General features: G+C 64.7%; 95 protein-coding genes and 3 pseudogenes (1 of these 98 running past the window's edge). 53 read left to right on the top strand and 45 right to left on the bottom strand.

Annotated elements, in window-relative coordinates; all coding sequences use genetic code 11:
- Window positions 1-259 carry the start of a PP2C family protein-serine/threonine phosphatase gene (locus NG696_RS14045; RefSeq protein WP_252575887.1) on the bottom strand. It extends 854 nt beyond the left edge of the window, so the window shows 259 of its 1,113 coding nt (coding positions 1-259); the start codon lies at window positions 257-259; the stop codon falls past the left edge of the window.
- A gap of 224 nt (window positions 260-483) precedes the next feature.
- Here NG696_RS14045 and NG696_RS14050 point away from each other — a divergent pair, with 224 nt between their 5' ends.
- Complete coding sequence (locus NG696_RS14050; protein ID WP_252568529.1) at window positions 484-774, top strand: hypothetical protein; 291 nt, start codon at window positions 484-486, stop codon at window positions 772-774.
- Between the two features lie 161 nt (window positions 775-935).
- On the opposite strand, the pseudogene NG696_RS14055 reads toward NG696_RS14050, so the two are convergent.
- Window positions 936-1,543, bottom strand: a pseudogene (locus tag NG696_RS14055) (GNAT family N-acetyltransferase).
- Between the two features lie 40 nt (window positions 1,544-1,583).
- Window positions 1,584-2,063 (bottom strand): thioredoxin-dependent thiol peroxidase, encoded by a 480-nt coding sequence (gene bcp / locus NG696_RS14060; protein ID WP_252575888.1) that lies wholly within the window; start codon window positions 2,061-2,063, stop codon window positions 1,584-1,586.
- A 316-nt stretch (window positions 2,064-2,379) separates the two neighbouring features.
- On the opposite strand from bcp (NG696_RS14060), the gene NG696_RS14065 reads away from it, so the two are divergent.
- Window positions 2,380-2,778: a cupin domain-containing protein gene (locus NG696_RS14065; protein WP_252575889.1), complete on the top strand. Its 399-nt coding sequence runs from the start codon at window positions 2,380-2,382 to the stop codon at window positions 2,776-2,778.
- Between the two features lie 61 nt (window positions 2,779-2,839).
- Here the strand turns inward: NG696_RS14065 and NG696_RS14070 are convergent, their stop codons facing one another.
- Window positions 2,840-3,421, bottom strand: a complete 582-nt coding sequence (locus tag NG696_RS14070) for a dTMP kinase (RefSeq protein WP_252575890.1) — start codon at window positions 3,419-3,421, stop codon at window positions 2,840-2,842.
- Between the two features lie 136 nt (window positions 3,422-3,557).
- On the opposite strand from NG696_RS14070, the gene NG696_RS14075 reads away from it, so the two are divergent.
- Window positions 3,558-3,944 (top strand): hypothetical protein, encoded by a 387-nt coding sequence (locus NG696_RS14075; RefSeq protein WP_252575891.1) that lies wholly within the window; start codon window positions 3,558-3,560, stop codon window positions 3,942-3,944.
- Window positions 3,945-3,998: 54 nt separating this feature from the next.
- Here the strand turns inward: NG696_RS14075 and NG696_RS14080 are convergent, their stop codons facing one another.
- Together NG696_RS14080 and NG696_RS14085 are read right to left on the bottom strand one after the other, a co-directional pair.
- The gene (locus NG696_RS14080; protein WP_308291975.1) at window positions 3,999-4,682 is read right to left on the bottom strand and encodes a LysE family translocator; all 684 of its coding nucleotides are present in this window, start codon (window positions 4,680-4,682) and stop codon (window positions 3,999-4,001) included.
- 34 nt (window positions 4,683-4,716) lie between these two features.
- Entirely contained in the window at window positions 4,717-5,055 is a 339-nt protein-coding gene (locus tag NG696_RS14085; RefSeq protein ID WP_252575892.1) for a hypothetical protein, read from the bottom strand.
- A 211-nt stretch (window positions 5,056-5,266) separates the two neighbouring features.
- Between NG696_RS14085 and NG696_RS14090 the strand changes: the two genes are divergently transcribed.
- On the top strand, window positions 5,267-6,211 hold the full coding sequence (locus NG696_RS14090) for an SMP-30/gluconolactonase/LRE family protein (RefSeq protein ID WP_252575893.1): 945 nt from the start codon (window positions 5,267-5,269) through the stop codon (window positions 6,209-6,211).
- Window positions 6,212-6,382: 171 nt separating this feature from the next.
- On the opposite strand, the gene NG696_RS14095 is transcribed toward NG696_RS14090, so the two are convergent.
- Both NG696_RS14095 and NG696_RS20785 read right to left on the bottom strand, forming a co-directional pair.
- Window positions 6,383-7,021, bottom strand: coding sequence for an SRPBCC family protein (locus tag NG696_RS14095; RefSeq protein ID WP_252568520.1), 639 nt, complete (start codon window positions 7,019-7,021; stop codon window positions 6,383-6,385).
- 87 nt (window positions 7,022-7,108) lie between these two features.
- Window positions 7,109-7,243, bottom strand: coding sequence for a hypothetical protein (locus NG696_RS20785; RefSeq protein WP_256472220.1), 135 nt, complete (start codon window positions 7,241-7,243; stop codon window positions 7,109-7,111).
- Between the two features lie 187 nt (window positions 7,244-7,430).
- Here NG696_RS20785 and NG696_RS14100 point away from each other — a divergent pair.
- A pseudogene (locus tag NG696_RS14100) lies at window positions 7,431-8,041 on the top strand (NADPH-dependent FMN reductase).
- 5 nt (window positions 8,042-8,046) lie between these two features.
- Here NG696_RS14100 and NG696_RS14105 read toward each other — a convergent pair.
- Both NG696_RS14105 and NG696_RS14110 read right to left on the bottom strand, forming a co-directional pair.
- The gene (locus NG696_RS14105) at window positions 8,047-8,520 is read right to left on the bottom strand and encodes a sensor histidine kinase (RefSeq protein ID WP_252575895.1); all 474 of its coding nucleotides are present in this window, start codon (window positions 8,518-8,520) and stop codon (window positions 8,047-8,049) included.
- A gap of 92 nt (window positions 8,521-8,612) precedes the next feature.
- A complete protein-coding gene (locus NG696_RS14110) occupies window positions 8,613-9,509 on the bottom strand; it encodes an EamA family transporter (protein WP_252575896.1) in 897 nt (298 codons plus the stop codon).
- Window positions 9,510-9,594: 85 nt separating this feature from the next.
- On the opposite strand from NG696_RS14110, the gene NG696_RS14115 reads away from it, so the two are divergent.
- On the top strand, window positions 9,595-10,446 hold the full coding sequence (locus NG696_RS14115; protein WP_252575898.1) for a LysR family transcriptional regulator: 852 nt from the start codon (window positions 9,595-9,597) through the stop codon (window positions 10,444-10,446).
- A 132-nt stretch (window positions 10,447-10,578) separates the two neighbouring features.
- The gene (locus tag NG696_RS14120) at window positions 10,579-11,328 is read left to right on the top strand and encodes a hypothetical protein (protein ID WP_252575900.1); all 750 of its coding nucleotides are present in this window, start codon (window positions 10,579-10,581) and stop codon (window positions 11,326-11,328) included.
- Window positions 11,329-11,591: 263 nt separating this feature from the next.
- On the opposite strand, the gene NG696_RS14125 is transcribed toward NG696_RS14120, so the two are convergent.
- Entirely contained in the window at window positions 11,592-12,902 is a 1,311-nt protein-coding gene (locus NG696_RS14125) for an alkaline phosphatase family protein (protein ID WP_252575901.1), read from the bottom strand.
- Window positions 12,899-14,542, bottom strand: coding sequence for an alkaline phosphatase D family protein (locus NG696_RS14130; RefSeq protein WP_252575903.1), 1,644 nt, complete (start codon window positions 14,540-14,542; stop codon window positions 12,899-12,901). Before NG696_RS14130 ends, NG696_RS14125 begins: the two co-directional genes overlap by 4 nt.
- Before the next feature lie 287 nt (window positions 14,543-14,829).
- Here NG696_RS14130 and NG696_RS14135 point away from each other — a divergent pair, with 287 nt between their 5' ends.
- A complete protein-coding gene (locus NG696_RS14135; protein ID WP_252575905.1) occupies window positions 14,830-15,228 on the top strand; it encodes a hypothetical protein in 399 nt (132 codons plus the stop codon).
- A gap of 38 nt (window positions 15,229-15,266) precedes the next feature.
- Here NG696_RS14135 and NG696_RS14140 read toward each other — a convergent pair whose 3' ends face one another.
- The gene (locus NG696_RS14140; RefSeq protein ID WP_252575906.1) at window positions 15,267-16,811 is read right to left on the bottom strand and encodes an MFS transporter; all 1,545 of its coding nucleotides are present in this window, start codon (window positions 16,809-16,811) and stop codon (window positions 15,267-15,269) included.
- Window positions 16,812-16,895: 84 nt separating this feature from the next.
- Here NG696_RS14140 and NG696_RS14145 point away from each other — a divergent pair, with 84 nt between their 5' ends.
- The gene (locus NG696_RS14145) at window positions 16,896-17,279 is read left to right on the top strand and encodes a MarR family winged helix-turn-helix transcriptional regulator (RefSeq protein WP_252568511.1); all 384 of its coding nucleotides are present in this window, start codon (window positions 16,896-16,898) and stop codon (window positions 17,277-17,279) included.
- A gap of 65 nt (window positions 17,280-17,344) precedes the next feature.
- On the opposite strand, the gene NG696_RS14150 is transcribed toward NG696_RS14145, so the two are convergent.
- Both NG696_RS14150 and NG696_RS14155 read right to left on the bottom strand, forming a co-directional pair.
- Window positions 17,345-17,539, bottom strand: coding sequence for a helix-turn-helix transcriptional regulator (locus tag NG696_RS14150; RefSeq protein WP_252568510.1), 195 nt, complete (start codon window positions 17,537-17,539; stop codon window positions 17,345-17,347).
- The gene (locus NG696_RS14155) at window positions 17,536-17,724 is read right to left on the bottom strand and encodes a hypothetical protein (RefSeq protein ID WP_252575907.1); all 189 of its coding nucleotides are present in this window, start codon (window positions 17,722-17,724) and stop codon (window positions 17,536-17,538) included. Before NG696_RS14155 ends, NG696_RS14150 begins: the two co-directional genes overlap by 4 nt.
- A 95-nt stretch (window positions 17,725-17,819) precedes the next feature.
- Between NG696_RS14155 and NG696_RS14160 the strand changes: the two genes are divergently transcribed.
- The 3 genes from NG696_RS14160 (at window position 17,820) to NG696_RS14170 (ending at window position 22,494) form a co-directional block, all read left to right on the top strand.
- Complete coding sequence (locus tag NG696_RS14160) at window positions 17,820-18,275, top strand: nucleoside deaminase (RefSeq protein WP_252568508.1); 456 nt, start codon at window positions 17,820-17,822, stop codon at window positions 18,273-18,275.
- 446 nt (window positions 18,276-18,721) lie between these two features.
- Entirely contained in the window at window positions 18,722-20,470 is a 1,749-nt protein-coding gene (locus NG696_RS14165; RefSeq protein ID WP_252568507.1) for an ABC transporter ATP-binding protein, read from the top strand.
- Window positions 20,467-22,494: an ABC transporter ATP-binding protein gene (locus NG696_RS14170; RefSeq protein ID WP_305884620.1), complete on the top strand. Its 2,028-nt coding sequence runs from the start codon at window positions 20,467-20,469 to the stop codon at window positions 22,492-22,494. The genes NG696_RS14165 and NG696_RS14170 overlap by 4 nt, the downstream gene beginning before the upstream one ends.
- 114 nt (window positions 22,495-22,608) lie before the next feature.
- Here NG696_RS14170 and NG696_RS14175 read toward each other — a convergent pair whose 3' ends face one another.
- Entirely contained in the window at window positions 22,609-23,865 is a 1,257-nt protein-coding gene (locus tag NG696_RS14175) for a hypothetical protein (RefSeq protein WP_252575909.1), read from the bottom strand.
- Window positions 23,866-24,364: 499 nt separating this feature from the next.
- On the opposite strand from NG696_RS14175, the gene NG696_RS14180 reads away from it, so the two are divergent.
- The gene (locus NG696_RS14180) at window positions 24,365-24,670 is read left to right on the top strand and encodes a hypothetical protein (RefSeq protein ID WP_252575910.1); all 306 of its coding nucleotides are present in this window, start codon (window positions 24,365-24,367) and stop codon (window positions 24,668-24,670) included.
- A gap of 55 nt (window positions 24,671-24,725) precedes the next feature.
- On the opposite strand, the gene NG696_RS14185 is transcribed toward NG696_RS14180, so the two are convergent.
- The gene (locus NG696_RS14185; RefSeq protein WP_252575911.1) at window positions 24,726-25,427 is read right to left on the bottom strand and encodes an SCO1664 family protein; all 702 of its coding nucleotides are present in this window, start codon (window positions 25,425-25,427) and stop codon (window positions 24,726-24,728) included.
- A gap of 42 nt (window positions 25,428-25,469) precedes the next feature.
- Complete coding sequence (locus NG696_RS14190) at window positions 25,470-26,141, bottom strand: MSMEG_4193 family putative phosphomutase (RefSeq protein WP_252575916.1); 672 nt, start codon at window positions 26,139-26,141, stop codon at window positions 25,470-25,472.
- A 91-nt stretch (window positions 26,142-26,232) separates the two neighbouring features.
- On the opposite strand from NG696_RS14190, the gene NG696_RS14195 reads away from it, so the two are divergent.
- Together NG696_RS14195 and NG696_RS14200 are read left to right on the top strand one after the other, a co-directional pair.
- Window positions 26,233-27,621 carry a sigma 54-interacting transcriptional regulator gene (locus NG696_RS14195; RefSeq protein ID WP_252568476.1) on the top strand — a complete coding sequence of 463 codons (1,389 nt, stop codon included), beginning with the start codon at window positions 26,233-26,235 and terminating at the stop codon, window positions 27,619-27,621.
- A 29-nt stretch (window positions 27,622-27,650) separates the two neighbouring features.
- Window positions 27,651-29,654 carry a vWA domain-containing protein gene (locus tag NG696_RS14200; protein WP_252575918.1) on the top strand — a complete coding sequence of 668 codons (2,004 nt, stop codon included), beginning with the start codon at window positions 27,651-27,653 and terminating at the stop codon, window positions 29,652-29,654.
- 21 nt (window positions 29,655-29,675) lie between these two features.
- Here the strand turns inward: NG696_RS14200 and NG696_RS14205 are convergent, their stop codons facing one another.
- Complete coding sequence (locus NG696_RS14205; protein ID WP_252575919.1) at window positions 29,676-30,149, bottom strand: GNAT family N-acetyltransferase; 474 nt, start codon at window positions 30,147-30,149, stop codon at window positions 29,676-29,678.
- Window positions 30,150-30,261: 112 nt separating this feature from the next.
- Here NG696_RS14205 and NG696_RS14210 point away from each other — a divergent pair, with 112 nt between their 5' ends.
- On the top strand, window positions 30,262-31,137 hold the full coding sequence (locus NG696_RS14210; RefSeq protein WP_308291976.1) for an aminoglycoside phosphotransferase family protein: 876 nt from the start codon (window positions 30,262-30,264) through the stop codon (window positions 31,135-31,137).
- A 225-nt stretch (window positions 31,138-31,362) separates the two neighbouring features.
- A complete protein-coding gene (locus tag NG696_RS14215) occupies window positions 31,363-32,109 on the top strand; it encodes an SDR family NAD(P)-dependent oxidoreductase (protein ID WP_252568472.1) in 747 nt (248 codons plus the stop codon).
- A gap of 145 nt (window positions 32,110-32,254) precedes the next feature.
- Here NG696_RS14215 and NG696_RS14220 read toward each other — a convergent pair whose 3' ends face one another.
- From NG696_RS14220 to eat, 5 genes are all read right to left on the bottom strand, one after another.
- Window positions 32,255-33,034, bottom strand: a complete 780-nt coding sequence (locus NG696_RS14220) for a 3-oxoacyl-ACP reductase (protein WP_252568471.1) — start codon at window positions 33,032-33,034, stop codon at window positions 32,255-32,257.
- A gap of 26 nt (window positions 33,035-33,060) precedes the next feature.
- The gene (locus NG696_RS14225) at window positions 33,061-34,428 is read right to left on the bottom strand and encodes an aldehyde dehydrogenase family protein (protein WP_252568470.1); all 1,368 of its coding nucleotides are present in this window, start codon (window positions 34,426-34,428) and stop codon (window positions 33,061-33,063) included.
- On the bottom strand, window positions 34,409-35,170 hold the full coding sequence (locus NG696_RS14230) for a gamma-glutamyl-gamma-aminobutyrate hydrolase family protein (RefSeq protein ID WP_252568469.1): 762 nt from the start codon (window positions 35,168-35,170) through the stop codon (window positions 34,409-34,411). Before NG696_RS14230 ends, NG696_RS14225 begins: the two co-directional genes overlap by 20 nt.
- On the bottom strand, window positions 35,151-36,533 hold the full coding sequence (locus NG696_RS14235) for a glutamine synthetase family protein (RefSeq protein WP_252568468.1): 1,383 nt from the start codon (window positions 36,531-36,533) through the stop codon (window positions 35,151-35,153). The genes NG696_RS14230 and NG696_RS14235 overlap by 20 nt, the downstream gene beginning before the upstream one ends.
- Window positions 36,534-36,595: 62 nt before the next feature.
- Window positions 36,596-38,044 (bottom strand): ethanolamine permease, encoded by a 1,449-nt coding sequence (gene eat / locus NG696_RS14240; RefSeq protein WP_252568467.1) that lies wholly within the window; start codon window positions 38,042-38,044, stop codon window positions 36,596-36,598.
- A 195-nt stretch (window positions 38,045-38,239) separates the two neighbouring features.
- Between eat and NG696_RS14245 the strand changes: the two genes are divergently transcribed.
- The gene (locus NG696_RS14245) at window positions 38,240-39,001 is read left to right on the top strand and encodes a FadR/GntR family transcriptional regulator (protein WP_252568466.1); all 762 of its coding nucleotides are present in this window, start codon (window positions 38,240-38,242) and stop codon (window positions 38,999-39,001) included.
- Window positions 39,002-39,098: 97 nt separating this feature from the next.
- Here the strand turns inward: NG696_RS14245 and NG696_RS14250 are convergent, their stop codons facing one another.
- Window positions 39,099-39,878, bottom strand: a complete 780-nt coding sequence (locus NG696_RS14250) for a type I restriction enzyme HsdR N-terminal domain-containing protein (RefSeq protein ID WP_252575921.1) — start codon at window positions 39,876-39,878, stop codon at window positions 39,099-39,101.
- A 649-nt stretch (window positions 39,879-40,527) separates the two neighbouring features.
- Here NG696_RS14250 and NG696_RS14255 point away from each other — a divergent pair.
- The 6 genes from NG696_RS14255 (at window position 40,528) to NG696_RS14280 (ending at window position 44,352) form a co-directional block, all read left to right on the top strand.
- The gene (locus NG696_RS14255) at window positions 40,528-41,118 is read left to right on the top strand and encodes a TerD family protein (protein WP_252568464.1); all 591 of its coding nucleotides are present in this window, start codon (window positions 40,528-40,530) and stop codon (window positions 41,116-41,118) included.
- Between the two features lie 24 nt (window positions 41,119-41,142).
- Complete coding sequence (locus NG696_RS14260; protein ID WP_374208695.1) at window positions 41,143-41,331, top strand: TerD family protein; 189 nt, start codon at window positions 41,143-41,145, stop codon at window positions 41,329-41,331.
- Between the two features lie 38 nt (window positions 41,332-41,369).
- The gene (locus NG696_RS14265) at window positions 41,370-41,951 is read left to right on the top strand and encodes a TerD family protein (RefSeq protein ID WP_252568463.1); all 582 of its coding nucleotides are present in this window, start codon (window positions 41,370-41,372) and stop codon (window positions 41,949-41,951) included.
- Between the two features lie 121 nt (window positions 41,952-42,072).
- The gene (locus tag NG696_RS14270) at window positions 42,073-43,266 is read left to right on the top strand and encodes a toxic anion resistance protein (protein WP_252575923.1); all 1,194 of its coding nucleotides are present in this window, start codon (window positions 42,073-42,075) and stop codon (window positions 43,264-43,266) included.
- Window positions 43,267-43,297: 31 nt separating this feature from the next.
- A complete protein-coding gene (locus NG696_RS14275) occupies window positions 43,298-43,801 on the top strand; it encodes a hypothetical protein (protein ID WP_252568461.1) in 504 nt (167 codons plus the stop codon).
- On the top strand, window positions 43,801-44,352 hold the full coding sequence (locus NG696_RS14280; protein WP_252575924.1) for a TerD family protein: 552 nt from the start codon (window positions 43,801-43,803) through the stop codon (window positions 44,350-44,352). The genes NG696_RS14275 and NG696_RS14280 overlap by 1 nt, the downstream gene beginning before the upstream one ends.
- Here NG696_RS14280 and NG696_RS14285 read toward each other — a convergent pair.
- A complete protein-coding gene (locus tag NG696_RS14285; RefSeq protein WP_252575925.1) occupies window positions 44,349-44,789 on the bottom strand; it encodes a hypothetical protein in 441 nt (146 codons plus the stop codon). The genes NG696_RS14280 and NG696_RS14285 overlap by 4 nt on opposite strands.
- On the opposite strand from NG696_RS14285, the gene NG696_RS14290 reads away from it, so the two are divergent.
- The 8 genes and pseudogenes from NG696_RS14290 to NG696_RS14330 all read left to right on the top strand — a co-directional run.
- Window positions 44,788-45,108 (top strand): FAD-dependent oxidoreductase, encoded by a 321-nt coding sequence (locus tag NG696_RS14290; protein ID WP_252575926.1) that lies wholly within the window; start codon window positions 44,788-44,790, stop codon window positions 45,106-45,108. The genes NG696_RS14285 and NG696_RS14290 overlap by 2 nt on opposite strands.
- A gap of 9 nt (window positions 45,109-45,117) precedes the next feature.
- Complete coding sequence (locus NG696_RS14295) at window positions 45,118-46,368, top strand: HpcH/HpaI aldolase/citrate lyase family protein (protein WP_252568457.1); 1,251 nt, start codon at window positions 45,118-45,120, stop codon at window positions 46,366-46,368.
- Window positions 46,365-48,914, top strand: coding sequence for a phosphoribosyltransferase domain-containing protein (locus tag NG696_RS14300; RefSeq protein ID WP_252568456.1), 2,550 nt, complete (start codon window positions 46,365-46,367; stop codon window positions 48,912-48,914). The genes NG696_RS14295 and NG696_RS14300 overlap by 4 nt, the downstream gene beginning before the upstream one ends.
- On the top strand, window positions 48,911-49,720 hold the full coding sequence (locus tag NG696_RS14305) for an HAD family hydrolase (RefSeq protein WP_252568455.1): 810 nt from the start codon (window positions 48,911-48,913) through the stop codon (window positions 49,718-49,720). Before NG696_RS14300 ends, NG696_RS14305 begins: the two co-directional genes overlap by 4 nt.
- A 224-nt stretch (window positions 49,721-49,944) precedes the next feature.
- Complete coding sequence (locus tag NG696_RS14315; protein ID WP_252568454.1) at window positions 49,945-50,688, top strand: GOLPH3/VPS74 family protein; 744 nt, start codon at window positions 49,945-49,947, stop codon at window positions 50,686-50,688.
- Window positions 50,689-50,887: 199 nt separating this feature from the next.
- Window positions 50,888-51,019 carry a hypothetical protein gene (locus tag NG696_RS20995; RefSeq protein ID WP_308291977.1) on the top strand — a complete coding sequence of 44 codons (132 nt, stop codon included), beginning with the start codon at window positions 50,888-50,890 and terminating at the stop codon, window positions 51,017-51,019.
- 226 nt (window positions 51,020-51,245) lie between these two features.
- Window positions 51,246-52,394 carry a phytase gene (locus NG696_RS14325; RefSeq protein ID WP_252568453.1) on the top strand — a complete coding sequence of 383 codons (1,149 nt, stop codon included), beginning with the start codon at window positions 51,246-51,248 and terminating at the stop codon, window positions 52,392-52,394.
- Between the two features lie 79 nt (window positions 52,395-52,473).
- Window positions 52,474-52,650, top strand: a pseudogene (locus NG696_RS14330) (short-chain dehydrogenase); the annotation flags it as partial.
- Between the two features lie 72 nt (window positions 52,651-52,722).
- Here the strand turns inward: NG696_RS14330 and NG696_RS14335 are convergent.
- From NG696_RS14335 to NG696_RS14345, 3 genes are read right to left on the bottom strand one after another with little or no spacing between them, the layout of a single operon-like run.
- Window positions 52,723-53,715: a PDR/VanB family oxidoreductase gene (locus tag NG696_RS14335; RefSeq protein WP_252568452.1), complete on the bottom strand. Its 993-nt coding sequence runs from the start codon at window positions 53,713-53,715 to the stop codon at window positions 52,723-52,725.
- A 56-nt stretch (window positions 53,716-53,771) separates the two neighbouring features.
- Window positions 53,772-54,746, bottom strand: coding sequence for an NHL repeat-containing protein (locus tag NG696_RS14340; RefSeq protein WP_252568451.1), 975 nt, complete (start codon window positions 54,744-54,746; stop codon window positions 53,772-53,774).
- A complete protein-coding gene (locus NG696_RS14345) occupies window positions 54,739-56,073 on the bottom strand; it encodes a cytochrome P450 (protein WP_252575927.1) in 1,335 nt (444 codons plus the stop codon). The genes NG696_RS14340 and NG696_RS14345 overlap by 8 nt, the downstream gene beginning before the upstream one ends.
- Window positions 56,074-56,247: 174 nt before the next feature.
- Here NG696_RS14345 and NG696_RS14350 point away from each other — a divergent pair, with 174 nt between their 5' ends.
- The 5 genes from NG696_RS14350 (at window position 56,248) to NG696_RS14370 (ending at window position 61,469) form a co-directional block, all read left to right on the top strand.
- Window positions 56,248-57,270: a LacI family DNA-binding transcriptional regulator gene (locus NG696_RS14350; protein WP_252575928.1), complete on the top strand. Its 1,023-nt coding sequence runs from the start codon at window positions 56,248-56,250 to the stop codon at window positions 57,268-57,270.
- Between the two features lie 245 nt (window positions 57,271-57,515).
- Window positions 57,516-58,538: a substrate-binding domain-containing protein gene (locus tag NG696_RS14355; protein ID WP_252568448.1), complete on the top strand. Its 1,023-nt coding sequence runs from the start codon at window positions 57,516-57,518 to the stop codon at window positions 58,536-58,538.
- A 118-nt stretch (window positions 58,539-58,656) separates the two neighbouring features.
- Window positions 58,657-59,745, top strand: coding sequence for an ABC transporter permease (locus NG696_RS14360; RefSeq protein WP_252575930.1), 1,089 nt, complete (start codon window positions 58,657-58,659; stop codon window positions 59,743-59,745).
- On the top strand, window positions 59,742-60,527 hold the full coding sequence (locus tag NG696_RS14365) for an ATP-binding cassette domain-containing protein (RefSeq protein WP_252568446.1): 786 nt from the start codon (window positions 59,742-59,744) through the stop codon (window positions 60,525-60,527). The genes NG696_RS14360 and NG696_RS14365 overlap by 4 nt, the downstream gene beginning before the upstream one ends.
- Window positions 60,528-60,707: 180 nt before the next feature.
- Entirely contained in the window at window positions 60,708-61,469 is a 762-nt protein-coding gene (locus tag NG696_RS14370; protein WP_252575932.1) for a GntR family transcriptional regulator, read from the top strand.
- A 237-nt stretch (window positions 61,470-61,706) separates the two neighbouring features.
- Here NG696_RS14370 and NG696_RS14375 read toward each other — a convergent pair whose 3' ends face one another.
- The gene (locus NG696_RS14375) at window positions 61,707-62,033 is read right to left on the bottom strand and encodes a TOBE domain-containing protein (protein ID WP_252575934.1); all 327 of its coding nucleotides are present in this window, start codon (window positions 62,031-62,033) and stop codon (window positions 61,707-61,709) included.
- A 78-nt stretch (window positions 62,034-62,111) separates the two neighbouring features.
- Window positions 62,112-63,122 (bottom strand): LacI family DNA-binding transcriptional regulator, encoded by a 1,011-nt coding sequence (locus tag NG696_RS14380; protein ID WP_252575968.1) that lies wholly within the window; start codon window positions 63,120-63,122, stop codon window positions 62,112-62,114.
- A gap of 362 nt (window positions 63,123-63,484) precedes the next feature.
- On the opposite strand from NG696_RS14380, the gene NG696_RS14385 reads away from it, so the two are divergent.
- The 8 genes from NG696_RS14385 to NG696_RS14420 all read left to right on the top strand — a co-directional run bounded on the left by NG696_RS14385 (window position 63,485) and on the right by NG696_RS14420 (window position 71,250).
- Window positions 63,485-64,189 (top strand): nucleoside/nucleotide kinase family protein, encoded by a 705-nt coding sequence (locus tag NG696_RS14385; protein ID WP_252575936.1) that lies wholly within the window; start codon window positions 63,485-63,487, stop codon window positions 64,187-64,189.
- Window positions 64,190-64,287: 98 nt separating this feature from the next.
- Window positions 64,288-65,052 (top strand): ATP-binding cassette domain-containing protein, encoded by a 765-nt coding sequence (locus tag NG696_RS14390; RefSeq protein WP_252575938.1) that lies wholly within the window; start codon window positions 64,288-64,290, stop codon window positions 65,050-65,052.
- A complete protein-coding gene (locus NG696_RS14395) occupies window positions 65,049-66,134 on the top strand; it encodes an ABC transporter permease (RefSeq protein WP_252575939.1) in 1,086 nt (361 codons plus the stop codon). Before NG696_RS14390 ends, NG696_RS14395 begins: the two co-directional genes overlap by 4 nt.
- Window positions 66,135-66,179: 45 nt before the next feature.
- The gene (locus tag NG696_RS14400; protein ID WP_252575940.1) at window positions 66,180-67,160 is read left to right on the top strand and encodes an ABC transporter substrate-binding protein; all 981 of its coding nucleotides are present in this window, start codon (window positions 66,180-66,182) and stop codon (window positions 67,158-67,160) included.
- A gap of 86 nt (window positions 67,161-67,246) precedes the next feature.
- Window positions 67,247-68,746, top strand: a complete 1,500-nt coding sequence (locus NG696_RS14405; protein ID WP_252575941.1) for a mannitol dehydrogenase family protein — start codon at window positions 67,247-67,249, stop codon at window positions 68,744-68,746.
- Window positions 68,743-69,519 carry an SDR family oxidoreductase gene (locus NG696_RS14410; RefSeq protein ID WP_252575942.1) on the top strand — a complete coding sequence of 259 codons (777 nt, stop codon included), beginning with the start codon at window positions 68,743-68,745 and terminating at the stop codon, window positions 69,517-69,519. The genes NG696_RS14405 and NG696_RS14410 overlap by 4 nt, the downstream gene beginning before the upstream one ends.
- Window positions 69,520-69,574: 55 nt before the next feature.
- A complete protein-coding gene (locus NG696_RS14415) occupies window positions 69,575-70,165 on the top strand; it encodes a P-loop nucleotide/nucleoside kinase family protein (RefSeq protein WP_252575943.1) in 591 nt (196 codons plus the stop codon).
- 170 nt (window positions 70,166-70,335) lie between these two features.
- The gene (locus tag NG696_RS14420) at window positions 70,336-71,250 is read left to right on the top strand and encodes a hypothetical protein (protein WP_252575944.1); all 915 of its coding nucleotides are present in this window, start codon (window positions 70,336-70,338) and stop codon (window positions 71,248-71,250) included.
- A gap of 64 nt (window positions 71,251-71,314) precedes the next feature.
- On the opposite strand, the gene NG696_RS14425 is transcribed toward NG696_RS14420, so the two are convergent.
- From NG696_RS14425 to NG696_RS14435, 3 genes are all read right to left on the bottom strand, one after another.
- The gene (locus tag NG696_RS14425; RefSeq protein ID WP_252575945.1) at window positions 71,315-72,550 is read right to left on the bottom strand and encodes an NYN domain-containing protein; all 1,236 of its coding nucleotides are present in this window, start codon (window positions 72,548-72,550) and stop codon (window positions 71,315-71,317) included.
- A complete protein-coding gene (locus NG696_RS14430) occupies window positions 72,543-72,833 on the bottom strand; it encodes a hypothetical protein (RefSeq protein ID WP_252575946.1) in 291 nt (96 codons plus the stop codon). Before NG696_RS14430 ends, NG696_RS14425 begins: the two co-directional genes overlap by 8 nt.
- Before the next feature lie 465 nt (window positions 72,834-73,298).
- Window positions 73,299-73,799 (bottom strand): hypothetical protein, encoded by a 501-nt coding sequence (locus tag NG696_RS14435; protein ID WP_252575948.1) that lies wholly within the window; start codon window positions 73,797-73,799, stop codon window positions 73,299-73,301.
- A 295-nt stretch (window positions 73,800-74,094) separates the two neighbouring features.
- Here NG696_RS14435 and NG696_RS14440 point away from each other — a divergent pair, with 295 nt between their 5' ends.
- Both NG696_RS14440 and NG696_RS14445 read left to right on the top strand, forming a co-directional pair.
- Window positions 74,095-75,582 (top strand): HNH endonuclease signature motif containing protein, encoded by a 1,488-nt coding sequence (locus NG696_RS14440; protein WP_252575950.1) that lies wholly within the window; start codon window positions 74,095-74,097, stop codon window positions 75,580-75,582.
- Between the two features lie 310 nt (window positions 75,583-75,892).
- Window positions 75,893-76,132: a hypothetical protein gene (locus NG696_RS14445; protein WP_252568426.1), complete on the top strand. Its 240-nt coding sequence runs from the start codon at window positions 75,893-75,895 to the stop codon at window positions 76,130-76,132.
- A gap of 15 nt (window positions 76,133-76,147) precedes the next feature.
- On the opposite strand, the gene NG696_RS14450 is transcribed toward NG696_RS14445, so the two are convergent.
- On the bottom strand, window positions 76,148-77,173 hold the full coding sequence (locus NG696_RS14450) for an NAD(P)-dependent alcohol dehydrogenase (RefSeq protein ID WP_252575952.1): 1,026 nt from the start codon (window positions 77,171-77,173) through the stop codon (window positions 76,148-76,150).
- A gap of 120 nt (window positions 77,174-77,293) precedes the next feature.
- Here NG696_RS14450 and NG696_RS14455 point away from each other — a divergent pair, with 120 nt between their 5' ends.
- On the top strand, window positions 77,294-78,025 hold the full coding sequence (locus tag NG696_RS14455; protein WP_252568423.1) for a TetR/AcrR family transcriptional regulator C-terminal domain-containing protein: 732 nt from the start codon (window positions 77,294-77,296) through the stop codon (window positions 78,023-78,025).
- A gap of 94 nt (window positions 78,026-78,119) precedes the next feature.
- Window positions 78,120-78,491: a VOC family protein gene (locus NG696_RS14460; protein WP_252575953.1), complete on the top strand. Its 372-nt coding sequence runs from the start codon at window positions 78,120-78,122 to the stop codon at window positions 78,489-78,491.
- Window positions 78,492-78,525: 34 nt separating this feature from the next.
- Here NG696_RS14460 and NG696_RS14465 read toward each other — a convergent pair whose 3' ends face one another.
- From NG696_RS14465 to NG696_RS14480, 4 genes are all read right to left on the bottom strand, one after another.
- Entirely contained in the window at window positions 78,526-79,098 is a 573-nt protein-coding gene (locus tag NG696_RS14465) for an MOSC domain-containing protein (RefSeq protein WP_252575954.1), read from the bottom strand.
- A 107-nt stretch (window positions 79,099-79,205) separates the two neighbouring features.
- Window positions 79,206-79,430, bottom strand: a complete 225-nt coding sequence (locus tag NG696_RS14470; RefSeq protein WP_252568420.1) for a hypothetical protein — start codon at window positions 79,428-79,430, stop codon at window positions 79,206-79,208.
- A gap of 300 nt (window positions 79,431-79,730) precedes the next feature.
- Entirely contained in the window at window positions 79,731-80,963 is a 1,233-nt protein-coding gene (locus NG696_RS14475) for a ZIP family metal transporter (RefSeq protein ID WP_252575955.1), read from the bottom strand.
- Window positions 80,960-82,093: a multicopper oxidase domain-containing protein gene (locus NG696_RS14480; RefSeq protein WP_252575956.1), complete on the bottom strand. Its 1,134-nt coding sequence runs from the start codon at window positions 82,091-82,093 to the stop codon at window positions 80,960-80,962. The genes NG696_RS14475 and NG696_RS14480 overlap by 4 nt, the downstream gene beginning before the upstream one ends.
- A 70-nt stretch (window positions 82,094-82,163) precedes the next feature.
- On the opposite strand from NG696_RS14480, the gene NG696_RS14485 reads away from it, so the two are divergent.
- Window positions 82,164-82,832 carry a metal-dependent transcriptional regulator gene (locus tag NG696_RS14485; protein ID WP_252575957.1) on the top strand — a complete coding sequence of 223 codons (669 nt, stop codon included), beginning with the start codon at window positions 82,164-82,166 and terminating at the stop codon, window positions 82,830-82,832.
- 90 nt (window positions 82,833-82,922) lie between these two features.
- The gene (locus NG696_RS14490; protein ID WP_252568417.1) at window positions 82,923-83,699 is read left to right on the top strand and encodes an alpha/beta fold hydrolase; all 777 of its coding nucleotides are present in this window, start codon (window positions 82,923-82,925) and stop codon (window positions 83,697-83,699) included.
- Window positions 83,700-83,820: 121 nt separating this feature from the next.
- Here the strand turns inward: NG696_RS14490 and arr are convergent, their stop codons facing one another.
- Window positions 83,821-84,246, bottom strand: a complete 426-nt coding sequence (gene arr / locus NG696_RS14495; RefSeq protein WP_252568416.1) for an NAD(+)--rifampin ADP-ribosyltransferase — start codon at window positions 84,244-84,246, stop codon at window positions 83,821-83,823.
- A gap of 85 nt (window positions 84,247-84,331) precedes the next feature.
- Here arr and NG696_RS14500 point away from each other — a divergent pair, with 85 nt between their 5' ends.
- A complete protein-coding gene (locus tag NG696_RS14500) occupies window positions 84,332-84,682 on the top strand; it encodes a hypothetical protein (RefSeq protein WP_252568415.1) in 351 nt (116 codons plus the stop codon).
- 466 nt (window positions 84,683-85,148) lie between these two features.
- Window positions 85,149-86,249, top strand: coding sequence for a D-TA family PLP-dependent enzyme (locus NG696_RS14505; RefSeq protein ID WP_252568413.1), 1,101 nt, complete (start codon window positions 85,149-85,151; stop codon window positions 86,247-86,249).
- A gap of 88 nt (window positions 86,250-86,337) precedes the next feature.
- Here NG696_RS14505 and bcp (NG696_RS14510) read toward each other — a convergent pair whose 3' ends face one another.
- The 5 genes from bcp (NG696_RS14510) to gcl all read right to left on the bottom strand — a co-directional run bounded on the left by bcp (NG696_RS14510) (window position 86,338) and on the right by gcl (window position 91,931).
- Window positions 86,338-86,805: a thioredoxin-dependent thiol peroxidase gene (gene bcp, locus NG696_RS14510; RefSeq protein WP_252568412.1), complete on the bottom strand. Its 468-nt coding sequence runs from the start codon at window positions 86,803-86,805 to the stop codon at window positions 86,338-86,340.
- A 66-nt stretch (window positions 86,806-86,871) separates the two neighbouring features.
- Window positions 86,872-87,573, bottom strand: a complete 702-nt coding sequence (locus NG696_RS14515; RefSeq protein WP_252568411.1) for a winged helix-turn-helix domain-containing protein — start codon at window positions 87,571-87,573, stop codon at window positions 86,872-86,874.
- A gap of 11 nt (window positions 87,574-87,584) precedes the next feature.
- Complete coding sequence (gene allB / locus NG696_RS14520) at window positions 87,585-88,946, bottom strand: allantoinase AllB (RefSeq protein ID WP_252568410.1); 1,362 nt, start codon at window positions 88,944-88,946, stop codon at window positions 87,585-87,587.
- Window positions 88,939-90,126, bottom strand: coding sequence for a glycerate kinase (locus NG696_RS14525; protein WP_252568409.1), 1,188 nt, complete (start codon window positions 90,124-90,126; stop codon window positions 88,939-88,941). Before NG696_RS14525 ends, allB begins: the two co-directional genes overlap by 8 nt.
- A gap of 26 nt (window positions 90,127-90,152) precedes the next feature.
- Window positions 90,153-91,931: a glyoxylate carboligase gene (gene gcl / locus NG696_RS14530; RefSeq protein ID WP_252575958.1), complete on the bottom strand. Its 1,779-nt coding sequence runs from the start codon at window positions 91,929-91,931 to the stop codon at window positions 90,153-90,155.
- Window positions 91,932-92,168: the final 237 nt, after the last annotated feature.

Genomic DNA, 92,168 nt, shown 5'->3' on the forward strand with positions numbered 1-92,168 from the left:
GGGCGGTGAGCATCACGATGAAGGCATCAGAGAATTCACGGAGGAGTTTGCAGACTTCCAGCCCGTCCACGTCCGGGAGGTTCAGGTCCAGTGTGATGAGATCCGGCTTGGCGCGGCGGACCTCCTCCACGCCGGGCAGGCCGGCTTCAGCGTGGGTGACCTCGAAACCCTGCTTGGTCAGGATCCGGACGAGGAGGCCTCGGATGTCCGGATCGTCCTCAATCACAACGGCACGGCGCGGTTCGGGCATGGAAGGCATGACTCTATTTCTACCGTATTAGGGCGGTGAAGCATGTCATTTGCCGTGACTACGACGGTTGTAGTCGGTGAAGCTCCGGGCATTCCGGGGAGGGCGGCCATCAGTGTGAAGCGGTCTTGCCGGAATACTTGCCCGCCCTTGATGGGACCTTGAGGCTCCTTGGCCACACTCGAAGGACCAGCTTTGAAGGAATGTGCGGATTGCCGGAGGATGGTGCAGGACTTATGGAACCAACGGAATCCGTCAGACTGCCGGGCAGGCTGGCGCGCTCGTGGCGGCTCTTGAAGCAGGGCCGCCGCCCGCGCAGCACCGTTCACTACCTGAGCCATTCCTGGAAGCTCCGCTCGCTGTCCCGCTCGCTGGCCCAAGCCCTGGGGGAGTCCTGGGAGGCCTCGAGCTGGCCGGGGGACCGGCTGGCCGTCGGCGTGGAGCTTTCGGAAAAAGTTGAACAGCTCACCCGCCTCCTCAACCGCGAAACCGAACTTCACGGCCGCCTGGCGGCGCTCGCAAGGTAGCCGTTCCCTGCTGACCCTTTCCGTGCCAAACTTGAGGACAATCAAGTGGCTGGGGGATACCAGGTCAGGAGATTGCCGTGCATTGGTACACAGGGTGGGCTTACCTTTTAGCTGGGCTGATTACCATGGACACGCTTCTGCTGGTCCTGTGGGCGATCGACTCAGACTGGCCCAATCGCTGGTGGAAGAAGCCCTGATCGACGCAGGTCCAGGCGCATCAGGACGCGCGGGAATCCGTTGAGTACCGAATCCGTATCAGCGGCCTTGACGAACCCGGCCTTCTCGAAGAGCCTGCGCGTGCCCACGTAGGCCATGGTGAGATCCACTTTGCTGCTGCCGTTATCCACCGGGTAGCCCTCAATAGCGGGCGCGCCGTAGCTGCGGGCCAGCCCACGGCACCTTTGAGCAGGTGATGGGAGATTCCCTTGCCGCGGTAACCGGGCCGGACCCGGATGCACCAGACAGCCCAAACATCCAAGCCGTCCACGTGCGGGATCCTGCGGTTGCGGGCAAAACTGGCGTCGGCGCGTGGGTGGACAGCTGCCCACCCAACTACGTCGTCGCCGTCGTACGCCAGAACCCCTGGTGGGGGATCCTGCGCCACCAGCTCCTTCACCAGGTCGCCGCGGGCCGTTCCGCGCAGCGCAAGGTTCTGCTTGGACGGAATGCGGTAGCTCAGGCACCAGCACACGTTGGCATCGGGCCGCTTAGGGCCACCCAGCGTTTTGACGTCCTCGAACAGTGTTCCCGGACGGACTTCGATCGCCATGCCTGACTCCCGGTTGGTGGGCTACCTGTGCCCCGCCAGACTAGACCCCCAGGGACTCCCGCAGGGCAGCGACGTGACCCTGCGCCTTGACCTGGTACTGCGCCAGCGCCACGTTGCCCGCCGGATCCACCACAACGGTGGAGCGGACGAGGCCCTCGACGATCTCGCCGTCGACCAGCTTTTCGCCCCACGCGCCGTACGCGAGAGCTACTGCGTGGTCCTCGTCGGAAAGCAGCGGGAAGGTCAGGTTGAAGTCGCCGGTGAAGTTGGCCAGCTTCACCGGGGCGTCGGGGGAGATGCCCAGGACTTCATAGCCGGAGCCCTGCAGGGATGAGAGGCTATCGCGGAAATCGCAGGCCTCGGTGGTGCAGCCGGGGGTTGCCGCCTCCGGGTAGAAGTACACGATGACGTTCTTGCCGCGGTAGTTGGCCAGGGAGGTTTCCCTGCCCTTGGCGTCCTGCAGGGTGAAATCGGGGGCCTGGGTACCTGGCTGAAGTTTGATGGTCAGTTGGGGGCTCATGGCGTTCCTTCGGGAGACTCTGATGGCAAAAGACAGGAAACCAGTGAATCGGCTTTCCAGTTTAAACAACAACTCCGGCGTCATTTGAGGTATTCCGGCTGGTCCAGGGCAGGGACCTGTGCAGGGGACCCATTTCGGTCCGCGAATGGCCGGCGATCCATTGACTTGAGGCGCCGGATGGATACGGTTAGAGGTACACATTACTGGTCTCCGCAGTACGTGATCCGCACTACGTAGCCGCTAGCCGGCATCCACGCACAACCGCTTGGTCCCAGCCCTAAGCGCCCGCCGCAAATGATCCCAAGGCTGTTTCCCCATGACCGCAAATTTCATCAGAGTACTGGCTGTTAAATCCTTTGACATCCCGGACAAGAAGCGGTGTCCGGACAAAGCTGAGTTCGATCTCGTCACCGTTGACGACTACTCAGTGGCCCGCCTCATCCTCGCTCCCGGCTGGCGCTGGTCCGAGTCCGCCAAGCCCACTGAACTGACGGACTTCTGCGAGCACAACCACCTCGGTTACTGTGTCTCCGGCAGTCTTGAGATTCAAACGTCCGACGGCGTGAGGTCCGCCATCCGCGCCCATGACACCTATGCGTTGCCTCCCGGGCACGATGAGTGGGTGGTTGGCTCCGAGCCGTTCGTCGCTATTGAATTCCTGGGTACGGCGTCCTTCGGCCGGCCGCGGAGCAGGGGATCCCACGCGCTGATTTGAGCCGGAGCTGGCCTGGGCTGGAGCCGGTCTGAGTCCGAGCCGGTCGGGGCAGGAACCGGGCCTAAACAGCCACGGGAGTTTCCGCGCGCACGATCCGCTTGAGCCTGGCCACAACCTCTTCCGGCGTACAGTCCGCGTCGAGCTGGACAAAGCCCGGGTATTCCGGCATGGAGCGGTAGGCATCGCGCAGATCCACCAGGTCAGCCAGCGTCTCCGAATCGGTGCCGCGGGCCACGATGCGCTCGAGCGCCAGCGCAGGCTCAACGTCCAGGTGCACCACCGCGTCAGGTTCCGGTAGTGACGAAATCAGCCAGGGAAGCAGGCGGCCGCGCGACAGACCTTTGGCGGTGCGAAGAGCCAGCTGGCAGTGGAGGTGCCGGTCCATCACCACCAGTCCGTCGAAGCGGCTGGCCCGGGCATGCGACATGAGCACGTTGGCCACGCGGAGGGTGGTCTCCACGGCGTCGGCCAGGCGGCGTGGCAAGCGGATGCCCAGCCGTTCCGCCAGCACGGACATGCTCCGCCTGCCGGCGTGGTTGCTGAGCAGCAGGGCGTTTTCGCCGTCAGCCTGGGCCGCATCCACCAAGGCGCGGGCGGCCGTGGATTTTCCCGAGCCGTCGATTCCGGTTAAGACAATAAGCACATGGCCTCCTTTCGCCGATGGTTTAACGGAAGGGACAGCGTGATCGTCCCGTCATGAGGCGGAGGTCACAATAAACTGACATCCGGGCGGTGCCTGCAACGGGCCGGCAGCCGCACCAAGGGGAATGGGATCTTCGATGCAGCTAGCCCAGTTTGCCGCGAATACCGCGTGCGTACTTTTGGCCGCGCTCGCGGTTTTTCAGGCCGCCCTGATCGCGGGGGCACCGCTGGGAAGGTTCGCGTGGGGCGGCCAGCACAACGTCCTCCCCACCAAGCTGCGGATCGGCAGCGCCACCTCGATCATCCTCTACGTCCTCTTCGCCTACGTTGCGCTGGCCAAGGCCGGCATGGCGGCCCCGCTGGTGAATCAGGGTTTCACGGGCGTCTTCTGTTGGGTGCTGACGGCCTATTTCGCGCTGGGCATCGTGCTGAACGGAATCTCCCGCAGCGAGCCGGAACGCCTGGTCATGACACCCACAGTGGTGATCCTGACAGCCCTCTACCTGGTCCTGGCCCTGAACTAGGCCGGCAGCAGGCCCTTGAACCACGGCCGGCACCAGAGGCCCGTACCGGTGGCGTCAGTGCTGTGGTTCGAGGGCGAGCCGCAGCCCGAAGCCGATCAGGACGGTGCCGGTGATGCGGTCGATGATCCGGAGGCTGCGGGCGCTTTTCAGCCATTTGGAGGCGAAACCTGCTCCGAAAATCAGGAAGGTCAGCCACGCAAGGCCCAGGACGCAGTGGACGCCGGCCAGCAAAATTCCCATCAGCAGCGGTGGAGTGCCCGGCGGGATGAACTGGGGAATTGTGGCGATGTAGAACACGCCGACCTTCGGATTGAGCAGATTAGTGCCCGTCCCGGTCAGGCAGCCTTGGAACAGCTGATGGCGGGAGGCAGCGGGGACCTCAACGTCGGCAGCTGGCGAGGCGGACGGCGCGTCCTTGGTCCGGCTCGTCCACAGCAGGGAGGCGCCAAGCCAGACCATGTACGCGGCGCCGGCGATGGTGAGCGCCCGGTACGCCAGCCCCGATGCTGCCAGCAGCGCCGAAACGCCCACGGCTGCCGCGATTCCCCAGACCATCAGTCCGGTGGAGATGCCCAGGGCCGTGGCGAAGGCGAAACCGCGCGTTCTGGCGAGGGACGAACGGAGCCCAGTGCCGTATCGATGCCCGGAACCAGTGTCAGGAGCCCGGCCACCAGGCCGAACGAGAACAGAGACTGATAGAGATCCACGAGCCAAGGATAAGCCGACGACGGCGGCCAACCGGCCGCCGTCGAACGTCAGCGCAGCAGGCGTCTTAGCTGCAGTGCTTCGTGAAGGCGGCGCCGGCTTCCTGGTACTTGGCCTCCAGCTCGGCGAGCTTGGCCTCGTCCGGGGCTTCCTTGGCGGACTCGTCGGTGAACTCGATGATGGATCCGAGCGCAGGCTTGAGGTCATCCGATGCCACAACTTCGATGGGCCGGATCTGGTTGGCGAGACGCACCAGGCCGGTCTTGCCCACGTTGTTCGCGGGGTTCGCCAGGACAGCCTTGACGCGGTCGCAGGTTTCGGGGGTGGAAAGTTTGGTGGGCGTGGTGCATGCAGAAGCGGAAAGCACGAGGCCGGCAGCGATCAGGGCGGTGGCGAGTTTCTTCATGGGTCCCTCAGTAGTTGATTGAGGTTTCGATTGTAAGCAGAGACCACGGCAGGTTGCCGATCCGGGGGCTGCGGAGGGCGGAGTATGACCCGGCAGAGAAGGGGCTCAGGGCTCTGGCGGGCCGGTTCCCAGGGTGCATAGACTGGCAGGACAATCGTGCGGGCCTGCCGCAGGTTGGCCCGTGCGGATCACCTAAATTCAAGGAAGAATCATGGCCCGCACAACCCAGAATTCAGGAAAAGTACAGCGCCGTACCGCCATTGGGTTCATTGCACTCATGGGGCTGTTGGCGCCTGTCCTCCCGGCCTCGGCGTCGCCGCCGGATGACTCAGTCATTGTGCTCAAGGGCGCCACTTCCGCCGAGGGGATCGCCGCCGGCAGTGGAACCACCTTCTACGCCGGCGACCTGGCACTGGGAGACATTTACCGGGGCGACATCCGTAAGGACAAAGCGCGGTTGTTCATCGACGTATCGGACTTTGATTCGCAGCCCAGGGCCGCCGTCGGGATGAAGGCCGATACCCGCAACGACCTGCTGTTTGTAGCGGGTGGCGGGACCGGCAAGGCCTTTTTGTACAACACGGAATCGGGCGAGCCCGTTGCGGACTTCACCCTCGCTCCGGGCTTCATCAACGACGTCACGCTCACCCGGGATGGCGCCTGGTTCACGAACTCCGCCGCCGGTGAGCTGTACTTCCTGCCAGTGGGCAGGCACGGAAAGCTGGGCGACGTACGGACCCTGAAGCTGAACGGACCGGCGGGTGAGTTGACAGGTCCCTTCAACCTCAATGGCATTGCCACTGCCAAGGGCGACCGCGTCCTCATCGTTGCGCATTCGACGAACAGAGCCCTCTATACCGTGGATCCGGAGACCGGCGACAGCGCCTTGATTGAGGGTGTGGAGGTGCCGAATGTTGACGGCATCCTGGTCCGGGGTCATACCGTCTGGGCGGTGCAAAACTTCTTGAACCAGATCGTCCGGATTGACCTCTCCAACGATCTCTCCTCCGGCGAGATCGAGGACACCATCACCAGTCCCCACTTCGATGTTCCCACCACGGTTGCGCGGTTCGGGAACACCCTGGCTGCCGTGAATGCACAGTTTAGCCAGCCGGCCAGTCCGCATGAAGTGGTGCTGGTGCCGGCCCGCGATTAGGCAGCTTACGTAGGGACGGTGCTGCCCCGCTTGAGCGGTGCGGGGCAGCGCCGCTCGTGCGGGGCAGGGCAGCTTGTATGGGGCAGGGCAGCTGATGCCGTGCCCGCTGATGCCGTGTACGACGGCGGGCGGCACCTTAGGTTCGACTCCGCCAGTCTGCGCCTCCGCCAGTCAGCGGTCGCCCAGGTTGCCGCCGAGCGGCGGGATCGTGCCGCCGTCGTCCGGTTTGTGGACGTTGCGTTCAGCCGCGCTGCGGATCTCGCCGTCGGTTGTTCCGTCTGACTCCCCCTCAAGATCCACCAGGGCGCCGGTCTGGTCGAACGGATGCGTGTACCGGTTGTACGCCGACGGCTCGCCTGTCGGGACGGATTCCCGCCACGCGCCCGTGGCATGGCCCTCGTGTTCGATGAATTCCTTGAACTGCTTCAGGTCGTGCTCCGCCTGGCGGGCCACCAGGTGGAGCAGGTCGCCCACCTTCTCCACCATGCCTTCCGGCTGGTACTCCAGGGTGAGGGACAGCTGGGTTTTGTTGCCGCCGGCGTCGGAGAATTCCACGGCACCTGAGTTCGTGGCCCCATCCGTGGACGCCCACTCAATCCTGCGGTCCGGGACTTGCTCCACGATGGTGGCTTCCCACTCCCGGCGGACCCCGGCGATGTGGGCCACCCACTTCAGGCGGTCGTCACTGAGCTGGGTCACGCTCTCCACGCCACCCATGAACTGCGGAAAATCCTCGAACTGGGTCCACTGGTTGTAGGCCGTACTGAGGGGAACATCGACCACAATCTGCTTCTCCACTTTGCTGCTCACAACGTCTCCTTCGACTGGAACGGGCTGTATATAGTCAGTAGCCTTACCGTATCGCCGTCGGGGCGCGTGGGCCAGAGGGGAGGGCGGCTAGTCTTCGTCCGTGTCGGCGCCCTCGGCGGGTTCCTGCGAGTGCACGCGGATGTCGGTGGGATCCGCGGACTCGTCCCCTTCGGCCGGAGCTTCGCTGTGGATGCGCTGCGCCACTACTGGCTTTTCCTTCATGTCAACCGCTCCCGTGGTGTGTGGAATGTGCCTCAATCATCATTCAGCGCCTCCCGGAGCGGGGTGTCAATACCCTCTGTCCGCGGCTCGTGTTCTGTGCTGGACTGGGGAAGCGCTGTGCCCCGCTTCATCCTGTAAAAGCTCTACGCCCAGCCGGTCCTACCGGCTGTCGGGAAGGAACAATCTCATGGCAACGCAGGAAATCGGATACTTCGTGGGGAGACTGGCAACCGGCTCCATTAACCGCACACTCGCCAAGGCCCTCATCAAGCTGGCCCCGGCGGACCTTGAATTCACCGAGATCCCTATTAAGGACCTGCCCCTCTACAGCTACGACTACGACGCCGATTTCCCGCCGGCAGGCCGCGCCCTCAAGGACGCGATCGAGGCCTCGGACGGCATCCTGTTTGTGTCCCCCGAATACAACCGATCCATTCCGGGGCGCTCAAAAACGCAATCGACTGGGCGTTGCGGCCCTGGGGCACCAACTCGTTCGCGCGGAAACCCACCGGCATCATCGGAGCTTCGCCGGGCAGAATTGGTACGGCTGTGATGCAGTCCTCGATGCGTAGCGTGCTCAGCTTTCTGGACGCGCCCCAGCTGAACGCCCCGGAGGTCTACATCCACTTCAAGCCGGAAGCCTTCTCTGCCGAGGGCGAGGTGCGGGATGAGGGCACGGCCAAGTTCCTGCGGCACTACATGGAGGAATACGGCGCCTTCGTGGAGCGAGTGGTGGCGGCAAACGCACCGGGCCACATCGGCGATCTGGTGCCGGACCCGGACAAGTTGTCACGGTAAGCGGGTCAGTCCAGGGGTAGGGTTACCGTTACGGTGGTGCCCTGCCCTGGCTTCGAACAGACGCTGACGGTGCCGCCGGCCTCATGGATAGCCACGGACATCAGCCGCAGCCCGTAGCCGTGGTTCTTGCCGCTTAGGGCGAGGTCGCAGTCAAAGCCCGTGCCGTCGTCGGACACCACAAGACGGATGCCGTGGCCAACCGCGGATAACTGGACGGTGAGCTCGGCGGCGTCGGAGTACTTGAAGGCGTTGCTCAGCGCTTCGCGCGCCGACTGGTAGAGGAGGGAAGCGCAGTCCGCCGGGATCTCGATGCCCCAGTGCGGAGTATCCCAGCGGACTGCTGTTCCTTGCTGACGGAGAGGCCCGGTCAACCGGTCAATGCAACCGGCCAGCCCCAAGGTGTGGAAGTCGAGCGGGTGGTGATCAGTGATCACTCCTCCCACCGCGACTACCTCGCCCAGAGCTGATTCGTTCCCCATGAATCTTCCTGCTTCCCCGCCGTTTTCTGTGGTGATGGGTCCAGCCTGAACCGCCAACTGCATGGGTTGCCAAGGGTTGGCTCAAGTTTGGATCAATTTTCCGCGGAGCCTGCGGTGATCTGTCCCATGGGCACCGGTGGACGCCGCCCGGCCCCGGCGGTCAGGGCTGCATTGGCCGCTGCGATCAGGAAAATGCCGGCCCACTGCACAACACCCAGGGCTTCATCCAGAGCCAGAGCCCCCACCAAAGCCGCGAAAACGGGGTTGATGCTCATCAGAACGCCGAACAGGCTGGTGGGGATGCGGCGCAGGGTGATCACGTCCGCGACGTACGGGACCACGGACGCGAGGACTCCGGCGCCTGCTGCGCAGAGGATAGTGAACGCGTCGGGCTGGTGGTTGATGAACGTCATCAGCCCCACGGGGAGGAAGAGCGCGGCCGACAGGCCGGTGGCGGCAGCCGTCCCCTGGATGCCCGGGATCCGCTTGCCCACTGTCCTGTTCAGGAGAATGTAGGCGGCCCAGCTGCAGGCGGCCACCAGTCCCAGGCCGATGCCCACGTAGTCCGTGGACGCCTCGGGCTGGGTGATGGCCACAACCCCTCCAGCGGCCAGGAGGGCGCAGGCGGCGCTCGCTTTGGTCCGTGAACCGATCAGGGCGAGGGCCAGGGGGCCCAGGAATTCGAGAGTCACCGCGAGGCCCAGCCCGATGCGCTCCACCGCCGCGTACAGGGAGAGGTTCATCGTCCCGAACACCAGCGCCAACAGCAGAACGGGCCACCATTGGTGGCGCGTGAAGGAGACGATGCGGGGCCGGACAAGGGGCAGCAGCACCGCCGCGGCAATGAGCTGACGCGCTGCGACTACGCCCACCGGGCCGATTGCGGGGAAGGCCAGTGAACCGCTGGCCGCACCCAGCTGGTTTGAGAGCGCGCTCGCAACGAGGATGGCGCCGGCCCGGCCTCGGCCGGCAGATAATATGTTATCCATCCTTGGAGTGTGGGGCCGTGCGGGCATGCGCCAAAATGCATAGACAGGCGATCTTATGCGTCCAGCGTATGAATAGAATCGCCTCATGAACATGGAGCTGCGGCACCTGCGTTGCCTGGTTGCAGTGGCCGAAGCGGGCACGTTTACTGACGCCGCCATTGAGCTGGGCATCTCGCAGGCGGCGGTGTCGCGCAATATCGCTGCGCTGGAGCGCGCTTTGGGGGTCCGCCTGATGCACCGCACCACCAGGAGCATTGAGTTCACCGCCGCCGGCGACCGGACCGTCCGGCATGCCCGCCGCGTTCTCTCGATTCTGGAGGCCATCCAGCAGGAGGCGGCCGACGGCGGCGGCACCGTCCGGATCGGCTACGCCTGGTCCGCCCTGGGCAGGCACACCACGGAGTTCCAGCGCAGGTGGGCTGACGCGTTTCCAAACACCGAGCTGCGCCTCATCCGGACCAACACCCCGACGGCGGGACTGGCGGAAGGAACCAGCGACCTCGCCATCCTGCGGAGGGTCCCTGACACAGCGGCCATCAGCCTTGTCCTCATCGGGCTGGAGAAACGCTTCTGCGCCATGGCGGCGGATGACGCCCTTGCCGGAAAGCGAAGCATCACCCTTGCCGAAGCCGCGACCAAACCGATTGCCCTGGACCGGCGCACCGGAAGCACGCGCCTGGACCTGTGGCCGGAAGGCCGGCAGCCGCAGCGCACCATCGCCACGGACGACGTCGACGACTGGCTGACGGTGATCGGCAGCGGCAAAGCGCGGGGCATCACGGCAGAATCAACCGCGCACCAGTACCGGCGCAAGGGTGTTGTGTACCGGCATGTGCGGGATGCCGCCTCGGTCCCCGTTTACGTCGCCTGGTCCAAGACGGACCCGCCCGTGGGTTTCCAGGGCGTCGTCGAGCTGCTCGCGGCGCTCTATTCCTGACCCGGCCGGCGGGCGGGATCCGTTCGTTATCCCCGCAACGGTTCGGTGCCAATCGGGCCGCCGTTGGATCCTTGTGCGGCCGGCAGCATGACAATTTAAGGACCAACAAGGTCAGGCCCAAAGGAGGGTGTGATGCGCAGTCCGGCCACGCGAAGCGCGGCAATTCCCCTAGCTATTCTGATGGCGGTGCTGCTGGCGGGGTGCGGCCCGCAGGCAGGACCAACGGCGACGGCAAGTCCCAGCCCCACCGTCACCTCCGCGGCCACCGGAACTACCACTGCCGTGCCAACGACGACAGTCTCGCCGAGCGCCACCGGCACCGCACCGGCGTCGGCCGCCTGGTCCAGCTACACCACGGCAGACGGCCAACTGACGTTCGAACACCCGGCCGCGTGGAGCGTCCGGGACCCGGCCGGCGAACTGCCGGAGGGCGGCGGCGCCTTCGCCGAGGTGACCAACCAGGCAGGCAAGCCGCTGGCGACGCTCCGGACCAACATGGCCACCGGGTCCATGTGCCTGGAGCGGTTCCCGTACGAGGTGCTGGAGTCTGAAGAATTGCCGCTGCTTGCGCAGGGCGGCGCGGCGCCCTGGTTTGTTTTTGAGACCCGCGGCAACGACGCTGCGCCGGGTCCGGCCAACACGCCGGCCGCGGCCTACGGCATCGCGTGGGCGGCGCCCACGGGCGACTCGGCGTGCGCCATCTTCCACTTCTTCACCTGGCCACCCACCGCAGCGATGTTCGGTGCGTTCTACAACCCTGGGAACAACGTGACGCCAGGGGCCGAGTCCCTGCCGTATCTGGAGCAGGCCAAGAAGTACGCGGAGACTGCGGAGTACCGGGACATCAAGCGGATGATCACCTCATTGCGGCCAGCGGATTAGGCGCCTGGGGTTAGGCTGCCCGGCTCGATGCGGGCCGGCTCAAGGTTCACACAAGATTTGGGCGAGACAGCGTTTTCCGTCCTTGCGTCCGGGTAGATTCGATAGATTGATCCCGGTTTCGGGCCCCCCACCGAAACCCGGAAGCCCCCGCGCTCGAGTCCAACTCGCGTGGGGGCTTCCAACCAAAAACCAAAAAGGGGGGGACGACGGCGAGACCGCGGATGGGAACCACCAGTCAGGCAGCAGAGCCTATCGGTGCGTCCTCAGTTGCGCGGTTTCGTCAGGGCAGAGACCCGGCCCGTGCCGTCGTAGCCACCTGCCGGGGACTTGAGCCCGTAGATGCTGCCAACGGTGGGCGCGACGTCGATGGTCCGGGCAGCCTCGGAGGACACCGATCCTTTCACTACCAGCGGGCTGCCGCCTGATATGAAGAAGGGAATGGGCTCTGTGGCGGGGTGACCGTGGTTGCCAGGGATCGGGTTGGACGCGACGTACGGGTCGGAGAAGCGCCAGCCCGCCCGGCAGTAGGCCACCAGGTCTCCGGCCTCGTGGCCCAGCCGCAGGTCCGCCGGCTTGTTGACCGAGAGCACGCCCTCATGCGATCTGACCAGCTGTTCGACGGCGGCCAGTCCGGCCATGCGGTCCGGTTCGGGGCCGGTCCAGTAGAGCAGGTCCGCGCCGCCGTTCTGGGCAATCGTGATGTTCGACTGCAGCTCCGGACGGGACTGGAGGATGAGGTTGATCGAGATGAGGTTGCTGGGGATGGACCAGTCCATGGAATGGTCGGCAAGCACCATCACCACGCTGGAGTCCCATTTGCCGGCGTTCTTGAGGTGGTCGATGAAACGCCCTACCTGCAGGTCTGTTTCCGCCAGGGCAGCCTCGCGCGCCGCCCGCAGCGTTGTTCCGGAAACGTCTGAGTGGCCTACGCGGTCGATGTCGCCCAAATTGGTGAACACAAAGTCCGGGTCCGGCCCGCTCACCATGGCCAGCAGGGCGTCCATGGTGGCGGCGTCGGGCGCGTGGCCGGTCACCGGAAGCACCGGCTGGGGTTCCCACCGGTAGCTGGCGCGGGCACCGAAGATGCCGTAAAGGTACTTCTTGCTAAGCACGGAGCCGGTCGTCAGGCCGAGCTCCTGCAGCCGCTCCAGGAGGGTCGGGAAGTGCAGGTCCGTGGACCGGTCGAGGTCGCGGACAACGCCGTCGGTCCGGTCGAAGATGGAGTTGGCTGGCACGCCCGAGCGGTCCGGGCGGACACCCGTCATCATCATGGCGTGGTTGGGGATGGTCTCCATCACCGGAAGCGAACGTGCCGCGGGGAAATTGGTGCCTGCATCGCGCAGTGCAGCCAGCCTCGGAGTCAGTGCGGGCGTAATCTCATCGGGCCGGCAGCCGTCCACCACCAGCACGTAGCTTCGCGTTCGTCCAGCGGCGGGGGCAGCCCAGGCGGTGCCCTGTGCCGCTGAAAGGACGACGGCGGCCCCGCCGGCGGCGGCGATTTGCAGGAACTGCCGGCGTCCCGGCGTCGGAAGTCTGCTGCTGGCGGGCGTGCCCTGCTGCGGTGAACGGCTCACTGGAGTCCTCCCTGCGTCGGGGTGACTTTGCCGGAGTTGGCCTGGACGTTGAATGATGTGGACAGCGTGGCTCCTGAGCTGGCGGAGGTGCGTTCAGCGAGGACGTACCAGTCCATCCGAACGCCGGCGGCTGTTACGTCCAGGACGGAGTAGCCGTGAGAGTCGAAGTCCAGGTACTTCACGTGCGGGTTGGCCGCCTTGATGGCGTTCTCGACGCCGACGGATCCGGTCCGGGGCGGAACGTTCAGGATGTCGTCGAGGTTGTCGCTCGTGACGGAAGTGCAGACGAGTTCCGCGGCCACGGAATCGCCGGTGGCCGGGTAGCTGGCCGGATCCGCGGGGATGTCGCAGGCCCAGCCGGAGTGGATGTCGCCGGTGAGGAACACAGTGTCCTTGACGGCGTTATCCCGCAGGTGGCGGACCACGCGGTTGCGGTCCGCCTCGTAGCCGTCCCATTGGTCCACGTTATAAGGCACGCCGCTGATGCTCGTCCCGCCCATCAGCTTCTGCACACCGGCCAGCTCTGCGGTGTTCAGGGTCGAGGGAACGCGGACGGGCGCAATCATGACGGGATTGCCCACCAGCTTCCATTGCGGGCCTGTGGACTTGAGGTTGCCCAGCAGCCACTCCATCTGTGCGGCGCCGGTGATAGTGCGGGCGGGGCTGCTGACGGAGGGATCCGCACCGCTGGCGGCCTGCTGGTCACGGTAGGAGCGCAGGTCCAGCATGGACAGGCTGGCCAGGGAGCCGAAGTCCAGGCGGCGGTACAGTTGGCCCCCCGGCTCATAGCGCACGGGCATCCACTCGGCGTACGCCTGGTGCGCGGCGGCGATCCGTTCGCTCCACGCGCCTTCGGTGCCCTCGGTGTGGTTTTCGGCGCCGCCCTTCCAGGTGTCGTTGGCCGATTCATGGTCATCCCAGGTCACGACGAACGGGGCGGCGGCGTGCAGGGCTTGCAGGTCAGGGTCGGTTTTGTACTGGGCGTGACGGCGCCGGTAGTGCGCCAGCTGTGTCATTTCGTGGGCGGGTTCGTGGGGGCGGACGACGACGTTGCGCGCCTGGTATTCGCCGGGCCCGTATTCGTAGAGGTAGTCGCCGAGGTGAAGCACGGCGTCGAGGTCGCCGCGCGCGGCGAGATGGCGGTAGGACGAAAAGTAGCCCGCCTGCCAGTTGGCGCACGACACGACGCCGAACTTCAGCCGGTCCACGGCCGCACCCGCTGCCGGGGCGGTGCGCGTACGGCCCGCTGGCGATACGGCCTGTCCCAGCTTGAAGCGATACCAGTAGTTGGTGGCGGGGGCCAGCCGGCCCGCGACGACCTTGACCGTATGGTCCCGGGCCGCGCCGGTGGCGGCAGTACCCCTGGCCACGATCTTCTTGAAGCCAGCGTCCGCAGCGATTTCCCAGCCGACGGACACATCCGGGCCCAGCCCGGTGCCTGGCAGCGCTGCGGGCGCTGGCGTCACGCGGGTCCAAAGCAGCACGCTGTCCGCCATCGGGTCTCCCGAGGCGACCCCGTGGCAGAAGACGCCGCCCTGGGAGGCGGAAAAGCCACTTGCTGCGGTGCTGGAGACCATGGCCCCAGCCACGGCAGCAACCCCTGCTGAGCGCAGAACTTGACGACGAGTAAAGTTAGTCATGCCTTCCAGTATCCGCACGCTCAAAGGGTCAAGGGGCGGCTTTTTGACGTGGTTAGCCAGACGTTCACCCAGTGTTTTCCGTGGCGCAGTCCGTATCCTGGCTTAGCCAGCGCTAGGGAAGCGAGAGGTTCTTCGCGCACATCCCCTCGCTGGTTGGCATCCGCAGTGGATTGACGAGGCCCGCCGTGCCGGCCCAGTCACTGGCCCAGGGACTTCAATCCACTGGCGCATACGCAGGACCGGCGAATGATGAGCTCTGCGGGGAACAGTTAGACCTTGCCGTCTGAATGGTTGGCAGAGAGCGAGCTGCGGACCATCCGGCTGCCGGTCTTCAGCCAGGGGGCACTGCCGGTGGGCCCGCAGCGGCTCGATCCACGCGACTCGATCCACGCGACCCCGCCGCGCTGGAGTCCGCAACGTGCGGCGAGCACGGCGTCACCGCCGAGGCCTTCGTCCTGAGCGACGACGACGGTGCCCTGTTCATTCCGCTCAGCCGCGCCGCCGACGTCGCGGACGTGGCAGCCACGATCCGCGACACCGAACGTTCCCAGGCCGCGAAGATGAACCTGGGCACCACGTTCCGGACCCAGGCCCGCCTGGGGGAGTACCTCGCAGCCCGGAACTCGGATGCGACCATCACGTTCCGGCAGCACCTGCGCGCGTTCGGCGGCGAGATCGAAGAGTAGCGCTGGCTTCAACGCGGTTGGGCCGGCGTCGGCTGCTGTCACTTGCTTAGTTCAGCCAGTTCCTCAACGCTCGTTGTGGAATCCTCTGGACGCCCGTCGGTTTGAACTCCCGGCTCCCGCCTTTTACCCGGCGATAGCCTGGGCGTCGCGGCAATTAGAAGAGCAGCCACAGCCACCGCGGCGCTCAGGATCAAGCCCGGTCGGTACTGTTCCAGCATCGCGGCCGCATTGACGGCGGCACCTGGTTCGGGCGCATTGCCGTGACCGCTCACCATTGCCGTGGTGACGGCAAGTACCAGGGCGGCGCCGACTTGGGTGCTGGTCTGGATCAGGCCTGCGGCCAAACCTTGCTCGGCATCCCGGATGCCTGCGGTGGCCTGGACATTGATGGACGGGAAGGCCAGGGCGAAACCGACGCCCAGGAGCAGGACGGACGGCAGAATGTCGGTCACGTAATTGGGCGAGGTACCCACACGAAGGAACAGCACGTATCCGAGCGTCAACGCCGCCAGACCGGTCAGGATCAGCCGCGGGGCGCCGAATCTCTCGATGAGCCGGTCCGCGAACGGTGCGCTTGAGGCAACCAGCAGGCCGGTCGGGAGCAGCGCCAGGGCCATGCCAAGGGGGCTCCATCCCAGTACAGACTGCAGGTAGAGCGTCAGGATGAACTGGAAGCTCAGGTAGGAACCGAACAGCCCCACGGCGCTGAGGTTGGCCCGGGCAACCCAGCCTTCCTTGAGGATGCTGAACCGGATCAGGGGGTGCCTGACGCGGTTTTCGATCACGCCGAACGCTGCCAGCACCCCGGCGGAGGCCACGAATCCGGCGATAGTTGCCACAGATCCCCAGCCGTTCCCCGGGGCCGCTACCAGCGTGTACACGAGCCCCAGCATGCCGGCCGCGAGCGTGATGGCGCCCCAGACGTCATGCCCGCTCTCCTGCTCCCCGTTGGCAGCCTGGCCTGCGGCTCCGTCCCGGGGGATGTACCTCAGGCCAAGGATCACAACGGCGACTGCCACCGGAACGGAGACCAGGAAGGTCCAGCGCCAGCTCAGGGCGGTCATGAGGCCGCCTACAACCAGGCCGAGGGAGAATCCGCTGGCGCCGAACGTGGTGAAGATGGACAAGGCGCGGTTGCGTTCGCGCCCTTCAGCGAAGTTGGTGGTGATGATCGAGAAGCCAGCGGGAGCCGTGAATGCGGCGGCCAGGCCCTTGACGAAACGGGTGGCGATCAGCAGGGCCGGGTCATCCACCAGCCCGCCGAGCAGGGATGCTGCGGCGAAAACGCTGAGCGCAATCAGGAAGATGCGCCGCCGGCCGAGCAGATCCGCCATTCGTCCGCCCAGCAGGAGCAGGCTTCCGTAGCCGAGCACATAGGCGGAGACGATCCACTGGAGGGATTCGGTTCCGAGATGAAGTTCGTTGCCGATCGAGGGCAGGGCCACGCCGACCATTGATACGTCCAGTGCGTCGAGTGCCAGGACGGTGCACAGGACCAGGAGGAGCATCCATTGTGCGCGGGTCCAACGCACAGCTGTAAGCCGGTCTCCGGCTGTTCTTTCAAGGGTGGAAGTTGAAGTCATGGCAACAACTTATATGACACGTCATTGAATGACAAGGAATATTATGACGTGGACTTTTAATTGGTCATGAACTAGAATCGCTGCATGGCAAAACCGCAGGACCGCCAGTTGGTTGAGCAATGGCGCAGTATCCAGACCACGTATTTCCACACGGCGGGGGCGCTGGAGCGTGCGCTGGAGTCGAAGTTCAGCATCGGCCTGACAGAGTTTGAAATCCTGGACCTCGTGGCCGAAAGCGCCGATGCGGCATGCCGCATGAAGCAACTCGGTGAGCGCACCCCTATGACCCAGAGCGCCATGTCCAAGGTGGTGGACCGGCTCGACAAAGCCGGACTGATTTCCCGCCAGTCCTGTGAAGATGACCGGCGCTCACTGTACCTGGAACTCACCGAGGCCGGCCGCGCGCTCCACAGGCAAGCCGCCATCGAGCACCGCGCCCTGCTCAGGGAAAACCTGGGCAAAGACTAACCGTCAGCCCTTGCCGTCCTGGCCGGGCTCTTCGTCATCCGAGGTCGCGGATTTGAAATGGCGCGTCAGTGATCGTCGATGGAGATCTCTTCGATCTTCAGGTCGAACAGCTTAGCGAGGCGGAAGGCGACTGGGAGGCTCGGGTCGAACTTTCCTGTTTCGATTGCGTTGATTGTCTGCCTCGACACGCTGACACGCTGAGCCAGGTCGGCCTGCGTCCAGGCGCGTTCGGTCCGAAGGTCTGTGAGGCGGTTCTTCATCGGTACCTGATCATGCCGACGGCGAAGGTGACCAGGTGGACGACGCCCAGGAGCGTGGGGAAGCCCGCGAGATTGACGTCGTACGCGACGAGGCCGGCAGCGTCCGCGACGACATAGGCGAATCCGCCGACCCACCCCAGTCCGAAGGTGACCACCCGCGCATCCTGGATGATCTTCCGCTGCAACTCATCAATTCCCCGGAGAAATCGCGTGAAGCCTCGAGGTCAAGCCTTCAGCGGCCACCAACAATTCTTCGACGCGCGCGATTTAGACTGCACCCATGTCCGAAACTGAACGAACCATCACAGACCCGGTCTTCGAGGCTGCCTACGAGGCCGCACAAAAGAGCCTCCGAGAGGGCGGCATCCCGATCGGTGCTGCCTTGGCCCGGGGCGGGGTCGTCATTGCCAGCGGTCACAACGAGCGTGTCCAGCATGGCGATCCAATCGCCCACGGCGAGATGTCTGCGTTGCGGGCTGCCGGACGCCAGAAGAGCTACCGGGACACAACCCTCTACACCACCCTAGCGCCGTGTGCGATGTGTACCGGGACCATTATCCAATTCAAGATTCCGCGCGTGGTGGTGGGCGAGGCCGAGACGTTCTCCGGCGAATTCGAACTTCTCCGCTCACGCGGCGTCGAAGTGGTGGTGTTGAATGATGTCCGATGCGTTGAGATGATGCGCACCTTCCAGGACGAACACCCTGAACTATGGGCGGAGGACATCGCCGAGTAGTCCAGGCACAAAGGAGCGCCGGTGAAATAGATCAGACCCGGCCAAAGCTATCGCGTGCCGCGCATTCATACGCCTGTGGGCTGTGGCGGTCCTGCACCGCAGGCGTTCTTCTCCTTTTTGCCAGCCTCTCGGCGCGCTCGCCTTAGCGGCCACAGCCGTGTGAGCGCGGCTGCGGGGGAGGCCCGTCTGGGTCCTTGTCCTGACCGGCCTCCCCGCGGTGGTGGTGGTGGGCGGGCTGGCGTATGAGCTTCCCGACGGGCCTATACGTCCACCTCGCCGGACAGCACGCACAGTAGGCGCCCCCGCAGGCATGGCGAATACGCTGTCGGAGAACCGGCCCATTTTCCCCGTCGCCCGCCCGGATGAATCCCAGCCACCGGACGTAAACTGACCTTCGCACCACCTCCAGCTCGAACACCAGCGGGACAGAACCATTTGGAGCCGCCATGCTCTGGAAACTGCTTGTTGAATACCTGCGGCCGCACCGTCAGCTGCTGATCGCCGTCGTGATTTTCCAGCTGGCGCAATCCATCGCGTCGCTGTACCTGCCCACCCTGAACGCGGACATCATCGATGAGGGCGTGGCCAAGGGGGTCACCGGCGTCATCCTCAGCCTGGGCGCCCTGATGCTGGAAATCACGCTGCTGCAGATCATCTGCGCCGTGATTGCCGTGTACTTCGGGGCGAAGGCGGCCATGGGCGTGGGCCGGGACTTGCGCGGCGCCATCTTCACCCGTGTGGGGGAGTTCTCCGAGCAGGAAGTCACGAAGTTCGGCGCGCCCAGCCTGATCACCCGCTCCACCAACGACGTCCAGCAGGTCCAGCAGCTGGTGCTGATGGCCGCCACCATGATGGTGGCCGCGCCCATGCTCGCCATCGGCGGCGTGATCATGGCCGTCCGGCAGGACGTGCAGCTGTCCTGGCTGATCGCCGTCGCCGTGCCCGTGCTCATGATCGGCGTCGGGCTGATCATCACCCGGATGGTGCCGCTGTTCCGGAAGATGCAGAAACGGATCGACACCGTGAACCGGGTGCTCCGCGAGCAGCTCACCGGCATCCGCGTGGTGCGCGCGTTCGTCCGCGAGGACATCGAGACCGCCCGCTTCGCCCAGGCCAACGAGGACGTCACGGACACCGCGCTGCGTGCCGGCCGGCTGATGGCGCTCGCGTTCCCCGTGGTGATGCTGGTGCTGAACGTGTCCAGCGTGGCCGTGATCTGGTTCGGCTCATTCAGGATCGAGGACGGCTCCATGCAGGTGGGCACGCTCATCGCGTTCCTCAGCTACCTGATGCAGATCCTGATGTCCGTCATGATGGCCACCTTCATGGCCGTGATGATCCCGCGCGCCGCGGTCTCGGCGGACCGGATCGGCGAGGTGCTGGGCACCGAGTCGAGCGTGCGGCCGCCGCTAAAGCCAGTGAGCAGCGCGGTTCCGTCCGGCGGGCGGCGCCGCGGGGAGCTGGAAATGCGCGACGTCGGATTCGCCTACCCGGGTGCCGACCAGCCCGTCCTCTCCGGGCTCAGCTTCACCGCCAAGGCAGGGCAGACGACGGCGATCATCGGCAGCACGGGTGCCGGCAAGACAACCCTCGTGAACCTCATGCCGCGCCTGTTTGACGCCACCACCGGCTCGGTCCGGATGGACGGCGTGGACGTCCGCGAACTGCACCCGGACCTCCTCTGGGGGCACATCGGCCTGGTGCCGCAGCGGCCCTACCTGTTCACTGGCACCGTCCGCAGCAACCTGCAGTACGGCAAGCCGGACGCCACCGAGGACGAGCTCTGGACCGCCCTGGAGATCGCCCAGGCCCGGGACTTCGTCGAGGAGATGGAGGGCGGGCTGGACGCGCCCATCTCCCAGGGCGGCACCAACGTCTCCGGTGGCCAGCGGCAGCGGCTGGCCATCGCCCGGGCCCTGGTGAAACGGCCCGAGCTGTACATTTTCGACGACTCGTTCTCCTCGCTGGACACCGGCACCGACGCCCGCCTGCGTCAGGCCCTCAAGCGCAGCACCGCCGGCGCCACCCTGGTACTCATCGCCCAGCGCGTGTCCAGCATCGTGGATGCCGACCAGATCCTAGTGCTCGACGACGGCAGGATCGTGGGGCGCGGAACGCACCGCGGGCTGCTGGAGACGTCCGAGACGTACCGGGAGATCGTCTCCTCCCAGCTGGCAGCGGAGGAGACGGTATGAGCACGCCGCACCGGCCGTCGTCGGGCGCTGGTTCCAACGCTGGAACCGCACCCGGCTCGAAAACCGGGACTGCCGACGTCGTACGCATCCCCCGACCGGCGGGTGGACCGGGACGCGGCGGACCGTTCGCGGGGATGAACGTCCCGGCGGAGAAGGCCATGAACTTCGGGCCGTCGGCCAAGCGGCTGCTGGGTACGCTGCGGCCGGAGCGGGCGTGGCTGCTGCTGGTGCTGATCATGGGGGTGGCCAGCGTGACGCTGTCGGTGATCGGGCCGCGGCTGCTGGGGGAGGGCACTAACCTGATTTTCGCGGGAGTAGTGTCGCGGGAGCTGCCCGCCGGGGTGAGCAAGGCGGAGCTGATCGCGCAGCTGCGGGCCGCTGGGGAGAACCAGAAGGCGGACATGCTCACGCCCATGGCGCTGACGCCGGGGCAGGGGATCGACTTCGCGGCGCTGTCCAGTGTGCTGCTGTGGGCGCTGGTGCTGTATGTGCTGGCGTCGGCGTTTATGTGGGTGCAGGCGTATGTGCTGAACGGGGTGGTGCAGCGGACGGTGTTCGGGCTGCGCGAGGAGATCGAGGCGAAGATCCACCGGCTGCCGCTGCGGTATTTCGATTCGATCCAGCGCGGCGAGCTGCTGAGCCGGGTGACGAACGACGTGGACAACATTTCGCAGAGCCTGCAGCAGTCCATCAGCCAGGCGGTCACGTCGGTGCTGACCGTGGTGGGCGTGCTGGTGATGATGTTCATCCTCTCGCCCACGCTGGCGCTGATTGCGCTGGTGACCGTGCCGCTGACGCTGGGCATCACGGCGCTGATCGCCAAGCGCTCGCAGAAGCTGTTTGTGGCGCAGTGGAAGCACACGGGGGAGCTGAACGGGCAGACCGAGGAGACGTACACCGGACATGCGCTGGTGAAGGTGTTCGGCCGGCAGCGCGAGGTGGAGGAGCGGTTCCGGCAGAAGAACGTGGAGCTGTATGACGCGAGCTTCGGCGCGCAGTTCATTTCCGGGCTGATCATGCCGGCCATGACGTTCATCGGGAACCTGGTGTACGTGGGGATCGCGGTGGTGGGCGGCCTGCAGGTGGCGTCCGGGGCCATGCAGCTGGGCGATGTGCAGGCGTTCATCCAGTACTCGCGGCAGTTCACCATGCCGCTGGCGCAGCTGGGGTCCATGGCCAACCTGCTGCAGTCCGGGGTGGCGTCGGCGGAGCGGGTGTTCTCGTTGTTGGATGAGCCGGAGGAGTCTGCTGATCCTCCTAGTGGTGCTGCTGGTTTTGGGCGTGGCCGGCTGGTGTTTGAGGACGTCTCGTTCTCCTACTCGCCGGACAAGCCGCTGATTTCTTCGCTTTCTTTGGTGGCGGAGCCGGGGCAGACGGTCGCGATTGTGGGGCCGACCGGGGCGGGCAAGACCACGCTGGTGAACCTGATGATGCGGTTCTACGAGCTGGATGCGGGCCGGATAACGCTCGACGGCGTGGACGTCACCTCAGTGCCCCGGCGCGAGCTGCGCTCGCGACTCGGGATGGTGCTGCAGGATACGTGGCTGTTCGGCGGGACCATCCGGGACAACATTGCGTACGGCCGGCCTACGGCTACGGAGGACGAGATCCTGGAGGCGGCGCGGGCGACGTATGTGGACAGGTTCGTGCACTCCCTGCCGGAGGGGTACGACACCGTGCTGGAGGACGAGGGTTCGAATGTGTCCGCCGGTGAGAAGCAGCTTTTGACGATTGCGCGTGCTTTTTTGGCGCGGCCTTCTGTTTTGATCCTGGACGAGGCGACTTCTTCGGTGGACACCCGGACCGAGGTGCTGGTGCAGAAGGCGATGCGGGCTTTGCGGTCCGACCGGACTTCTTTTGTGATCGCGCACCGCCTGTCCACGATCCGCGACGCCGACCTTATCCTGGTGATGGAGGCCGGCCAGATCGTGGAGCAGGGAACGCACGCGTCGTTGCTGGCCGCGGGCGGGGCGTATTCGAGGCTGTATGAGGCGCAGTTCGCGGCTCCTGTGGCGGAGGTTTAGGCCGGCATTCAGGGTGAAGTTCATGCGCGCCAAGAAAACGACACTGAAAAGGGCCGCTCTTCGCCTCCACCCGTTCCGGGGCACAGCCGCTGCACGATCCAACCGAACGACCATCTATCGGGCACTACGCTGCAACCCACTGTTGATGTACTGCCTGATCTTAGCGACTTGCTGGGCATCAAATGCTTGTTCTCCATCTAGCCAGACCGTCGATGTGTCCCATTGACGCTTGGCGCTGCTGCTTGGCGTGAGCAATACTCCAATTGTGGATCCGGGGACTCCTCCGATGCTCCGCCAGTAGTCTTCGTGATGCAGTTGCGTCCTTAAGAACAGGTGGTTCCTCATCATGGAATCGAGCTTTGAGGCAACGATGAAGACGATCGGGCACTGGTCGCCGGGATGCGGTACAAAAACCCGGGTTTCTGTCTTGATACTTGAACCCCGGTGACGGGAAATGGTGCTCATGAACTTCAAGAGGACTCGACCAAGTTCGGGCCGGTACGCAGCCGGGACGGTGTCCAAGGACGTCAGCAGCTTCAGCCGGTCTGCCTCGGTGCTCTCGCCCATGTGAGTTGTGGCCACGTCTTCCATGATGATGCGGAAGAGCAGCGCGCCATCATCCGCGGCTTCCAGGGGCGCATACGGCGTTGAAACGACGGGTGCATCCTGTTCGAGACCGGCCAGGCTACGCAGTTTCTCAGGCATTTCTTTGGCCTCTGCCTGCAAGTCGGCCAGGGCCACCTGCATGTACCGGCTTGGCTCGGCACCTAGTTCTGCCGTCTCACCAGCTACACGCTGCAAATAGTGCAGTACAGACCTGGTGGACCTCAGGTGCTCGAACAGGAACTCCCAGTCGCGCCTGAGTAGAACAACGCACGGTATGGCGCCGGCTTCCTCCAGCGAAGGAACAAATCCAGCAGGGGGAGCCGGGTGATCAACGATGACGACTGCAATCCATTGAAATAGTCCACCATCAATCTCAACGCGTCTCCCCCTCCCGCTCGTCAGGTTTTCCCGACGGTGAGCAAGGTGGCGGATGCTGCCTTTCGCCTGCTTGATGGCTTTGGTGATAGCACTCGTCAGCCAGCTCGCTTCCCGGTCCGGGGTGCCTGGTTCAGCGTTACGGGCCTTCACCTGGATTAGCGCTGCAATGCCGTCCGCAACAACAAGCCCGTCGCCCCGCTCCCGGACACCAGCCCCCTGGCGCTGTTGTTCGGGGAGGAATACGAAATCTGGCAAACCCCACCGGGCGGCTGAAACCCTTGTGGAATCCTCTGCAGCGGGCCCCACTTCAAGATCTGGCGGAAGCAGCGAAGCATTCGGGACATCCCGGACCATTACTCCGTCGGATGTTTCGACGACGAGGGTCAATGCAGGGAGATTACTACTCGCAACGGACATACGCACCAGATTAGAACAGTGCGGACCAGGAATTGCTGACGGTGGCAGTGCCGGTGACCCCTGCATCTCGGCTGGGCCGACTGCTTAGCGCAGACCACGCCCAGGCCGAAGCTCTGCGGTGGATGGCGTTCAAAGTCGTCTTGGGCTGTGGAGAGCTGTCCCCGCGCGCGAATCATCGAGAGATGAGGGCGCTGACGGCATAGTCCGACGGGCATACGAAGTAATGCCTGCTCCAGTGCCGCGGACTACGCAACGAGATATCTGTGGAGGACTAATGAACTCCCATTTGGTCGTGCCGCTGCGCGCATTCGCCTCGCATCCGATGACGGCTGGTCGGGGCTGCAGGGGCCCGGATACACGCGCCAGGATGGCAACGCATCACCGGTCTAAGGCCTTCTCGCCGGCCCTACCGGGATGACGCTGGAAGGCCTATCTTTGATCTGTCACAGACCCAGGGAAAGGAACAACGATGTTCACCTTGCAGATCAGCTATCCAGTCCGGGACTACGAGGCTTTCAAGAAAGTATTCGACACCGATCCTGCAGGCCGCGCCGCCTCGGGCGCCAGATCTGTCCGCCTGTTCCGGGATACGGACGACCCGAACAGCGTGGCCGTTCTCCTTGACTTCGACACCAAGGATGCTGCGACCGTCTTTCTGGAACGGCTCCGCAGCGAGGTGTGGGACAAGCCCGAGGTGATAGGGCAGCTGATGACGGCAGCGCCCACTGCAAGGATCCTGGAGGAAGTGGCCCGCGAGGGTGAGGGTGCGGGCTGACCACTGAGTATCCGGGGTTCCCGCCGAACCACTTCATTGCGGCCCGAGAGGGCGGTCAAACCAGCGGCCACGGGTAGCGCATGCCGGTGCGGTCAACCGGCAGTACCCCTTCGCGCAGCAGGCGCTGCACCCGGCGCTCCAGGGCGGTGACCTCGTCGTCGTCGAGGAGCTCGGCCACGTTGGGAGGCGCGGCCTCTGCCAGCGGTGCTATGTCCTCGAGCAGGGCGTCCGGGATGGGTTCACCGGCGAAGTCCCAGATCACGGTGCGCAGCTTGAAGCTGGCCGAGAAGCACAGTCCGTGGTCGATGCCCCACACCCGGCCGTCATCGCCGCGCAGCACGTGCCCGCTTTTACGGTCGGTGTTGTTGGTGACGTAATCGAACAGGGCGATGCGGGCCAGCTCGCGATGGGTCTCGGGGGCGTCGGCGTACAGCGTGAAGTAATGCTCTTGAAAGTCGCACTCGATGAACCACTGCAGCGAACCGACCCCCAACGGCGCCTCCTCGCGGATCACCGTCGGCGGCACGAGGCCCCACCCCAGCGACTCGCTGAGCAGGTAGGCGGCGCGTTCCCGCCGGTAGAGTCCGGGGTCGAAATCGGACAGCGGCCGTTCCCCGGCTTCCGGCTTGTAGACCGCATACGCTGAGGCCTCCCCGCGGGAGACCTCGACGAGGAACGTCTCGTTACTGCTGCGCGGGATTCGCCCCACCAGTTCCACGCTTCCCTCGCAGAGCAGGGTCAGCTCACGGCCGGACACCGTCTGCCCCGTTTCATCGTCTGTCCCACCGGTAGCCCCCACTCACGGCCCTCTCAGCCCACTCAGCGGTTCCGACGTCGAATTCACCATCAGCACGGCCGGCGACTGGTCCTCCACAAACAAGATGGCCGACACCGAGCCCGGGCTGATGGTGATCCGCTGGAACAGGTCCAGGGGCGTACCCAGGGCGTGGGCGACGGCGGCCTTGATGGGATCGGCGTGGGAGAAGCACACCACCACGCCACCAACGTGGGCCGTGCGCAGTGCCTCCAGCGATCCAACAATCCGCGCCTGCATTTCCGTGAAGCTCTCGCCGTTCGGGAAGCGGAAGGCCGACGGACTGTGCTGAACGGTCTGCCACTCCGGCAGGGCGACTACGTCCGCCAAACCAGCCCCGGTCCAGTCGCCGAAATCGCATTCGAGCAGGCCGTCGTCGTGCGTCACGTCCCGTCCTGTGCGCGCCGCCGTCGGCTCCGCCGTCTCAACGGCGCGCTCCAGCGGCGAGGAATAGATGGCATCGAGCGGGAGGTCCCCGAGACGCTCTGCGACCTTTTCAGCCTGGGCGCGGCCGGCGTCGGACAGATGCAGCCCCGGTGCCCGCCCGGGCAGCACCCTGCCCGTGGTCGGCGTCACCCCATGGCGCACCAAAAGGAGTAGGGTGCCAGACGCACCCGAAGGAGGTGCCGGCGATTCCGGCGGCGTGGCTGCAGTCATCAGCCTAAGCGTAAGGCGCACGGCGCCGAGTGAGCAGGGAATCTCAACAAATCCCTCGATTCCCCGCCCGGTGGAGGTCTACGGTGGAGGGGTGAGTGATCGCCCCGATATCTTCACTGTTGGTGAACTGCGTGCCTCCGGCCACGTGCACAAGGACCTGCGCCGCGAAATCCGCGACAACCTGCTCGCCGCGCTCGCCGCCGGCCGCGATCCGTGGCCCGGGATGTTTGGCTTCAGCCGGACCGTCCTGCCCCAGCTGGAGCGTGCCCTGCTCGCCGGGCACGACGTGGTCCTGCTCGGCGAACGGGGACAGGGCAAGACCCGGCTCCTGCGCACCCTGGCCGGGCTGCTGGACGAGTGGTCGCCCGTAATCGAGGATTCGGAACTCAACGAACACCCGTACGAACCCATCACGGAGCAATCCCGTGCCCGCGCCCTCACCGAGGGGGACCGGCTGCGGGTGGCGTGGCGCCATCGCTCCGAACGGTACGTCGAAAAGCTCGCGACGCCGGACACCTCCGTCGCCGACCTGATCGGCGACATCGACCCGATGCGGGTGGCCGAGGGCCGGCGCCTCGGCGACCCGGAAACCATCCACTACGGACTGGTCCCGCGCTCCAACCGCGGAATCATCGCCATCAACGAGCTGCCCGACCTCGCCGAGCGCATCCAGGTCTCGATGCTCAACGTGATGGAGGAACGCGACATCCAGATCCGCGGCTACGTGCTGCGGCTGCCGCTGGACGTCCTTGTGGTCGCGTCCGCCAACCCGGAGGATTACACGAACCGCGGCCGGATCATCACGCCGCTGCGGGACCGCTTCGGCGCCGAGATCCGCACCCACTACCCCCTGGAGCTCGACGACGAGGTGGCCGTCATCAAGCAGGAGGGGCACCTGGTGGCCGGCGTCCCGCCCGTCATCCTCGAGATCCTGGCCCGCTACACCCGGGCCCTGCGGCAGTCCCCGGCGATCAACCAGACCTCAGGGGTGTCCGCCCGGTTCGCGATCGCGGGCGCCGAAACCGTCGCCGCGGCAGCCCTTCGCCGGGCCAGCGTGCGCGGCGAGGACGAGGCGGTGGCCCGGATCATCGACCTGGACGCGGCGGTGGAAGTCCTTGGCGGCAAGATTGAGTTCGAATCCGGTGAGGAAGGGCGTGAACAGGAAATCCTCGACCATCTCCTGCGCATGGCCACCGCGGAAGCCGTGCGGGCGCACTTCCACGGCATCGATATGGGCCAACTTGTGGCCGCGCTCGACGGCCACACCACGGTGACCACCGGGGAACTGGTTACCGCGCGGGAGTTCCTGGCGAACCTCCCGTCCCTCAACGGCTCCGGCCTCTACGACCAAATCAGTGAGCGCCTGGGTGCCACGAACGACGGGCAGCGAGCCGCCGCCGTCGAACTCGCTTTGGAAGGCCTCTACCTCGCCCGGCGGATCGCCAAAGAGTCCGACGACGAGGCGACGGTTTACGGCTAAGAAGTTCCACAGCTGAGGACAGGAGGGCCATGAGCGTTCACAACCGATCCCGGTACAGCCGGTACCGGGGCGGACCGGATCCGCTCGCCCCGCCGGTGGACCTGGCCGAAGCACTTGACGCCGTGGCCGAGGACGTCATGGCCGGCTACTCGCCCCGGCGCGCCCTGCAGGAGTACCTGCGCCGCGGCGGCCGCAGCCGCGAAGGCCTGGACGACCTCGCCGCCCGGGTCCAGCGGCGCCGCAAGGACCTTCTGGGCCGGCACAACCTGGACGGCACCCTCAACGAGATCCAGAAACTGCTGGACACTGCGGTGCTGGAGGAGCGCAAACAGCTGGCCCGCGACGCCATGATGGACAACACCGACCGATCCTTCCGGGAGATGCAGCTGCAGAACCTGCCCCGGTCCACGGCGGCGGCCGTCAACGAACTGGCCTCCTACGACTGGCAGTCGACCACGGCACGGGAAGCGTACGAGCGGATCAAGGACCTGCTGGGCCGCGAGGTCCTTGACCAGCGGTTCGCCGGCATGAAGCAAGCGCTCGAGAACGCCACGGACGAGGACCGTGCGGCCGTCAACGAGATGCTGCAGGACCTCAACGAACTCCTCGACAAACACCGGCGCGGCGAGGACACCGACGCGGACTTCCAGAACTTCATGGCCAAGCACGGCGACTTCTTCCCCGAGAATCCACAGTCTGTCGAGGAGCTGATCGACGCCCTCGCCCAGCGCGCGGCAGCCGCCCAGCGGATGCTGCAGTCCATGTCCAAGGAACAGCGGGAGGAACTGATAAACCTCTCCGCCCAGGCGTTCGGCTCGCCCGAACTCATGGCCCAGCTCGGCCAACTCGACGACACCCTGCGCGCCCTGCGCCCCGGCGAGGACTGGACCGGATCCGAACGCTTCGAAGGTGAGGAAGGGCTCGGCCTGGGCGACGGCACCGGCGTGCTGCAGGACCTCGCCGAGCTGGACGAGCTGTCCGAACAGCTCTCCCAGTCCTACAACGGGTCCAGCCTGGACGACCTGGACCTCGACGCCCTGGCCCGCCAACTCGGGCAGGATGCCGCCGTCACGGCGCGCACCCTCGCGGAAATCGAGAAGGCAATGCACGACGGCGGGTACCTCCACCGCGGGGCGGACGGGGATCTCCGGTTGTCACCGCAGTCCATGCGGCGGCTCGGGAGGGCGCTGCTGCGGGATACCGCCAAGCAACTGTCCAGCCGGCAGGGGCGCCGGGACACGCGCGTTGCCGGGGCGGCCGGGGAACAGACGGGCTCCAGCCGCCCCTGGGAGTTCGGCGACGCCGAGCCGTGGGACGTCACGCGAACCATCACCAACGCGATCCGCCGCACCATTGCCGACGGCGGCGACCCGGGCAGCGGACTGCGCCTCGCCGCAGACGACATCGAGGTGGCGGAAACTGAGGCGCGCACCCAGGCCGCCGTCGTCCTGCTGGTGGACGTGTCCTTCTCGATGGCCGCCCAAGGACGCTGGGTGCCCATGAAACGCACCGCGCTCGCCCTGCACCACCTCATTTCAACGCGCTTCCGCGGCGACCGGCTGCAGCTGATCACGTTCGGCCGCTACGCGCAGACCACGGACATCGGCGAGCTCACCGCCTTGCCGCCCTTCCAGAACAAGGGAACCAATCTGCACCACGGCCTACTGCTGGCGGGCCGGTTCTTCCGCAAGCACCCGTCCATGCAGCCCGTCCTCCTAGTGGTGACCGACGGCGAACCAACCGCGCACCTGCTGGGCGACGGTGAGACCTGGTTCGACTACCCGCCGCACCCGGAGACCATCCGGATTACCGTGGCCGAGCTCGACCGCCTGGGGCGTGCCGGCACACAGGTCACGTTCTTCCGGCTCGGCGACGATCCCGGCCTCGAGCGGTTCGTCCAGCGCATGGCGCGCCGGGTAGGCGGCCGGGTGGTGGCGCCCGACGTCGGTGACCTGGGGGCTGCCGTGGTGGGGGAGTACCTCCGCGCCCACTTCCGCGGCCGCCCCTACGACGACGCCGACTGGGCCAAATAGAAGGCTGTTCGGCACTGATTCTTACAGGCGGAGTTCCATAAACACGCTGTTGGGATCCAGGACATAGTCGGCAAAGGGAAGGCACTCGCTGAAACCGTTGCGGACATACAGGCGCCGAGCGGGAGCGAAGTAGTCCTCGGTTCCTGTCTCAAGGTAAATGTGCCCGAAGTTTCGGGTCCGGGCTTCGTCCAGGATGTGCCGGAGCATGAGCGTCGCCACCCCTCGCCCACGCGCCCCCGCTGCGGTGCGCATGGACTTGATCTCGCCATGTTTCGCCGGGCTGTCCGGGAAATCGAGGAGCTTGAGCGCGCCGCAGCCAAGGAGCTCATCTTCCTCGCGGGCCGTCCAAAACGTGATCGACGGTGCGGACAGCGCAGAATGGTCCAGCGTGTGCACACTTTCGGCGGGCGACGTGGCGAACATGTCTGCCAGGTGCTCGCTCAGTAGTTCATGGACATCCGCTCGTGTGGGGTCGTCCTTCGCAATGTGAATCATCGCCTCCAATTTACCGGTGCCCCATCCGCTCCCTGGGACCTGAACTATATTCGGACAAGGGAAGGGCCGGATTGCATTGAGGACAAGGAAGGCGGGTCTCTGAATGGCGGGAATGCCACCAGCCACGGTGGAAGTGGATGACGCCGTCGTCCAGGGACTCGTCCGGGACCAGCGGCCCGACCTTGCGGATCTTGCTCTAGTGCGGGTTGCGAATGGCTGGGACAACGCGACCTTCCGGCTCGGCGATCAGCTGGCCGTCCGGCTGCCGCGCAGGGCGGAGGCCGTGCCGCTGATACTGCATGAGCAGCGATACCTTCCCGACATAGCCCGCCGCTCCGCGGTGGCGGTTCCTGTGCCCGTCCATGCCGGCCGGCCGACGTCGGACTTTCCCTGGCCGTGGAGCATCGTGCGGTGGATCCCTGGCGCAGCCGCGGCCGACGTCGACCCAGCTGAGCGCGGGCCGGCCGCTGAAGGCCTGGCTGAATTCCTCCTGTCGCTCCACGCGCCCGCCGAAACCGGCGTCCCCGTGAATCCTTTCCGCGGCGTGCCGCTGAAAGATCGTGACTCGGCGGTGGTGGAACGGCTCGGGGACCGCGAACGTTACCCTCAGGCAGCAGCACTCGGCGCCGTATGGGCGCAGGCCTGCGCCGCTAATGCCTGGGATGGTCCGGCGATGATGCTCCACGGGGACCTTCACCCGGGCAATATCCTGCTGGCGGACGACGGCTCGCTGGCCGGCATCATCGATTTCGGCGATGTCGGGGCAGGGGACCCGGCCGTCGATCTTGCGGTGGTATGGCTGATGTTCGACGCCGGCGCCCGCCACCGCTTCATCGACGCCTTTGGCCCTGCGTTGGAAGGGGACACCTGGATGAGGGCCCGGGGCTGGGCTCTCATCCTGTCCACCGCCATGCTGAGCAACTCCGACGACAATCCGCGGATGTTCGCCGTAGGCGAGTTCGGGATCAGGCAGGTCCTGGAAGGCTGACTTGGGGAACCTCCACACTGAAGGTAGCGACGGCGGAGGGTCCCGCCGTCGTTATCATCAATGGCGGTGGCGGGGACTATTGACCCCTCAAGAGCGATCCGCAAGCATGAGATATGGCGTGGACGGCCTCGCCGAGGAGATTGAAATGGGAGCGTCCACTTAGCTGAGGGCGGGCGGGAAACGGCGGATAACAACCTGAATTAGTGCGCTGGCCGTGTTGGGCGCATGGCTCCCCGGAGCAATACCAGTGATCCAGGTGGCTCGCCCTTCCGCTACCCGGCGTTTCCGGAGCAGGTCGTTCTGACTGCTTCCGTCTCCGCGGCTGCCGCCATCCAGGCAGCCGTGGATCGGTTCGGCCGGATCGACGTCCTGGTGAACAACGCCGGTAACTTCTACGCCGGGTTCTTCGAGGAAATCACTCCGGCGGACTTCCGGGCACAGATCGAAACCACCATGTTCGGACCCATGAACGTCACCCGCGCGGCCCTGCCTGTCCTGCGCGCCCATCGCTCCGGCCTGGTGGTCACCATCTCCTCCACCGCTGGCCTGGCGGGCGGGGAGTTCCTGTCCGCCTACGCCGCGTCGAAGTTCGGCGTGGAGGGCTGGGCGGAATCGCTGGCCCCCGAGGTGGCACCGTTCGGCATCCGCTCCATGATCGTGGAGCCGGGGTTCTTCCGCACCGAGCTGCTCACGCCGGAATCCACCAGCTACGCGGAAGCCACCATCGGGGACTACGCCGAACGCACCGCGCAGACCGTTGCCGGCTGGAAGGGCATGAACGGCCTGCAGGGCGGGGACCCGGCCAAGCTCGCCGACGCGCTGATCCAGCTGGCCGAACTGGACGAGCCCCCGCCGCGGTTCGCCGTCGGCGCCGACGCCGTGGGCGCCTTCGAGGCCCGGGGCAAGGCCCTCCAGGTCCAGGCCGACGCCCACCGCGAACTCTCCAGCAACGTCGCCCATACCGACGCCTGACAAACGAAAGTGAACGACGGCGGGTGCCTCCCGCCGTCGTTCACTAAGTAATCTGCGACGCCCCCGATCCAGGAGCAAGAGTCGCTAGTCCTCAATGGTCACGCCGCGCCAGAACGCGATCGGGTCCACGCAGAAGGCCTGGCCGTCACTCGGGTGTTACGTAAGCGCCTGCGATGCCGCCATCAACCAGGAAGGTTGACGCGGTGATGAAGGATGAATCGTCGCTGGCGAGGAAGGCCACTGCTGCTGCCAGTTCTTCCGGTTCAGCGAACCTGCCCAAGGGAACGTGGACGAGGCGGCGGGCTGCCTTCTCGGGATCCTTGGCGAAGAGTTCCTTCAGCAGGGGCGTGTTGACGGGTCCCGGGCAGAGTGCGTTGACCCGGATTCCCTGTCGGGCGAATTCGACGCCGAGTTCCCGGCTCATGGCCAGCACTCCGCCCTTGGATGCGCTGTAGGAGATCTGAGAAGTGGCAGCACCCATGACCGCAACGAACGACGCAGTATTGATGATTGAGCCCTTCCCTTGCGCCTGCATGTAAGGGAGGGCGTATTTGCAGCAGTAGAAAACGGAGGTCAGGTTCACTTCCTGGACCCTGCGCCACGCATCGATTCCTGTATCGATGATTGAGGCATCGTCTGCCGGCGAGATTCCGGCGTTGTTGAAGCTGATGTCCACGCTTCCGTACGTTTCATTGGTGACGGCGTAGAGGTTCTTTACTTCCTCTTCGCTGGTGACATCCACCTTCACGTAGAGGCCGCCCACCTCGTCGGCTGCGCGCTGCCCAGCGGTGGGGTCCAGGTCGGCGATGACCACGTGGGCGCCTTCTGCGGCGAAGCGGCGGGCTGTGGCCAGTCCGATGCCGCTGGCGCCGCCGGTGATGACAGCGCTGCGTCCCTTGAGGCGGTTGGAAATTACTTCAATCATTTTTTCTTCCTTTTGTGGTGAGGACGTTATGGATTGGTGGAGATGAACACGTTTTTTGTTTCGGTGAACGCGTTCAGGGCGTCCGGGCCGAGTTCCCGTCCGAGTCCTGACTGCTTGAATCCGCCAAAGGGTGTGGAGTAGCGCACCGAGGAGTGGGAGTTGACTGAAAGGTTTCCCGACTCGAGTCCCCGGGCCATCCTCAGCGCCTGACCGATGTCCCGCGTCCAGATGGATCCGGACAGGCCGTAGATCGAGTCATTCGCCAGGCGGAGTGCGTCGGCTTCGTCCTTGAAGGGAACGACTGCCACGACGGGGCCGAAGATCTCCTCATGCATTACCCTGTCCTCGCGGGAGGGAGTAAGAACGGTGGGGGGGAACCAAAACCCCTTGCCGTCCGGCGCGGATCCCTGGAAAGCCACAGATGAGCCGTCCGGGACGAAGCCGGAGACTGTGCGGTGTTGGGCTGCGGAAATCAGCGGCCCCATGAACGAAGCCTCGTCGCCGGGGTCGCCGACCCGGAGGGCTTTCACTACGGGTTCCAGGAGCTCGAGGAAATTTTCATAGACGCTGTCCTGGACCAGGATTCTGGAGCGGGAGCAGCAGTCCTGCCCGGCGTTGTCAAAAGCGCCTCCGGGTGCTGCTGCAGCAGCGGCTTCGAGGTCCGAATCCGCGAAGATGATGTTGGCGCTCTTGCCGCCCAGTTCCAGGGTCACAGGCTTGACCTGCTCAGCGCAGCCGGCCATGATCCGTTTACCGACGTCGGTTGAACCGGTGAAGACAACTTTCCGCACTGCAGGATGGGTCACGAATCGTTCCCCGACGACTGAGCCCTTGCCCGGGATGATCTGCAGGACTCCTTCGGGCAGGCCTGCCTCCCTTGCCAGCTGTCCGAGCCGGATGGCAGTCATGGGAGTCAGTTCCGCCGGTTTCAGAACGACAGTGTTGCCAGCGGCAAGGGCGGGGGCGAAGCCCCACGCGGCAATGGGCATGGGAAAGTTCCAGGGAACGATTACTCCAACGACCCCGAGGGGTTCGTTGAAGGTGATGTTGACCCCTCCAGCTACTGGAATCTGCTGGCCAAGGTGCCGCTCGGGGGCTGCGGAGTAGTACGTCAGGACATCGCGGACATTCCCGGCTTCCCAGCGGGCATTACCGATGGTGTGCCCGGCGTTGCGTACCTCCAGCTGGGCAAGATTTTCCACGTCGGCGTCTACTGCCGCAGCAAACCTGCGCAGCAGGAGAGCCCGGTCTGCGGGGGCAACATGGCGCCAGGTCTCGAATGCCTGGACGGCTTTTTCGATTGCCCTGTCGGTGTCCTCAAGTGTTGCAAGGGTTATGGTCTCGATTACCTCTTCCGTTGCCGGATTCAGTACGTCAAACGTGCTGGTGGACATTGCCGGGGCTCTCCGTTCGATTTTTGCGGTAGTTGGTTGCAGCCTCAATGAACCCATTGAAAAGCCGGAGGTCGTTGGGATTCTGTTCCGGGTGGAATTGGACCCCTAGTGCCCATCCGCCCGTTGCCGTTTCGAGGGCTTCCACCGTGCCGTCGGCCGCCGCCGCCGTGACGGAAAGGCCGTCAGCGATCCGGTCCATGGCCTGGTGGTGGTAACAGGGTGCGCTGGCCGATGGTCCCAGCAGATGCCGGCTGATGCTGCCCGGCGCCGTCGTGAACTCCACGTTGCCGAATACACCCGGTGCCGGTTGGTAGTCCGCCTCCGGGTTCACATCGGGGATGTGCTGAATCAGCGACCCGCCCATGGCGACATTGAGGATCTGGGCTCCCCGGCAGATGGCGAAAAGGGGGACTTCGGCGTCCAAAGCTGCCTTGGTCAGGGCGATATCGTGCACGTCCCTGGCCGGTTGGGCGCGGGTGAGCCGGTGGGGCTGCGCCCCGTACTGTTCCGGGCCCACGTCGCTGCCTCCGGAGATGATCAGTCCGTCCAGGACCTCCACGATCGATGGGTCAGTGCCGACGGGCGGCAACAGGACAGGAGTGCCGCCGGCAGCGACGACCGCCTGGACGTAGGTTCCCGGCAGAACTGCCGCATCCGCTGTCCAAACGCCCCAGGAAGCGTTCTGAAAGTAGGTTGTCAGCCCGATCCGTGGGCGGTAGCTATCAGAGCCGTTCAAAGACACGCTTGCGCTCCCAGTCCGTTACGGCGCTGTCAAAAGCCTTCAGCTCGACATCCGCTGCGAAGACGTAGTGGTCCACAACTTCATCGCCGAAGGATTTGCGTGCAATCTCGCTGTTGGTCAGCAGCGCACGGGAGTCCCGCAGGTTGGTGGGGATGCGATCCGCGTCGGACTGGTAGGCGTTACCGGTCATGATCGGTTCGAGGGGGAGCTCATTCTCGATACCGTGGATGGCGGCGGCGATAAGCGCGGCGGCAGCGAGATAAGGGTTGACGTCCCCGCCTCCAACGCGGTTTTCCACCCGGAGGCTGGGACCGCGGCCGACGATGCGCAGTGCACAACTGCGGTTGTCCAGCCCCCAGGCGATGGCTGTGGGAGCGAAGCTGCCTTCTACGAAGCGTTTGTAGGAATTGATGTTCGGGGCCACGAAGTAGGCCAGCTCCTTCAGCCCGGCGAGTTGGCCTGCGATGAAGTGCTCCATGACAGGGCTGAAGCCATGCTCGCCGTCCCCGGCCAGGACCGGATTGCCGTCCAGGTCGGTCAAGCTGAAGTGGATATGGCAGGAACTGCCTTCACGTTCGTTGTACTTCGCCATGAACGTAATGCTCTTGCCCTGTTGCGCGGCGATTTCCTTGGCCCCGTTTTTGTAGAAAACGTGGTTGTCGCACGCAGTAAGCGCTTCTGCGTATCGGAACGTGATTTCCTGCTGGCCCAGGTTGCACTCGCCCTTGGAAGATTCAACGACCAGGCCTGCCTTTTCCATGCCCGTTCGAATGCTTCGGATGACCGGTTCCAGCCTTGCCGTGGCCAGGAGGGAGTAGTCCACGTTGTAGCGGGTTGAGGGGGTGAGTCCCTCGTATTTTTTGTCCCATGCTTCTTCGTAGCTGTCGTCAAACATGATGAATTCGAGCTCGGTGCCGATATGGGCGCGGTATCCCAAGGCCTCCAGGCGTTCGATCTGCGCGCGCAGGATCTGGCGTGGGGACTGGGAGACGGGGCGACCGTCCAGCCAGAAGATGTCGCACTGGATCATGGCAGTGCCTTCCAGCCACGGCACCCGGCGCAGGGTGGAGACGTCGGGCCGCATCACCATGTCTCCATAGCCGTTCGCCCACGAGGACATGGAGTACCCGTCAATGGTGTTCATCTCCACATCCACGCTGAGTAGGTAGTTGCAGCCTTCGGCCCCGTGCCCGAGCACGTCTTCGAGGAAAGACCTTGCCCCGCAGCGTTTACCCTGAAGGCGTCCCATCGAATCGGTGATGGCAACAACAACGGTGTCGATGTCACCGGAGGCGACCAGGTCCCGCAGTTCATCGACGCCGAGTTGGCCTTGGGAGGATGTTCCGGTTGTTTGATTCGTCATTTGATTTCCGTAACTTTGATCGTATTTATGAGGGAGAGGTTTGGACCGTGACGGGACGCGTGTCAGCTTTTGAGTTCGGCCTCGGCTGCGGCCAACTGCGCGAATTCCTCTTCGGGAGCGCCTGCAACGATGCGGTGCCGGCTGTAGAACCAGTAGTAGAGGAGCGCCGCGCCGAAGATTGCAGCTGTTATGGATGCGGCGAATACGTCGACCACAAATGTTGCGACGACCGCGACCGCAGCAAGAACCAGCGCGATTGAGGTGGTGGCGACCCCGCCGGGTGTCCGGTAACCGCGGGGCAGGTCCGGTTCCTTCCTCCTCAGCACAATGTGCGAGAGGTTCAGGAGGACATAGGAGACTGTTGCACCAAAGACGGCGATGTTGATCAGGAGTGCGCCGTCACCGGTTACTGCTGCCAGCAAAAAGCCGATTGAGCCAGGGACGATCAGTGCCCAGTAAGGGGTCCGCCGTTTGCCTGTCAGGGACAGCCATTTGGGAAGATACCCTGCCCGGGACAGCGCGAAGAGCTGGCGGGAATAGGCATAAATGATGGAGAAGAAGCTGGCTACGAGCCCTGCGAGGCCAGCATAGTTGACGAAGTCTGCCAGGAAAGTGTTGCCACCGTACGCCAGGCGCAGGGCCTCCGGGAGGGGGTTATCGGATTCACTCATTGCCGCTGACCCTGCGGCGCCCGGAACGAGTACGAGCATCAGGGCCCCAAAGACGACCAGGATCACAACAGCGACCATGATGCCCCGCGGCATGTCCTTCTTCGGATTGGCCGTCTCCTCAGCGGCCAGGGGAACCCCTTCGACTGCAAGGAAGAACCAGATGCCATACACGAGTGCACCGACGGCGCCGCTGATTCCCATCGGGAGAAAAGCGCTCGAGGTGGGCGAGCCGTCAGGGACTATGTCAAAGAGGTTCTGGGCGTTGAAATGTGGGATCAGGCCCACGACGACGGCGGCCAAGGCGACGACGGCGACTGCGGTGATGCCGAAGATCATCTTCAGAGCCTCTCCCACTCCGCGGAGATGGATGCCCACAAAAACAGCGTAGGTCACCAGATACACCGGCCAAGAGTTGGTCAGGCCAAAGAGTCCCAGCGCTTCAACGTAGCCGCCAATGAAGATGGCTATCGCAGCCGGCGCAACGGCGTATTCAATGAGCACGGCCATTCCGGTGGCGAATCCGCCCAAGGGGCCCAGTGCGCGACGGGCGAAGCCATATCCGGCGCCTGTGGCAGGAAGCGCCGAGGACAGCTCGGCGAGTCCGAAAGCCATGCAGGTGTACATGACGCCCATAAGAACAAATGCGATGAGGAGACCGCCCCAGCCGCCTTGGGCGAGGCCGAGGTTCCACCCTGCGAAGTCGCCGGAGATGACATAAGCAACTCCGAGTCCGGCAAGCAGGATCCACCCCGCGGCCCCGCGTTTCAGTTGCCGGTGCTGGAGATATCGCTTGTCGTCGGTAAGCTGGGCTGAATCAGAGGATGCCACTGTAGTTCCCATCGTCCAAGGGTATTGGTATGAAATAAGACCATAAGCTCGTTACAGTGTGTGCCAGATCACGAGCACGGTCAAGGGGTTCCTTGATCTCGGCCAACTTTTCCCCGGTTCAGCTGTGCTTCCGGCCGGTGCGGCGGTTTTCCCGCTTCAATGGGCCCTCTGCCATAGGCCTGTTTTTGGACCGATTAGGATAAGCGTATGGAAGAGGAACTGCTCGGAAGCCCCGCCCCGATTCTCCGCCCTGTCCGGCACGGCAACGCCTTCGAGGAGACCATCGAACGCTTGCTCCAGAACATCAAACTCGGTCTGTTCGGTGTAGGGACCAAGCTGCCAGCTGAGCGGGAACTTGCAGAGATGCTGGGCGTATCGCGCGCCACCCTGCGGGATGCCCTGGCCGAGCTGCAGAAGGCCGGATACGTTGAAGTTCAGCGCGGCCGCTATGGAGGAACGTACGTGTGCAGCCGCCCCCCTGCAGGTTCGGGGTCCTACCCGGAACTCGATCCGGCCGAGGTAGACGACGTCCTAACCTTTCGCGGCGTACTCGAGCCGGCGGCCGCATCCTTGGCGGCCAGGGCGACGTTATCACCTGCCCAGCGCGGTCACCTGCTAAGGACTTTGGCCGAGGTGGCCAGTGCACCTGCGAATCTGTACCGGCCGAAGGACGCAAGGTTCCATGTGGCGATCGCAGAAGTGGCAGGATCGCCAAGCCTTGCAGTCGCGGTGGCGGATGTCCGCTCAAAGGTAAGTGACCTGCTGGACCGGATACCTCTTATCCAACCCAACCTGGAACATTCCAACCGGCAGCACCAGGAAATCGTGGACGCCATACTCCGGGGCGACGATGAGGCAGCCTTCAAGGCGGCGCAAGATCATCTGCAGGGAACAGCGTCGCTGCTACATGGATTCCTCGGATCTTCCCAGCCTGAAGTTTCTCCGCGGCCGACTGCACCACAGCGTTGAGTTGACAGGCCTTCCCCGCTGACCGCGACACCGCAGCGCTGGGGGAGTGGCACCCACCGCGAGCGGACGATGGCGAGAGATCCCGCCGTCGTCCGCTCTACCTGTTGCGAAGCTTAGGGTCAACTATCTCTGTCCGGATCACTGCCGCCAGCGTCTGGACCGTTGTGGTGATTCCGGTATTCCGCTTGATTTCCTTTCGGATGATGTCCAGCACCGAGTCGGACAGGATGACGTCCAGCAGCGCATCCGGCGATGTTGCCGCGCGGTGCTTCCACAGCTCATCGATCCGACGGCGCTTCAGCGCCTCCCGGTGGAGGAAGAACATCTTGTCCGCTTTTGCCTCCAGCGATTCAGGGCCGAGGAGGTCAACCTCGAACGCGAGATTCAAAATCACGGGGAGCCCACCGGTCAGGTGGTAGGCCTGCCAAACCTGGCCGTTGGTGAGGATCATCCATTCCACACCCTCGTTGACCGCATACATTTGGACCTGGCGAAGGTGGCGCTCATTGAGTTTCTGGCTCACCCGCTTGACCTCTATGAAGGCAATCAGCTGCTTGTCAATTCTGACGCCGTAGTCCGCGAAATCCTGCCTGACCATGTATTCGGTGGTCAGGTCGCGGAATTTGTCATAGCCCAAACCCTCGCAGAGCATGTCCGTAATCAAAAGGCGGGTGTCGCCCTCATTGGCATCACGGGTGAGGAGATCGTGGAGTGGTTTGGTGAATCGCTGAACGGCGTCTTTAACCTGCTCATGGGCCTCGGACTCCCACTTCGGTCCCTTGGCAATTGGGGGAGCGGGTTTGATCTCCGCGATGACTGTGACGGCTTCGACGGCGTGGCTGTTTCCGTGTTCCGTGTCCGGGGAAACGACCGCCACGAGGCTTAATTCCATCGCCGGCGGCGCTGGCGCGTCGGCTGAATTTTCGTCGGGTGGAACGACTTGGAGAGCGTGGGCCGCACGCACGGGCCGCGACAATTCGTCGGGGAGCTGGACATGTGGGTCCACAACACCAAAAGCCGCCTGTTTCAACAGCCACTGGATTGTCGGCAACCATGGCTGGACGGCCTCCCTGCTCACACCCGGGGCATCAACGGTCCTCGCCGCGGAGATGGCCTCCAGATCGGCGATGCGCGGAACAAGGTGACCCTGCCCAGCTGCTTCAGTCGCCCACTGAGACAGCACCTGCAGACGCGCCTGATACTTGATGTCTGTCATTTTTCCCCCATTTGAATTCAATCCCTACTGGAAATTGACTTCGTGTGAATGCCTTCCGGCAAGAGCCGTCCTGCTTTTGAGATTCGCCAATTAGACGAGACCATACACGGCCGCCTTGTCCGGCTCCGCCCGCGCCACGGCTTCGCCATCACCTCGATTCCGGCTAGGATCGCTCTCGAACCCGCCTGATCGGCATGGTCCGCGTCCTCGCCCCCACTAACTTCACATGTACGCACGGAACTAGCGCACGGCCGGAGTCGTTGGGACCTGAGAACTCGAGTATTCAAACTAGCTGGAGGTTGAGAAAATTATGGGATTGAGCTTGCAGAAGGGCCAGTCGCTGTCGCTGACCAAAAAAGACGGCGGATCGCTCACTAAGACCAAGATGGGGCTGGGCTGGGACTCGGCGGCCCCGGTCAAGAAGGGCTTTTTCGGAAAGGCCAAGTCGGTGGAGGTCGACCTCGATGCGTCGGCCATTTTCTTCGACGCGGCTGGCAAGTCGCTGGATCAGGTCTGGTACAACCAGCTGCAGAGCAAAGACGGCTCCACGCGTCATACCGGGGACAACCTGACGGGCGACGGCGACGGCGATGACGAGACCATCCTGGTCAATTTGGAGCTCGTCTCCCCGGCAGTGGCACACATCGTCTTCGTCATCAGCAGCTACACCGGCCAGACCTTCGACCAGGTGCAGAATGCCTTCTGCCGGCTGGTGGACGACTCCACGCCAGGAAGCCCGGAAATTGCCAAGTACCAGCTGACCGACTCGGGGACCCATTCGGCCATGATCATGTCCAAAGTATCCCGTGACGGCGCGGGCTGGACCTTTAAGGCCATCGGGGAGCGGGCCCAGGGCCGCTCGGTCGCGGATCTGATCGCACCAGCTGCCGCCGTCCTCTAGTCGTTCGAGGCTCCCTTCTGCCGTGTGCTGAACCAGGACACGGATCAGGAAGTGGTCCGCTACGATTTGAGCGAGGACGCGGCACCTGAAACGTCGATGATTTGCGCCGAGATTTACCGCAACCGTGCCGAATGGAAGTTCCGGGCGGTTGGCCAAGGCTATGCCACGGGCCTCCACGGCATCGCCACCGATTTCGGCATTTCGCTGGACTAGTTCGCAAGATCGATTCAACACGAAGGAATGGTAAAAACATGGCAGGACTAACCCTTACCAAAGGCAGCAATCTGTCCCTGACGAAGAGCGCACCAGGCCTGACGAAGGCTGTGGTCGGGCTGGGCTGGGACCCGCGTACGACGACGGGAGAACCTTTCGACCTCGACGCCTCCGCCCTCCTGGTGGCGGCCGACGGCAAGGTCCGGTCCTCCGCGGACTTCATTTTCTACAACCAGCCCGCTGCCGCGGACGGCTCCGTCAGCCACCTGGGGGATAACCGGTCCGGCGAAGGCGCCGGCGACGACGAACAGATTCTGATCGATCTCTCCCTGGTTGCTGCCGACGTCGAGCGTGTTGTCATCGTGGTCTCCATCGACCAGGGTGAAACGCGCGGCCAGAACTTCGGCCAGGTGCGCAGCGCCTACTGCCGGGTGGTCAACCAGATCGATGAGAAGGAAATCGTCCGCTACGACCTGAGCGAGGACGCGGCGCCCGAAACGTCGATGATTTTCGCCGAGGTCTACCGCAACAACGGGGACTGGAAGTTCAAGGCCGTCGGACAGGGATACGCCACCGGACTCGCCGGCATCGCCAAGGACTTCGGCGTCGACCTTAGCTGATTAGTGTCCCGGACTGATTAGAGTCCGGACTGACTACTTCGGCTCCGCATCGTTTCCACCTGAGGTGGTGTCCCGGCCAATCGAAACCGGGACACCACCGACCTCTTGAAAAGGCAGCATCATGAATTCTCCGTTGACTCCCCCCGACGCCGCAGAGGCTTCATTGGTGCTTCAGGCTCCGGACGCCCCTGCCATAGTTCAGCCCGAAGACGCTCCCGGCATGGTGCCGGTCCCCGACGAACGACGGGCCGAGATCAATAGGCAGGCCAGGGAGTTCGTGGCCGGTCTGGCCCAACTGGACGCGCGCAGCCCGGAGTTCTCCGCGCAGGTCGATGGCATCAATAAGATCGGCAGCGCCGAGATCACAGCGTCCAGCAACTCCTCCAGCAGGCTGCTGGAGCGTTCCTCGACGTCCATTGCCAGCGCCAAGAAGTCCGGGAACAGCGCTCAGGTTGCGGTCGCCAACACCCTGGGTGAGCTGCGGAGCACGGTGGAGGAGCTCACTCCCAACCAGGCCAACATGAGCGTTGGCAAGAAGATCCTGGGCTTCATCCCCGGCGGCAACAAGCTGGCCAAGTACTTCCAGAAGTACGAGTCGGCGCAGACCCAGCTGAACCAGATCATCAAGGCCCTGATGACGGGCCAGGACGAGCTGCTCAAGGACAATGCCAGCCTGGCCAACGAAAAAGTCCAGCTCTGGGAAACGATGCAGGCGTTGAGCGAATATGCCGTCTTCGCCAAGGCACTGGATGCCGCCTGCATGGAGAAGATCGACTCCACCCGCGCCGCCGGGCAGATTACCGAGGCGCAAAAGATGGAGGCGGACGTCCTGTTCCCCGTGCGTCAGCGCCACCAGGACATCCTGACCCAGCTCGCCGTCTCGGTGCAGGGGTACCTGGCGATGGACCTGATCCGCAAGAACAACGTTGAACTGATCAAGGGTGTGGAGCGGGCGCGGACCACCACCATCTCGGCCCTGCGTACGGCGGTGATCGTGGCCCAGGCCCTGGCCAACCAGAAGATGGTCCTGGACCAGATCGACGCCGTCAATACCACCACCAACAACATGATCTTGAGCACCAGCGAAATGCTCAAGGACCAGACTTCCCGAATCCACCAGCAGGCGTCCAGCTCCGGGGTCAGCGTGGAGACGCTGCAGAAGGCCTTCGACAATGTGTTCGCCACGATGGATGCCATCGACACCTTCCGGTCGGAGGCGGCCAAGAACATGGAGAGCACCGTCGGGGCCCTCGAAGCCAGCGTGCTGAAGGCCAAGCCGTACCTGGAACGCGCGCGGCAGGGCAAGACAGACTAAGTGACGGCAGAAAGCAGCAGGCGGTAACGCAGTGATTGGTAAGTTCATCGGCTCCCTGTTCGGCGGCGCCCCCGTGCCGGGCATCACCGAACAGGCTCCCGAGCCAACGGCCGACGCCGAGATGGCGCAGACCGCCGGATCCCTGGACAACCTGCGCAGCGCCATCCGGCGGGCCGGCGCTGAGCTGCCGACGTCGGTGTCCTCGCAGTTGCGCCAAATCGACGATGTGCTCCGCCCGCTGGTGAGCCATATGGTCGAGCAGGGGGCTTCGATGGAGCAGCAGGTGCTGTTGAATTCCATCGTCTGCAGCTACATCCCGGATCCCCTGCGCACTTATCTGGCGCTCCCGGACAGTGCCAGGACTGAGGAATCCGGGCCGACGCGGCTGCTGGCGGAACAGTTCGCCACGCTCGAGGAAATAGCTCGTGACCTGGCCAACCAGGTGCGGATCGGTGCCATTGCCGAGCTGTCCACCCACGGCCGGTTCCTCGAGGATAAGTTCGCGCCGTCCAGCCTTCGTCTGGAAGGCCGCTGATGGGCAATCTTGTGGCCGGGGCCAACGCCGCGCTGACGGCCGAGAACCCGGGACTGAGCAAGATCCTGGTCGGCTTGGGCTGGCAGTCCATTCCCAGCCGGGGGCCCCAGTCCGAGCTGGTTCCGCTGGCGATCATGTGCGACGCCGGCGGCCGTGCCGTCTCGAACGATCACCTGGTGTTTTTCAACCAGATCGCCAGCCCGGAGGGCTCGGTGGCCTTCGCCGGCACCGAGGACCAGGAGCAGATCGACGTCGACCTGTCCCTGGTGCCGGCCGGCGTCGCCAAGATTACGTTCATTGTCTACGTGGACCCCGATCTCCGCGGGCCAGGCACCTTCTCCGCCATCCGCAACCAGTACATCCGGGTGGCTACCGCACAGAATCAGGAGCTCGTGCGCTTCGATATTCCCCAGTCCCCGCAGGACAACATCACCGCCATGATGTTCGGCGAACTGTACCGCCACCGCGAAGACTGGAAGTTCCGGGCCCTGGGCCAGGGCTACACGACTGGCCTGCGCGGCGTGGCAGCCGACTTCCGGTTCGATGTCTAGGCGATGGCACTGAACAGGTCCAGCACCCGCACGGACATCACGTACCTCAGCCGCCGGGTCAAGCCGGCCGCCCGCGCTGAAACATCCGCCCCGGCAACAGCGCCGCCGTCGTCTCCGGTGTCCCCTGCGGCCGTGACGTCGCTGTCCCTAAGCCGATCGTCCGCGCCCACATCGCCAGCACCAGCCACGTCAGCGGCGACCCCATGGGCCGGAGCCCGGCCTGCAGCCGAGACCCGGCCCACCAGGCTCTTTCCGGCTCCCGGGATCGGCGAGACGAGGCTGCTCAACGCCCAGACACCGATGATCCGCCTCGACCGGCGCCAGTCGGCGATTGGCAGCCTGCTGGTGACGGGGGCAACCTCGGCGGCATGGGAAAGCCCAGAACGCGTGACCGGGGCAATGACCGTGGACGGCGCCGTCTCCGGCACTTCCATCATGTGCTCGGGAAACCGCCCGCTTGTGGGCTACATGGACGGGACCGCCGTCGTGGCACTTCGGCATATCCGCGAGCTGCGCCGGGCGCTTTTTATCGGACAGCCTTCGGCCCCGCTGACCGTGGAGATCTTCGACGGCGGCACCGGGACGCTGCCCGCGGCCAGCGGGGAGCTCAGATACATCCTGTCCCTGACCGCGATCGATGGAGTCATCGAGCTGCGCGCCGAACCGGTGCCGGCCCGCGCCGACGCCGCCGAGCTCTGGCAGGAATTCGGCTTTTCCATGACCACCAACGCTGCCGCCCGTCGGCAGGGACACTGACGGGACGGCATGCGCCATTTCAGTTTTCTTAGCGACGAGAATGCCTCGCGCCTTTTCCACATCGCTCCGCAGGAGCTGAGCCTGGGCTCGGCGCCAGCGGTGCTGGCCGTGGCCTTGGGCGCCACGCTCTACACTCCGGCGGACCGCCCGAACCTGGCTCAGGATATCCGCAAACAGGCTGCCCGCGGCTGCCTGAGCATGGTGATCTGCCTCGAGGATTCCATCGCCGATGATGCGGTGGACTCTGCAGAGACCAACGTCGTGAACACGCTGACCCGGCTGCATGCCGGTTCCGCCGGGCCGCGCCGCGGGAGCGGCATCGGCAGCGACGACGACAGGAGTGGCGACAGCGGCAGCGACGCTGTCGGCGCCTTCCACTCCGACGAGGGGCCGTTGCTGTTTCTCCGGGTCCGCACGCCGGAACAGATGCTGAGCCTGGCCAGCCGCTGCGGTAAGGCACTGGACCTGCTGGTGGGCTTTGTCATTCCGAAGTTCGAGAATGAGACCGGCCAGGCCCAGCGGTTCCTGGATGCCCTGCATACCATCAACGATTCACGCGGGGGCGGCCGCAGGCTGCGGATCATGCCCATCATGGAATCTCCGCTCGTGATCCACGGCGAGACCCGGGCCAGGACTTTGTCCGGTATCTGCGACGTGCTGCAAGCCAACAAGGAGGATGTCCTGGCCGTCCGCGTGGGCGCCACGGACATGTCCAGTGCTTTCGGCCTGCGCCGCTCCCGGGACCTGACCATCTATGACGTCAAGGTGGTCGCCTCCGTGATCGGGGACATCGTGAATATGCTGGGCCGGCCGGACAACGGATTCGTGATCTCCGGCCCGGTCTGGGAGCACTACAGCAACAGCGAGCGGGTGCTGCGCCCCCTGCTGCGGCGCACTCCCTTCGCCGACGCAAATGAGATGCCGCTGCGCGATCGGATTCTGACGGCCAACCTCGACGGGCTGATCCGCGAAATCGAACTGGACCTGGCCAACGGGCTGCTGGGCAAGACGGTCATCCACCCCACCCATGTCCCGCTGGTCCATGCCATGTGCGTCGTCAGCCACGAGGAATACGTGGACGCGCTGGAGATCGCCGGCAAGAACGGCGGCGGCGCCTCGGCCTCGCCGTACGGCAACAAGATGAATGAGATGAAGCCCCATCAGGCCTGGGCCGGCCAGACGCTGCTGCGTGCCGCAGCGTTTGGTGTTGCCGCCGAGAACATCACTTACGTTGACCTTCTGGAAGCGAGCATGAATTGAGCCAGGACATCTGGACCGGCGGTTTTGTGCGGGACGCCCTCGGCGTCGGCATCACGACGGACCACTCCGCGAGCCTGCTGCCGGTCGAGGACCTCGTGGGACTGGCACTGCGCCGCAACCCCAAGCGGGCCCACCTGCTGGTGTCCCGGGTGCTCGGCAAACACGTCCCCTCTGAACCCGGGCTGGTCATAGCCGCCGGTGAGTTGCTGGGAGTGCTCGTCGGCGAGGCTCTGTCCGATACCCCGGAATCCGTATCCGTCACTCCGACCATTGCGGCCGGGCTCGCCGCGCTCCTGCGCGGGGAAACGCACGACGGCGGCCGGCGGGCCGCGTTGCAGAGCCTCCGTCTGCAGCTCGCCGGGTTGAAGACCCGCAACCCGCAGATCATTACCATCGGCTACGCGGAGACGGCCACCGGCCTGGGACGGCTTGTGGCTGACACGATCGGCTCGTATTACATCCATTCCTCCCGGCACGCCCCGGCGGGCGCCGCCGCCTACGGGTCCTTCGAGGAATCACATTCGCACGCCACCTCACACCGGCTGCTCCCCACGGATCCGCGGCGCCTGAACGCCCCTGAACCGGTGGTGCTGGTCGACGACGAACTCAGCACCGGGGCCACGATCATCAACACCATCACCGAACTCCACGCCTTGGCTCCCCATCCCAGCTACACGGTGGCTGCGCTCGTGGACCTGCGGACACCGGGGGACCGGGCCCGGTTCGACGAACTCGCGGAGCGGCTCGGGACCCGCATCCGGGTGGTGGCTCTGGGCACGGGGCAGATCACCCTGGGCGCGGACATTCTCCAGCGTGCCGATGAGGTGGTGGCCGCACTGCCGCAGGCGCCGGCAACCCCGGATTGGGCACCCGGAACGGTGACCTTCCTCAGGCCCGGGACGGTCGGCGCAGCTGTCCGCAGCGACCGGTTCGGCAACGGCGGTTCCCCCGCCGCGGCTACGCTGGCCGACGTCGGGGAGTCGATCCACCGGGCCCTTCCGCAGGCGGCCGGCGCGGAGTCCGTGCTGGTCCTGGGCAGCGAGGAGTTCATCCACGTGCCCCTGGCCGTGGCCGATGCACTGGACCGGCTGAATCCGGACCGCGGCGTCCGGTTCTCCACTACCACCCGATCCCCGATCGTCGCCCTGGACCGCCCGGATTACGCCATCACGGGCACGGTGCGGTTCGCCAGCCATGACGTCACCGTGGACGGCCCCGGTGTGCGCTTCGCCCACAATGTTTCCTCCGTCGGCCGCAGATTCGGCACGATCGTCCTGATGCCCGAACCCGGGACCCCCGCGGAGGTCCTCTCGGGTCCCGGCAGCGTGACGGAGGCGCTTGTCGCCGTGTGCAGCGCGGTCGTGGTCGTCCTCCTGCCCGCCTCACCCGTCCTCCCGGCGCCGCTGGCCGGACCGGCGTTCGGTTCCTACGCACCGGAGGAAGTCACCTGGTTGCTCCAGGACATCGGTGATGCCGCGCTGGAAGCGCCCGCGGCCGATCGTGAAGCCGCGATGCAATCGGGCGGGGCGAGCTATGCAGAGTCCCTGCCGATCGAATATTCGCCCTCGCAGCAGTACCAGCAGCTGTACCGGGACGCCTTGAAACGCTCCGCCGCGCGCGTCGCGCAGGCCGTGGGCACCGTGACCGAGATGGCGCTGGCCGCGCGCCGGAACCGGCCTGTGTTGGTTTCCCTGGCCAGGGCCGGCACACCGGTCGGCATCCTGATGCGCCGCTGGGCCCAGCAGATCCACGGCATCGACCTTCCCCACTACACGATGAGCATCGTGCGCGGCGTCGGGCCGGACCAGACGGCCCTGCGATACCTGGCCGCCCACCATGACCCGGAGCAGATCCTCTTTGTGGACGGCTGGACCGGAAAGGGCGCGATCACCCGCGAGCTCTCGGCCGGCCTCGACCGCTTCGCCGAAACCGGCGGTGTTGCCTTCCCCAAGGACCTCGCCGTGCTCGCCGATCCCGGGCACTGCGCCGCCATGTACGGCACGCGCGAGGACTACCTCATACCCTCCGCCTGCCTGAACTCGACGGTGTCCGGGCTCGTGTCCCGCACGGTCTTCAACACGGAGTTCATCGGCCCCGACGACTTCCACGGGGCCAAGTTTTACCACCAGCTGCGCGGTGACGACGTCTCGCGGGAGTTCTTGGCCGCCGTCTCTGGCCATTTCCCAACCGTCGAATCGTTCGCCCGGGCAGAAGCCGGGGCGCTGCTGGCCGCGGACCGGACGCCCACCTGGGCCGGCAGGCTCGCCGTGGAAAGCCTCGGCCGGGAACACGGGATCGACGACCTGAACCTCATCAAACCCGGAGTCGGCGAGACAACACGCGTGCTGCTGCGCAGGGTGCCGTGGAAGATCCTGGTGCGTCCTGATGCCGCGCCCGAGATAGCCCACATCCTGCTGCTGGCTCAGCAGCGCGATGTACCGGTGCTGGAGGTGCCGCACCTGCCCTTCAGCTGCGTGGGGCTCATCGATCCGACGTTCAGCGGGGTATCCGGCGCTGATGGAGTCACTGCGGCGGCCGCCCTGTGAATTCCGTCCTGCTGGCCTCGGACCTTGACCGGACCCTCATCTACTCCGCGAAGGCCTTCTTTCTGGACGTCCCCGACCACCTGGCACCGGACATGGTGGTTGCGGAGCTCCACGAGGGGGTGCCGATCTCGTTTATGACCCGCACCGCCGAGCGGCTGCTGCTCGAACTGACCCGGACAACCATCTTCGTCCCAGTGACCACCCGGACCGAGGCCCAGTACCGGCGGGTCCGGCTGCCCGGTGCCGTGCCTGAATACGCGGTCACCACCAACGGCGGTGTCCTGCTCAAGAACGGCGAGCCGGACATCGAGTGGCAGACCACAGTCGGGCAACGGGTCTCGGAGGGCTCGGCGCCGCTGGCCGTCATCGAGGAATTTTTGTCCCGGGAGGCCTACCGGTCCTGGATTCTCCGGCTGCGCCAGGCCGAAGAGCTCTTCCTCTACGCCATCGTGGACCGGGAGCTCATGCCCGCGGAATTCGTGCGGGAGCTGGACGCATGGTGTGCCTCGCTCGGCTGGACGGTGTCCGTCCAGGGCCGCAAGCTCTACTGTGTGCCGCACGCGGTGACGAAGAACAGCGCCGTCGCAGAAGTCGCCCGGCGGACTGGGGCCTCCCGGGTGATCGCCGCCGGGGATTCGCTGCTGGACGGGCCGATGCTGGCCGAAGCTGACGTCGCCTTCCGTCCCTCCCACGGAGAACTCGCCGACGTCGACTTCCGCAGGGATCACCTGCGCGTCACCGATGCCCGCGGCATCCTGGCAGGCGAAGAAATCTCCCGACGCATACATGCGCTGGTCCAGCGCTGAGCACACGTCTACAGGCGGCCACCTGCCCAGCCTTGGCCTGACCAGGAACTCGGCCGTGATGTACGGGCCCAAGGGCCTGCGCTTCAATGCAGTGGACCCCGGCCCCACCATCACCAACATCAACGGGGCCATCCTTGCGTCCGACGGCAGGAGGTCCCGCCGTCGTCCGCTCGCCTTTGTAAATCCTCATTGTGGTGGGCGCCCAACAGGGCCACCATGTTCGTATGGACGCTGAAACACCGAAGGCGGCGGAGCTGAACCTTCCCCAGGCCTTCCTCCTTCTGGCAACGAACGACATGAACGGCAAACCTGAAGTGCCGGTGTTCGCACTCAGGACCACTGTGGCAGGTGCAATACTGGCCGAGCTGGACCTGATCGGTGCGATCGAGCTGCAGGGGAAGCGCGTCAGGGCCACCGGAGACGCCCCGCAAACGGATTTCCAGCGCGAGCTGGAAGTCATCCGTGGCAAATCCCGGCCCCACACTCCCAAGGGGTGGGTGGGTATGCTGGAGGGCCGCGCCGTCGTGCAGCGTGTCTACGAGGGCATGGCGTCACTGGGCATCGTGGAACATGTCGGCGAAAAGCACCTGGGCCGGTTCCGGGCCGTGCGGTACCCGGAGAAGGACCACGCTCCGGAGGCGGCGCTCCTGGAAAAGATCCAGGCCGCCCTCAGCGGCCCGCCGTCCGATCTCGAGGCGCCTGATTCCACGGCGTCCGACGCCGGGACGGCCGATGTGAGGACGACTGATGCCAAGGTGCCTGCTGCCAAGCCTGATTCGAAGGCGCCCGATGCCAGGATCATCGTGCTGATCGCCCTGCTTCAGGCGGCCGGAATGCTCGGCAAGCTCTTCCCGGCGGCAGATCTGACCCGGGCAACTGAGCTGTCGAAGGACTATTGGCCGTCCCGCGCGGTGGAGGACGAACTTCGGATGATCAGACTGGCGGAGCAAGAAGCCGCAAACCTGTGATGCTTCCCGAAACCGCTAGGCATGGGAGTCGCCGGCCGGCGTAGACTCCAGCAGCCCGCCGTGGGCCTGACCAAGAGTTCGGCCGTTATGTTCGGGCCGAAGGGCCTGCGCTTCAACGCCGTGGCTCCCGGCCCCACCATCACCAACATCGTGGCCAACTGGGGGATCCCAGCTCGCGGCCGAACGCCTCGGACCGCTGATGCAGGCCACCGTCCCCACGCCCGCCACCGCGGCGCAGCTCGCCGCCTCCATCGCCTGCATCCTCAGCGACGACCGCACCAACGTCAACGGAGCCATCCTGGCGTGCGACGGCGGCTGGTCGGCGCTGTAGGGGAGCGGCACCAAAAGCAAGCGGACGACGGCGGGACGTCCCGCCGTCGTCCGCTTTCCCCATCTACGCCCGTAGTTCACGCGCCACCCGTGACGCAGGAAGGCCGGGAGCGGGAGGGGCACCCATTTGTGGAACTCAACAGATGCTTGACTGCGGGGTTTCACGCTCAGATAATGCAACTTAGGGTCCCGACTGCCCATCCCGAGGCCCATTTAGGGAGTGCGCCATGCGTCCTGGCTTCCGGATTATCGTGGCGACGTTGCTCGCGTTGGCGACAGTAGGCGCCATCTATTTGTTCACCAGCGTGGACTCACTTGAGACAGGCCAGCGGCCCCAACCCCTCATAACGGACTCACAGCCAACGACGCCGACCCCTTCTCCGACACCGACTCCCGCGCCGACACCCACTGACTCGATCTTGCTGCCAGTGGTCGAGAACGCTGGGTTTTCAGGGTCAGGGGACATTTCGGATGACTCTGCCATCTGGGTTGACCTGGCGAATCCCGCCAACAGCGTAGTGGTTGCTGATAACAAGGCGACTTCCGGTGGTGGCATTGGTGTGTTCGGGATGGACGGCAGCTTGATACACTTCCGGGGCGACGGGATGATCGGCAACGTTGACCTGAGGCCCGGGTTCTCATTATCGGGGCAATCAATTGTGCTGGTCGGGGCGAATAACCGGACGAACAACACCCTGGCGTTGTGGTCGTTGGATACAACCAGCAGAACGCTCACGCCGGTCACTGCCCGCAGCATTCCCACGTTCGCGCCGAACTACGGTTTCTGCATGTACCGCAGCGTTAGCGGCAGGTTCTATGCCTTTGTCACACCCAACGGCCCGGGTACGGTCCAGCAATTCGAATTGATTGACAACGGCGCGGGCAAGGTTGACGCCGTCCCCGTCCGATCGCTGCCGATCAGCAGTATCACGGAGAGCTGTGTGGCTGATGACGAACTCGGCCACCTGTATGTCGGCCAGGAGGACGCGGCCATTTGGAAGTACGGCGCCGAACCCGGCGCTGGAGCTGGCCGACTGTCCGTTGACGCTGCGGGAGCAGGGCGCCTCGTGGCCGACATCGAGGGGATGAGCATCGTTTATGGCGCAAACGGTTCCGGATATCTCTTCGTGTCCAGCCAAGGCGACTCCAGCATAGCCATCTACGACCGCGCGGGAAACAACCCGTTCATCAGGAAATTCAAAGTCGGCGCCAACGGGACAATCGACGCCGTGACGGGCACAGATGGCATCGATGTGACCAGCCTGAACGCGGGGCCGCAGTTCGAACAGGGGCTTCTAGTAGTCCATGACGAAACCAACCCCGGCGGCGCCACCTCGAATCTGAAATTCGTTCCGCTGAGTGCTGTCCTTGGGTGACATTCGCCCTGATGGGGACACCGACGCTATGAACGCCGACGCCCACAAGATTCAGCGCATCTATCTCACGTTGACGCTAGCCAACTGGGGATCCCGGCTCGCGGCCGAACGCCTCGGCCCGCTGACGCAAGCCACCGTCCCCACGCCCGCCACCGCGGCCCAGCTCGCCGCCTCCGTCACCTTCTTGCTCAGCGACGACGGCACCAACGTCAACGGCGCCATCCTCGCGTCCGACGGCGGCTGGTCGGCGCTCTAAGGGAGCGGCACCAAACGCAAACGGACGACGGCGGGAGGCCCCGCCGTCGTCCGTAACTGGCCGGCAGGAGGGTTAGAGGTCCAGCACCAGGACGGGGCACGTGGCGCGGGAGACGCAGACCATCATGCAGCTGTTTTCGGCTTTTTCTTGGTGGGTGAGGACGGAGTCGCGGTGGTCGACCGTTCCCTCGACAATGGGGGTTTCGCAGGTGCCGCAGGTTCCTTCGCCGCAGGAGGAAAGGATGCGTGTGCCAGCCTCTTCGAGTACACGGAGGACGGATTTATCCGCCGGGACGGTCAGCCGCACGCCGCTCGCTGCCAGTTCGATTTCGAACGCCACATCCTGCGCGGTGTCCACCTTCTTGGCCGTGAACCGTTCCAGGTGCAGGGACCCGGAGGGCCATTTCTCGGCACAGATTGCCTCGACGGCGGCCAGGAGCGGCTCCGGACCGCAGGCGTAGACGGCCGTGCGGCGGTCCGGTGAGCCCAGGGCCGTGTGCAGATCGATGATCCCTTTCTGGTCCTGGGGCCACAGCGTGGTTCGGGTGCCGTGGGCTATTAGCTCATCCCTGAAGGCCATGGAGGAAAGTGTCCGGCCCCCGTAGACGAGGGTCCAGGGCTTCCCCTGCTCCTGTACCTCACGGATCATCGCGGCAATGGGGGTGATTCCGATACCACCGGCGACGAACAGGTAGCCGGGGGCTTCGACGAGCCGGAAGTGGTTCCGCGGACCGCGGACAGTCACCGCATCGCCGGCGGCCAGCAACTCGTGAACGAACTGCGAGCCGCCGCGGCTGTTGGGCGCATTGAGGACACCAACGACGTAGCTGCTCCGATCTGCCGGATCGCCGCAGAGGGAGTACTGCCGCGTCAGGCCGTTCGAAAGAACCAGGTCGATGTGGGCGCCGGGACGCCACGGCGGAAGGTCTTCGCCGTCCTGGTGCTGGAGGGTGAGGAGTACGACGTCGTCGGCTGCGTGGGTTTTCGCAGCGACGCGGGCAACGAAATGGGCCTCTTCGAGGGTGAGGTCCGAAATTGGCCCGGAGATGGTCTCTGTTTTGCTCATGGTCCTGCTCTCAATCTGAAAGTCGTCGCGTGGGATGCGGTGCGGGGAAGTGTGTTCTAGTACTGCGTGAGTGACAGGCGGCTGAGCCGCCCGCCGATGAACCACTCGGTGACGTAGAGCCAGTGACCGTCGACAGCGATTCCGTGGGGGCTGTTGAAGAACCCCGGGTCCACAACCGGTCCGTCCAGGCCCTCGGGAGTGCTGCGGTTGGGCCAGGCATCGTCCTCGTTCGACCGGGGCCGGGCCCGTTCCAGGACGCGGGTGAATGCATCGCCGTCGAACCTCGCGACTCCGCCGAAGAGTTCGGTGACGTAGATCCGGTCCCCGACGAGAACGAGCGAGGACGGGCTGTCCAGGACGCCTTCGCCCAGGATCCGCGACTGCATTCCGTTCCGGTCCATGACTACGATTCTGCGGTTGGCGCGGTCCGCCACATAGATTTCGAGGTGCCCGTGGTCAGTCCGCAGGAGTATCCCGTGGGGGCACGCGAAGGCGGTGCCTGTTTCAGCGCCGTCTCGCGTACCGAGGTAGTGGCCCGAGGCGTCGAAACGGTGCACCAGGCTGGCGCCGTACCCGTCGGCTACCCAGATGTCACCGCTACCGGTGTATCGGGAATCGTCGATAGCGATCGACGTCGGACGCCATTGCTCCGTGGCGTATTCCGGCAGTGGCGGGCATTCCAGTTCGAGGAGGACGCTTCCGTCCCTGTTCAGGATCACTGCGCGCCCGGGCGAGAAGTGATCGGCGTAGGCCGACGCATTGGCGGGATCTTCGACGAAGCGGTGCCCGGGGTCGGCCACCGCGATGACTTCCTCGCCGTCGCGTTCGCAGGTGAAAATGCTGTGCATTTCGGTCAGGGACGTTGGGATGGTTTCGGCGCCACCTGAAGGGTCGATAACCAACAGGTCGCGGCCCTCCGGGTGGGCGCAGAGGATTCTGCCGTCGCTGAGGACGGCGACACCGGAGTGCATCCAGCCGCGTGACTGTGGCAGCAGGCCGGAGAGGTCCTCCCAGCCGTTGACCTCAGTCAAGGAACTTCACCGGAAGCTTTGCGAAGCCGCGGACCATTTGCTTTGCCCAGCGCTCCGGCAACCCGACGACGCGGATCTCAGGGCCTTCGAGGAGAGTCTCCACCAGGACGCGTCCGGCAAGCCGGGCCAGGGGTGCGCCCAGGCAGGCGTGGATACCGTCGCCGAAGGTCATGATGCGGTTCTCCGGCGTCAGCTCGCGGCGGATATCAAAGAAGTCCGGGTTCTGGAAGACCCTTTCGTCCCGGTTGGCGGAGCCCAGCAGGAACATCACACGGGAGTCCGCCGGTATGGTCACGCCGGCGATGGTGATCTCGGCGGTGGTCTGCCGGCAGAGGTTCTGGCCGGGGGTGTCGAAACGGAGTGTCTCCTCCACAAAGGCGGGAATGGCGGCCGGGTCCTCCGCTAGGCAGCGCTGGAAGGCCGGGAACTTGTCCAGGGTGGCCACGAGGTTGGTGATGAGGGCGGCGGGCGCGTCGATGGCTGCCGACAGAATCAGATGGGCGAGGCCCACCTGTTCATCCGACTGCACCTTGCCGGCGTGCATGCCAGCAATGATCTGGGTGATGGCATCCGACCCTGTGGCGGTGCCGCCGGCTTCGACCTCTTCGCTCCGCTTCCCAAATACTTCCGCGATGTGCTCTTCGGCTTCCTGATTGGAGACGGCGGCGTCGTCCGGCACGCCGAACTCGCCGACCGTCCGCACCATGGAGCGCAGGAGATGTTCCTGTAGCATTCCGCTGTCCTCGGCGGCCATGCCAATCATTTTCGTCGCCGCACCGATCGCCAACGGAAGCGCCACCTCAGTGGCAAAGTCACCGCCCCCGTTCTCACGGAGTTCCGTGATCAGGTGGCGGGCCAGTTCCCTGATGCCGTCTTCCTTGGCCAGTATCTCGCGACCGACAAAGACGCGACGGACGGCCGATCGCAGAGAGGTGTGCCGGGGAGCGTCGACCATGATCAGGTTGCCCGCCCCATAGGACGCATGGGTACCGTCCATGTCATTGCCCAGGGCGCTGGAAAGCTGCTCGTGGTTTCGCAGGCCTGCCTGGACATCGGTGTAACGCGAGACGACGTACAGGTCGCGGCGCTCGTTGTAGTAGACCGGAGCCTTGTCCCGCAGGATTTTGTACAGCTCATAGGGATGGTCGTACGCGGCGTAGGAGAGCGGATCGTAGAAGACTCCGGGATCTGTCTCCAGGCCGGGATTCGGGCCAATCCTGGGCGCCGTAGCAGGGTCCTGCGTATGTGCTTCTTCGCCGGCGAGTGTGGTGCCGTTGAACGGGCATTGCTGGATGTCGGTGGTGTTCGGATCAGTGGCTAGCGACATTGGTAGGCCCTGCTTTCGTGGGTTTGCGTGGATGAGGGAACGAGAACTCAGCCGTGTGAGGAAGGAGGATTTGAGCGGGATTTCCTAAAGACTAGCACGTGCCAGTTTTTCGTCAAGGGATGTCCTGACAAACCCGGCGGAGAGCCATCAACCCTCCGCGTATAGGATGTCCAAGTGATCTCTAAACGGCCGACCATGATGGACGTCGCCACTCGCGTCGGCGTTTCACGGCAGCTTGTGGGGCTCGCCTTCCGCAATGAGGCCGGCGTCAGTTCCTCGACGAAGGAACGCATCTTTGAGGCGGCTTCCGAGCTTGGATACAGCCCGGACATCGCGGCGCGGTCACTTCGCCGGCGGAGCAGTAACTACATCGGCGTGCTCTTCAATCCCGCCCACTCATCCGCGGACGACATTGTGGAAGCCCTCTATGCGGCGGCCCACGAGCGTGGCTACAACCTGATTCTCGGTGCCTTGACGGCGACGCGGGACGAGCGGGATGCCATCACGGAGCTGCTCGGGTTCCGCACTGAGTCCGTCATTCTGATTTCGCCGGAAACGCCTGTAAACGAGCTGCGGAAATTGGCAAAGAGACTGCCGGTGGTCAGCATCGGCAGACCACTGCCGCAGGGTGTCTGCAGTGCTGTCCGGTCAGACGGGCAATGGGGGATCTCGGCGGCCGTGGACCATTTGGTGGAACTAGGGCACCTGGATATTGCCTACGTGCTGACGCGGTCACTTCCAGAATTCGCTGCCCGCCACCAGGGATATGTGACAGCAATGGACAGGCATGGACTGCCCTCGCGGGTCCGGGAGATTGGCGGGGACTTCACCGAGGAATCCGGTGCCAGCGCCGCCGAGTCGCTTCTCGCGGAGCCTGTCATGCCCACCGCGGTGGTCTGCTCCAACGACCACGCTGCCATGGGCCTGATCCATAGGCTTCTGCGTGCCGGATTGCGGGTGCCCGAGGATATTTCGGTCACGGGCTACGATGACAGCCGCATCGCCAGGCTGTCGTTCCTTGACCTGACGAGCGTCCGCCAGGATCCCGCGGAAATGAGCACGGCAGCCGTTGAGGCCGCCGTTCAAATGATGTCAGACCAGGAGTCAGCGCCCCAGGAACGCATGATCGTTCCCACGCTGGTCATCCGGGGAAGTACCGGCCAGCCCCGGTCAGAGGCGCAACTGCACCACAGGTGAGCCGGCGCTGACGTCGACGTCCCGGCGCAGCTTCTCACGCGGGAGGGGTATGCCCGCATCCGAAATCCACACCGTGTGCCCTGCGTCACAAAACTGGCACGAGACAGTTTTTATTGAAAAGGTCTTGCACGTGCCAGTAATTGGGCGTAAGAATGTCCTGACAATAAGTCGAAGATCGGCACTCCCAAAGAGCATCAGTTCTGGATGGAGGCAGGCTTCGGCACCTATGAGAAGGACACGACGAAGTGAAACCTATTTCTACATTCAAGCGAGGACTCGGCGTAATTGCCATGGCGGGCGTGGCAACGCTGGCACTGGCAGGCTGCACCGCAACGTCCAATGCATCATCAACCACCGGCCTGGCCGACAAGTTCGGCAGCCGCGCCGAAAACCGCAGTGTGTACTTCCTGACGTACTACAACCCTGCCGGCGACGCATTCTGGGCCCAGATCCTCAAGGGCGCGGAAGACGCCTCCACTCTCGGTGGCCTGCAGTTGACGCACCAGACCGCCGATGCCGATCCGGACAAAATGGTGGACCTCGTGGCAACAGCCACCGCGTCCAAGCCCGCCGTCATCGTGATGCCGTTCAACGAAGGCGAGAAGTGGGTCAAGGTGGCGTGTGACGCCTCGAAGGCAGGCATCAAGGTGGTCGCCTACAACGTGCCGGCACCCGAGAGTGCCGCCGACTGCGTCAGCGGTTTCGTGGGCCAGGACTTCTTCGAGGTGGGCACGCTCGTTGGCGAGCGTCTCGCTGCGGAGGCCAAGCTGGGCGCCGGCGACAAGGTCCTCTTCCCGGCGGAAGAGCCCGAGCAGAACTACGCCATCCAGCGGGGCGGCGGCGTGCAGAAAGCGCTCGACAAGGTGGGTGCGAAGGGCGAGTACCTCCGGACCTCCGCGTCCGATGAGGAAGCTCTGAACTCCCTTACCTCATGGCTCATCGCCAACAAGGACGTCAAGGCGGTGGCGCCTCTGGGAGGCACCCCGCACCGCAACATCCTGGCTGCCATGGAGGCAGCCGGCGTGAAGGTTCCTATCGTCGGCTTTGACACCTCCCCCCAGGTTATCGACGGCATCAAGGCCGGGGACATCATCGCCACGGCTGACCAGCAGGGCTTCGTCCAGGGATTCCAGTCGCTGATGCAGAGCGCCCTTGCCATCGACTTCGGCCTGGCACCGGCGAACATCAACTCCGGCGGCGTCTCCCTCATCGACAAGACAAACGTGCAAAACCTCGAAGCACCGGACCTCCAGGGCGTCCGCTGGTAACTGCGTCATAAGGGGGACGGGGCGGCGGCAACGCCCCCGTCCCCTCCCCCGTCCGGGACTCAGTGCCCACCTCTTCCATTCCGCGGCATCGACGCCGCTGTCATCGAAAGCTCAGGTCATGTCACCACAAGACACAGGCACCGACCAACACGTCCTCACGGCGCCGTTGGAAACAGGGGCCATCACCAAAATACGCCGTCTTGCCGATAACCAACCAGTCACAACAGCCGAGAAATTCAAGGACTACATCCGCTACACACGTGGCCGCGGAGCCCTCGAAATCGGCGCGATCCTGGCGGTCGTCATCATCGGCTTCGTCATCGCCAGCATCGCCAGCCCCGCCTTCCCGTTCCTGTCGTCCAACAACCTCTCGGGCGTCATTTCCCAGAGCATTCCGGTATTGGCCATCCTGGCCATCGGAGTCGGGATCCTGATGATCGCCGGCGAATTCGACCTCTCCCTGGGCGCGAGCATCGGGTTCTCTTCCATCACGTTCATTCACGTCTCCAACTCGTTCGGCTGGGGCTGGGGGGTCCTGGCCGCAATCGCTGCGGCCACCGGTATTGCCCTGATCAACGGACTGATCGTGGTCATCACCGGCATCCCGTCCTTCATCGCCACTCTGGGCATGGCGTTCTTCTGGACCGGCGCCAGCATCTTCATCAACGGCACCGCGCCGGCACTGCTGCGCAAGGGCAAAGACGAAGCACTCGTCACACTCTTCGCCGGCGATTTCGGCTTCTTCCGCTCGCAGCTGGTCTGGATGATCGTGGTGGGAGTAGTGGCGTGGTTCTTCCTGCACCGCCACAAGCTCGGCAACCACATCTTCGCCGTCGGCGGCAACGCATCGGCCGCCAGGGCGATCTCCATCAACCCGCTCAAGGTCAAGCTTCTCTCCTACGCCCTTTTCGGAGCGATGGTGGGCCTGGCGAGCGTCCTGATCTCGGTCCGGACCTCCTCCATGCAGCCCGGGTCCACTGAGGATTACACCCTGATGGCGATTGCCGCTGCCGTGGTGGGCGGAACCTCTCTTCTCGGAGGACGGGGAACCATCATCGGCATGATTGTCGGCGCAGCGCTGATCCGCATCATCGAAAACGGCCTGATCCTGGGCAAGGCGCCCGGCTTCTACATCCAGCTCTTCGTCGGCCTGATCATCGTGGTCGCCGCTATCTTCAACAAGCTCATGGAAGGCAAAGCATCATGACCATCAACGAGGACTACCTGCTCCGGATTGAGGGCATCACCAAGAAGTACGGCGTCAACACCGTCCTGGACGACGTGTCTTTCGACATCGGAAAAGGCGAGGTTGTGGGCCTCCTTGGCGACAACGGTGCCGGCAAGTCGACCCTGGTCAAGATCATGTCAGGCGTGGTCCCAGCCACCGCAGGCGACTTCTCCTGGGACGGCACCAAGCACCCGCACGTGAACAGGGCCCTGACCGAGAGCCTGGGCATCGAAACGATCTTCCAGGACTCGGCACTGGTCCCGCAGATGTCGATTAGCCGCAACATCTTCATGGGCCGTGAGATCACGAACCGCCTTGGTTTAATGAAGATCAAGGAGATGGACGCCATTACCTCCGAAATCCTGGACTCCGTGGTGACCATTGAGGGCATCAAGAGCTCCAAGCAGCTTGTCTCGTCGCTGTCCGGAGGTCAGGCGCAAGCGGTGGCCATTGCCCGGGCCGTCCACTTCAAGCGCAGCCTCCTGATCCTTGACGAGCCTACGTCCGCGCTCGCGGTGCGCGCCACCGAAGCATTGCTGGACTACCTGCGGGCACTGAAGGCCGACGGAATCAGCTCCGTGCTGGTCACCCACAACCTCCACCACGCCTTCGAAGTCTGCGATCGGCACATCGTCATGAACCACGGGCGCAAGATCCTCGACGTTCGCCGCGAAGACACGAGCGTCGAAGAACTGACTGCCGCCGTCGTCGAAGGTGAACTTGGCATCCGCCGATACCGTGAGAACGCCACCGCGGCCTGACCCGACAATCCGGTGATCACGGGACCCGGCACCCGCCTCGGAAGAGGTTCCTCGGCGACGGCCCTGCCCATGGGGCGGCAGGGCCGTCGAGTCGAGCAGACGTCACGGTTTCTCCCCGTCAACGGACGTCCGCCGGCTTCCTGCCCCTACCCGTTCGCAACGTCATTCCGGAGGACCACAATGCTGCAGGATCACATCGTCTTGCCCGAGGACCTTTTCGTGGATGTCGACCGCGGAGGTCCCGTTCCCCTCTACTTCCAGGTCTCGTCCTGCATTGAGCAAGCAATTCTCACCGGCCATTTGCCCGCCGGTGCACGCCTGGAGAACGAGATGGTTCTGGGGCGACGGCTGGGCCTCTCACGGCCAACCATCCGCCACGCGATCCAGGAACTCGTCGATAAAGGTCTCCTGGTGAAAAGCCGGGGAATCGGCACCCAGGTTGTCCACGGCCAGCTCACCCGGGATGTGGCACTGTCCAGCCTCTTTGAAGACCTGTCCAGGATTGGCAAGCGCCCGAGTTCAAGCGTTCTGACGCACGAGCTCGTAACAGCGCCTCCGCACGTTGCCGCAGCCCTCGACACGGAAACCGGCGCCAAGGTCTTCCACCTTCGCAGGGTTCGGCTCGCCGGCGGAGTTCCGTTTGCCATACTCGAGAACTATCTGCCGGAAAGGTTCGCAGCCTTGTCCCCCGGGCAGCTGGAGCAAGGCAGCCTCTACCGGATGATGCGAGCCCGCGGCGCAACCATGCGGGTGGCCAAGCAGAACATCGGCGCCCGTACAGCCGAGCCAGACGAGGAGCGGCTCCTTGATATGCCTCCCGGAGCTCCCGTCCTTACCGTCAACCGCCGGGTCTATGACAGCCTCGGGAAGGCTGTCGACATCGGCCGCCATTCCTACCGTCCGGACCTGTACTCATTCGACATCACGCTGGTCGACAAGTAGGCGGCCGGCCGGCTCTGCAGGTCAACGGCACCAACGCAAGCGGACGACGGCGGGAAGTCCCGCCGTCGTCCGCTTCTTGCCGGTAGCGGGTACTGCCTAGAGTGCGCCCTGTTGGGAATTTCCGCGGGGATCGGCACCAGGCGGACGACCTCCACGGGTTCCGCCAGGAGTCCCTCGAGCGAAGCGTTGAGCCGCTTGACGGGATCCCCGTCGCCGTGGGCGTCGAGCAGTGCGGCGTCAGCCACGCACTGGCAGCAACCCAGCGGCTGAGACCTGGTCGGATGATGCCAGGTTCGCGCCGGTCTCGCTGTCGAAGTAGCTGGCCATTCTGGCCTCGAGGGCTATGGTGCAGGGATCTCCGGCTATCAGGCGTGCTTGTCCCGTCTGGCGGATCCAGATGAGGTCGTCCTGGTTGAGTTCCCACATTTTCAGGCCGAGGGCAGGGTCCGGCTGGACTCCGATCAGGGTGTCCGCGCCGAGGTATTCGATGCGCCGGACGGTACCGGCCAGACCTCGGCCGCCGACGTCGGCCGAGACCGTGAGGTGCTCCGGTCGCAGGCCCACTCAAAGGTGCTTGTGCGTCCATTGGCTGCTGATTTCCGGTGCGGGAAAGATTCGGTGGGGGAGTGGAACCTCGAGGCGTCACACTGCGACTGAGGATGCCAGCACCGCGCTTGCTGGCTGGCACGACTGGCGTTCGATCAGCCTGACGGGAATGACGTTTTTGCGCCGGAACCTCTTGTCGGGCGTCGCGATTCGGGCGAGGATGCGCTCGGCAGCAATCCGTCCGACCTGACGAGGGTTCTGGTCGATGACTGACACCGAGGGTTGGAGGACATCCGCCATGGGAAAGTCGCCAAAACTGATGAGCGCAATGTCGCTTCTTTTCAAAGCCTGAAGGGCCGGGAAAACGCCCGTTGAGAACCGCGCGTTGGAGGAGAAGATAGCCGTAGGCGCATCGCTCAGTGCCAGCAGGGTCTTGCAGACCTGGGCGGCAGCGTCCGCGTCGCGCGACCCAAGCACAATCAGATCCTCGTCGATCTCCAAACCGGCATCGTCAAGGGCGGCACGATAGCCTTCCAGGCGCAGCCTCGTGGTGGGGACGTCCGGTGAGTCTCCGACGATGGCGATGCGGCGGTGGCCGTGGGAAATGAGGTGCTGCGTCGCTTCGAAGGCGCCGCCGAAATCGTCTTCGACGAAGTAGTCGGCGTTGAGCTTGGTGGGTACGCGGTCAATGAAGACGATGGGGAAGCTGTCCTGCCACCGTGCGAGGTAGGACTGATCGGCTGCGATCGGGGCGATAATGAGGCCGTCGATCTGGCGGCGGACCGTCGCTTCAATGATGCTTTGCTCCAGGGACGGGTTATCCCCGAGGCTGGTCACGACGATGGCCATGTCGTGTTCGCGTGCCGCCAGCTCAATCCCCTTCGTGACGGCAGCGAAGAAAGGATCGGCGACGTCAGGCACAGCGATGCCAATGACGGCGGATTTGCCCTCGCGGAAGGTGCGCGCGAGCATGTTCGGCACGTACTTGAGTTCGCGCATTGCCGACTGAACGCGCTGCCGCGTGTCTTCCGTGACGTGCGGGTCGTCGTTAAAAACCCGGGAAACCGTCTTGGCACTCACCCCGGCGCGTGTGGCCACATCCTGCATCGTAGTCACGGTTCGGCTCCTTCATTGTTCGCTGGGCACACCCTACAGGCTGGGCTGTTCGAAAGCGGGAACATCTCCACTGCTAAAGATGTCATCGGTGACAATCCGCCGCCCACCCCATCCTGCCCGATGTCCGCAGTAACTTCAAGCAACTCATGTCATCGATGACATGAGTTTTTCGGTTTTCCTTGACATCGATGACATGGGGCATCTAAGTTTCTGTAAGGCAGGTCACAGCGAGTTCCTCGAAGCCGAAGGTTAGAGCCACTCGATCCAGACCTGCGAGCTTGATTCAAGGCAGCGCTTCAAGGGTGTAGCAGCAGAGCTTCTTCACCGTGGCATGACCAACGGAGGAGACAGTGATGAACACTGCTGAAGTTCGACCCCAGGTTTCCCAGCAGGAAGCCGAGCATCTGACGTGCACCTTGGATGAGCTGGTAGAGCGGGCCCGTACCCTCGCTGTCTGCGGAAGCCGGCGCATCCTGGGCATTGCGGGAGCGCCGGGTGCAGGAAAGTCCACTGTGGCGCAGGCTATCGCCGATGCCTTGGATGGCCAGGCTGCCCGGGTCGGAATGGATGCTTTCCACCTGGCTAACGGAGTTCTTGCTGCGCGTGGCTCGACGGACCGCAAGGGCGCTCCGGACACGTTTGACCCTTGGGGATATGCCAACCTGCTGCGCCGGCTCAAGGCGAACGGCGAGCCGGTTGTTTATGCCCCGATGTTCGATCGCAGCCTGGAGGAATCGATCGGCTGCGCGATCCCGGTGGCCCGCGAGGTTCCCCTGGTCATTACCGAAGGGAATTATCTTCTCCTGGACGCCGAAGGCTGGCGGGAGAGCCGGGCGCAGATCGACGAGGTCTGGTTCCTGGACCTAAGCGACGACGAGCGGCAGCTGCGGCTGCTCCGGCGCCACGAAGCCTTCGGAAAGCCACCCGCGGAAGCAGAAGCGTGGGTACTTGGCAGCGACCAAAGGAATGCCGCGGTCGTTGCTGCTACCCGGGAACGCGCCGATTTGATCATCGACCTGAGCTATTCCCACAGCCGTGAGACCTTCACGAAGGCCTGAATGAAGAGGAAGACAGAAGTGACAGCACAACGAAGTGTCGCCGGCTGCAGGGCCGGGGCCGCCGCATTCGTCCCGTACCAGCTGACAGGTGTTACACCATGACAACAATCCCCGTTTTGGAAGCCCGCGGCCTCACCCGCAGCTTTGGCAATGTACGCGCCCTCGACTGCGTCGACTTCGATGTCAACGCAGGCGAAGTGGTTGCCCTCATAGGTGACAACGGCGCCGGAAAATCGACCCTCGTAAAGGCACTGTCGGGAAACCTTGCTTTGGACTCCGGCAAGATCCTGTTTGCCGGCGGCGAGGTTGAACTAACTTCCCCGAGCCATGCCAGCAGCCTGGGCATCGAAACCGTCTATCAGGACCTTGCCCTGGCACCACACCTGAACGCAGCCCAAAACATGTTCCTTGGCCGCGAAATCCCCAAGCCCGGCTTTCAAGGGCGGCTCGGGTTCATGGACAACAGGACGATGCGTGCCAAATCACGGGAAGCTTTCGACGAACTTGGAGCTACGGTTCGAAGCCTGTCCGACCCAGTCGGCAGCATGTCGGGAGGCCAGAAGCAGGCAATCGCCATTGCACGGGCTGTTGCCTGGGCCAAGGGTGTCGTCTTCCTGGACGAACCGACAGCCGCGCTGGGAGTCGTGCAGACAAAAAACGTACTCGAGACGATCCGGCGGGTCCGTGACAAAGGTGTGGGCGTCGTGTTCATCAGCCACTCGATGCCGCACGTCATCGATGTAGCCGACCGGGTCCAGGTGCTCCGGCTCGGACGCCGGGTGGCTACCTACGAGGCGAAGAAAACGACTGTGGAAGAACTAGTCGGAGCAATGACCGGCGCACTTGATGGAGCACACTCATGACCACAACCAAGGCCGTACCCCGGACAGCCGGGACGGCACCCGAGATTTCACGCGCACACACCCTCCGACACGTTCTCCACGTTCAATCGTTCCAGATCCTGCTTGTTCTGATAGTCATCTTCCTGGCATTCACAGCGCTGGCACCGGACGTGTTTCCGACTTGGGGCAACGTCCGCCAGATCATCCAGAATGTCTCCATCCTGGGTGTCCTGGGTATCGGCATGACGTTCGTCATTGTCACCTCGGGCATCGACCTGTCCGTTGGATCCAACCTTGTCTTCTCCGGAGTCGTGGCGGCAAAAGTGATGCAGGCCATGGGCGATTCTGGATGGGGAACTGCCATTGTCGGTATCTTCGTCGCCGTCGGATGCGGGCTCGGTTGGGGTCTTCTCAACGGTGTTCTCATCGCGAAAGCCAAGGTGCCGCCGCTGATTGTCACCCTGGGAACACTTGGCGGCGCCTTGGGGCTGGCGCAGGTCATCACAGGCGGCGTGGACATCCGCGAAGTCCCTGCGGTTCTCCAGGACACCATCGGATACGGCAACGTTCCGGGAACCACCTGGCCGACAATTTCCCTGATCGCGATGGTCCTGATCCTGATCTTCGGGACCGTACTCCACCGGACCAGATTCGGCCTCTACACCTTCGCCGTTGGCTCCAATGAGGAATCCGCCCGCCGGGTTGGCGTGAAAGTGGATCGCCAACTGATTTCCATTTACGCACTCTCCGGTGGCCTCGCCGGCGTGGCAGGCATCCTGTCGCTGTCCCAGTACGGCACGACCGCTATCGCCGGTCAGTCAGCGACAAACCTTAACGTAATCGCCGCCGTCGTGATCGGTGGAACGTCACTCTTCGGCGGTGTCGGCACCATCTTCGGAACCGTCATTGGCCTCTTCATCCCCGCGGTACTCCAAAACGGCTTCGTCATCGTCGGCATTCAGCCGTTCTGGCAGCAGGTGGCAGTCGGCGCCGTTCTCGTCCTCGCCGTCTATGTCGATCAGCGCCGCCGGGCGGCGGCAGCCCGAGGGCAGTCCGCCAAGCCTGACGGCAAAAAGAAGCTGTACGGCCGACGCTCCAACTGATTTTCCCCCCGCATCAACCTATCCAAGCAAACTAGGAGCTACACAATGAAGTTGACCCCTAAAGCCACCCTGCTCGCGGCTGCTCTCCTCGCCGCAACGTCCCTCACGGCCTGTGCCGGCGGAAGCGCCTCGGCCGGGAGCTCAGCCGGAGACCAGCCCAAGCTCACCTTCATCCAAGGTGTGGCCGGTGACGAGTTCTACGTCAGCATGCAATGCGGCATCGACGCCGCTGCCAAGGCAGCCGGCGCAACGATCAACACGCAGGGGCCGGCCAAGTTCGACCCGACCCTTCAAAAGCCCATTGTCGATTCTGTTGTGGCATCCCAGCCGGATGCCATCCTGATCGCGCCAACGGACGTGGCCGCAATGCAGGCACCCTTGAAGGCTGCTGCGGCCGCGGGCATCAAGGTCATCCTGGTTGACACCACGGTGCAGGACCCCTCATTCGCCGCGTCTGCGATCGCCTCGGACAACAAGGGCGGTGGCCTTGAGGCCTTCAAGGCAATCAAAAACCTTAGCCCCAACGGGGGCAAAGTCCTCGTAATTTCCACCGACCCCGGAGTCTCAACAGCCGATGCCCGTGTTGCGGGCTTCGAAGAGGGCGCCAAAGCCGACTCAACCTTCCAGTACCTGGGCGTGCAGTACAGCCACAACGATCCGGCTGAAGCCGCCAGACTCGTTTCCGCTGCGTTGGCCAAGGACCCGGACATTGTCGGAGTCTTCGCGGCCAACACCTTCGCGGCAGAGGGAACAGCCACAGGCATCCGCCAGGCCGGCAAACAGAATCAGGTGAAGATCGTCGGCTTCGATGCCGGGCCGGCACAGGTCAAGCAGCTCAAGGAGGGCATCGTCCAGGCCCTGATCGCACAGGAACCGGCATCAATCGGCACCCAGGGTGTGGAGCAGGCCCTCAAGGCCATCAAGGGCGAGCCCACAGAGAAGGAGATCCAGACCGGGTTCAAGCAGATCACCGCGGACAACATCAGCGGTGACGGCGCGAAGTATGTCTACAAGTCCTCCTGCTAACAGCGAGCGTTCCGGTGCCGTTGTCCGCCCACTCGCAAGCTGGCAACGGCACCATCCCACCTCTCCCGACCAAAGAGAAGAACGACATGACGTCCCTGAATGAAGCGGCCCTTCCAGAAACGGCAGGCCTGCTACCCATCCCCTCGTATCAGCGCCGCGCGGTGCGGACCGGGATTGTTCACTTCGGCGTCGGCGGATTCCACCGATCGCACCAGGCCATGTTCATCGACCGCCTCCTGAACCTGGGCGGCTCCCAGGACTGGGGAATCTGCGGCGTCGGAGTGCTCGCCTCGGATGCCCGCATGCGCGATGTCCTCGAAGACCAGGACGGCCTGTACACGCTGGTGTTGAAGGGAGCGGATGGCACCGAAAACGCCAGAATCATCGGTTCCATCACCGAGTACCTGTATGCCCCCGACGACCCGGCAGCGGTCATCCGTAAACTCTCAGATCCTGCTACCCGCATAGTCTCCCTGTCCATTACCGAGGGCGGCTACAGCATCAGCGACGGCACGGGTGAATTCGATCCCCGTACGCCGGACGTTCTCCACGACCTGACGCAGAACGCCGTTCCACGCTCCGTGTTTGGTCTGATCACCTCAGCCTTGGCGCACCGCCGTGACCAGGGCACGGCCCCGTTCACCGTCATGTCGTGCGACAACATTCAGGGGAATGGCAACGTCGCCGGCAAAGCGCTCGTGTCCTTCGCCCGACTCAAGGATCCCGAACTGGCCGGCTGGATCACCGACACCGTAGCCTTTCCCAACTCCATGGTCGATCGCATCACACCCGTCACCACCGACCATGACCGGGCTGCGGTGACCGAAGCATACGGATTCTCAGACGCATGGCCGGTCGTTGCCGAGCCATTTGAACAATGGGTTCTCGAAGACAAGTTCACCGCCGGGCGTCCGCCTTTGGAAGACGTCGGTGTGCAGATCGTGGACGACGTCGAGCCCTATGAACTCATGAAACTTCGGCTGCTCAACGCGAGCCACCAGGTCATGAGCTATCTCGGCTACCTCGCCGGATATCGGTTCGTCCATGAGGTCTGCGCCGATCCGCTGTTCGCCGAGTTCATCAGCGGATTTATGGAACGCGAGGCGACACCCACCCTGCGACCCGTGCCCGGAATCGATCTGCAAGCGTACCGGAACGAACTCATCCACCGCTTCGCCAACCCCGCCATTCGTGACACCCTCGCCCGCCAAATGGTCGACGCATCCGAACGGATCCCCAAATTCGTGCTTCCGGTGGTGCGTGAACAGCTTGAACTCGGAGGCCCAATAGACCGGTCTGTACTCGTGATCGCCGCCTGGGCGCGGTTCCTGGAAAGCACGGACGAAGATGGCGAACCGGTAGCCATCACCGACCGGCGCCTGGACGAACTCCGCGCGGCTGCCCGTGCGGACCAGATAGAGCCGGGTGCCTTCCTCAACCTGACCGAAATATTTGGCGACCTGGGCCGGAACGCCCGCTTCGCCGCCGCGTACCGGCAGGCCCGCAAAGCCCTGGAACGCTCCGGGGCGCGAACCGCCGTTCAGGACCTGACCGAACTCTTGATGCCTACAAGGAGTACTTCATGACCGACTCACCCACAGCCAGCACGGCAGTCGAAGCCCGATCTGCAACAACCGACTTCAACGGCCGCTCCATCCTGGTCACCGGAGCCAGCGGCGGCATCGGGGCCGCCACCGTCCGGCAACTCACCGCCGCGGGGGCGAAGGTCACCGCCAGCGCCCGCACGCTCGAGTCCTTGGCGCCGCTCTGCGATGAAACTGGCGCCCAGCCCTTGGCATTCGACCTGACCTCCGAGGAAAGCATCAGAGACGCCCTCGAGGGCCTGGACCTGTGGGGCGTCGTGAACTGCGGCGGCTTCGGCGGCGAAATCGCCACACCGCAGGACACCGACATCGACGTCTTCGACAAGGTCATCAGCATCAACGCCCGCGGGGCCCTACTGGTCATCAAACATGCGGTGCCCTCCATGATCCGCCAGGGCAATGGCGGTGCAATCGTCAACGTCTCCAGCCAGGCCAGCATGGTCGCACTTCATGGCCACATCTCCTACGGCTCCTCCAAAGCCGCCCTGGACAACATCACCCGGGTATCGGCCCTGGAACTTGGCAAGCACAACATCCGCGTCAACAGCGTCAACCCGACAGTGGTCATGACCGACATGTCCAACTTCTACTGGGGGCGACCCGACGTCGGCGGCCCCTTCCTTGAGCAAATGCCACTCGGACGATGGGCCACCGTCGACGACGTGGCCGGCCCCATCGTCTTCCTGCTCAGTGACGCCGCCGCCATGATCACCGGCGCTTCCCTCCCGATCGACGGCGGCTACACCAGCCGCTGACCGCCGTTCCAGGCGCGGGGCGCCGCGACCCGACCTCAATGTGAAATGGATGACAATGAACCTGACCGAAGAACGCGCATCCGAGGCGATTATCGTCTGCGGAGTGCCGGCGAGTGGCAAGACGACGTTTGCTCATGACCTGGCCCGCGAGCTCCACTGGACCATCCTCGACCTGGACACCGTCACGAATCCCTTGTTTGAGCACATGGGCGGCGAATTCCTGGTCGATGTCCCTACAGCACAACCCGCAGCGCGTGCGAGCGTGAACGATATTCGCTACACCTGCCTCTTCGACACCACCCGGGAGAATCTCGCACTGGGCAACAGCGTGGTTGTTGTTGCCCCGTTCACGTCCGAACGCACGTTCCCGGCTGCGTGGGCACGGCTTATTGAACGCCTCGCGATCCCTGAACCGCGGGTGCACCTCGCCTGGATGGACACCCCGCCGGGCGAGGTCGTGAGGCGAATGCGGCTCCGCGGAGCGGCCCGCGACCTCGACAAGGTCAAGAACCCGGAGCGTTTCCTTTCTCCAGAGGTTACGCAGGCCCCCGGCGTCGGGCATATCCGTATTGATGGCCTGCTTACGCCGCGTCAACAGCTTGAGCACTTCCTCTCGGACTTAGCTGTGCGCGAGGCCGTGCACTGAGCCGCCGCTAGCGGTCACCCCGCCATTCCTCCACCGAGGGGCCATGCCTCCCAAGGCGCACCCCCTACGAGGCGCGATTCGTCGCGCCCTCACGACGGCAGTTTCCGGTGCATCCGGCCGCCGGACCCCAGATCCTCACAAGACCAAGACCATCTAATTAGGAGAAACCAGTGAACACTCTTACGACTCTCGAGCGCCGCGGCATGGCAGCGATTTCGACCCCCGGCGGCAAGATGCTCATCGTTGCTGCCGACCAGCGCAACGGCATGAAGGCCGTCATGAACGACGCACCGGACGGGCCGGGTTCCATCACGGCCGAGCAGCTCTCCGACGCGAAGGTGGACCTGGTCCGCTACCTGGGAAACGCCGCGCCAGCCATCCTGCTCGATCCTGAGATTGCCCTGCCCCGTGTGGCGGATGAGGGCGTTCTCTCCCGCGACACCGCGTTGGTTGTCGGTCTTGACGCTTCGGGCTTCGACACGGTCGACGGCCTTCAGTACACAAAGTTCGTCCCGGGAATGACGCCCCGCAGGGTGCGCGAACTCGGCGGCAACGTGGCGAAGATGCTCTGGTACATGCGCCCCGATCTTCAGGACGCCAGCTCGCGCGTCGCGGATGAAATCCGCGAACTCGTCACGGCATGCACCGACGAAGGACTCCTCCTCATCGTCGAGATCCTGGTCTATCGCCTCGAAGACGAAAGCGAGGAAGCCTACGCTGCTGCGTTCCCCGGACTCGTCGCCGGTGCTGCCCGGCTCTCCGTCGAATGCGGCGCCAAGGTGCTTAAGCTGCAGTACCCCGGATCCGGTGAGGCCAGTGCCTCGGTCACCGAGGCGGCCGCAGGCGTGCCTTGGGCCGTACTGTCTGCAGGCGTGGACCACGAGACGTTCATCAGGCAGGTAGAGATCGCTGTCGCAAACGGTGCCGGGGGCGCCATGGCGGGACGCTCGCTCTGGAAGGACAGCCTTGCTGTCTCGGCAGAAGTCCGCGAGCGACTGCTGACGACGCGTGCGCTTCCCCGCCTGCAAGAGCTCGAAGCCATTGTGGACGGGACGCTGGTGGCGTCCCAGCGCGCCACCATCTGATCAGCGCCCATGAGGCTGGCGGACGACGGCGGGAGGTCCCGCCGTCGTCCGTCTTCTCTTCTTCTCAGGCGTCCAGCAGTCCGCCGCTTGCCCAGCGCCGCACGGCCAGCTTCTCGGCGGCGTCGAACTCCAGGAGCGCCACGCGGCAGAGCTCTTCCACGTTCGCGGTCCAGGCTGCTGCCAGACCTTCCGCGGTCGCCTCGTCGGTGAGCGGGAAATTGACGTAGGCCAGGCCTTGAAGGACAAAGCTCACGGCGTTGCGGGAGACCGGCTGGTCCGCGTTGACGCAGTCGTCCCTCACCATCCGGGACAGTTCGGTGCGGTTGAGCGGATGCTCGCGGAGCCTGGCTGCCATGGCCTGGAACATCTGGCGGAACTGGGCTGCAGAAAGTGCCGGCACATCCGTGACCCTGATGACCTGCTCCTCGATGCCGGGCTGCAGGTCCGCGGGCGCAGGTAGGTCCTCGCTCGAGAAGCGCTTCGCGTCCCAGACCCAGCCACCTTGTGCCGGGGAATATTCGACGCCCTGGCCGATCTGGGACACCCACGTCCCAAACTTTCCCCAGCCGCCCCAGTCCGTCTTCAGGGATGGCTCTGCCGTGAGCGCCCGGTGGGCCACCATCGCGCCGTTTACCGGTCCGGGAGCGGCGCGGACAAACTCGAGGACCTCACGGATGGCGGGTGACGCCGCCTTTTTCTTCGCTTTCGCGGCGGCTGGAACGTGCTGTTCCTTCCCGGACGCCACCGCATGAACCGGCTCGACTGTTGAGCCGTTGAGGATGGCGACGAAGTCGTGGGATTCCACCACGTGGTCCGCCATCTCGCGGTACGCGAAGGCCACGGCGCCGGCTGCGATGACTGTGGTCATCCGGTCAGCGGCCCGGAACCGCTGGATCAGGGACGTGAAATCGGCATCGGCCGAGGCGATGAAGAACTCTTCGATGCCAACGTTCCCGGACAGCGCGTCCATGGCGTCAAGCACCAGATTGATGTCCGTGCTGCTCTTGCCGCGCTGCGTCAGCGACGGGCAGTCGATCACGCGGAAGCCGGCGCGGGTCCAGTAGGTCCGGTACTTCGAGTACACCACCGGATTCAGGTAGCAGTTGCGGATCAGGAACCTGCGGGCGTCCTCTCCGGAACCGCCAGCTGATAACGCGTCGGCCCAGTGCTTCGGGTCTTCGGCAAAGCGCTTCGCCGCAAGTGGATCGAGCGCCTGCAGACCGGTGAAGACGTTGTCGAAATCAACAAACATCGCAGCGCGGATGCCGGGCCTGCGGGACGGTGGGAGCGCCTCATTCATTGGCCCAGTGTGCCAGTAACGTCGCGGACTGGCGACCGTTCTGGCTGCGCCGCGCCAGGAGCTTGTCGATGCCCTGTCCATGCCGAAGTGATTTTTCCCCCTTGAAAAATTTATGGTGATGCTTACCGTAGCGCAGCGAGGAGCGAAGTTGATGAAGCAACAAAATGTACTTGAGGTTGTCGTAAATTTCGCTCACGTAGCTGTTGGCAGAGTCACCGCCGTTGAGTCCTGGAGGCTGATGCTGGGGGTGGAGAATGATTCTATGAGGATCGAATTGCTCCACATCGACGAGTGCCCCAACCTTGCCAAGGCGCAGGAGCGTCTGGAATCAGCCCTGACCGCCTTGGGACACAGCGATATTCCAGTGACCATACGACTCCTGGAGTCCGCGACCGATAGAGCGGGCACTGGATTCGCGGGTTCCCCCACGATCACCCTCAATGGGTCCGACATTTTTCCGACCGGTGCCACTGCAGACGACCTGGCCTGCCGGATATACGCGACTCCAAGCGGGCTGGCAGGCCTTCCGACGACCAGCCAAATAACCGAAGCGCTCAAACACAATGGACTCTGAAGGGACCTGCAGATGCTCCTGCTGCGGCAGGGCGATGAGTCGCAAGAAGCTTCATGCACTCGGCACCGAACCAGCCTACATTTGCCGGCGCTGCGGTTTATGGGTTGCCCTCAGGCTTCGGCCAGACAGCCCTGAAAACACTGCCTGACCTGCAGATTACGAAGCGATGTGCCGCTAGGGCAGTTCCTGCACGCCGGCAGGCGGTACGTCGGCCGCGCCTGTTGGGATCCCGCTCAATGTGCCAATGTAATCCAGCGTTTTGGGACTGACATGCCGCACGAGCGCAAGGGCTGCCCGGAGAGCGGCACCCTTGGCGTGGTCCTCGAGCGTGCCGCGGAGTTCCGCGACCGTTTCGATGCCCTGACGCTCGAATACTTGCGTGATGTCCTCTACCTGGGCCAGGCGGCCGGGCGACGGCCAGTCGATGACTTCCGAGAGCGTCCCCGAATCGAGGTGCTCGCGGAATCCACTCGTGGTAGCGGCATCCGGCCATTCCGCGACGAGGGCTTCGACGCGCGGCTTGACGGTTTCGTTGTAGTTCTGGCGGCGCTGAAGCGTGGCATCCACAATGATGGCCCCGATGTGGTCCCAACCGCGGCTGGCTTCGGTCGAGGCATCTGTGCCGGGTGAGTCCATTGGCGCCGGAGTGTTGGCAGCATCATTATCGGTAGTCATACCTGAATACTTCCACGTGCTGCGCCACGGCGGCTGGTCGGGGCCTTAGATCAGCGGTACGGGCGAAAGCGGACGACGGCGGGGCCTCCCTCCGTCGTCCGTGGCGCCATCCCGATACGACACGGTGTCTCCGTCCAAGGAGGCGGGTCCCGCGGACCGCGGGGGAGGATGGCCACCCCAGCCGAGAAATGATCCGGGGTGGTTGCATCGGTCTCGCCAAGGACACGATCCTGTTTGGCCACCTACCCGACATCCTTCTCCGTTAAATGTCAGACCCCCACTAGATGATGGAGTTATGGGAAACGCAGCGGTGGCGAACGCATATGAGGACATCTTTGCCGCCATTGATGTGCTGAATTCCGCACTGGACGGGGAAGACGAGTCTGGTTCTGAAGCGTCATCGGAGGCTGATCCTTTGCATGGCATGGGTGATACGTGCCTGGACATCCTCTCCGGCGCCGCGGGAGTGGAGGCGCGGGTGGCGGGACTGAAGGCCCGGGCTGCAGTGAAATATTCGGACGCCGCCCAAGCCTTCGCTTCGCCCGATGCACCTGTTCGGGCACAGGAGATGGCGGTGACCGCGGAGGTCGCCTGCGTACTGAACATCGGTGACCGTGCTTCGGGGGCCCTGCTGAAGCAGTCTCATATGCTGACGGCTGCCCTGCCGCTGACCCTGTCCGCTCTGCAATCTGGCACCATTTCGTGGCAGCACGCGCGGGCCATGGTGGACGAAGTCGCAACCCTCGACCCGGACGGTGCCGCGGCCCTGGAAGCCCACTTTTTGGACCCGGATGCGCCGAACCCGGCCGGCGGTTGTCCCGCAGGGGAGATGCCGGCGTCCCGGTTCCGTCACAGGGCACGCATCTGGCGCGAGCGCCACCACACCGAGAGTATCGAGAAGCGCCACGCAAAGGGTGTCCTGGACCGCCGGGTGGAGTACGCCCCGGACCAGGACGGGATGGCCTGGCTCTCTGCATACCTTCCCGCCGACCAGGCCGCAGCAATCTGGAACCGGACCACTGCCGTCGCCCGCGGTCTGCAGGGCCCAGACGAGCCCCTGACCCTCACCCAACTCCGGGCCGACGTCCTCGCCGCCGCCCTTCTCAGCAGCGGGAATCCGGCAGAACATGATCCCGGGCAGGTTCCGCCGCCTCGGGCCCACGTTTTGGTGACGGTCCCTGTGTTTTCACTGCTCGGCGCTACCGAGGAGCCTGCGATGCTTGACGGCTACGGTCCGATCCCCGCGTCGATGGCAAGAGATCTCGTGTCGAACGGGGCCGATTCGTTCTACCGCGTCCTGGTTGACCCGCGGGACGGGGCGCCCCTGGAGATCGGTCGAGCCAACTACCGTCTCACCAAGGCCATGCGGAACTGGCTCCGGCTGCGCGACGGTAAGTGCCCGTTCCCGGGCTGTTCCAACCACTCCCTGGACAACGAAGCGGACCACATCCTCGCCTGGCATAAGGGCGGAACCACCGGTGTATCGAATTTGGGACAGCCCTGCCCCAAACATCACCGCCTGAGACACACCAGCACCTGGAGACCCACAGCGGCGAGCAAGAACGAACCACCCGGCTGGATATCGCCTACGGGCCGGCACTACAAGAGCGAACACCAGGATTGGGAACCTCCACACTGGCCAAGAGAACCAAAACCGGAAGCGCGCACGAACGGGCATTGGCTCCCCACGCCGCGCGAAGGTTGCGGCGATCGGGATTTTGTTCACATCGGACTGTCTCTTGGAGAGAACGGCGTGGAACGGTTCCTCCACTCCACCGTTTGATGCGCGCCCAAGGCAGTCTCCCTGTGCCTGTGCCTGTGCCTGTGCCTGTGCCTGTGCCTGTGCTTGTGCCCGTGAACCGTGCACAATTCACGCCCCAGCCTGCCTCAGGGTTTCCGCCGCCGGTGATCGCAACCCGGGCGCCCGGCAATCCTGGAGTCCGGAACCCCCGCGCACCCGGCAACCTTGGCGCCCGGCAACCTTGGCGCCCGGCAACCCCGCCGCGCACCAGAGACGAGCGGACGACGGCGGGACCTCCCGCCGTCGTCCGTGGCGTCTTCCCGACACTGACGCACGGTGGGACGATTTCAGTATGACTGAGAAGATCCCTGACGGCCCGCAGGATCACGGCCCATACCAGCACGCCCACGCCGCTCCGACAACCCAACAAATGCGGACCGTAGGTCAACGCCGCCGAGAGGCGGAGGAGAAACTGGAGCACCACCTCCAGGAAGCCAGCCACAAGGACGATCCGCACCCCGATGTGGTGCCTGAGTCCGAAGGGGCCGGTCCGGTGGATAGTGGGGGCGAAGGATCCCCAGCGGAGAAATGATCCGGGGCACGCTGCTTAAAGGAAGCGCAGGACCACATTGCCCCGCTTGCGTCCGGTGTCCACGAAGCGGTGGGCCTCGACGACGTCGGCGAGGTTGTAGGTCCTGTCGATGACTGCCGGGTACTTGCCTTCCTCCGCGAGGCTCACTAGGTAAGCGACGTCGTCGGCGGTGTACGTGAGCTTGAGGCCGCCAAAAGTGACCAGCTTGCCGCTTCGGCGGCTCTGTCCTCGTGCGCCGAGCATGCCTTTGAGGTCGGCGATGACCAGGAGCAGGGCACCTCCCGGCGCGATGCTCCCTTGCACCCTCGCGAACGGGGCGTTCCCCACGCAGTCCATGACGACGTCGTACGCTGTGCCGTCTCCGGTGAAATCCGCTGCGGTGTAGTCGATGAAGCCGTCCGCGCCGAGGGATTCCACCAGTTCCCTGTTGGCCCCGCTGCTCACAGCGGTGACGTGGGCGCCGAGGTGCTTGGCCAGCTGGATGGCGGCCGTTCCCACCGCTCCCGAGGCGCCGTTGATAAGAACCGTGTCGCCGGACTTGATGGCCGCCATGCCCAGGAAGGTTTTCGCCGTGAGTCCGCCGAAGAGCAGCGTGACGGCTTCCTCGAAGCTCATGTTCCGGGGTTTGGTGGCGATGGGCCCGTCCGCCGGGACCGACACGTACTCGGCATGCCCTCCGAATTTTGCGCCGAGCATCGCAATAACCTCATCGCCAGCCCGGAAGGCGGTCACGCCCGGGCTGATGGACTCCACCACCCCGGCCACGTCCATGCCGAGGACACGGGTCCGCGGGCGGAAGAGGCCGAGGGTCAGGGCCGTGAGAGCCCCGAGTCCCTTGGGGACATTGCGGCTGCGGACGCGGTGGTCGGCGACGCTGACCGTGCTGGCCATGACTCTGATGAGCACCTCTCCGGCGCGCGGAGCGGGCTGTGCGATCTCCTCGACGCGGACCACATCCGGCCCGCCGAACCGGCGGTTGGTCGCGGCTTTCATGGTCCGTGCTCCCGCGGCTGCAGCTACCGCCGGCTGGCTTGGGTTCATGGTTTGGCTCCTCGATTTTCCATGAGGTGTACGACGTACACCTATCTGATGGGACTGACATTAGGTGTACTTAGTACACTTGTCAATGGAAGATGTTTGCAGCGTCGGAAGCAGGGAACAGTGACTCAGCAGATTGCCGTGGAACGCCGGCCGCGGTTGAACCGGGATCGTGTGCTGCAGGCGGCCGTCTCCCTCGCCGACGAGGTGGGGATCGGCCCGCTGAGCATGCGCCGCCTCGCCCAAGAACTGGACGTGGTGCCGATGGCGCTGTACAAACACGTGGCCAACAAGGAGGAGCTCCTCGACGGCATGGTGGACGTGGTGATAGGCGAGGTTGACCCTCCCGTTGCCGGTGCTGACTGGAAGAGCACGGTGCGTCTGCGGGTGCTCTCTGCGAGGCGGGTGCTCCAGCGCCACAGGTGGGCCAGGCGCGTCCTGGAAACCCGCACCAACCCGACCCCCGCCGTCCTTGGCTACATGGATTCGTTCATCGGCATGTTCTTCGCCGGGGGCTTCTCCGTTGACCTCACGCACCACGTGATGCATGCCATCGGAAGCCGGATGTGGGGTTTCACGCAGGAACTGTTCGACTCCACGGCCACTTCCGATGACGACGCTCCCGCGCCGGTGGCACCGGAAGTCCAGGCTGCCATGTTCCAGGAAATGTCCGCCAGCTACCCGAACGTCCTGCAAGTGGCGACTGCTGCCAGCCACGATGACGGCTCGGTAGTCGGCAGCGGCTGCGACGACCAGTTCGAGTTCGAGTTCGCCCTGGACCTCCTCCTGGACGGCATCGAACGGCTCCACCAACGGGACTGGACGTCCAGGGGTGCGCGGCTGGAGCGGGGATAAAACGGACGCGGACAACGGCGGGACCTCCCGCCGTCGTCAGCTTGCGCCTGTGGGTATCATCGGAGCACCTGTCCCTTTGATAGTGGAGTTACCCATGCAGCTCGGCGCTTTTTCGATCAGCCTTACCGTCAAGGACATCGCGGCGTCGGCTGCGTTCTACGAGAAACTGGGCTTCACCAGTTTCGGCGGCGACATCACGCAGAACTGGCTGATCCTCAAGAACGGCGAGACAGTCATCGGCCTCTTCCAGGGGATGTTCGAGAAGAACATGCTGACGTTCAACCCGGGCTGGAGCCAGAACGCGGAAGCGCTGGATTCCTTCACCGATGTGCGCGAGCTCCAGCGGAAACTCAAAGCCGCGGGCACGGAGTTCGTTTCCGAGGCTGATGAGGCGACCACCGGCCCGGGGAGCTTTATCGTCGTGGATCCGGACGGCAACCCGGTGCTGGTGGATCAGCACGTCTGACCGGCCGGCGGCCGACTCTCGCTAAGGCGGTTAGCTAGGGCAGCCGCGACGCCCGCAATAATGTGGCTTCACCGGCGCGCTCAGGCTCCAACGGCACGGGGCTAACCAGCACCGCCGGTCCGCGGTGCAGAACGCCGTCGGAAAGCACCCGGCACCGCACGCCACCGCGTCCGCGCATTGCTTTGTGCGCCCCCGGGGCGAGCATCTCATCCATCCAGACGCAGGGATGGGCGGGCCGCCCGGCCGTGAGCCGCACCAGGTCTCCCTGGGATTCCAGCGCAAAGTCGTGCCCCAGCAGCGGAGCCAGGTGGGCGCCTCGGAGCACAACGTTGCGCCGTGTCAGGAGCGGGTCCAGCTGTGCGGTTCCCAGCTCCGCAGCGATGGCCTCGAGTGACTCGATGGCAAACACGGTGACAGCGGCGTCCATATGCGCGGCCTTGCCGAAGAACCGATCACCGACGATTCCCTTGCCCGCCACCAGCTCCACCCGCCCGGCATCCGTGGTGGGAACATCCGCGGCACCCTCGCGGGCCCGGCCGAAGTAGGCGTGCGTCGGCGACACTAGGAGATGCAGGACCTCCACGTCGTACCGATAGGTTTCCGTCATGCCACAAAACTACTCCGCCGCGCGGGGGCTTAACTGACCGTTCGCGCACGCCCCAAACGCAAACGGACGACGGCGGGAGGTTCCGCCGTCGTCCGCTTGCCTTACTGCTACGCGGGCAGATCGCGCCTTTCGTGTGTCTGCCCGTAGGGGACATCGCGGCTGACGGCGACCGTGTAGCTGGTGTAGCTGTGCTGTGTGACCAGGATGCCGTGGCGGCTTTCCGTCATGGCGTGTTCGCGGGCCATTTCCACGGCGGTGTTGAGGTCGTTTTCGACGGTGTCAGGATCGTGGGCTGTGATTGCCAGGACGAGGTCAGAGTGGCGCTTGATCATGGTGGTCTCTTTCTCGGCGGGATCCCGGGACTCTGGGTGGGCACAGGCTTCCGGGGCCGGGCGTACCCAGGAGGCGGAAAGCGGTCGTTCCAGAGGGGTTGCCCGGCATCTCTGATGGGGCGGTGGCCGGCCGAATTGTCCGGCGGGCTGGATCGGCGGAAGCGTTTGTTCCTACGGATCTGTAGCCAGTGTGCCTGAAGCGACGGTCCCTGGGCAATAGGTGGGCCGAAAAAATCGGGGGAGCCTGACTAAGCGCCAGAGTACGACGGCGGGAGGTCCCGCCGTCGTACGGCTCTAGGCCTAGGCCTGGACCAGCAGGCCGGTGGCGAACATCAGTCCCATGCCCAGGACGATGCCTGCGCCGGTGAGCGGGGTGAAGGTCTTGCCCGCGGTGTCCTTGAGCATTGGCAGGAGTTTGACGGCCACCTGGGCTACGGCTCCGGCTCCGATGCCGAGCAGGAAGGCCGCGAGGGCCGGCTGGTAAACGGTCGCCCCGATGAGGGCTCCGGCGGCCGCGGGGGCTCCTGCGATGAGTCCCAGGATCACCAGGCGGCCCAGGCCGGGGGCTTGTTTGGCGAGCGGGGTGACGATCGCCAGGCCCTCGGTGGTGTTGTGGATGGCGAAGCCGACGATCAGGGACGCGCCCAGGGCTAGCGAGCCCACCGCGTAAGCGGATCCGATGGCGAGTCCTTCGCCGAAGTTGTGCAGGCCGATGCCGATGGCGATCAACAGCGCCAGGCGCTGGGGCGGCAGGACTGAAGGTTGGCCGGCGGTAGTCGAGTTCTGGTGCCGGCGCATCCACGCATCCGTTCCCTCGAGGATGAGATAGGCGGTCACGGCGCCGAGGAAGACGACCATGGGGCCGCCGAACGCGCCGCTGCCGGCCACGAGTCCCACGGCTTCGAGGGTCGCGTCGATGGCCAGGAAGGCCAGCAGCCCGACGGTGACTCCCAAGAGGACGCGGACCCAGGACGCGGACGAACGGCGCACGAACGGCATCCACAGCATTCCCAGGGCCACGGGTATCACGCCAACATAGATCCCCATGAGCAACATAAGTCCGAAGAAGGAGCTGCCGCGCTCCGGACTCAGGGCGGCCGCGTCAATAACCGCCGGGATCTTGCCGCCGTTCGACGTCACCAGCGCCACCTCGTAGGGATCCCCTTCCACCCAGTTGTAGATGATGGTGAGAGTGGTGAACTCCAGCGGCGCCATGGTTTCCCGGGTCTGCGTGAACACGGCGTAGTAGTCCGAGACATTGACCTGCGCGATGGACACCGGATCCGGTCCCTCGTTCCGGACGCTAATGGTGATCTGGCCGGCCGTCAGGCGGACGTCTTCGACGGCGACCTCCTCCTTCGGCGGAACACCCTCGGAGAGTTTGTTGAGACCGGGTGCGTTGAGCAGGGTGAACAGACCCAGCAGGATGGCGATCAGGACCAGCGGTCCAATGCCGAGCAGCCACCGAGGGACCGGCGGCCGCCTGTGGGGTGCTGCGGCCAGAGCGGCAGCTGACTTTTCGTCAAGGCTCATGATGGGCTCACCTCGAAGAAGCCCATCCAGCCCAGTTCAGCGAACTCGGTCTTGTGGGCGTGGAACATGTATTTGCCCGGGTACGGGAAGCGGAGTTCAACGATGCCGCGCTGGCCCTGCACCTGGGAGATGGTGTCGGTGTATTCACTGGGAGTCAGCATGGTCCCGGTGGGGTAGTAGTGGAAGAAGTTCCCGTGAACGTGGAAGGAATTGATCGGATCGTATTCGAGGACGTTGATGAGGTGGATCCGGACCAGCTCGTGCTGCCTGACCTGGACAGGGAAGTCCATGAAATGGAAGGGCAGGCCGTTGACGGAGTAGAACTCGTTGTCGTCGCCGCCGTCGGTGTTGTAGCCGTTCATCACCATGACCATTTCGTTGTCGGCTTTCGGCCGGCCTTCCTTGGGTTCGATGATGAAGCCGCCGTAGAGGCCCTTGGCGATATGCGGGGCCAGCGGTGACTGGTGGCAGTGATAGAGGTGCGTGCCGAATGGTGTGGCATCGAATTCGTAGGTGAAGCTTTGGCCCGGAGCGATGGACCCGGCGCCGATCCCCGGGGTGCCGTCCATCTCGGCCCGGTGGATCCCGTGGAAGTGGATGGTGTGGGGGTGAGCACCGGCGTTGGTGAAGTGGATCCGGAGGGCGTCGCCTTCCTGCGCCCAGAGGGTCGGACCGGGGATCCGGCCGTTGTAGCTCCAGCCCGGGAACGTCACCCCAGGCGCGATCTCGAAATCTTTGTCCACCGCGACGATGTCCCATTCCCGGAGGGTGCGGCCGTCCGGAAGAGTGCTGGTTTTGCCCCGGTCGAAATCGTGCAGGATCGCGGTCGGGTCCATCCCGGCGCGCTCAGGCGGGACCGAACCGCCGGCGAAGCCGGCGTGACCGGCATGGTTCGCCACGTGGCCAGCGTCCGTGCGGGGCGAACCAGCGCCCGCCGCTGAGGAACCGCCCGTGGAGGTCTCCGCTGCCTGACCCGAGACCGTGCCGTGTCCGGCGTGATGCCCGGGATCCTTGGAATCCAACGGTGCCCAGCCGGCAAGCGCAGGCGCGGCGGCGAAGGCCGCCGCTCCTGCGAGCATGGCACGGCGCGTCGGCATCGTCTTTCCGTCGGTTTTCGGCGTGCCGTCCATTTTATCTCCATTGATCAAACACTTTTGTTAGGCCAGTCTAACATTCATGTTCGGCTGGTAATATGGGGTTATGACCGTCTCCGAGCTGACAGCTGCCGCGCAGGACTACCTGAAGATGATCTGGTCCTCAACGGAATGGGCCGAGGCTCCCATCACCGTTGGCGCCATGGCCGAGCGGATGGCGGTCAAGCCGTCAACCGTTTCCGACGGCATCCGTCGGCTGGCAAAGCAGGGCCTGGTCACCCATGCCCCCTATGGCAGCATCGAGCTGACGCCCGCCGGCCGGGCACACGCCGTCGAAATGGTGCGCAGGCACCGGCTCCTGGAAACATTCCTCGTGCAGATTCTGGGATACGGCTGGGATGAGGTACACGACGAGGCCGAGATCCTTGAGCACGCCGTTTCCGACACCATGATCCAGCGCATCGACGAGAAGCTCGGCTTCCCCACCAGGGATCCACACGGAGACCCGATCCCCTCGGGAAATGGGCTGCCGCACCCCCCTCAAGGGGATCCTCTGACATCCGTGGAACCGGAACGGACGGTCACCATCACAAGAATCTCGGACGCGGACCCGGACATGCTCCGGTACTTCACCCAACTCGGGCTGGGACCGGACACCCGGCTTCAAGTATTGGCACACCGCCCGTATGCGGACGTGACCACGATTCGGGTCGGGGACCGCGACGTTGACCTGGGCCCCTCCGCAGCAGAGGCCATCTGGGTAGTGGCAAACTAAGGGCCCTCCGGACAGCGTGCCGGGCCGGCCTGTACCCCCGCGGTGCCCTGCACCACAGCGACCTGACCGCCGGAAAGATAGAGTGTCACGGTGAAGATTGCCCTGGCTCCCGACGGCGCCGAGCTGGCGTGGGCCGAAGAGGGCAGCGGCGAGCCCCTGCTCCTGATCGCCGGCCAGGCAATCGCCATGGACGGCTGGGGACCCACGGCGGAGGCCCTGGCACAGCATTTCCGCGTCATCCGCTTCGACCACCGGGGGATCGGCGGGAGCAGCAATGGCGATGCCGGCCGCTACACCACACGGCTCCTTGCCGCCGATGCGGTTGCTGTCCTCAAATCCGCTCGCGCTGAGTCTGCACACGTGTACGGGCACTCCATGGGCGGGCGGGTGGCCCAGTGGCTCGCCATCGATCATCCGCAGAATGTTCGTACGCTGATTCTTGCTGCCACCAGCGGAGGCAAACTGGCCGGAGGAGAGCCCACCAGGTACGCCATGGAAGCGCTCGTCAGCGGTGATATGGCGCGACTGGAGCCCCTGTTCTTCGCTCCGGAATGGGCCGCGGACCACTCCGACGCAATACACACTTTCTTCAATTCGAGGGCCACCGCCTGGGCCAAAGCACGCCACTTCCGGGCCAGCCGGGACCACGACGCATGGAGCCGGCTCGGCAGCATCGAATCGCCCACGCTCATCCTCCACGGCACCGACGACGCCCTGACGCCCATGCCCAACGCCGTCCAGCTGCACCAGCACATCCGCCGCTCCACGCTGGTCAAGGTCCCCGGCGCCAGCCACGGCCTCCACCTGGACCGTCCGGAAACCATTCAGTGGATCCGGCAGTTCATCGCCGCTAAAGCGGCCCGTTAAGGCAGAAAGCGGACGACGGCGGGAGGTCCCGCCGTCGTCCGCTCCGTTGGCGTTACGAAGACGGCCGCTCAGCTCGGTTGGAGCACTCAGCCAATCTGCTTGGCAAGCAGATGGGGGGAGTTCAGTCGATTGCCTCGATGCCCAGCCGTTTGAGTTCTTCAAGGTGGTTCCGCATGCTCTGAAGCACCTCGGGGGAATGTGGCTGCCAATCCAAGAACTCGTCAACTACTCGCAGGGACTCTTGGGTGCGGTAGGACCTCGTCGGGTTGCCCGGGAACCTTTTGTCCGTCAGATTGGGGTCATCCTCATAGGGTCCCGTGGGCTCCACGCGGTAGATCCTGCCTGGTCCCTCGCCCACCCCGAGCTCCGCTCCCCAGGTCGCCGCATCCAACGTGGCGGTCAGGTAGATATAGTTCGCCGTCTTTCCCTCCCCGAAATTCGACGTAAAGCCGGGTTTCAGCAAGTCCCCAGGCTTCAGGTCAGCTTTGGTGCCGTAGTAGAAGGGCCCGGGATCCCTGGCCTCGGACGGCATCGGTTCCTTCTCCATGAATGGCCTCTTCGAAAGTGGGCTTCCACTCTAGCTCGCAAACGCCTGACTCCGGTTGCTCCGGCACTTGCGGGAGACTGGCGGGATGGCTTTCGAATCAATACTGCTGGCCGCGATTCCCGCCGGCACCGTGGAGCTGCGCGGTGCGCGGTCCGGTTCCCGCCGGGAAGTCATGCTGCATCCCTTCGAGATCGGACAGATCCAGGTCACGTGGGCGGATTGGGTCGCGGTGTTCGAGAGTGCCGGTACACCCGACTCCGTGCTGAAGACTCCGGCACATCCGATGTGGGCATGCCGTGCAGGGACGCTCGGACCCACGTACGGGCTGCTGATCGGCGTAGGGTCGACATCCGTGGTCCCCTTCCGGTCGGGTGGACACGGCTCCGGGACTGATCCGACGGCGGGAGGTCCCGCCGTCGTGCGTCTGATCGGCTAAGGCCCCAAGTGTCCGTTCGCGCCGGGTTCCGGGGAAGGACGAACAACAACGAGCATGCTGCAGCCGGCGCCGCTGACGTATGGTCCGTGACGCATGCCGGGCGGACGGCATGCCTACATGCCGGGAGTAAGAGCCTTCCCGAGGGTCACATCAGTGAGTTCCCCCGAGAGAATCATGACCTCCTCCGTAGTTGTGGACGATCACGCCGCTGGCTATGGTGTCGGCACCGGGCTCATAGCGTTGGAGCAAGGTCGAGTCTCCGCTAAGAGGGTCCGCAGCGAGTATCTGCTCCCAAATTCCATGTTCGGCGTCGCCGTTCGTCTTCTGCCAGCCAACGTGCGGTTCATGGAACTCCAGCTTTGGTTTGCGCATTGCATCTCCTTCAGTCCCCACCGGCGGTCATTGTTGTATACATAGAGTATGCGAGGGTTGTTCCACATAAAGTGTTGAGATGAGGAAACCAAAGATGACCATCCCAGAGGAAATCGACACACCTGAGATCATCATCGACCGGGACGTGCTCCAGCGAAACATCGACCGTATGGCAACTGCCGTCCGGGCCAAGGGCCTGGACCTTCGGCCACATGTCAAGACGCACAAAGTGCCCGAAATCGCGGAAATGCAGCTGGCGGCCGGAGCCGTCGGGCTGACAGTGGCCACCCTCGGAGAGGCCGAAGTCTTTGCAGAGCACGGGGCCAAAGATATCTTCATCGCGTATCCACTCTGGGTCGGTCCCCGACAGGCTGAACGGCTCCAGCGCCTTGCAGCAAAAGCCAGGATCGCAGTAGGTCTGGACTCACGGGAAGCAGCCGAAACCATGGCCGCGTCGCTGGGCGATGCCGTCGGTGAGATTGAAGTGGTGCTGGAGATCGACAGCGGCCATCACCGCAGCGGGATAGCACCCGACGCCGTCGTCGACGTCGCCCAGGCCGCAGCGCGGGGTGGGCTGCGCGTAACGGGAATTTTCACGTTTCCAGGGCACAGCTATGCCCCCGGCATGCCGTTAAAGGCTATGGACGAGGAACGGTTGGCCCTCGGCGAGGCCGCCGACCTGCTCACCGCGGCAGGTTTCCCCATCACCCACCGCAGCGGCGGGTCCACACCCACCGCCACCCTCACTGCCGGCAACTCCGGAGCCACGGAAGTCCGACCCGGCGTGTACGTTTTCGGAGATGCCCAACAACTGGAACTGGAACGCTGTGCGGCCGAAGACATCGCACTGACCATCGCGGCAACAGTCGTCAGCCGCCATGAAGGCACCGACCTCATACCGCGAAGGGTCATCCTGGACTCCGGCAGCAAGATCCTCGGTGGGGACAGGCCCGGCTGGACCACCGGCTTCGGGCGGCTCCTTGACTACCCGGATGCACGAATCACCGCACTGTCAGAACACCATGCCACCGTTGTATGGCCGGCGGAGGCAACGCTGCCCGCTCTCGGAGACCGGCTGCGTGTGGTCCCCAACCACGTCTGCATCGCCATGAACCTCGTCGACGACGTCACCGTGATCAGCGGCGGCGAAATCGTGGACCGCTGGCACGTGGCCGCACGCGGACGAAACAAATAGCCCCCAAGAAGCAACTACGACGGCGGGAGGTCCCGCCGCCTTGCGTTCGCTCGGCTAGGGCGCCAAGTGTCCGTTCGCGCAGGGTTCCTCAGAGGCCGAGCTCTGCCTTAAGCGCTGCGACGTGGCCCTGGGCCTTAATCTGGTACTGGGTGAGCGTGACGTTGCCTTCGGCGTCCAGCACCACGGTGGAACGGACCAGGCCGTCAACCACTTCGCCGTTCACCAGCTTTTCGCCCCAGGCGCCGTAGGCCAGCGCCACGGCGTGGTCTTCATCCGAGAGCAGCGGGAACGTCAGGGCGAAGTCGCCGGTGAAGGCTGCCAGCTTCTCCGGCGCGTCCGGGGAGATGCCCAGGACCTCATAGCCGAAGGACTGCAGGCTGGCGAGGTTGTCGCGGAAGTCGCACGCCTCAGTGGTGCAGCCGGGGGTGGCGGCCTCCGGGTAGAAGTACACAATGACGTTGCGTCCGCGGTAATCAGAGAGGGAGACCTTCTGGCCGTCGGCGTTGAGCAGTGCGAAATCGGGGGCCTGGGTTCCGGCGATGAGTTTCTGGGTCATGTTTCGATCCTTGACTTGTGGGGCAACCGCCGTGGCCGGCGATCATCTATCGGTGCAACGGGCTGCCTAGATGCAGTATTCCGCGGGTCCGCGGACCGTGCTGCCCGGTCCGGGCACAAACTGGTAGCCGCCCCCGCGCACCGTGGCGATGGCGTGGCGGGCCGAGCCCAGCTTGCGCCGGACGCGGCCAACATACACGTCGATGGAGCGGAATGCCGCGCCGGGGCAGTCCAGGGACTCGAGGACGCGTTGCAGTTCTTCACGTTGAATCGTCCGCGACTGGTTTTCCACGAGGTACCTCAGGAGGCTGAATTCCATGTGGGTGAAGCTGACCGGGACACCATCCAAAAGGACGGTGTCCGCGGCCAGATCCACTGCCACGATGCTCCGCCGCCCGGCCAGGGAGACTGGCGGGGCGACGAACGCGGCGGTGCCGTTTCCGGCGTCGGACGCCGTTTCCGAAACATCAGCGCCGCCGTCGGAAACGTCGGGACCGTCTGAACTCTCGACGCCGGTCGTCCCGGTTCCGGCCGCGGTCCACAGGTGGATTCCGGCTTCCGGAGCGAGCTGGCGGGCACGCGCCAGGACCGCTTGGGCGGCCTGGGCCCAGACCGCCGGGTCGATGTGCTGTCCTTCACAAGGCTGGAGCCACACCGCCAGGCCGCGCGGCTGAAGCCCTGGCTGGAGGCCGGGCCGGGCTCCCGGACTGAAGCCACCGCGGGCGCCGGCGCGCGGCCGCGGGTACGGTGCATGGACGTTGACGGCCATCGCGCTGCGCCTCAGACGCCGCCGCGGCGGATCAGCTTGCCGCTGGGCGTGCGGCCGTCGATCTCGTTGCCGCGAAGGAACGTTTTGCGGACGACGCCGGAGAGCGCCTTGCCGTCGTAGGGCGTGATGGGGTTCTTGTGCTTGAGCTTGGTGACGTCGACGACGAAGGCGTCGTCCGGCGCGAAGATGGAGAAGTCCGCGTCGTAACCGAGGGCCAGCTGGCCCTTGTTGTGCAGGCGGGCCAAAGCGGCGGGCTTCTCAGCCATCCAGGAAACCACCTGTTCCAGGGTAATGCCGCGGTGCCGGGCCTCGGTCCAGATCAGGGACAGTCCCAGCTGCAGCGAGGAGACGCCGCCCCAGGCCACGGCGAAGTCGCCGTTTTCCAGGTCCTTCAGATCCAGGGTGGAGGGGGAGTGGTCCGAGACGATGCAGTCGATGGTGCCCTCCTGCAGGCCCTTCCAGAGCAGCTCGCGGTTGGAGGCCTCACGGATCGGCGGGCAGCACTTGTACGCCGTGGCGCCGTCGGGGATTTCCTCGGCCATCAGGGTGAGGTAGTGCGGGCACGTCTCCACGGTGAGGTGGACGCCGTCGCGCTTTGCGCTCGCGATCATGGGCAGCGCGTCGGAGGAGGACAGGTGCAGGATGTGGGCGCGGGCGCCGGTCCAGCGGGCGCGCTCGATGACCTCGGCGATGGCCTTGTTCTCGGCGCCGCGCGGGCGGGAGGCCAGGAACGTTTCGTAGTGGTCGCCGCCCGGGTGCGGCGCGCGGTCGATGGCGTGGGAGTCCTCGGCGTGGACGATCATGAGCGAGTCGAAGGACTTGAGCTCGGCCATGTCCTCCTCCATCTCGTCCGCTTCGAGGTGCGGGAACTCGTCCACGCCGGAGTGCAGGAGGAAGCACTTGAAGCCGAACACGCCCTCGTCATGCAGGCCGCGGAGGTCCTTCTTGTTGCCCGGTACGGCGCCGCCCCAGAATCCGACGTCCACAAACGCCTGGTCCTCGGCCACCTCGCGCTTGAGCTTGAGGCCTTCCACCGTGGTGGTGGGCGGGATGGAGTTCAGCGGCATGTCGATGATGGTGGTGACACCGCCGGCGGCAGCTGCGCGGGTGGCGGAGGCGAAGCCCTCCCACTCGGTGCGGCCGGGCTCGTTCACGTGGACGTGCGTGTCCACGAGGCCGGGGATCAGGGTTTCGTCGTCGGCCAGGTCAATGACCTGAGTGCCGGTGAGGCCGTTGCCGAACGGCTCGATGGCGACGATCACGCCGCCGCGGATGCCGACTTCGCGGGCGGTGATGCCGGCAGTGGTGAGGATGCGCTGGCCGCGGATGACCAGGTCAAACGAGCCGGCCGCCGGGGTGGTTTCTTCAGACATAGACGTTCTCCTTGGTGTCGGTACGCGCTGCACCCGTAGGCAGGTGCACGCCGATGTGCTTACCTAATTCTTCAAGCAGCGGGCCTGCTTCGGCCATACATTTTTCTACATTGGACTCAAAATCGGTCAGGGCGTGAACGGCTTTGAATCCGGCTTCGGTGAGTTGTTCCGGGCTCAGCGTACTGCGGCCGCAGACGGCAATCACAGGGATTCCGGCACGTGCCGCGGCGCGTGCCACACCCATGGGCGTTTTGCCGAGCAGGCTCTGTTCGTCCAGGCTTCCTTCGCCGGTGATCACCAGGTCCGCGCCGGCCAGCCGCTGCTCCAGTTCAGTGAATTCGAGGACGACGTCGATGCCCGGCCGGCGTGCCGCGGCCAGCGCCGCGATGGCAATGTAGCCGACGCCGCCGGCTGCTCCTGCGCCGGGTGCGACGGCGGCCCTCTCGGCGCGGATGCCGATCTCGCCGCCGAGGACCGAGACGAAGTTCGCCAGGGCAGCGTCGAGGGCGATGACGTCGCTCGGCGTCGCGCCTTTCTGCGGTCCGAAGATCGCGGCGGCACCGCTGGGCCCCAGAAGGGGATTGTCGACGTCGGACGCCAGGGTGAAGCGGGAATCCTCCAGCCGGACGTCCAGGCCGGAGAAATCGATCCGGTCCAGGCGGGCCAGGGCGGCCCCGCCGCCGGGCAGCTCGTTGCCTTCTTTGTCGAGGAAGACCGCCCCGAGGCCCTGCAGGACGCCGGCGCCGCCGTCGGTGTTGGCGCTGCCGCCCACACCCAGGATGAACTTCCGGCAGCCCAGGTCCAAGGCGGCCCGGATCAGTTCGCCGGTGCCCAGGCTGGTGGCGGTGGTGGCCGTCCCGGAGTTCGGGCTGCCGCCTTCGATAACAGAGGGCAGCAGCGCGAGCCCGGAAGCTGCGGCCATTTCGATCACTGCCTCCCGGCCGCGGATAGCGAAGTCGGCCCGGACCGGCTGGCCCATGGGGCCGGTGACCGTGGCGGTTCGGCGGGTGAAGCCGGAGCCGACGGCGGCGTCGAGGGTTCCCTCGCCGCCGTCGGCCACCGGAATGAGCGTGGTCTCAAGATCCGCCACAACCGACTGCAGTCCCGCGCTCAGGCGGCTGGCGACGTCGGGGGCGGACAGTGAGCCCTTGAATTTGTCCGGGGCGATGACCACACGCATTCCGGTACCTCCTCTCAGGTTCTGTACTAGTCCAACAGGGCGATGATCGCGGTGGGGGCGTCCTCGCCGCGGGCGGCCAGGTCCTCGAACTCGTTCACGGCGTTGATTTCCAGGCCCATGGAGATGTTGGTGATCTTTTCCAGGATCACTTCAACCACCACGGGAACCTTGAACTCGCCCATCAGGGCTTTGGCCTTGTCGAACGCGGCCGGCAGATCGGAGGGGTTCTCCACCCGGATGGCCTTGCAGCCCAGACCCTCGGCAACCTTGACGTGGTCCACGCCGTACCCGTTTGTTTCCGGGGAGTTGATGTTCTCGAACGCCAGGGACACGTTCTGTTCCATCTCGAAGCCGCGCTGCGACTGGCGGATCAGGCCCAGGTACGAGTTGTTCACCACCACGTGGATGTACGGCAGGTTGAACTGCGCGCCCACGGCCAGCTCTTCGATCATGAACTGGAAGTCGTAGTCACCGGACAGGGCAACCACAGTCTCGTCGGGCTTGCCGCGGACCACGCCCAGTGCGGCCGGGGCGGTCCAGCCCAGGGGCCCCGCCTGGCCGGCGTTGATCCATTTGCGCGGGCCGAACACGTGCAGCATCTGTGCGCCGGCGATCTGCGACAGGCCGATGGTGGACACGTAGGTGGTGTCCTTGCCGAACGCCTTGTTCATTTCCTCGTACACGCGCTGCGGCTTGATCGGCACGTTCTCGAAGTGCGTCTTGCGCTGCAGGGCGCCCTTGCGTGCGGTGCACTCGGCAACCCAGCCGGCGTAGTCCGGCAGGGACTTAGCCGCCTGGCGCTCGCGTGCCAGCTCAATCAGCCCGTCCAGCGCCGCACCGGCGTCGGACGCGATGCCCAGGTCCGGCGAGAACACGCGGCCGATCTGGGTGGGCTCGATGTCGATGTGCACGAACTTGCGGCCGGCCGTGTAGGTGTCCAGGCCGCCGGTGTGGCGGTTGGCCCAGCGGTTGCCGATGCCGATGACGAAGTCGGAGGCCAGCATGGTCTCGTTGCCGTAGCGGTGGCTGGTCTGCAGGCCCACCATCCCGGCCATCAGGACGTGGTCGTCCGGGATGGTGCCCCAGCCCATCAGGGTGGGGATGACCGGAACGTTCAGCAGTTCGGCCAGTTCCACCAGCTGCGCGGAGGCGCCGGCGTTGATGATGCCGCCACCGGCCACGATCAGCGGGCGCTCGGCTGCGGTCAGCATGTCCAGGGCCTTTTCCAGCTGCTTGCGGCTGGCCTTCGGCTTCTGGACCACGATGGGCTCGTAGGCGTCGATGTCGAATTCGATCTCGGCCATCTGCACGTCGAACGGCAGGTCCAGCAGGACCGGGCCCGGACGGCCGGAGCGCATCAGCTGGAAGGCCTTCTGGAAGGCGCCCGGAACCTGGCCCGGCTCCATCACGGTCATGGACATCTTGGTGACGGGGGCGGCGATGGTCTGGATGTCCACGGCCTGGAAGTCTTCCTTGTGCAGCTTGGCCACGGGGGCCTGGCCGGTGATGCAGAGCATGGGAATGGAATCCGCCCAGGCCGCGTACAGGCCGGTGATCATGTCCGTGCCGGCAGGGCCCGAGGTGCCGATACAGATGCCGATGTTGCCATCCTTGGCCCGGGAGTAGCCGTCCGCCATGTGGCTGGCGCCTTCAACGTGGCGGGCCAGCGTGTGGCGGACCCCGCCGTTCTTCCGCATTGCCGAGTAGAACGGGTTGATTGCCGCGCCTGGCAGGCCGAACGCCTCGATGGCGCCTTCCTTTACCAGGATTGCGACGGCAGCGTCAACGGTGCGCATCTTAGTCATTGTGTACTCCTTGAAAGTCTGTTTTTGGGTGTGCTGAAGTAGCCCGGCGAAACCGTCGCGGGGCACTTTGGGGGAGTCGGCGTCGTAAATTACGACGGCGGCCGGCGTGTCCGTGTCGAAGTGCCCCGTCACCGGATCCGGTGGTTGAGCCTGTCAGTAATGATTGATGTGGGGGTCGGGTTGGTCTGACTCAGAGCCTGTCTGACGCTTTGGCTGTCTTTATTTCGATGCGTCGGC

The sequence above is a fragment of the Pseudarthrobacter cellobiosi genome (assembly GCF_023913755.1).
Classification (GTDB): Bacteria; Actinomycetota; Actinomycetes; order Actinomycetales; family Micrococcaceae; genus Arthrobacter; species Arthrobacter cellobiosi.

Coding starts and splice junctions, on each gene's coding strand:
- NG696_RS14050 (WP_252568529.1), top strand. CDS start 484: ATGGAACCAACGGAATCCGTCAGACTGCCGGGCAGGCTGGCGCGCTCG.
- bcp (WP_252575888.1), bottom strand. CDS start 2,063: ATGAGCCCCCAACTGACCATCAAACTTCAGCCAGGTACCCAGGCCCCC.
- NG696_RS14065 (WP_252575889.1), top strand. CDS start 2,380: ATGACCGCAAATTTCATCAGAGTACTGGCTGTTAAATCCTTTGACATC.
- NG696_RS14075 (WP_252575891.1), top strand. CDS start 3,558: ATGCAGCTAGCCCAGTTTGCCGCGAATACCGCGTGCGTACTTTTGGCC.
- NG696_RS14085 (WP_252575892.1), bottom strand. CDS start 5,055: ATGAAGAAACTCGCCACCGCCCTGATCGCTGCCGGCCTCGTGCTTTCC.
- NG696_RS14090 (WP_252575893.1), top strand. CDS start 5,267: ATGGCCCGCACAACCCAGAATTCAGGAAAAGTACAGCGCCGTACCGCC.
- NG696_RS20785 (WP_256472220.1), bottom strand. CDS start 7,243: ATGAAGGAAAAGCCAGTAGTGGCGCAGCGCATCCACAGCGAAGCTCCG.
- NG696_RS14105 (WP_252575895.1), bottom strand. CDS start 8,520: ATGGGGAACGAATCAGCTCTGGGCGAGGTAGTCGCGGTGGGAGGAGTG.
- NG696_RS14110 (WP_252575896.1), bottom strand. CDS start 9,509: ATGGATAACATATTATCTGCCGGCCGAGGCCGGGCCGGCGCCATCCTC.
- NG696_RS14115 (WP_252575898.1), top strand. CDS start 9,595: ATGAACATGGAGCTGCGGCACCTGCGTTGCCTGGTTGCAGTGGCCGAA.
- NG696_RS14120 (WP_252575900.1), top strand. CDS start 10,579: ATGCGCAGTCCGGCCACGCGAAGCGCGGCAATTCCCCTAGCTATTCTG.
- NG696_RS14130 (WP_252575903.1), bottom strand. CDS start 14,542: ATGACTAACTTTACTCGTCGTCAAGTTCTGCGCTCAGCAGGGGTTGCT.
- NG696_RS14135 (WP_252575905.1), top strand. CDS start 14,830: ATGGTTGGCAGAGAGCGAGCTGCGGACCATCCGGCTGCCGGTCTTCAG.
- NG696_RS14140 (WP_252575906.1), bottom strand. CDS start 16,811: ATGACTTCAACTTCCACCCTTGAAAGAACAGCCGGAGACCGGCTTACA.
- NG696_RS14145 (WP_252568511.1), top strand. CDS start 16,896: ATGGCAAAACCGCAGGACCGCCAGTTGGTTGAGCAATGGCGCAGTATC.
- NG696_RS14150 (WP_252568510.1), bottom strand. CDS start 17,539: ATGAAGAACCGCCTCACAGACCTTCGGACCGAACGCGCCTGGACGCAG.
- NG696_RS14160 (WP_252568508.1), top strand. CDS start 17,820: ATGTCCGAAACTGAACGAACCATCACAGACCCGGTCTTCGAGGCTGCC.
- NG696_RS14165 (WP_252568507.1), top strand. CDS start 18,722: ATGCTCTGGAAACTGCTTGTTGAATACCTGCGGCCGCACCGTCAGCTG.
- NG696_RS14170 (WP_305884620.1), top strand. CDS start 20,467: ATGAGCACGCCGCACCGGCCGTCGTCGGGCGCTGGTTCCAACGCTGGA.
- NG696_RS14180 (WP_252575910.1), top strand. CDS start 24,365: ATGTTCACCTTGCAGATCAGCTATCCAGTCCGGGACTACGAGGCTTTC.
- NG696_RS14190 (WP_252575916.1), bottom strand. CDS start 26,141: ATGACTGCAGCCACGCCGCCGGAATCGCCGGCACCTCCTTCGGGTGCG.
- NG696_RS14200 (WP_252575918.1), top strand. CDS start 27,651: ATGAGCGTTCACAACCGATCCCGGTACAGCCGGTACCGGGGCGGACCG.
- NG696_RS14205 (WP_252575919.1), bottom strand. CDS start 30,149: ATGATTCACATTGCGAAGGACGACCCCACACGAGCGGATGTCCATGAA.
- NG696_RS14210 (WP_308291976.1), top strand. CDS start 30,262: ATGCCACCAGCCACGGTGGAAGTGGATGACGCCGTCGTCCAGGGACTC.
- NG696_RS14215 (WP_252568472.1), top strand. CDS start 31,363: ATGGCTCCCCGGAGCAATACCAGTGATCCAGGTGGCTCGCCCTTCCGC.
- NG696_RS14220 (WP_252568471.1), bottom strand. CDS start 33,034: ATGATTGAAGTAATTTCCAACCGCCTCAAGGGACGCAGCGCTGTCATC.
- NG696_RS14225 (WP_252568470.1), bottom strand. CDS start 34,428: ATGTCCACCAGCACGTTTGACGTACTGAATCCGGCAACGGAAGAGGTA.
- NG696_RS14235 (WP_252568468.1), bottom strand. CDS start 36,533: ATGACGAATCAAACAACCGGAACATCCTCCCAAGGCCAACTCGGCGTC.
- eat (WP_252568467.1), bottom strand. CDS start 38,044: ATGGGAACTACAGTGGCATCCTCTGATTCAGCCCAGCTTACCGACGAC.
- NG696_RS14245 (WP_252568466.1), top strand. CDS start 38,240: ATGGAAGAGGAACTGCTCGGAAGCCCCGCCCCGATTCTCCGCCCTGTC.
- NG696_RS14255 (WP_252568464.1), top strand. CDS start 40,528: ATGGGATTGAGCTTGCAGAAGGGCCAGTCGCTGTCGCTGACCAAAAAA.
- NG696_RS14265 (WP_252568463.1), top strand. CDS start 41,370: ATGGCAGGACTAACCCTTACCAAAGGCAGCAATCTGTCCCTGACGAAG.
- NG696_RS14270 (WP_252575923.1), top strand. CDS start 42,073: ATGAATTCTCCGTTGACTCCCCCCGACGCCGCAGAGGCTTCATTGGTG.
- NG696_RS14280 (WP_252575924.1), top strand. CDS start 43,801: ATGGGCAATCTTGTGGCCGGGGCCAACGCCGCGCTGACGGCCGAGAAC.
- NG696_RS14290 (WP_252575926.1), top strand. CDS start 44,788: ATGTGCTCGGGAAACCGCCCGCTTGTGGGCTACATGGACGGGACCGCC.
- NG696_RS14285 (WP_252575925.1), bottom strand. CDS start 44,789: ATGATGGAAGTGCCGGAGACGGCGCCGTCCACGGTCATTGCCCCGGTC.
- NG696_RS14295 (WP_252568457.1), top strand. CDS start 45,118: ATGCGCCATTTCAGTTTTCTTAGCGACGAGAATGCCTCGCGCCTTTTC.
- NG696_RS14315 (WP_252568454.1), top strand. CDS start 49,945: ATGGACGCTGAAACACCGAAGGCGGCGGAGCTGAACCTTCCCCAGGCC.
- NG696_RS20995 (WP_308291977.1), top strand. CDS start 50,888: ATGCAGGCCACCGTCCCCACGCCCGCCACCGCGGCGCAGCTCGCCGCC.
- NG696_RS14325 (WP_252568453.1), top strand. CDS start 51,246: ATGCGTCCTGGCTTCCGGATTATCGTGGCGACGTTGCTCGCGTTGGCG.
- NG696_RS14335 (WP_252568452.1), bottom strand. CDS start 53,715: ATGAGCAAAACAGAGACCATCTCCGGGCCAATTTCGGACCTCACCCTC.
- NG696_RS14345 (WP_252575927.1), bottom strand. CDS start 56,073: ATGTCGCTAGCCACTGATCCGAACACCACCGACATCCAGCAATGCCCG.
- NG696_RS14360 (WP_252575930.1), top strand. CDS start 58,657: ATGTCACCACAAGACACAGGCACCGACCAACACGTCCTCACGGCGCCG.
- NG696_RS14365 (WP_252568446.1), top strand. CDS start 59,742: ATGACCATCAACGAGGACTACCTGCTCCGGATTGAGGGCATCACCAAG.
- NG696_RS14370 (WP_252575932.1), top strand. CDS start 60,708: ATGCTGCAGGATCACATCGTCTTGCCCGAGGACCTTTTCGTGGATGTC.
- NG696_RS14380 (WP_252575968.1), bottom strand. CDS start 63,122: ATGCAGGATGTGGCCACACGCGCCGGGGTGAGTGCCAAGACGGTTTCC.
- NG696_RS14385 (WP_252575936.1), top strand. CDS start 63,485: ATGAACACTGCTGAAGTTCGACCCCAGGTTTCCCAGCAGGAAGCCGAG.
- NG696_RS14390 (WP_252575938.1), top strand. CDS start 64,288: ATGACAACAATCCCCGTTTTGGAAGCCCGCGGCCTCACCCGCAGCTTT.
- NG696_RS14395 (WP_252575939.1), top strand. CDS start 65,049: ATGACCACAACCAAGGCCGTACCCCGGACAGCCGGGACGGCACCCGAG.
- NG696_RS14400 (WP_252575940.1), top strand. CDS start 66,180: ATGAAGTTGACCCCTAAAGCCACCCTGCTCGCGGCTGCTCTCCTCGCC.
- NG696_RS14405 (WP_252575941.1), top strand. CDS start 67,247: ATGACGTCCCTGAATGAAGCGGCCCTTCCAGAAACGGCAGGCCTGCTA.
- NG696_RS14410 (WP_252575942.1), top strand. CDS start 68,743: ATGACCGACTCACCCACAGCCAGCACGGCAGTCGAAGCCCGATCTGCA.
- NG696_RS14415 (WP_252575943.1), top strand. CDS start 69,575: ATGAACCTGACCGAAGAACGCGCATCCGAGGCGATTATCGTCTGCGGA.
- NG696_RS14425 (WP_252575945.1), bottom strand. CDS start 72,550: ATGAATGAGGCGCTCCCACCGTCCCGCAGGCCCGGCATCCGCGCTGCG.
- NG696_RS14435 (WP_252575948.1), bottom strand. CDS start 73,799: ATGACTACCGATAATGATGCTGCCAACACTCCGGCGCCAATGGACTCA.
- NG696_RS14440 (WP_252575950.1), top strand. CDS start 74,095: ATGGGAAACGCAGCGGTGGCGAACGCATATGAGGACATCTTTGCCGCC.
- NG696_RS14445 (WP_252568426.1), top strand. CDS start 75,893: ATGACTGAGAAGATCCCTGACGGCCCGCAGGATCACGGCCCATACCAG.
- NG696_RS14450 (WP_252575952.1), bottom strand. CDS start 77,173: ATGAACCCAAGCCAGCCGGCGGTAGCTGCAGCCGCGGGAGCACGGACC.
- NG696_RS14460 (WP_252575953.1), top strand. CDS start 78,120: ATGCAGCTCGGCGCTTTTTCGATCAGCCTTACCGTCAAGGACATCGCG.
- NG696_RS14465 (WP_252575954.1), bottom strand. CDS start 79,098: ATGACGGAAACCTATCGGTACGACGTGGAGGTCCTGCATCTCCTAGTG.
- NG696_RS14470 (WP_252568420.1), bottom strand. CDS start 79,430: ATGATCAAGCGCCACTCTGACCTCGTCCTGGCAATCACAGCCCACGAT.
- NG696_RS14475 (WP_252575955.1), bottom strand. CDS start 80,963: ATGAGCCTTGACGAAAAGTCAGCTGCCGCTCTGGCCGCAGCACCCCAC.
- NG696_RS14480 (WP_252575956.1), bottom strand. CDS start 82,093: ATGGACGGCACGCCGAAAACCGACGGAAAGACGATGCCGACGCGCCGT.
- NG696_RS14485 (WP_252575957.1), top strand. CDS start 82,164: ATGACCGTCTCCGAGCTGACAGCTGCCGCGCAGGACTACCTGAAGATG.
- arr (WP_252568416.1), bottom strand. CDS start 84,246: ATGGAGAAGGAACCGATGCCGTCCGAGGCCAGGGATCCCGGGCCCTTC.
- NG696_RS14500 (WP_252568415.1), top strand. CDS start 84,332: ATGGCTTTCGAATCAATACTGCTGGCCGCGATTCCCGCCGGCACCGTG.
- NG696_RS14505 (WP_252568413.1), top strand. CDS start 85,149: ATGACCATCCCAGAGGAAATCGACACACCTGAGATCATCATCGACCGG.
- bcp (WP_252568412.1), bottom strand. CDS start 86,805: ATGACCCAGAAACTCATCGCCGGAACCCAGGCCCCCGATTTCGCACTG.
- NG696_RS14515 (WP_252568411.1), bottom strand. CDS start 87,573: ATGGCCGTCAACGTCCATGCACCGTACCCGCGGCCGCGCGCCGGCGCC.
- allB (WP_252568410.1), bottom strand. CDS start 88,946: ATGTCTGAAGAAACCACCCCGGCGGCCGGCTCGTTTGACCTGGTCATC.
- NG696_RS14525 (WP_252568409.1), bottom strand. CDS start 90,126: ATGCGTGTGGTCATCGCCCCGGACAAATTCAAGGGCTCACTGTCCGCC.
- gcl (WP_252575958.1), bottom strand. CDS start 91,931: ATGACTAAGATGCGCACCGTTGACGCTGCCGTCGCAATCCTGGTAAAG.